Source organism: Actinophytocola sediminis, from assembly GCF_054779715.1.
In genome coordinates this window covers 1-113588 of sequence record NZ_BAAGXS010000007.1, presented here as the reverse complement: position 1 = coordinate 113588, position 113588 = coordinate 1, and the positions used below count along the sequence as shown (strand labels likewise).

Below are 113588 nucleotides of genomic sequence, written 5' to 3'. Positions count from 1 at the left end.
GGTCCGGTGTGGACACCATCGAGTACTCGCTGGACGGCGGGGACTGGACCGCGTACACCGAGGCGGTCCAGGTACGCGCGGCCGGCGAGCACACGTTCGCCTACCGGGCGACCGACCTGGCCGGCAACGTGTCCGCCGAGGGCGCGGAGACGTTCACGGTGGTGGCCAACCCGGACGAGGACACCACGCCGCCGAGCGTGACGGCTGTGGTGACCGGCAACCAGGACGCGAACTGGAACTTCCTGGACACCGCGACGGTCACGGTGTCCGCGCTGGACGTGGACTCCGGGGTGAAGCTGGTCGAGTACAAACTGGACGACGGCGAGTGGACCGCATACACCGAGCCGCTCGCGGTCAGCGCGGGCGAGCACACGGTGTGGTACCGGGCGACCGACAACGCCGGCAACGTGGCGGCCGAGCAGTCCGGCTCGTTCACGGTGATCGAGGTCAGCACGGACGAGTGCCCGGACTCCGACACCAGGGACACGGTGTGGATCGGCGTGGAGAACACCTACGTGTCCAATGAGGACACCGGGAACGGCTGCACGATCAGCGACCTGATCGCGCAGGACGACGAGTACCCGACGCACACCGCGTTCGTCCGGCACGTCAAACAGGTGACCAACGGACTGGTCACCGCAGGCGTGCTGACCTCGGTACAACGGGACATCATCGTCCGCGCGGCGACCAGATCCGACATCGGCGTCAACACCGCCGCCGTCTAGCCGCAATGCCCTGAATGAGGCATTGACGACGTTCACCGTCCCGAATGGGGCATTCAGGGCAACGGGCCTCCGGTCGTGGTGACCGGGGGCCCGTCGCGTTGTCCGGCCCTACCTGGTCACCGGTAAACCGCTCAGCCGCCAGGTGCCCGGATCGGGGGCGCGCAGCTCGGCGAGGCCGGTGGCCAGCTCGAGGCCGGGGAACCGGCGCAGCAGCGCGCCGATGGCCACCTCGGCCTGCACCCGCGCCAGCGCGGCGCCAAGGCAGAAGTGCGGGCCGTGGCCGAAGCCGAGGTGCCCCGGCGGCCCGGCCGGCCGGTGCGGGTCGAACCGGTCGGGGTTGGCGTACACCCGGGGATCGCGGTTGGTCGCGGCGACCGAGACGGTGACCGCGTCGCCCCGCGTGACCGGCGTGCCGTGCAGCACCAGATCCTCGGTGGCGTAGCGGGGGATGGTCAGCAGGGTCGGGCCGCACCAGCGGATCAGCTCGTCCACCGCGCCGGCCAACAGGCCGGGGTCGGCCAGCAGTGCGGCGCGCGCGTCCGGCTCGGTCAGCAGCAGCCCGACGGCGTTGGCGATGAGGTTGGTCGGCGTCTGTCCGGCGAGCACCAGGTGCCAGACGAGCGTGACCAGCTCGGTCTCGCTGAGCCGGTCGCCGGCGCCGACGAGCTCGCCGAGCACGTCGTCACCCGGCTCGGCCTGCCGCCGGGCGACCGCCGCCCGCGCGCCGGCGATGATGCCGGGAATGGCCTGCTCGAAGGCGGGACCGTACCCGGACGCGACCGCCGCGCCGTACTCCCGCCAGCGCGGGCGGTCGGCGTCCGGGATGCCGACCAGCTCGCAGATCACCGCCATCGGCAGTGGCCGGGCGAAGTGCGTGAACAGGTCCACCGGGTCGTCGGTTGGCAGCTCGTCGAGCAGCTGGTCGACGATCCGCTCGATGCCCGGACGCAGGGCGTTGGCCCGGCGCACCGAGAACGCCGGGGTCACCGTCCGGCGGATGCGTCTGTGCTCGGCGCTGTCCAGCTCCGACATCGTGCGCATGTACCGCAGGCAGTGCTCCGGCACGTCCGGCCGCAGGAAGCTCTCGCCCCTGAGCTGGAAACGGGGGTCGCCGAGCATCGTGCGCGCGTCCTCGTGCCTGGTCACCACCCACACCGGGCCGATGCCGGGAATCGTCAGCCGCGCGAGCGGTCCCGCCTCGCGCGCCCGGCCGTAGGCGGTGAAGGGGTCCCGCACCACCTCGGGGTCGGTCAGGTCGATCTCGTACACCCATCCTCCAGATGTTCAGAACATATGATCTCATCATCTGAATGGTGACGGTATCTTGCTTGCGTGTCGACGGGCAACGCGGGGAGGGTGGTTGAGCCGGCTCAGCAGGGCGGAACTGCGCGAACTCAACCGGGCGAAGGTGCTGGCCGCCGCCCGTGACGAGTTCGCCGACCGCGGCTTCCGCGCGGCGAAGATCGACGACATCGCCGAGCGCGCGGAGCTGACCAGGGGTGCGGTGTACTCGAACTTCCCCGGCAAGCGCGCGCTCTACTTCGCCGTGCTCGCCGCCGGGACCACCCAGCGGCCGCCCGGCCATGGCGCGCCGGGCGAGACCCCATCGGCCGCGCTCGGCGCGCTGGCCAGGGAGTGGGTCGCGCGCCTGCCGCTGGCGACCGACGAGCGACACGGCAGGCTCACCAGGGACCTGCTGCCGGAGATCCTCGCCGAGGAGACCACCCGCAGGCCCTTCGCGCAGCTGATGAGTCTCAACGCGACCCTGCTCGGGCTGTCACTGGAACACCTTGGCCGGGGCCGGGGCCGCCGCATGGTGCGGGTGGCGGAGGCGGCGCTGACCACCCTGCACGGCGCGGCTCAGCTGGCGGCCGCGGCCCCGGGGTTTCTCGAGCCGTTCAACGTGGTCCGGGCGTGCGAGCAGCTGGCGGACCTCGACCTGGACGACCGGTGGTTGGATCCCGGCCTGCACGCGGGCGCCCGGCCGGTCGACGAGCCGTGGAACCCGCCGGCGGCAACGGATCTGGTCGCCGACGAGCCGGTGGACCTGAGCGCGGACGGCGTGCTGGCCGTGCTGGGGCTGGACCGGGCGTCGGCCGCGGAGGACGTGGTGCGCGCGGTCGCCCCCGACACCGACGTGACCGTCGTACTGGTCACCGGCGACCCCGCCGAACTGGCACCGCTGGCCCGCCTGGCGGTGGCCGACCTGATGGTCTGCCTCCGCCAGGCGGTCCCCCAGTCTTCCTGGCCCCACCTGAAAGTCGTCTGCGACGAGCCGGGTGCGATCGCCGAGGCGGCCGGCGCCGAGGCGGTGCTCGACTCGACGGAGATCGCCATCCGGGTGGCCGGCGGGCGCGTCGTCACCCGGGCGAGTGGGATGGGCGCCGGCCACACGATGTCACCCCGATCGGCGTCGCGGTCAGCGCCCGTTGGTCGCGTAGAGCAGTGACAGCAGCATGGCCACCGGCCAGATGACGGCGAGCACGGTCACGCTGCCGGTCACCGCGAGCAACCCGAGGGTCAGCGCGGTGGCCAGCGAACCGGCCGTCGGTGACAGGTAGCCCAACCCGAGCGGCCCGAACAGCAACGTCCACCGCAACGCCGCGCCCGCGGTCTTCGCCGGGGGCCTGGGCACCGGGTAGCGGCCGGGGCCGGCGAGCTCCCTGGCGGCCGAGGTGTACCAACCGCCGGAGACCAGCGGCGGGTGCGGCGCGAACGCGACCGGCTTGCTGCTGAACGATTTCGGTGCCCGCTGGGCGGGGGCGCCGGCCAGGTATCTCCGGTCCTCCAGCCGCCAGAGCACGTTCTCGGCACTTCGCATGACGTCCTCCCCATTGGCGTGCTGCCAGATATGGCTGGTGATACAGCCTTTTGCCTGGCACAATTGTTGGTTGCGGTGGCAACGGTTGGTTTCTACCAACTGACTATGCTGGCGCGGGGGAGCGAGTGATGTGTCAAATGAAACATCGGGCGAAAACACGCCCGCCCGCCGAATCGGGGAGGCCGCGAGATGGGCTTCTCGGCCGATGAGAATGGCGAACCGCGTGCCTGGAACCGGCTGACGAAGGCCGAGCAGGACGAGTTGCGGGCCGCCGGCCACAGCCGTGTGTGGCATCCCGGCGAGATCCTCGCGCTCCAGGGCAGCCCGCCGGCCAGCATGTTCGTCATCCTGTACGGCTGGGTGAAGATCAGCGCCACCAACTACCGCGGCGAGGACGCCCCGCTCGCCGCCAGGGGTCCGGGGGAGATCGTCGGCGAGATGGCGCCGATCAGCGGCATACCGAGAATCGCGACCATCCAGGCGATCAACGAGGTGCACACGCTGGTGATCACGCGCGAGAAGCTGCTCGGCGTGCTGCGCAGGCGCCCGCACATCTCCGAGGAGCTGCTGCGTACGGTGGCCATCCGGCTGCGGCAGTCCGACCGGCTGCGGCTGGAGGCCGGTGGCTCGGACTTCCCGCAGCGACTGGCGGCCGTGCTGCTGGAGCTGGCGTTGCAGTACACGCCGGACGGGGTCGATGGCAGGCAGGTCGACCTGCTCTTCAACCAGGGCGAGCTGGCCAGCTTCGCCAGGGTCTCGCGCAGCACGCTCGGCCGTGGGTTGGAGGAACTGCGCAGGCTGGGCGTGGTGCGCACCGCCCGGCAGCGGATCACGATCATGCGCCCGGAGACGTTGCGGGAGCTCGCCGCCGGCCGGCCGCCGCCGGCGCAGGCGGCCGGGGCCTGATTGGTTTGGACCAATGATCGCTCAGGTGGGTAGCATGGAATTGCTGCTCTCAGCGGAGGGAATGGATGGCATGAATTCGTTCTCGGATTTCGAGCCCGGCGTCGAATCGGAACTGATCGACCTGGACACCGTTCCATTCACGAGGCTGCGTGAACTGGACAGTGAACCGTTGCGCCGGTCACTGTGTCAGGTGGTCGAACGCACGAGGCACGTCGCCGCCAGCTACCGGAGCGCTGACAACTCCGGCGCAGGCGAGCGGATCGACTGATGCCGGGGTCGGGGCACCGTACCGCGTTCCATCGGCTGTCCTGGCGGGATTTCGACAGTCTGGCCCGGCTCGACGGTGACGCCGGCGTACTGCGCCGCCTACGCCGCGCCGAACGTAGCCGGCGCAAGCTGTTGCTGCGCGCGCTGTTGGCGGACGCGGCCAAGACACCGGAGTGGCTCGGGCCACTGCCGCCGGTCGACACCGCCTGGGAACTGCTCGCCCGTGTGGAGGCCAGGTCCCCCAGGGCGTTCGACCGGCTGCTGACCCATCCCTACACCGGCAGCTGGGCCGGGTACACCACGCGCCTGTGTCGCAACGGAGCCGACGGCGTCGGTCCACTGTGGATACACCTTGGTCACCTGCACGCGCTGGCCGCCGCCGCGGCGGTGCGCGCCGGGCTCGACTTCACCACCGAGGTCCCGGTCTGGCACGGCAACGTCATGCTGCCGTCGCTCGGCATGGCGCGGCTGACCGTGACCGAGCCGTTCTCGGTCGCCGTCGTGCGTGGTGCGCACGGCCGGTACACCGTCGCCAACGACGCCGGCGCGGTCGTCCTGCCGAGCCGGCCGGCCGAGGACGCGCCGGGCTGGTGGGGTGTTCGCCGGGCGCGGACCCGGGTCGGCGCCCGCCGGTTCGCCCTGCGGCTGGACGATCTCGACCCCTACCGGGGGCTCTACGAGCCGATCCCGCCGCAACGGCTGCCGGCCACCGAGATCGAGGAATGGCGTCGGCTGATCGACGAGGCCTGCCAGCTGATCGTCCGGCACCTGCCGGGGTTCGCCGAGAGCATGCCGATCGGCCTGAGCTCACTCGTGCCCAAGCCGCAGGTGCTGTACCGGAACCCGAGCGCCTCCACCGGGGAGGCCTTCGGCAGCGCGGTCGTCGGGCGACCGACCGACGGCGCCTCGTTGGCCAGCACGCTGATCCACGAGTTCCAGCACATCGTGCTCGGCGGCGTGCTGCACCTGATCCGGTTGTCCGACCACGATCCCCGGGAACGGATCTACGTGCCGTGGCGCGAGGATCCCCGGCCGATCAGCGGCGCCATCCAGGGCCTGTACGCGTTCTTCGGCGTCGCCGCGTTCTGGCGGGCGGTCGCCGGCACCGGTGACCGGCGGGCCGCGTTCGAGTTCGCCTACTGGCGCCAGCAGAGTTGGCGCACGTTCACCACGCTGCGCGCGGACGCCGCGCTCACCGAGGCCGGGCAACGGTTTCTCGACGGCATCGCGGACACCCTCGGTGCCTGGCGAAGCGAGCCGGTGGCGCCGGACGTGGCCGAGCAGGCCACGGCCGCCGCCAGGGACCACCTGGCCGGCTGGCGGCTGCGGCACCTGCGGCCAGGCGCCGAGGCGGTGGCGGAGCTGACGGCCGCCTGGCTGGCCGGGCGTTCCCGGCCGCCCGCCGTGCTGGCCACCGACCTGCCGCCGACCCCGGTGCCGGACGGCCTGTGGTCGCGGGCGCGCGCGGACCTGGTTCGCCTCCGGCTGACCGGGACGCAACCACCGGGGCTCGCCGAACTGTGGCCGACCGTGCCGGACGCCACGACCGCCGATCTCGCCTACGTGAGCGGCCGGTTCGCCGAGGCGGCCAGGGGATACCGGGCCGAGTTGGCCGAGAACCCCGACCGCCCGGCCTCGTTGGTCGGGCTCGGCCTCGCGCTGGCCGCGTGCGGTCCCGATCCGGCCGCCCGCGCGCTGTTGGGCTGCCCGGAGGTCGTGCGCGCGGTGCACCGGCGGCTGCGCACCAGCGCACGACATCCGCCGACCCCGGGAAGCGTCGCGTCCTGGCTCGGTCAGCTGGTCCCCGGGTGACCGGCTACATCATGATCACGTCGATGTCGCAGTCGGCGCGGGTTCCCCGGACGGCGGCCTGGGTGCCCGGGTGCGCCTCGCCGAGCACCCGGCGGTACTTGGTCAGCACCGGGTCCCGGTAGGGCCGGGCCTGTTCGGCGTGCCCGGCCGCGTCGAGGTCGAGCCCGAGGTTGAACTCGGCGGCCAGCATCGTGGGATGGTCGGTCCCCAACACCGGGCCGCCGCGGACGATGGCGTCGCGGCCGAGCTCGATCGCCTTGTCCAGCTCGCCGAGCGCGGACAGCTCGCTCGCCAGATTGATCATGGTGATGATCGCGTTGGGGTGGTTGGGCCCGATCCCGGCGCGGAAGTGCTCCAGGGCGCGTTCGTCGAGCACCCTGGCCTCGGCGATGTCCCCGCGCAGGCGCAACGTCACGGCGAGGTTGACGGTGGCGGCCAGGGTGTGCGGGTGATGCTCGCCGAGTGACCGCCGGTAGGCGCCGAAGGTCTGCTCGCCGAGTTCCTTGGCCGCCGCGAGGTCACCGGAGTGCCGCAGGTCGATGGAGTGGGTGAGCGCACAGGCCATCGTGTGGGCGTGCTCGTCGCCTCGGCGGAGCCGGAAGCGCTGCAGGGCGTCGGTCGACAGCGCCAGCGCGCCGGTGTGGTCGCCGTCCTTGCGCCGGTTGATGGCCAGCAGGAAGTCCATCGCGATGGCGTCCGGACTCTCGCCGTAGCGCGCCTTGAACTGCTCGGTGTGGTTCTCCTGCATGACCCTGGCCTGGCCGTACTCACCCGCCTCGCGCCGGTCGATGGTCACGGCGGACCGGGCGCCGCTGGTCCTCGGGTGGTCCGGGCCGAGCACCTCGACCCGGCGGCGATAGGTGTCCTCGTCCAGCTCGGCGGCGGCCAGGTACTCCCCGAGCAGCCGCAGGCTGAGGCCGTGCTGGAAGGCGGCGTTCAGTGTCTCCGGGTCGTCCTCGCCGAACATCCGCTTGGTCTTCAGGTAGATCTCCTCGCTCAGCTTGGCACCGGCGGCGAACTCGCCCTGGGCCCGCTGGTCGATCACGATGCTGCGCTGGAGGGCGAAGGTCTCCTCGTTCTCCTCACCGGAGACCTGCAGCCGCAGGGCGAGGGTGCGCTGGTTCAGCTCGGCCGCCTGCTCGTACCGCCCGATGGACCACAGGTACAGGCCGAGCCGCGAGGAGACGTCGAGGGTCTGTGGATGGGTCGGCCCGAGGGTCCTGGTGAAGTGCTCCCGGATGCGCGTGCCGAGCCGCGCGGCCTCATGGTGGTCCCCGCACTCGAACAGGAACCGCATGATGTTGATGATGAGCTGGCGTGGCCAGTCGTCGTCGCAGTCCATGACGTTGGCGGCGTAGGCGTGTGGCAGCAGCTCGCGGTAGCGGGGCCAGTGCCGGCCCTGCTCGGGGTCGTTGGGGTCCAGGCTGGCCAGCAGCTGGTGGGCGCCGTGCTGCATCTGGGCGTGGATCTGCGGCGCCATGACCCGGTTGCGCAGCACCAGTTGGACCAGGCGGTGCAGCTGGAGGGTGTTGTTGCCGTGGTCGATCTTGGCCAGGCCGTACCGGTTGATGTCCCGGATGGCGCGGGCGAGCTTGATGGGGTCGCGCAGGGCGGCGTCCAGCTCGGGTGAGATCGACACCCGGCTGACACCGGTCAGCAGCTCGCGGGAGATCGGCTCCGGGGAGAAGAACGCGCAGACGTGCAGAATCTGGTGGGCGGCCGGGTTGCGCTTTTTCAGCTCGTCGAAGGAAACGTTCCATGCGGCCGCGACGGATACTTCGTGACTGGGGGCGGTGGCCGCGTCGAGAATCTCGTCCACTGATTCGTCGAAAAGTCGGAGATATTCTCGGACCGGCATTCCGGTAACCGCGCGCCAGGCGGCCGCCTGTTCGATCGCGAGGGGTAGGTCGCCGAGTTTTTCGGCGAGCTCGTCGGCGTCCGCGTTGGATATTTTCGGGCCCCGCTTGCCGAAAAGACTGATGCTTTCCTCGCGTTTGAAGACGGTCAGCTCGAGCGGCCGGGCGACCCCGGCCCAGTCGGAGTTGCGGGAGGTGACGAGGATCTCGCCGGTGCCGTTCCTCGGGAAGTACGGCAGCACGTCCTCCGGGCTGTCCGCCGCGTCGAAGACCAGCAGCCACCGGCGGAACGGGCGTCCGGTGCGCAGCGCCTCGAGGACCGCCGGCACGGCCACCGTGGTCTCCGCGCTGCCCGGCAGGTTGAGCACGCGGGCCAGGTCGGTGAGACCGGCGCGGATCTGGGTGGGGTGGGTGGCGTCGAGCCACCAGACCAGGTCGTAGTTGGGCAGGTGGCGGTAGATGTACTCGGCCGCCATCTGGGTCTTGCCGATCCCGCCCATGCCGTGCAGCGCGGAGGGCAGGACGGCGGTCGGTCCGCTGGTGAGCCGTCGGCCGAGTTGTTCGAGCGGTTCCACCCGGCCGGTGAAGTTCGGGTTGCGCGGCGGCACGTTTCCCCAGACGGGGGGCGGGTCGTCGGGCTGGCGGCCAGGATGCCGGCGGGTGCCCGAAGCGCCAGGATGCGCCATCGGCCTGGTCACCGGTTCGTCCGGGACCGGCGGTTGGGCTCTGGCCGAGCGGTTCTGCGTCGGGACGACGGGTACGGCGGGGTGCTCGGCTCGCTCGGCCGGATTGGACATGGAGGCGCTCACAGAGGTTTGTCGGCTCTTGACCAGTTCAGTGGCGGAGGAACCCGCACCGGCCTGCAAGATCGCGTTGCGCAGCCGATCCGCGCGAGAGAGGTACGGGCCCGAAAGTGCCCGCATCACAGCGCTCTCCAACTCGACGTCGGCCAGGGACTCGGGGGTGAGGTCCTGGTCCGGCGTGTTGTGCGGGTCGGCGATGGCTGCTCGGAGGTGACCGAGAACCGGAATCCGTGCACCGAAATGGGTGGCTGCCACGCCGACCACGGTGGCCGTCTCCGACCGCCGCGCGCCGTTGAGCAGCAGTTCACGGACTGCCTCGGGAAAGGTAAGCTCCCCACCCGTGTCCCAAGTGGACGTCCCCTCCCTGGATCCGGGATCGTACATGATCCAGATCAGAACCTCGGCCAGGGTTTCCGGCCCGGTGCCGGCGAGAAATTCCTGCTGGACGAACTGTGCGAGGTCAAGTCGTACCGGTAGCGCGGCCAACAGCGTCGCCAGCCGAAACGCCGGTGGCGACGCGTTAGCGCGGAAGCGGGTCACCCGTTCGGGGGCGGACAAGTCGTTGCCCTGGACGTTCGAGTGGTCCTCGATGGTCACCTGATCGGCGGCGAGCAGCACCGTGGCGTCGACGTCCGGGGACTCGCCCATGATCAGCCGGGCCCACCAGCTGAGCCACCTCGGCTGGAGCTCGATGACCGGCACCGGGACCGCGCCGGGCGGGGCCACCCGGTCCGGGTCCGGCGCGAGCCAGGCTTCGGGCAACCGCAGCGTCCAGCGGTTGTTCGGCCGCACCGCGGCTCGGGCGCCCAGTGTGGCCCGGTGCAGGTCAAGGCCGCTGCGGCGCCACAGCCACTGGGGGAGCAGGTGCACGATGGTCACCGGCATCGTCCGGCTCCACCTGGCCAGGACCGGGTCGAGGATCTTCTGCCGCCAGGTGTCGCCGACGCCGTCGGTCAGCAGCAGGACCACTCGGCGGCTGGACGCGTCCAGGATCTCGGCCGGGTCCCTGGGCGCCGCGGTCGCGGTCCCGCCGCGCAGTACCGGGATGGTTTGCCCGTGTTCATGAAGAAAGTCGAGCAATCTGATCTGGATTGAGCGAAATGCGCCGAGTTGTTCGAGCAACGCCAAGAAAGTGGAGATACGCGATCGCCACAAGGCCATTGTCGGACCGCTGTCAAGTACCAGGGTCAGGTCCAGCCAACGCTCTTTTCTGGACTCCACCACCGGCCACCAGAGCCCGGTTTCCACGGCCTGCTCGGCGGTGGCCTCCTCGTTCAGCACCACGTCGGTGGATCGTCTGGAACGAATTCTTCGTTTCAGTGGCCGGAGCGCCCGGAAGAAGTCCAGCGAGTCGTGCGGTGCGATTCTCGAATTTCTTTGGCCGTCGCCGGGCAGCACCCGTAACTCCGGCCGGTGCCCCAGGAGCTCTGGCTCGGGATCGGCCACCCGCTCGTCCGCGAGGCCCGAAGGCTCGGGTGCCGCCGCCGGCCGTTCGGGCGGGGTCGGCCGCAGGTAGACGTCGGTGTCGTCGAACGTCGGCACCTCCCGCGCAGGCGGGTCGGCCGGCGCGTCCGCCGGCGGCGGGCCGTCGGCGGCGGGTGTGCCGGCGGGTTTGATGGCGGGTTTGATGGCGGAGGCGAGCCAGACGATGTCGCCGACATCGGCCCAGGTGAGATCGCCGAGGTCCAGGCGCCTCGGCCCGCTGATCGGCGTTGGCTCCCTGGCGTCTGCCGGCGTGGCCACGTCACTGCACCGTCAGCTTGCGCCAGAGAGCGTCCATCAGCCGGGGCCAGGCCACGTGGTCGGGCCGGTAGGCGCCCGAGGTGGCCAGGTACACGGCGTCGAGCAGCCGGTCGGTCGGTAACCCGCCCGCCAGCCTGCTCCGCTCGGCGAACTCGCGGACCAGCCGTTCGCGGTGTTCGCCATCGGGATCGAGCAGGTGGTTGGCCACGATCGCGGCGAGCTGCTCGATGTTCGGCTCTTTGATCTCCAGTTGCAGGCAGCGGCGAAGGAAGGCGGGCGGGAACTCGCGCTCGCCGTTGCTGGTCATCACGACCACCGGGAAGGCGTGGCAGCCGACCCGGCCGTCGACCACCTTCGCGGTGCCGTTCGGGTCGGCGGTGTGCACGGTGACCTCGGAGACCCGGCTGCGGACGCGGGCCAGTTCCTGGATGGGGAACTCGCCTTCCTCGAAGATCGACAGCAGGTCGTTCGGCAGGTCGGCCTCGCTCTTGTCGAGCTCGTCGATGAGCAGGATCCGCGGCCTGCGGGTGGGCAGGAACGCGGTGCCCAGCGGGCCGAGGCGGACGAAGTCGCCGATGGGTGGTTCGTCCGGTGGCTGGTCGACCGGTTGGCTGCCACGCTGTGCCTGGGCGGTGGCCGCGGCCTGGGCACGGCCGATGGCGTCGTAGCCGTAGAGCCCGTTCTGCAGGGTGGTGTGGCTGGTGATCGCCCACCGCAGCACCCGGCCGAGGCCCAGCTCACGGGCGAGCCGGTAGGCGGTGCTCGACTTGCCGGTGCCCGGCTTGCCGGTGACCAACAGCGGCCGCCGCAGGTACAGCGCCGCGTTGACCATGTTCAGCTCGTGGGAGTCGATGTCCTGCTCGGCCAGGTGGTAGGCGGTGCCCAGCCTGCGGTCGGCCTCGCCGTCGTCGGCGGGGGGCCGGTCGTCGGCGGGCAGCGGTCCGCCGGTGAAGGCCCGCCACGGCGGTGGCGGCGGCAGGAGTTTGATCGGGTCGATGTCATGCGCCGGCCGGCCACTGCCGCGGTAGATCCACCAGGCCGGCGCGTCGAAGTGTGGTGCCCGCTGTCCGGAGGTCACCGCGTCCGGGTCGTTCACGCTCATCCGTGATATCCCCTTACGGTCGTGGCGGGATCTACGGTTGGTCGAGAACGATGACTCTTTTTGGGTCGTCCCACATTACCACCAAGTCGCGCACGAGCGAATCATTTGTCAGGTCAGCATCAGGTAAATTCGCCAGCTTTCGGCGATTCAGCAGATCAATAAATCCCCTTTCACCACCGAGCACCCAGTCGACCAGTTCGCGGAGATCCGCCGGGCCGGCTTCCGGATGCCAGAACACCACCGGTAGGCCGCCGCGTAACGCGGACACCAACGCGTCCGGTTCGGTGCCCGGTTCCGGTGACGGCGGGTTCGCCATCACCAGTCCCACCCAGCGGGGGTCGATCAGTACCGCGTCGATCGGGTGTTTTCCGGACTCCTCTGCCGAATGGCGCAACCGGTCGGCGGAGGGGTCGGCCAGCATGGAGTCCCACCGGACGTGCCAGGCGCGGTGCCAGTGCCTGGTGCGCATCCGCTCGAGCGACCGCACGCTCACCCGGTAGTCGTAGCCGAGCGGGCGCGGTTGGCCGGACCCGTGTTCCTTGCGCCACCGCTGCACCGGCAGGTTCAGCAGCGTGCGGGGCAGCAGGAACTCGACCGCCGCGGAGATGCCCTGGTCGGCCCAGACCCGCTCGGCGTCGAGGATGACCTCGTCGACCCGGTACTCCAGCTCGGCGAGGGAGACCTCGTGCACCCCGCCGCGGGTCGGCGGCCAGGTCAGCGGATCGTCCTGGCGCCAGTAGGAAAGCACGCAGCGGCCGGGGTCGATGGCGTCCGGCTCCAACATGATCGTCAGGTACAGGTGCGGCTCGTCGGGCACCGGTTGCCGGCTGGACTGGTGGTTGGCCAGCTCCCGCCCCAGCCGCAGCCGCCGGACCTGGTCGGCCACCCACCGCAGGATCGAGTCGCCGGCCTCGCCGCCCAGTTCGCCGGCGAGTTGTTGCAGGAACAGCACCGACGGCGGGATGCCGTCCGGGCCGGCGTTGAACTCCGACAGGTACTGGAAGGCCTCCCAGGCGTTGCGCACGTCGTCGCGGCGGGGCAGTGGGATCGCCGGGCCGGCGGCATGGCTCATCAGCACGCCCATCCTCGGCACCTCGCTTGCGGTCAGCCAGGTGCGCAGGCTGTCCAGCTCGTCGGGCGGGACGAGGTCGAGAACCTGTTCGCGCACACCGGGTTCGACCGCCGGGCGGGCGGTCACGTCGTGGCCGAGCAGGCGCAGCCTGGCCGAGCCGGTGTAGGTCTTGACGGTGACCGTGATCGGTTCGTAGGACTCCGGGACCGTGCCGGGGTCGTGCTGGATCACCTCGGTGAAGAAGTGCTGGGACACGATCAGCGCGACCATCCGGTCGGTGTCGCGCAGCGCGGCCTTGGCCTCGGTCGCCTCCAGGATGCGGAAGGTGATGTTCACCGGGTGGCCGACCCAGCCCTCGCCGTCGTAGCGGATGTCGCCGGCGTGCAGCGCGACCCGCAACTTCAGCTGGGCCATCGGCACCCGGGTGGAGTTGTAGCGGCGCAGGGCGGCGACCAGCCGGTCGGGCAGGCGATCGGCGATCACGCTCTTGGACACAGTCGGGGGCACCAGGACGAGCGCGCCGTCGCCCCGGTCCTCACTGTCACAGGAGTCGAAATCGATGTCCGACTCGGCGAACGCGGTCTTCAGCACTTCGTACATACCCTGACGCACGGCGAACTGGTCGGTGTCCTGACGACCCGAGTCGGTGAAACCCGCGACGTCGACCACGACGATCGTTCGGTGGACTGCCGGCGTCAACTCTGTCACAGCGATCCTTTCCCGCGACACCCTCGATTATGCGGGCCGGAACGCGGCCGATCACGTCAAATGGGCGAAACCCGGGATATCCGCACGTGCCGAGGTGCGCCGAGGGTCCCGCGGACGCTCGGCGCGCCGGCTTGGTAGCGGCTCAGACCAGGGAAAGCCGTGTCAGGAAAGGATTGGTGAACCGCCCGGCCGGGTCGCTGGCTCGCCGGAGCTCAACGAACTCCGTCCACTGAGGATAGTGCGCGGCCAGATCGGTTGCGGCGAAACACTTTCCCCAGTGCGGACGGGCGCCGAGGGGGAGCAGCGCGCCCTCGATGTCGGGCAGCAGCGCGGCCACCTCGGCGGGTCGCTGCCGCCAGGTGAAGTGCACGGCGATCGTCTCCCGGCCGTAGGCGCCGCTGAGCCACAGGTCGTCCGCGGCCACCGAGCGGATTTCGGTCACGTGCAGCACCGGGGCGATCCGGCTCGCCATGGCGCGGATCCCGCGCAGCGCCTCGGCCGCGCGGTCGCGGGGCAGCAGGTACTCGCTCTGCAGCTCGTCGCCACTGCTCGGCTTGTGGTCCAACCGGAAGTGCGGCAGGCGATCCAGCCACGGTCCCGGCACGCCGAGCTGCTCGGTCACCGCCGCGAGCGACTCGCCGGGGATCATGTGCGTCGTCGTGGTGGCCGGCGCCGCGCCGAACAGGTCGGCCGGCGGCTCGGCGACGGACTTGACCCACACCTGCCGCAGGTGGTCGCCCGTCCAGTCGGTGAACAGGCTGACGCTGTAGCCGGCGGCCATCACCTCGTCGAGGCCGGCCAGCACCGCGCGCCACGGCACCAGCGGGTAGACGGTCTGCCGGAGGTCGAAGGCCGCCACCGTGTCCAACACCACCGCGACCACCACGCCGAGCGCGCCGATGGCCACCACCGAGCCGGCGAACTCGGGGTCGCCCCGGGAGATCCGGCGCAGCTCACCGGTCGCGTCGACGATGTCCAGCGCGGCCACCGACGTGGCCAGGCAGCCGTTGCGGTCGCCGGAGCCGTGGGTGCCGGTGGCCACGCCGCCGGCGACCGAGATGTGCGGCAGCGAGGCCAGGTTCGGCAGCGCGCGCCCGTGCCGCGCCAACACCACGGCCAGGTCGCCGTAGCTGGTCGCGGCGGGCACGGTGACCTGGTCGCCGGCGATCGCGATCTCGCCGGGCAGACCGGCCACGGACACCAGGACGTCCGGGGTGTCGGCCACGTCGCTGAACGAGTGGCGCGAGCCGATGGCCCGGATCCTCGGCGTCTCGGCCACCAGTTGCCGCAGGTCGTCGAGGGTTCTCGGGGTGTGGATCCGGCGCGCGCCGTAGGTCAGGTTGCCGGCCCAGTTCCGTTCCTCCGCGATCACGCCACCCAGTATGTCCCAGCCCGAACGCGCTTGACCCGCGGTCACGTGGGGTATCCGGACAGGAGACATCCGTTACCCGGGGCCAAGGAGGCGGAGATGTTCAGCGGAACCCTCAGGCCGCTGTGGAAAGTCGGCGGTGTGGTCGGTGTGGTGTTCCTGGTCGTGGTCGCGTTGCTCTGGCTGGTCAGCCGGATCCCCGACCTGAACCCGTTCGCCGAGCGGACGGTCGACCGCAGCGCGCCGGCGATCCTGCAGTCGGTGCGGGACCTGAGCGAATACCACGCCGCGAGCGGGGACTTCCAGGTCGTGGTGGATCTGGAGAAGGACGTGCCGTGGGTGCCGGACATCATCGCCGGCGAGCGGACGCTGTTCGTCGCGGCGGGCTCGGTCAGCGCGTATGTCGACCTCGGCGGGCTCGCCGAGGACGCGCTGACCGTGGACGAGTCCGCGCGCACCGTCGAGGTCCGGCTGCCGGCGGCGGCGCTGGCGAAGACGAACCTCGACCAGGAGCGGACCTACGTGTTCGACCAGGACCGGGGCGCCTACAACCGGCTCGAGTCGCTGTTCAGCACGCCCGACCAGCGCGAGCTGTACGTGCTGGCCGAGGAGAAGATCGACGAGGCCGCCGAGCGGGCACGGCTGATCGACCGGGCCGAACGCAACACCCGCTCGATGCTGACCGGCATGTTCGACTCCTTCGGCTACAAGGCGGTGTTCCCCGCGAAGAGTGCTTGATGCTCGCTCCCGCGACTGTGTTCAATGGTCGCTCCCGCGACTCCGCTAATGCGCCGTCTTCCCTCCTCCCGTGCTCGGCGCTGGCGCGCCTGCGCGCGCTCGTCAGTCCAGACGGCGCACGCTCCGTCGCTCCCGCTCCTGTGTCCAATGGTCGCTCCCGCGACTCCGCTAACGCGGCGTCTTCCCTCCTTCCGTGCTCGGCGCTGGGGTGCCTGCGCGCGCTCGTCAGTCCAGACGGCGCACGCTCCGTCGCTTCCGCTCCTGGCTGGGGACTGACCGGGCTGCCGGGTGGGGTATGGGTGGGGCGTCCCCGTGTGGATATTGACTTTGTCACCGTCTGCCGGTAAATACAGCTATACGCAGAGAAACGGTGGCAAATCAACATGTATGCGGAAGAGCGGCAGCAGCACATCGTCGACCGGGCTCGGCGCGACGGCCGGGTGGACGTCGCGGAGCTGTCGGCCGAGCTCGCGGTGACCGGCGAGACGATCCGCCGCGACCTGTCGGTGCTGGAGCGCCACGGGCTGCTCCGCCGCGTGCACGGCGGTGCGATCCCGGTGGAGCGCCTCGGCTTCGAGCCGGCGCTCGCGGCCAGAGACACCGTACTGACCTCGGAGAAGGACCGGATCGCGAAAGCCGCCCTCGCCGAGTTGCCGGAGGAGGGCTCGATCCTGCTCGACGCCGGCTCGACCACCGCGCGAATGGCAGCGATCCTGCCGGTCGACCGGCAGCTCACCGTGCTCACCAACGCGCTGCCGGCCGCGCTCGCGCTGGCCACCAGGGCCAACATCACCGTGCTGTTCATCGGCGGCCGCGTCCGGCAACGCACGCTGGCCTGCGTCGACCCGTGGGCGATCGAGTCGCTCGCGCAGAGCTACGTCGACGTCGCCTTCATCGCCACCAACGGTCTTTCCGTGCAACGCGGGCTGACCACGCCCGACCAGGCCGAGGCGGCGGTGAAGCGGGCGATGATCGCGGCCGCGCGGCGCACCGTGCTGCTCGCCGACCACACCAAGCTCAGCACCGACCACCTCGCCCGGTTCGGCCAGCTCTCCGAGATCGACACCTTCATCACCGACACCGGGCTCGACGAACGCACCGCGGCCGAGATCGAGTCGCAGGGACCGAGGGTGGTGCGGGTGTGATCGTCACGCTGACACTGAATCCCAGCCTGGACCGCACGATCGAGATCGACCGGCTGACCAGGGGCACCATGACGCGGGCGACGGCCACCAGGCTCGACCCCGGCGGCAAGGGCGTCAACGTCTCCAGAGCCCTTGCCGCACACGGGATCTCCACCCGCGCGGTGGTGCCGTGCGGCGGTCCTGGCGGCGCGCAGCTGACCGAGCTGCTCAAGCTGGAGGGCATCGACGTCGGCGCGGTCGAGGTCGACGGGCACACCCGGTCCAACGTCAGCCTGGTCGAGCCGGACGGCACGGTCACCAAGATCAACGAGCCCGGCGGCTCGCTGCAGCCGGAGGACCTCGAGCGGCTCGAGGAGGCGGTGCTGACCGCCGCGGTCGGCGCGGACTGGGTGGTGGCCAGCGGCAGCCTGCCGCCCGGCGTGCCGGACACCTGGTACGCCAAGCTCGGCCGCCACCTCGGCGCGCTGGGCGTGCGCTTCGCCGTGGACACCTCCGGTCCGGCGCTGACCGCCGCGCTGGCGGCCAAACCCGCGCTGGTGAAGCCGAACCGGGACGAGCTGGCCGAGTCGGTCGGCTTCCGGCTGGACACGGTCGCCGACGCGATCCTGGCCGCCGAGCGGGTGCTGGCGGCGGGCGCGGGGGCGGTGTTGGCCAGTCTCGGCGCGGACGGCGCCGTGCTGGTCAGCGCGCAGGGGGTGCGCTGGGGCGAGTCGCCGGTGGACCGCGGCCGCAGCGCGGTCGGCGCGGGCGACGCCATGCTCGCCGGATACCTGGCCGCGTCGGCCACCGGTGGGGACACCCTGACCGAGGCGTTGTCCTGGGGCGCGGCGGCCGTCCGGCTGCCCGGCAGCCGCATGCCCGGACCGTCCGATGTGGACCGCGCGACTGTGCGCGTACCACCGAAACCCGATCGCACGCGGCGGCTGCGCGGGCCGCACCAGGAAAACGGGATGGAGCAGATTCGATGACGAATGTGTCCATGACGGAGATGAAGAACTTATCCGGTAACGGTTTCCGCGCGAGAGTGCAGCGCTTCGGCGGCTACCTCGCCGGCATGATCATGCCGAACATCGGCGCGTTCATCGCCTGGGGCCTGATCACCGCGATGTTCATCCCCACGGGCTGGACGCCGAACGTGACGCTCGCCGGCCTGGTCGACCCGATGATCAAGGTGTTGCTGCCGGTGCTGATCGGCTACACCGGTGGTCGGATGGTGCACGGCCAGCGGGGCGCGGTCGTCGGCGCGATCGCCACCATGGGCGTGGTGGTCGGCGCCGAGCAGCCGATGTTCCTCGGTGCCATGATCATCGGCCCGCTGGCGGCGTTGGCGATGAAGGGCTTCGACCGGTTGGTCGCCGGCAGGATCAAGGCCGGGTTCGAGATGCTGGTGGACAACTTCTCCGCCGGCATCATCGGCGGCGCCATCGCGCTGGTCGGCGTCATCGGCGTCGGCCCGATCATGGAGGCGCTCACCACGGCCGCCGGCAACGCGGTGAACTTCCTGGTGGACAACAGCCTGCTGCCGCTGGTGTCGATCATCGTCGAGCCGGCGAAGGCGCTGTTCCTGAACAACGCGATCAACCACGGGGTGTTCGGCCCGGTCGGCGCCGACCAGTCGTCGGAGTTCGGCCAGTCCATCATGTTCATGATCGAGACCAACCCCGGGCCGGGCCTCGGGGTGCTGGTCGCGATGTTCCTGTTCGGGCCGAGGAAGATCCGGCCGACCGTGCCGGGTGCGATGATCATCCAGTTCCTCGGCGGCATCCACGAGATCTACTTCCCGTACCTGCTGATGAAGCCGAAGCTGATCATCGCGGCGATCGCCGGCGGCATGGCCGGCGTCGGCACCGCCATGATCACCGACTCCGGGCTGGTGTCCACGCCGGCACCCGGCAGCCTGTTCGCCTACCTCGCGGTCACCCCCAGGGGTGGGCACTTCGGCGTGCTGGCCTCGATCGTCGTGGCCGCCGGGGTGGCGTTCGTGGTCGGCGCCGCGCTGCTGAAGTTCGGCCGGGGCGCCGATGTGGACGATCCGGCGCTGGCCGCCGCGGTCGCCGGCGGCGGCCAGGTGCCGGGCACGGACAACAGCACGGACAACGGCACGGCCAACGGTACGGGCAAGGCCGCCGATGGCGCGGTGACCACCTCGGCGCGACCGGTGGTCAACGCCGCGGAGGTCACCACCGTGCTGGTCGCCTGTGACGCCGGCATGGGCAGCAGCGTGATGCTGGCCAGCCAACTGCGGACCAGGCTGGAGAAGTACGGGGTCACGGTGTCGCACCTGCCGATCAACGAGCTGCCGGCCGACGCGCAGCTGGTGCTCACCCATGTCGACCTGGCCGAGCGGGCGCGGTCGGTCGCCCCGCGCGCGGTGATCGTGCCGTTCCAGATGTTCCTCGGGGACCCGGTGTTCGACGAGGTCGAGCAGGCGTTCAAGGAAGGTGGCGAACTTCGTGGCTGAGTCCGTGTTGTCCCTGGAGGCGATCCGGCTCGGCCGGACGGCGACCGACAAGGAGGACGCCATTCGCCAGTCCGGGGAACTGCTCGACGAGCTCGGTGCGATCGAGCCCGGCTACGCCGAGAGCATGTTCGAGCGTGAGCGCTCGGTGTCCACCTACATCGGCGAGGGCGTGGCCATTCCCCATGGGACGGACGCGAGCCGGGCGCTGGTGCGCCGAACGACCCTTGGCGTGCTGCAGTTCCCCGACGGCGTGGACTGGGGCGGCCAGCGGGTGACCATCTGCGTGGCCATCGCGGCCAAGGGCGACGAGCACGTCGCGGTGCTCTCGTCGCTGGCGCAGATCCTGATGGACCCCCAGCAGGCCGAACTGCTGCGCAGCTCGGATGATCCGGGGGAAGTGCACAACTTGCTCGCGTCGATCGGGAAGGGCATCAACGGATGAGGGTCGCGCGCTACTACGCACCTGGTGATCTGCGGCTGGAGGACGCCGACGAGCCGAGCCCATGGCCCGACGGGGTGAAGATCCGGGTCCGCAACTGTTCCACCTGCGGCACCGACGTGAAGATCTACAACCACGGCCACCACCACCTGGTGCCGCCGAGGGTGATCGGCCACGAGATCGCCGGCGAGGTGGTCGAGGTCGGCGCGGACGTGACCGGCTGGGCGCCCGGCGACCGGGTGCAGGTGATCGCGGCCGTGCCGTGCGGGACGTGTGCCGAGTGCACCAGCGGGCACCAGACCGTCTGTCCAAACCAGACCTCCGTCGGCTACCACTACGACGGCGGGTTCGCCGAGTACCTGGTGGTGCCACGGGCGGTGCTGGCCGTCGACGGGCTCAACCGCATCCCCGACGGCGTCGGCTTCGCCGAGGCGTCGGTGGCCGAGCCGCTCGCGTGTGTCCTCAATGGACAGGAGTTGGCCGGGGTCGGCGACGGCGACGACGTGGTGGTCGTCGGCGCCGGCCCGATCGGCTGCCTGCACGTGCGGCTGGCCCGCGCGCGGGGCGCCCGGCGGGTGTTCCTGGTCGACCTGAACCAGTCCAGGCTGGAGATGGCCGCGGCACTGGTCGCGCCGGACGCGGCGATCGGTGGGTCCGATGTGGACGCCGTGGCCGAGATCGGCGCGCTGACCGGCGGCCGGGGCGTGGACGTGGTGATCACCGCGGCCGCATCCGGTGCGGCACAGGAGGACGCGCTGCGGATGGCCGCGCGGTCGGGTCGGATCAGCCTGTTCGGCGGGTTGCCGAAGGACCGGCCGACGATCACCCTTGACTCGAACCTGGTGCACTACCGGGAGCTGACGATCGTCGGCGCCAACGGGTCCAGCCCCGCCCACAACAAGCGCGCGCTCGAGCTGATCGCGAGCGGGCAGGTGCCGGTGACCGACCTGATCACCCACCGGCTCCCGCTGGCCAAGCTGCACGACGCCATCGGGCTGGTGGCGAGCGGGCAGGCGATCAAGGTGACCATCGAGCCGTAAGCCTGGTCAAGGAGGACCAATGCCAAGCAGAGACGTCGTCGTCGGGTCGCGGATCGGGCTGCACGGCCGGCCGGCTGCGACGGTCGTGCGCACCGCGGCCGCCCAACCGGTGACCGTGCGGATCGGCATCGCCGGCAAGCCAGCGGTCGACGCGAGCAGCATCATCGCGGTGCTCTCACTCGGCGCGAAGGGCGGGGACACGGTCACCGTGGAGGCCGACGGCGACGGCGCGGAGGCCGCGCTGGACGCCATGGTCGCGATCCTGGCCACGGACCTGGACGCCGAGCCCGCCGATGCCTGAGCTGACCGGCCTCGGCGTGAGCCCGGGGCGCACGGCGGGCCCGGTGTACCGGATGGCGCCGCCGCCCGCGCTGCCGGCCACGATGCCCCCGGTCACCGACGCGGCGGCGGAGACCACCGCGGCCGCGGCGGCACTGGCCAGGGTGGCCGCCGTCCTCGAGGAGCGGGCGGCCAAGGTGACCGGCCAGGCCGCCGAGGTGCTGGCGACCGAGGCGATGATGGCCGTGGACACCACCCTCGGGGACGCGGTGGCCGCCGAGGTGGCCGCCGGCCGGCCGGCCGCGTGGGCGATCACCACCGCGATCGCCGCCCAGCAGGAGACCTTCGCCCAGCTCGGCGGCTACTTCGCCGAGCGGGCGGCCGACCTGGCCGACATCCGGGACCGGGCGGTCGCCCACCTGCTCGACGAGCCGATGCCCGGCCTGCCGGCGCCCGGCGAGCCGTTCGTGCTGACCGCTGAGGACCTCTCGCCGGCCGACACCGCGTTGCTCGACCAGGAGACCGTGCTGGCGATCGTCACCCGGCGCGGCGGGCCGACCAGCCACACCGCGATCCTGGCCAGGGCCATGGGGCTGCCGGCCGTGGTCGGCTGCCAGGACGTGCTGACGGTGCCCGACGGCACGACCGTGTCGGTCGACGGCACCACCGCCGCGCTCGCCCAGCTGGACCCGGCCGACGCGGCCGGCGTCCGGGCGGCCGCCGCCGAGGAGCGCGCGCGGCTGGCGAGGCTGACCGGCCCCGGCGCCACCGCCGACGGCCAGGCCGTGCCGCTGGTGCTCAACGTCGGCGGGGCCGCCGACCTCACGCCCGACGCCGAGGGCGTCGGGCTGTTCCGCACCGAGTTCCTGTTCCTCGGCCGCGCGTCGGCGCCGTCGGTGACCGAGCAGGTACAGGCCTACACCGAGCTGTTCGCCGCACTTGGCGAGCGCCGGGTGGTCGTGCGGACCCTGGACGCCGGCGCGGACAAGCCGCTGCCGTTCCTCGGGCTGGCCGACGAGGAGAACCCCGCGCTCGGGGTGCGCGGCCTGCGGGTGGCGCGGGCCAACCCCGCGGTGCTCACCGACCAGCTGACGGCCATCGCCATGGCCGCCGCCGCGACCAGCGCGCAGGTGTGGGTGATGGCCCCGATGGTGGCCACCCCGGCCGAGGCGGCCGAGTTCGCCGACGCGGTGCGGGCCGCCGGGCTGCCGGTCGCCGGCGCGATGATCGAGGTGCCGGCCGCGGCGCTGCGCGCGGAGCGGCTGCTGGCCGAGGTCGACTTCGTCAGCATCGGCACCAACGACCTCAGCCAGTACACGCTGGCCGCCGACCGGATGAACGGCGAGTTGGCCGACCTGCTCGACCCGTGGCAGCCCGCCGTCCTCGACCTGGTCGCGGCCTGTGCGGCGGCGGGCCGGGCGGCCAACAAGCCGGTCGGGGTCTGCGGCGAGTCGGCCGGGGACCCGTTGCTGGCGCTGGTGCTGGTCGGGCTGGGGATCACCAGCCTGTCGATGTCCGCGCCGAGCGTGCCGGCGGTGCGCGCCAGCCTCGCGGCCAACACCCTCGCGGAGTGCGCGGAGTTGGCCGGTCTCGCGCTGGACGCGCCGGACGCGCGCACCGCCCGCGCGGCGGTGGCCACCGCCGCGAAGCGCTGACACAGCCCTGAATGCCCCATTCGGGACGGTGAACGTCGCCAATGCCTCATTCAGGGCATCGCGGCCGGGGACGCACCGCTGCGGGGTCGTTGTTCCTGATCAGCGCCCGGTCCGCCGGTGGTCCGCCTATCATCCCGTGTGGACGGTGGGAGGGGCGCGGCATGGACGCGAAGACCGGCGGGGACCAGGCCAAGGAGTTCCGGCGCCAGGTCCGCGACCTGACCGAACGGGTGCACCGGCTGGAGGCCGGGCTGTTCCGGGCGGTGGTCGCGGTCGGGGTCGGGGCCATCGTGCTCGGCTACTTCATCCCGTTCCTGACCGCGACCGAGAAGGCGCGCGCCAACGAGGGGGAGTCGATCGCCCTGCTGCCGGCGATCTTCGGCCTCGGTCAGGCCGGCGGCGGCCCGTTCCGCGGGGAGGCGATGCTGGCCACGGTCGTGGTCAGCGTGTTCGCCATGGTGACCGTGGTCGCGCTGGTCGCGTTGCTGCGGTTGTTCGGCGGCGAGGTCGCCGGCCGCCGGGTGCGGTTCGCCCGGGTCTGCGGCATCGTCCTGCTGGTGCTGTGCGGGATCGGCTGGCTGCTGGTGTTCGCCATGGCCGGCCACTTCGACGGCCGGGTGAGCGCGTTCTCCCCGGCCACCCTCACGTTCACCATCGGCGGCCTGGCCACGCTGGCCGCCGATGTCCTCCACCCGACCGACTGGCGCGACTAGGACACGCCCTCGGCCTCGGCCTTCTTGTCCTGCTCCGGCTCGGCGGCCTTCTCCTCGCGGCGGTCGGCGAGATAGGCCCGGATCGAGTAGGCGAGCGCGGCGGCCCAGACGAGGTAGATGGCGATGTAGAACACCGTCCGGACGCCGTCGGGGGCGTCGATCCAGTCGCTGCGCAGCAGGGTCCTGGTGTTGGTCAGGATGATGATGCCGCCGACGGCCGAGCCGAGGACCCTCGGCGGGATGTGGCGGACCAGCCAGGCGGCGATCGGCGCGGCGATCACGCCGCCGATGAGCAGGGCGAGCACCCACCCGGCGTCGATGCCCTCCGAGCCGATGCCGACGAGGAACCCGAGGCTCGCGGCGACCGCGACCAGGAACTCGCTGGTGTCGATGGACCCGATCGTCTTGCGCGGCTCGAGGCGCCCGCTGGCGAGGATGGCCGGGGTGCCGACCGGGCCCCAGCCGCCGCCACCGGTGGAGTCGACGAACCCGGCGACCAGGCCGAGCGGGGCCAGGAAGCGCTTGCGCAGTGGCTTGCCGAGGTTGTGCTTGGGCAGCCCGAAGGTGGTGAAGCGGACCAGGATGTAGACGCCGAGGCTCAGCAGCAGGACCGACATCACCGGTTCCGCGGTCTCGGTGGACAGGCCGGACAGGAACGTGGCGCCGGCGAACGCCCCGACCGCGCCCGGGATGCCGATCTTGGCGACGACCTTCCAGTCGACGTTGCCGAAGCGCCAGTGGGACAGTCCGGAGACCAGGGTCGTGCCGATCTCGGCGAGGTGCACCGTGGCTGACGCGGCGGCCGGGTTGGTCCCGATCGCGAGCAGCAGCGTGGTGGACGTCACGCCATAGGCCATGCCGAGGGCGCCGTCCACCAGTTGGGCACCGAGGCCAACTAACGCCAGTAGGACGAGCTGTCGCATCGCGCCACCTTGTCGGTCGGGGGAGTGGGGTCCGCAGGTCAAGCCCCAGGTTCAGTAGATCGTGCATCTTTTTCACGCTGTGGCAAAGCCCGTCCACATTGCGGAACACGTTAGGTGAGCAGGCTTGCGTCGTCCAGGGGAGCGGAGTAGGCCCTATCGGGCATCGGGGACGATTCGGACGGATTCCGAGGTGTCAACCCGAAAAGTCAAGTAGTCAACGTGGTGGGCCGCCAATGCCCTTGCGTAAAATTGACGGCACATTTTCCCGTGCCAGCAGCGAAATCGTGTCGCTCGATCCACTGGGGGGTGGATCAACTCACCGAACTTTGTCGTGGCCGTCCGTCGCCGCCAGTCCGTTGTCGGCTCGCGCGCGGATAACCGGTCTCCGGGGTATCGCGCGGTCCCGCTCCGTCGCAGGGGGCGGAGCGGGACCGGGGGAATCGGTGGCCTAGCGCCAGAGTTTGGGATACCAGATGATCTCCCGGTTGGACAGCAGCCGAAGATCCCAGTACAGGAACGTGAACACGCCCGCGGTGATCAGCCCGGCGGCGGTGAGCGCGGCCGCGCGCCCCGGCTTGGCCGCGAGCCACCTGGCGACCCGGCCGCCGAACACCGCGGCCACGATCACCAACAACAGTGCCATCACGAGCACGTTGCCGACCGACTGCAGGACGAACGCCGCTGCCCCGTACACCGGGTCCCCGCGCTCGGCGGCGTCCCGGAACATGTGCCGGAACAAGGGAAACGGCCGCCCGATGAGGAATCCGCCGACCAGCACGCCGAGAAACACCATCCGCGCCCGCTCCCGGCCGTGGAACGGGTCCGGCACGATCCTGAGCGCGGCCAGCCCGAGATAGAGCATCGCCAGCCCGATCAGCCCGAACACGATCATCGACTGGACACTGCGCGCGGACAGTTCGCCAGGCACGTTCTGCGCGGTGGCGAACTGCGGCATCGAGGTGCCGATCAGGCCGACGAGTACGCCGTAGATCGCGGAGATCGCGACCAGCCCCGCGGTGAGCCACAGCAACGGTCCGACAGTGGCCCTGGTCCGGTCCCGCCAGGTCGGTGCGCGCCCGAGAATCGGCGCCATGGTGCCGAACACCGCGATGTTGCACGCGGTGAACGTGCCGGCAAGGCCGGTGACGAAGGCGAACGCGATGCCCGCCGCGGCCCCGGTGATCTCGGTGTTCTCCGCGTCGTGGCCGAGCAGGGTGTTCGCCACGTTGTCGCCGATCACGCCGTCGACAAAGCTCGCCGACCACACGATAGTCAGCAGAAAGCCCGCCAGCGCGGACAGTCCGACCACCAGCCAACGCCGGGCCGGCACCGATGAGTCCATAGTGGATTTGTCAGGATGTTGCTGAAGCTCGCTCGTGCTCACGGACTTCTCCCTTGGCAGCAGGAAAGGGAACGGCGAGCGTGGCTCGCCGGAAAAGCCGGAACCGCTTGCCTTGGACATTACCGGCGAAACAAGTCGGGACAGGACTCCGTTCAGCGCAACCCCACTGCCGCCTGGTGGCTCCGCCCATAGGTCTGTACCGGAGTGATCGAAACCCCATGTCGAGGCAACGTTAGAGTGCCGGCGACGTCCTACTGGACATCACACTTCCCTGATCATCGGAGGCCTGGGGTGGGAAAACGTGTCCTGGTCGGGTTGACCGTGGCCGTTCTGTGCGCGACCGCGAGTTCCTGCACGTCATCGGGGGCCGAACAACAAGCCCCCGAGTTGGCGCCGCGCGGCACCGCGCTGACCACGGTCAAACCGAGTCGCCAAGACCTCACCAACTCGATCAACCTGGACGGCCAGGTGACGATGAACCCGGTGTTCGGGCTGGTCGCCCCGGTCAACGGGCAGGTCAGGTTCCTCACCCTGGAGAAGCCGGACAACACGCCGACCGAGCCGTTCCGGGTCGGGTCGGTGTGGCGGGACGGGGAGCCGCACTGGTTCGAGGCCCCCGGCGGCTCGACCTTCGCCGGCCGGCTGGTCGAGGACCGGGCGTCGGTCACCGCCGGCATGCCGGTCGCGACGGCCGAGCTGGCCGGGTACGGCATCGTGGCCGAGATCGGCAACGAGCAGGCCTACCAGATCGCCGGCGGCCTCGCCTCGGTGCGCGCGCAGATCGAGAACGGGCCAGGACCGTTCCCCTGCAAGGCACTCGGCACGATCGCCGCGCTGCCGGAGGGCACCGTGCCGCCGCCGCCCGCCCCGCCCGCTGACGAGGAGCCGCCGCCGGAGTCCGGTGTGGTCGAGCCGCCGAAGGTCGATGAGCAGCCGGAGCAGGCGGGCGACGGCTCGGCGGCCACCGGGATGCGGCTGGTGTGCACCGCCCCGCCCAAGGTCAAGCTGATCAACGGTGCCGCGGTGACCCTCGACGTGGTCACCCAGCACGCCAAGAACGCGCTCGTGGTCCCGGTCGAGGCGGTCGCCGGCGGTCAGGGTGCCGGGCAGGTCGAGGTGATCGCCGTTGGCGGCGCCCGCAAGATCGTCCAGGTCGAGCTGGGACTCACCGACGGCAAGGTGATCGAGATCAGGTCCGGCCTCACCGGCAACGAGACGCTGTCGGTCCCCGGCCCCGACCTGCCACCGGCGCCGGCGCAGGGGGAGCAGAAGTGACCGATCCGCTCATCCAGCTCACCGGGTTGACCAAGACCCTGAAGGGCCAGGACGAGGCGCGCACGATCCTGGCCGGGGTCGACCTCACCCTCCACAGTGGAGAGAGCGTCGCCGTGCTCGGCCGGTCCGGGTCGGGCAAGAGCACGCTGCTGAGCCTGCTCGGCCTGTTCGACCGGGCCGACGGCGGGCAGTACCTGTTGGCCGGCAACGACATCACCCGGTTGTCCGAACGGAAGGCCGCGGCGCTGCGCAGTGCCGAGTTCGGGTTCGTGTTCCAGCGGTTCTTCCTGCTCAAGCAGCTGAGCGCGGTGCAGAACGTGTCCATGGCACTGGTCAACGGCCAGGGCTGGCTGCCGCGCCGCAAGCGCAGGGCCAAGGCGATGGGCGCGCTGGAGCGGATGGGCATCGCGCACCTGGCCAAACACAAGCCGCCCCGGCTCTCCGGCGGCGAGCAGCAGCGGGTGGCGATCGCCCGCGCGCTGGTGCGCGAACCCCGGGTGCTGCTGGCCGACGAGCCGACCGGCGCGCTGGACACCGAGACCGGCAACCTGGTGGTCGAGGCGTTGCGGGCCACCACCGACAACGGGTGCGCGCTGGTGCTGGTCACCCACGACCACGACCACGCGGTCAAGATGAGCCGGATCGCGCGGCTGACGGACGGAGTGCTGACCTGATGGGGCTTTCCGGACGGTTACGGTCCTCGCTCATCATCGGCGGCCAGGGGATCCGGGCACGCAAGCTGCGCACGTTGCTGTCCATGGTGAGCCTGTTCCTCGGGGTGCTCGCGGTGGTCACCGTGCAGGCCGGGTCGGTGATCGCGCAGCGCGCGCTGCTGTCGGACCTGGAGATGGAGCGCGGCAAGGACGGCACCCGGATGATGTACCTGCCGTCTGGCCCGTCGGCGCCGGAGCTGGCACTGGACGCGGTGGCCGGCCGGACCGACGCGGTGGCGATGACCCGCGCCAGGGCGATCATGGGCGAGCCGGGGGTGCGGCCGGTCAACGAGGGCGGCGGCGCGCTCGGCGAGAACGGCACCATGTACGCGGGCGGACCGCCGCCGATGAACTGCGACGCCTACGGCAACTGCGAGGAGGCCACCGGCGAGGCGGCGCCGTCGGGGCAGGCGATCGAGCTGAGCCTGGTCGGGCTGACCGGCGACGTCCGGCAGTTCCGGCCGTTCCGCCAGGAGTGGGGGACGTTCCTGGACTTCGACTCCGCGCCATCGCTCGCGCCCCGGCTGGTGATCAACAAGAAGGCGGCCGAGGCGTTCGAGATGGTCCGGGTGCCGGCCGAGCTGCGGGTGGACGGTGCGGCGGCCAACCTGTCGCCGAGGATCGTCGGCGTGATCGACGACGGCGGCTGGGGGCCGGCGGCCTACGTGCGCACCGACGAGTTGCTGAACTGGTTGGCGCCCAACAGCATGACCACCAGCCCGAACTACGGCGGCATGGTCGAGCTGATGGCCGCGCCGAGCGCGACCGACCTGGAACAGATCCTGCGCTCCCGGTTCGCGGCCAACGATCTCAACCCCGACGAGTTCCATGTGGAGACGATCAACTCGTTGAAGGAGATGGAAAGCCAGCTCGCACTGCTGCGCTGGATCTTCCTCGGCATGGCGGCGCTGGTGTTGCTGATCGGCGTGGCCGGCATCCTCAACGTCGGCCTGGCGACCGTGGGGGAGCGGGTGGAGGAGTTCGCGCTGCGCCGGGCGGTCGGCACGCCACGACTGTTGTTGGCCGGCATCGTGCTGGCCGAGACCCTGTTGACCGGGCTGCTGACCGCCGCGGCCGCGATCGGTGTCGGGGTGCTCGGGCTGGAGGCGGCCAGCATGCTGTTCGGGCCGAGCGAGCCGTTCCTCGCGGACGTGGACTTCCCGTGGCAGGCCGGGGTGGCCGGGGTGATCGCGGGTCTGGTCGCCGGAGTGCTCGGCGGGCTGATCCCGGCGATCCGCGCGGCCAGAATCCCCATCGCGACGGTCATGCGCGCGTAACGGACTCCGTTGGCCCGCACCGAGTCAGCGCAGACTCGGTGCGGGCCGGGGTCGACTGCCCTGAATGCCCCATTCGGGACGGTGAGCGTCGTCAATGCCTCATTCAGGGCATCGCAGCCTGGTCAGCACAGGGCGGATTCGACGGCGGTGCGTAGGTTGGCCACGTCGCCGTCGGCCAGGCGGCCGTTGGTCACGGCGAACGCCGAGCGGCCGTCCTCGGTGGCGGCGGTGAACGTGTCGTAGCCGGGCAGGTTGCCGCCGTGTCCCCACGCCACACCCCCGCAGGGCAGCGGGTACTTCCGGAGGCCGAGGCCGTAGTCGCCGCCCTCGGCCGGCACGGTCACGCGCATCTGCGCGAGCAGGTCGGGGCGCAGCACCTTGCCGGTCACCAGCGCGTGCACGAACCGGGTCAGGTCCGGACCGGTGGACACCATGGTCCCCGCCGAGCCGGTCATGCTCGGCTCCAGTTCGGTGATGTCGACGACCGGCTGACCGGGGAAGGCGAAGTAGCCGCGGGCGTGTGGCCCCCGGATCCGCTTCTGGCCGGGCTCGGGGTACGAGGTCTGCCACAGGCCGTACGGGTGGATGATCCGGTCGGTGATCTCGTCACCGGGATCGTTGCCGGTGACGGCCTCGACCAGCATGCCGAGCACGAGGTAGCCGGTGTTGCTGTACCCCCACCCGGTACCCGGCGCGAACTCCGGCGGGTGGCTCAACCCGAGGCGCACCAGGTCAACCGGCTCCCACGGGTGGTCGGCCGCCTCCAGATCCGCCAGCAGGTCGCCGGCGTAGTCGGCGAGTCCGCTCCGGTGCTGCAACAACTGCCGCACGGTGACCAGGTTGCCGTCATAACCGTTGCCGCGCACCAGTCCTGGCAGGTACCGCTCGACCGGCGCGTCCAACTCGACCTTGCCCTCCTCGACCAGCCGCAACACCACCACCGCGAGGAACATCTTGGTGTTGCTGGCGATCCGCACCTGGTCCCATGGCCGGATCGGGTCGTCGGCGCCGAGCCGCCCGGTGCCGCTGTGCACCGTCCAGCGCTCGCGCCCCTCCCTGGCGTAGACCATCGCCCCCGGCACGCCGTTCGCCGTGAACCCGTCCACGATCGCCTGGGTGTCGGCATGTCCGTCGCGCGGTTGCGCCACGACCGTGCCCGCGGTCAGCGTGCCAAGACCGACCGCCAGCACCAGCGAGCCGGCGACCAGCCGCCGAGTGATCCGTACTCCCATCGCACAATCCCCTCACCTGTGTGTTGCGTACAGGTGTGAGCGTCGCGGACGGGCGCCGCCGAGGACAGCCGGCTGGCACCCGAGCCCGAACTGGGGGCAGCCCTACCTGTCAGGAAGGCAGCCCGATCCGGTGCGCCAGGCCGCGCAACTGGCGTCGGGCGGTGTCGTCCTGCAACCGCAGTAGCAGGTCGGTGACCGTCTCCCGGACGAACAGCTTGTGGTGTACCAGTTGCGGGGCAAGGGTTTCCGCCTTGCGCAGCAGCCGCACCGCCTCGCCCCGGGTGCGTTTGTCCTGCGCGAGGGCCCGGCCGAGGTCGGCGTAGAACTCCGCCTGCCGGGCGGGCGAGGGCAACAGCTCGGGCCGGGTGCCGCGGGCCAGCTCGGCTACCTTGCCCGCGTAGCCGAACTCCGTGCCGAGCGCCACCTTCCAGAACCGGACGTTGGTCCGGCCGAACCACAGGTAGCCGAACGTGCCCACCTCCGCCTCCTGTTGGGTCGCCAGCGTTTCCGCCGCGCCGAAGTGGGTCCACGCGTCGTCCTCATTGCCCATCGCGGCATACGCCAACGACGTCAACAGGTGGAGCTGGCCGACCGCCTGGATCAGCTCGGGGGTCTGGTCGGCACCCTCGACCGCGGCCAGCGCACGCTGGGTGAGGGCCACCTGCCGTTCGCGCCCGACACCCCCGATCGCCTGCACCCGCACCCAGGCCGCGTGCGCGATCCACTCCGGCCGACCGAGTCGTTCGGCCACGGTGACCTGACGATCCGCCGCGAGCTGCGCGACGCCGCGAACACCGGTCTCCTTGGCCATCATCGCGGCCGCGTGGTAGCAGGCGGCCAGGCCCTTGAGCGCGTTCGTGCGGTTGCGGTCGTCGGTGGCGTGCACCGCGTGCAGCTCCCTGATCAGGCCCGGCAGCAGGAATCCCTGCGCCGCGTAGTCCGCGTGCGGCCGCAGCTCGGTGTTCAGCCGGCGCAGCTCGGCCGCGAGCGCCGGCCACGGGCGCGGGGTCACCTCCACCGGATCGTCCAGCCGCAGGTCCACGACCGCGGCCTCCACCAGCCCGGCCGCCGCGCGGGTCTCGGCGGCGGCGTCGTCGCGGGGCGGCCACGGCATCGAGGCCAGCTCCGACGGCGCGATGCTCAGTGCCGCGGCCAACGCCTCCAACGTGCTGCGCCGCTCGATCGGCCGCACGCCGCGTTCGATCATCGACAGGTACGGTCCGCTGAACCCGGCCAGCTCCGCGACGGCGCGCAGGCTCAGCCCCCGCGCGCGGCGAATCTCGCGCAACCGCCTACCGATGGTGTTCTCCTGCGTCACGGCTCGCTGCCCTCCCACACCCGACTACGCGACATGGTAGTCGTTCGGGCACCCTGCGTGACGGGCGCTACCGGCCGTCCTCGGTGAGCGCGTTGCCGCTCCAGATGGCGTGCGTGCAGGCGATGCCCCGGCCACCCTTGGGCCGCAGCACGTCGTAGATGTGCATCCTCGGGATCTTCTCCGACAGCCCCCACCCGCTTGGCCAGGTGATGATCCAGTCCATGTCCAGGTCGACCAGCAGGCCGAGCATGCGCGCGATCGTCGGCTCGTCGAGCCGTTCGAAGGCCTCGTCGAGCAGCACCAGCCGCACCGGCGGGCGTTGCGCCCCGGCGCTCACCGCGTCGTAGAACGCCGAGGCCGCCGCGAACAGCGTCACGTAGGAGATCAGCCGGGTCTCGCCGGAGGACAGCTGGCGCATCCGGCGGGTGCGCGGCGCGCCGTCCGGGCCGTCGTCGCGGACGCGGACGGTGAACCGGTACCAGGAGCGGTAGTCCAACGCGCGGCCGAGCACCTCGGCGTAGTCACCGGAGTGTCCGTCGCGCTCGGCGGTGATCCGGTCGGTCAGCGCCGTGCGCAGCCGCTCGTCCTCGCCGGGGCCGCGCTTGGCGAACGGGGTGCGGATCAGCGACAGCGCCGCGCGCATGTCCTCGTCCAGGTCGGGGGCGGGCTGCCACTCCAGCTGGACGTGCACGCCCTGGCTGGAGCGCGCCACGTCGAGGGTGTCGTTCATCCGGCGGCACAGGTCGTCGGCCACCGCGAGCTGGGTGGCCAGCTTGTCGGCCAGGTCGCGGAGCATGAACGCGTCGAAGATGGACTGGTACTCCTCCGACAGCAGGTTCCGTTGGCTGGCAAGGCGTTGGGCCACGTCGTTGGCGGCGTCGGCCACCGGCTGCTGGCCGTGCGCGCCGGTCACGGTCACCGTCAGGATGTCGGCGCCGCGCTGCGCCACGATGTCGTGGCTGCCGGCCAGCGCGGCCTGCAGCGCCTGCAGGTTGCCCAGCACGGTGTCCTCGCCGACCGTCTCCCTCGGGGTGGTGGTCAGCGCGGCGAACGCCTCGGTGAGGTCCTCTGGTGGCCGGGCGGGTTCGGCGACCGCGGCCGCCCAGACGCCGTCGGCCGCCAGCGCGTCGCGGAACCGTTGCCGGGCACCGAACTCCCGGTCGGCGAGCTCGCTGATCCGCGCCTCGCGGGTGTCGATCTGGGTCTGGGTCTTGCCGGCCCGCACCCGGGCGTCGGTGGCCTGCTGGCGGGCGCCGGGCAGCCGCTCGCGCACGCCGGCGCGTTCCTGCTCGGCCGCCGACAGCTCGCGCTGCAACTGTTCGGCCGCGCCGCCGATCGCGCGCACCCGGTCCTCGTAGCCGGCCGCCTCGTTGGCGTGGTCCAGGCAGGCCCGCTCGGCGCCGGCGGACACCTCGGCCAGCTCCTCGGCCGCCCGCCCGTGGTTGGCCACCGCCCTGGCCAGCGTGTCGACCGCGCCCGCGCAGCGGCGGGTCAGCGCGGTCACCAGCGCGTCGGCGGCGCCTCGGGCGTCCAGTGCGGCGGTTCTGGCCTGCTGCAACGACTCCGGCGACGAGTCGAGGCCGGCGGTGCGGGCGTCGCCGATCAGCTGGTCGGCCCGGGAGCGGTGCCGGTCGGCGGCCGCGTCGTGGGTGTCCCTGGTGGCATAGGCGCGGCTGGCGGCGTCGTCGGCGGTCCGCACGGCGCTGAGCAGGGTGACGTGCGCGGTCAGCAGGCCACGGTCGTCCGGGTGGGAGTCGATGTGCCGCTCCCAGGCCGCGGCCCGCTCCCGCGCGGTGGCCAGCGCGGCCTCGGCCTGGTCCCGTTCGCCGGCGAGCCGGTCGACGGTCTCGACCAGCTCGCCGATCCGCCGGTGGCGCGCGGACTCCCTGGCGCCCGCGCCGACGAACTCCGCCGCCGGCTTGGCCGCCGCGCCGGCGAGCACCCCGGCCCGCCAGCGGCCGTCGGTGGCCACGGTGAGCCCGGTTCCGTTGTCTCCCAAGGAGATCCGCGCCAGCAGCCGGCCGACCACTTCCGGCGAGACCGGCGAGTCCGGCGGCACCGCGGGCACCAGCACCCTGGCCAGCGCCGGCCCGTCGGGCACCGGCCCGTCGGCGACCGCGGTCAGGTCGAGGCGGCCGGGGTCGGTGAGCGTGCCGGCCGAGGTGACCCACGCGGTCAGCAGCCCGGAGGACTCCAACGCCGCCTCACAGCCTGCCCGCGCCTCATCGTCCACATCGGACGCGAAGTCGACCAGCCGGTAGAACGCCGCGCCGGTCGCCGGGTCCCGTTGCGCGGTGGCGAACTCCGGTCGGGTCGGCTGAGTGTCCACACCGGAGCGCAGCGCGGTCAGCTCGCCGGTGGCGGCCGCCAGCTGGCGGTCGAGGTCGTCGACGAGGTCCCTGGTACGGCCGGTTTCCGCGTGCATCGCCGGCAGCTGGCCGCGCAGCCAGGTGTGCGACCGCTCGCTGGCCTGCCGGGACGCCTCCTGGTCGGCGACCAGCTCGGCCACCGGCGGCGGCGCGAGCTCGGTCGCCGAGCCGGGGATCTCGCCCGCCCAGTGGGTGACCGCGTCGAACCAGGTGTGCGCGACGTCGTCGAGCTGCTGGGCGGCCTCGTTACGCCGCCCGGCGGCCTCGGTCGCGGCGAGCTGCGCGGCCCGCGCCTCCTGTTGGTGGCGGCCGATGTCGGTGCGCTCGGTCTCCAGTTCGCGGGCGCGTTCCAGCAGCGAGAGCGTGACCGCGCACCGCTCGGCGAGCGCGCTCGCGGCCCTGGTGGCCTGCTCGGCGGCGTCGGCGAGTCCGGCGCGCAGCGTGTCCGGGTCGAGCGCGGGCGGCACCCGGCGGGTGAGCTCGACCGGCGCGGCGTCCGGGTCGAGCGTGCCCCGGCCGGTCTCGTGGACCTCGCCCGCCTCACCGAACGGGGCCATCGGCACGGTGGGCGCCAGCCGGGGGTCGAGCCCGGCCGCGCGCATCCGCTCGGTGATGGTGACCGCCAGGTCGACGGCCTGCGCGGTGTCGTCGGTGAACCGGGTCAGCTCGGCGACCACCGAGTCGACCAGCTGCTCGGTGTGCTCGCGCTGGGTGCGCAGCTGGCGCAGCGCGCTGACCGCGGCCTGTCTGGCGGCCGACACCACCCGCTTGCGGTCGGCCAGATCGCGCACACTGTCGTAGAGCGGGCTGGACTTCAGGTCGTCGATCCGGCTCTCCAGCGTGGTTTCCCGCTCCGCCAGCTGGGCGACCTCGGTCTCCGCCTTCTCCGCCGCCGCCTCGTCGTCGCGCAGCCGGTCGACCAGCTTGGCGATCTCCGCGCGCGCCGCGTCCAGCTCCCTGGTCGCCTCGGTGGCGCGCCTGCCGGTGGTGCGCAGCGAGCCGTAGGCGTAGCCGGCATAGCCGGTGAGGAACCGTTGCAGTGCCGCGTCGGCCGCGGCGAGCCCGCGGATGTTGTCCCGAATGGACTCCAGGTCCTCGAACGAGCGGGCCAGTTGCCCGACCACCGCCGGGTCCAGCGGGGGCAGCGAGTCGGACAGGATCTGCTCCAGCTGTCCCTCAAGGACTTTCAGCCCGACGTCGGGGTTGCGCAGTGTCCGTTGTAGATGGAGCAGGTCGGCGTAGCGGGTGGCCGGGATGCCGTACACCAGCTCGGAGATCCTGGCCCGGAAGGGTTCCTCGTCGTGCAGGCAGTCCGCGCCGATGAGGTCGCGCAGCGCGGTCGCGGCCAGTGGGGCGTCGTCGACCACCAGCTCGAGGTCGTGCCCGACCCGCCGGTCGGTGACGAACCGCCAGGAGTCGTTGATCTGCTGGGAGGTGGCCGACGCCTTGACCCCGATGCCGGAGGTCAGGTACTCGGGCACGCCGTCGACCTCGCGGCGTAGCTCGATCCAGGCGTAGCCGATGCGGTTGGGCCCGCCGGTGTAGTCGTCGAGCATCAGCCTGCGCATGCTGACCGTGTCGTAGCCCTTGGAGCCGATGTGGTGCAGGTCGCCGTCAAGACACAGCGGTGCCAACAGCTCCAGCGTGCGCGACTTGCCGGAACCGTTGGTGCCCTGGAAGATCGCGCGCCCACCGGACAGGTCGAACACCTCGACCGAGTACTGCCAGATGTTGACGATCCCGCCCCGGTGCAACTGCCACCTGGTGGAGGTGTTCACGGTGCCCCCTCGTCGAACAATGACCACCCCGGCAACGGTTCCTGCTCCGGTGGCTCAGTCTGCTCGCCGCCCTGGCGTGGGGTGGCGTCGGCGGCCGGTTGCCAGCGGTGTGCGGCCGGGCTGAGCAGCCAGCCGTCCTCGTCGCGTCTGGCCAGGCCGAGTGCGGCCAACAGGTGCAGCACGTCGTCGACCAGCCTCGGCACGCTGGTCTGCTTGGACCACGCCGCCGGGTAGGCCTCGAACAGGTCGGCGCACACCAGCGCGACCCGCTCCACCGTCACCGGCACCCAGCCCCGCTCGTCCGGCTTGCCCGCCAGCAGTTCCGGCAGCGCGAGCAACGCGATCCTGGCGACCGTCGACTGGCCGGGGAAGCCGAGGTCGGTCAGGTAGTCCTGCGGGTCGGTGACCGCGACGCCCTCCGACCGGGTCTCGGTGACCAGCCCGAAGCAGCGCTCCAGCAGCCGCGCCTCGGCCCGCGCGCGGCGGCGCAGCCAGGTCGCCTCCTCCTCGGTGAGGTCGGCGTAGTGCGTGACCGGGTTCTCCACCAGCCGGCGGCGCACGACGTGCTCGACGCCGCGCGGGCCGGGCCGGGCGGCGAGGCGGACCAGTTCGGTCGCGGTCCGCGCGGTGCCGATCGGGCCGGCGACCAGCTGGCCGAGCAGCGTGGTGTCCACGGTCAGCAGGGCCTCGGCGGTGGTCTCGGCGGCGACCGTGCCCTCGGTCTCGGTGAGCACGCCGAGCGCGACCAGGTGGCGCAGCGCGGAGGCGATGGCGCGCAGGTCACCGAGGTCGTCGGTGACCTCGACGCCGGCCTGGGTGCCGGCCGTGCGGATGTCGGCGACCAGGCGGGACAGCAGCGTCTGCTGGCCGACGGTGGTCAGCGCGGCCAGGCTGAGCGCGAGGTAGGCGTAGCCGCGCGGGGTCAGCGTCGGCTCGCCCCGGGTGGGATCCGGCCCCGGCCCGGCCTTGTACAGCCGGGCGAAGCGCCGCTCGACCACCAGCCGGTACCCGAGCGTCCCGGCGAACAGGTCGGTCAACGCCGCCCGATGCCGATAGACCAGCGGCAGCACCTCGGCCTCCGGCCCACCCGCCCGCAACAACGGCCGCCGCAACAACACCCGAGCACACCGCACCACATCAGCCTGATCAACCTCCCCCAGCCGCTCTAGTCCGCCTCCCCGGAATTCGAAGTCTTGGTCGCGTTGGGAACTGGAGCGGGCTGTTTGGGCACGTACTTGTGGCTGGGTTGCTTCACGTTCCCCTGAGGTGCGGTTGCGAAGGCCCTGATCTGACTCACAGTTGTTCGCTGAGGTGGCGGGGGTCATCGGGTCACCTCGACGGTGGTGTCGGCGAGGGTCAGGGTGCCGGTGTGGGTGGTGATCGTCTGGGTGCGGCCGGGGGACTGGCGGATGTTCAGGCGTAGGCCGCCGATCGGGTCGCCGGACTCGCCGGGGTCGGTGGTGCGCTCGCGTTGGGCCATGGCGTCGGTGAGCAGGCCGCACAGCGTGCTCAGCGCGTCGGGGGAGAGGGTGACCTGGTCGAGGCGGCCACTGGCGGCGGCCAGCTCGGCCAGGGCGTCGGCGTGTTTCGCGTCGGCCCGGCGGGCCTCGGCGAGCAACTGCTCCCGGCCGAGCGGGTCGTCGAGGATGCGGGAGGTACGCCCGCGCGCGCCCCGGTCTCCCCGGCCGCGCACGCTGACCGTCACGTCGATCACCGGCCCGTCGGCCCACGGGGTGCGCTCGTCGTCGCCGTCGTGCTCGGGGGCGGGCAGCAGGTTGCGCGCGGAGTAGAGCCCGAACGCCGCGGCCGCCAGGGTGTGCGCCTGGTCCGGGGTCGCCTCGTCGAACCACTTGGCCAGCTGGAGCAGTTCGGCCCGCCGCCCCGGTTCCGGCCCGCCGCCGGAGGTCGCGCGCTTCACGGTGGCCAGCAGTGTGCCGATCGCGCGGGCGGTGGCCTCCCGCAGCGCGGTGACCTGGCTCGGCCGCCCCGGCCGGTCGACGAACCAGTCGGTCAGCTCGATCCAGTCCTCCTGGCGGCGCCCCCGTGCCCGTTCGATGTCGGCGCCGAGCGCTTCCGGGGTCAGCAGCGCCAGCAGCCCGCGCACCGCCCCGGCGAACTCGGTCCTGGTGAGGATCTCGGCGATCGTCGGGGTGTGCCGCAGGACGTCCTCGACGACCTTCTGGATGTACTCGACGAGCAGGTTGCGGAACCCGGAGATCTCCTCGGCCATCAGGTGGTAGCGGGTGACGACCTGGCCGAGGTAGGCGTAGAAGTCGCGCACGGTCGCGGCCAGCTCGCCGTGCTGCAGGAACAGGGTGGTGACCTGCTCGGCGAGCCGTTCGGTCGCGCGCCTGGCGGCCGGCGCGCGCGGGTTCCGGCCGTGCTCGACGGTGGCCGTGGCCAGCCGCCGGAGCAGCTCGTCCAGCCCGTCGACGATGGCCGGCAGCAGCTCGCGGGAGACCTCGCGCGCGCCCTCCGCGGTGGCCAGCAGCTCGTCGGCGGCCCGCTGGACCCGCACCCCGAGCTTGCTGACCTGGTAGCGCACACTGCCGTGCTGGAACTCCGCGATGCTGGCGGCCACCACCTCGCGCCGCCCGGCGACCAGGTTGCCCCATTCGACGAGCTGCCTGAGCCGCACGATCACGGTCTCCACCCTGGCCTCACCCGGCGCGACCTCGCCCCGCCGCGCCGCCATGGCCAGCGCGGCGGTCACCTCTCCCGCGGACAGGTCGGCGAGCAGCGTCGAGGCGAACAACCGCATGATCGCCAGGTAGGTGCGCTGGTGCTCCCGCGCGTCCAGGTAGGCGTACAGCTTGAGCCGACGCGCCTCGTCCGTAGACATGGAACGCCACCCTACCGTCAGCTCAGGTCGGCCAGCAGCGACGACAGGGCCGACAGCGCGCCGCCGAAGGCGTTGGTGGTGCTCGCGCCGTAGCCGATGACCAGGCCGCCGGGCTCGTCGACCTGGCGCATCCACAACGGGCTCAGGCGTTCCAGCGCGAGCGAGTGCCGCCGGGTCATGGCCGGGACGCGGGACTCCTCGGCCATCGGCAGCCGCACCACCAGGTGCAGGCCGGCGGAGATGCCCTCCGGGGGCAGGTGCCGGGGGAGCGTGGCGACCAGCCGGTCGCGGCGCGCGCGGTACTCCAGGCGGGCGCGGCGGATGTGCCGGTCGTAGGCGCCCGAGCTGATCAGGTCGGCCAGGACCAGCTGCGGCAGGATCGGCGGGAAGACGCCGCCGGCGTCCACCGCCGCCACGACCGGGTCGACCAGGAAACGGGGGAGGACCAGCCAGGCCAGCCGCAACGACGGGGTGAGCGTCTTACTCACCGTGCCCGCGTAGACCACCCGTTCGGGGGCCAGCGCCTGGAGCGCGCCGACCTGCTGATGGTCGTAGCGGAACTCCCCGTCGTAGTCGTCCTCGATCACCACGGCGCCGGAGTTCACCAGCGCGGTGCGCCGGGTGGGGGCCATGGTGGTGCCGAGCGGGAACTGGTGGGCGGGCGTGACCACTACCGCCGGACTGTCCAGTTCGGACACGACGAGGCCGCCGCCGTCCATCCGGACACCGGTGACCTGTTGTCCGGTGGCGGCGGCGATGTCGCGGAAGTTGCCGAGCGATGGGTCCTCGAACGCGACCCGCTCGATGCCGACCGCGCGCAGCGCGTGCCCGAGCAGGCTGACGCCGTGGTTGAAGCCCGCACAGACCACGATCCGCGCCGGATCGACCACCACCCCTCTGGTGCGCCCGACGTAGGCGCTCAGAGTGGCGCGCAGCACCGAGGACCCCCGTGGCTCCCCGAAGTTGAAGATCTCGTTCGGGGCATGTTGCATCACCCGACGGGTGGCCGCCAGCCAGGCGGCTCTCGGGAACATCGACGGGTCCGGCCGCCCCGGTTGGAACGACCAGCGGTACGGCGGCGCGGGCGCGGCCAGCGGTGGCGCGGACATCGGCGACGCGCCCGCGGTCGCCACCCTGGTCGGCGCCCCCTGGCTGGTCGACAGGTAACCCTCGGCGGCCAGATCGGCGTACACCCTGGTCACCGTGCCGCGGGCGATGCCGAGGTCGTGCGCGAGCGCCCTGGTCGACGGCACCACCTCGCCCGGTTGCCAGCGGCCGTCGCGGATGGCGACGCGGATCGCCGCGGCCAGCCCGGCGCGGCCGGAGCCCGGTATCCAGCCCAGGTGGGCGTCCACCGAACTGGACCACGAATCCGCCACAGAACTGGACCATACCCGTGGACAGGTTGGCGCTAGCGTCGGTGACATGACAACCACGACGCACAACCAGCGAATCCAGATCCCGCAGGCCATCCCCGCCGCGTACCAGGCACTACAGTCGCTGGGCGGCGTGGTCACCAAGGCCGCGGCCGCCGCCGGGGTCGACAGGCTGCTGGTCGAGCTGGTGAAGATCAGAGCCTCCCAGCTCAACGGCTGCGCGTACTGCCTGGACATGCACTCCACCGACGCGCTGAAGGCGGGCGAGGACCCGCGCCGGATCTTCGTGCTCGACGCGTGGCGGGAGACCGAGCTGTTCTCCGACCAGGAGCGGGTGGCACTGGAGCTGACCGAGGTGGTGACCGAGCTGAGCGAGACCAACGGCGTGCCGGACGAGCTCTACGAGCGGGCGACCGCGGTGTTCACCGAGGACCAGTACAGCGCGGTCATGTGGCAGATCCTGATGATCAACTCGTGGAACCGGATCGTGATTCCCAGCCACTCGAAGCTGCCGAGCCGTTGATCGCCGCCCGATTGCGGGCCCTGCACGTTCCCGGGGATCCGCTGCTGCTGCCCAACGCCTGGGACGCGGCCTCCGCCCGGTTGGTGGCCAAGGCGGGTTTCCCGGTCGTGGCAACGGGTTCGGCGGCGATGGCGGCCGCGCTCGGCTACGCCGACGGGCACGGTACGCCGCCGGGGGAGATGTTCGCCGCCATCCGACGGCTGGCCGAGGCCGTGGACGTGCCGGTGACCGCGGACATCGAGGGCGGTTACGGCCTCGGGCCGGCTGAGCTGGCCGAGCGGCTGGCCGAGGCGGGTGCGGTCGGCTGCAACCTCGAGGACACCGCGCATCCGGGCGATGGCCTGGTGGCGGTGGCCGAGCAGGCCGACCGGGTCGCGGCGCTGCGCGCGGCGGACGGCGACCTGGTGATCAACGCGCGGGTCGACGTGTTCCTGCGGGCGGCCGACCAGCGGGCCGTGCTCGCGGAGGGGATCGAGCGGGCCAGGGCGTACCTGGCGGCGGGCGCGGACTGCGTCTACCCGATCCTGATCCGCGACGAGGAGGTGTTGGGGGAGTTCGTCGAGGCGGTGCGCCCGGCCGCGGTGAACGCGGCGTACCTGCCCGGCGGGCCGTCGCTGGCGGCGATGCGCGCGGCCGGCATGGCCAGGATCTCGCTCGGGCCGGGCCTGTTCCACCTCACCCAGAACTATCTGGAGAAGGTGCTCACCGGGCTCGCGGCCGGCAAGTCGCCGTACTGACCGGGCCGACGGTGGACCCGTGAGTCCACCGTCGGCGCGTGGTCGGCTCAGCTGACGCCCTCGGCCAGCTCGATCACCTGCTCCTTGGTGAAACCGGCCGGGATCTGGAGCTGGAAGGCCCGGCCGTCGGGCAGCGGGGCCTGCAGCATCCACCGGTCGTCGGCCAGGTGGACGAGCTCGCCCGGCCGGCCGTTGACCGACACCGGCTCGGTCGGCAGCGGGCCGCCCTCGATGGCCTCGCCGTAGTTCGGCACGAGGCCGAGCATGGTGCTCACGTGGAGCTCCCGGTCCGGGGCGCGCGGATCCCGCAACGAGGTGACCGCCCCGTCGCCGTCGGGCCCGGCGCCCTTGAAGGCGTACAGCTCCCACCCGGCCGGGGCCACGCTGATGTCCAGGCTCAACCGGTCGTCGGAGTCGACCAGGGTGTCGGCCAGCGCGCGCACGGTCTGCTCGTCGGCGAAGTCACCCATGCCGGTGAGCGTGATCCACTGACCGGGTGACCGCTCCCAGCTGAGCGACACCGAGTGGAACTCCGGCTCCTCCTGGTCGAACCGCTCGACCACGGCCGGCTTGCCGGCGTAGGTGGTGTCCTGACCCTGTTCGATGTTCGGCTTGTGCTGGAGGGTCTTGACGGAGATGTCGGACGGGTCGGCGACGGGGCCGTCGTCGGCGTGGTACACCGCCGCGATCCAGCCGGGCTCCGCGGTGAAGCCCGGCTCGCTCACCCCGTCCGGGACGGGGCGCAGCTCCGGCGGCAGCGCCGGCATGTCGAACCTGACCAGCACCGGTGGCCCGCCGGCTGCCGGTGGGGTCGGCGCGCCGGTGTCGCCGGTGCCGGTCATGACGACGCCCGCGGCGATGGCGGCCACCGCGGCCGCGGTGGCGATGATCGCCGCCCGACGCCGCAGCCGGAGACGGGCCGGTCGGCCGGGCGCCTGGTCCGGCGTGGCGTCGGGGGTGGCCTGGATCTCGGCCATCAGGTCGGCACGTGCCTTGGCCAGCACGTCCTCGGACAACGGGGTCGGCTCCGGGCCGTGCTCACGGAGCATGGTGAACTCGTTCATGCGGTCTCCTCGTCGATCTGCCAGCGGTCGGTGAGCCGGGCGCGGACCTTGCCGCGGGCCCGGTGCAGCCGGGACCGGACGGTGCCGATCGGCACCCCCAGCGCCGAGGCGATCTCGGCGTAGGACAGCTGCGGGTAGGTCCACAGCAGCAACACCTCGAGCTCCTCGCGCGGCAGTGCGACCAGCGCGTCGGCCAACTCACCCCGCAACGCCTGCGCGTCGACCCGCCCGGCCACCTCACCCAGCTCGGTCGACGACTCCACGTGCCCGGCCGCGCGGGCGAAGGCCCGGTACCGCCGCTCCTCGTCGCGGGCATGCCGGCGCACCAGGTTGGTGGCGATGCCGAACAGCCACGCCCGCACCGGCGCGACCCCCGGGACGTAGCCGGCGCGGCCCCGGAACGCCAGCAGGAACGTCTCGCTCACCAGGTCGTCGGCCAGCGCGCCGACCCGGCGGGACAGGTAGCCGTGCACGACCGGCGCGTACCGGTCGAAGATCACCGCGAACCGTTCCGGCGCGGCCAGCGACTCGTCGAGCAGGCGTTCGTCGGTGACATCGGGAGGTGGCTCCGTCCGCGGCACGGGCCCAGCGGGTTGTCGCATGGTCATACTCCCTGTTGCCCGAAGCCGCGATCCGGTTCCTGGTATTCCACGCGCCGACATCGAAAAGATCAATTACCGCGACAACCCGGGCGCCGGCTCCCCGCGTCATTAAGCGCGGCAGCAGCGGTGGCCGGTAAGGCGTCACCGCGTGTGGTCTGGAGTGTGGATGAGACACAGACGGGCAAGGACAGGCCTGCTCGTGGCGGTCGTGGCCGCTGGTGCGGCCGCTGGTGTGGTCGCGCCGGCGGCCGAGGCGGTGCCGGGTTCGGGTGGTTCGCCCGGCGCCGCGCCGGTCGGTCCGACGGTCACGTTGCTCACCGGGGACACGGTGACCGTCGGTGGGCCCCGGGGTGCGGAGGTGCGGGCCGGCGATGGCCGGGCGCACGTCACGTTCTTCACCGAGCAGGACGAGCGCGGCGATGTGCACGTCGTGCCGGAGGACGCGGTCTCCTTACTGGGACAGGGAAAGCTCGACCCCCGCCTGTTCAACGTCACCGAGCTGGCCCGCTCGGGGTACGCCGGCCGGTCCCGGCTGCCGCTGATCGTCGACTATGCCGGACCGACGCCGCGCAGTGCGGCCGCCAGGGTCAGCCGGGAGCTGCCCGTCGTCGGCGCGACGGCGGTCTCGGTCGAGCGTTCCGGCGCGTACTGGCCGACCGCGCGAAAAGCCGAGCACATCTGGCTCGACGGCCGGGTCGAGGCCGCCCTGGAACACTCGGTGCCCCAGATCGGCGCGCCCGAGGCCTGGCAGGCCGGGCACACCGGCGCCGGGGCGACGGTCGCGGTGCTCGACACCGGCGTCGACGTCACGCACCCCGACCTGACCGACGCCGTCGTGGACGCGCGGAACTTCACCGACAGCGACACCACCGACGACCGCAACGGACACGGCACGCACCTCGCCTCGACCATCACCGGCAACGGCGACCGGCATCAGGGCGTCGCGCCGGATGCCAAGCTGCTCAACGGAAAGGTGCTCGACGACTGGGGGTTCGGCTTCGAGTCCTGGATCATCGCCGGCATGGAGTGGGCCACCGCCAGCGGTGCCGACGTGGTCAACCTGAGCATCGGCGGCGCCCTTCCCGGCGACGGCAAGGATCCGATGTCCCAGGCGGTCAACCGGCTCACCGAACAGACCGGGACCCTGTTTGTGATCGCCGCCGGCAACTCGGGGCCGACCGTCGGCTGGGTCGACTCGCCCGGTGCCGCGGAGGCCGCGCTGACCGTCGGCGCGGTCGACCGGAACGACGGACTGGCCGGGTTCTCCAGCCGTGGTCCTCGGGCGGGTGACAGCGGGATCAAACCGGACATCACCGCGCCCGGCGTGGACATCGTCGCGGCCAGGGCGACGAACGGCCAGGCCGGCGAACCGGGGGAGCGCTATGTCGCGATGTCCGGCACGTCGATGGCCACCCCGCACGTCGCCGGCGCGGCGGCGATCCTGGCCGCCCAGCATCCGGAGTGGACCGCCGAGCAGCTGAAGCCGGCGCTCATGGGCAGCGCGCGGCCAACCGACGGGCTCTCGGTGTTCGAGCAGGGCGCCGGCCGGGTCGACCTGGCCAAGGCGGCGACGACGACCGTGTTGGCCACGCGGGCGAACCTCAGCTTCGGCCTGGCCGCGTGGCCGCGCACCGACGACCAGCCGATCGCCAGGACGCTCACCTACACCAACACCGGCGATGCGCCGGTCTCCCTCGACCTCACGTCCAGAATCACCGCCCAGGACGGATCCCCGGCACCGCAGGGGATGTTCACCATCGCGCCCACCCGGCTGACCGTGCCGGCCGGCGGCGAGGCGAGCGCGACCGTCACCGCCGATACCACTGTGGACGGACCGGACGGTGTCTTCGAGGGGGTGGTCGTCGCCACCGGTGACGGCACGTCCGTGCGGACGCCGATCGCGGTGAACCGGGAGATCGAGAGCTACAACGTCACGCTGCGGGGCATCGACCACAGCGGCGCGCCGTCGGACAACTACCGCTACCGGTTCGTGCCGGTCGCCGAGCCGGACAAGTACCACCCCTTCGTGTACAAGCCCTTCGATGACGTGGCCGGCGAGGTGACCGTGCGGCTGCCGCGCGGTGAGTACTCGTACAACGCCGTCGTCCAGCAACTGGTCGGCGAGGACCGCCGCAACGCGGTGTTCGCCGAGCCGGCGTTCGTGGTCACCGAGGACACCGAGTTGGTCTTCGACGCGCGGGAGACCAGGCCGGCCGACTTCACGGTGGACAACCCCACCGCGGCGCCGGTCTTCGGGTTCTTCAGGCTGGCTCGGGAGAACTCCTGGGGTTCGCTGCCCGCGGACGTCTCCTGGCCGCCGGACGGCTCGACGACCCTGAAACCGTCGACCACCCGAAGCGATGACTACACGTTCTGGGCGGAAGCCCTGTTGCAGAAGTGGGACGGCGAGTCGTTCGACCCCACCGCGTACGCCTACCGCGTGCGGCACACCGACAACGCCGTGCCGCAGAACCTGAAGTGGCACTTCCTGACCAAGGACCTCGCGAAGGTACGCAACGAGTACGCGGCCACCGTGCCCGGCAGTATCGGCGGGAACCAGTACGGCGATTTCGGTCCCCTGCCGAGTACGCTGATCGAGTACTACACGCCGGACGTGCCATGGGCAGTCGGGTTCTACGGCGAGCGCGTGCTCGGCCAGGACGGCGAGCGGGTCACGGTGTCGTCGGTCAGCCAACAAGACCCGATGACGTTCCGGCGCGGTCGTACCACCACTGTCCGCTGGGGAGTCGGGGTGTTCGGGCCATCGCTGTCGGGCGAGCTCGGCATCAGCAGCGCGGGCCGATTCGAGGACACGATGTGGTTCACCCTGCCGATGGCGGTCGATCAGGGCCGAGGCCGACTGGGGTACAGCGCGGGTGAGGGCACCACGACACTCCTCCGTGATGGTGAGGTCATCGCCGAATCGTCGGAGTGGGCCGGACCGTACGCCATCGACCCGGTCGCGGTGGGGTCAGAGCGTGCGGAGTACACGGTGCGCGCGTCCTTCGACCGTTCGGCGTTCGCCGCACTGTCCACAAAGATCAGTTCGGAGTGGACGTTCTTCTCGGCACACGACGCGGACACGGTCGCCCTACCGCTGATCACGTTGCGCTACGCGCCGAACCTGGACCAGCACAACACCACGCCCGCCGGCCAACGGTTCACGATCCCGATGTACGTAGAGCGCAACGGAAGCGACGACGCCGCGCGGGTAAGCCGCCCAACGGTCGAGGTGTCCTTCGACGACGGCACGACCTGGCAACAGGCGCCGGTGGCCCCGGCAGGCGATGACTGGCAGGTCACCGTCGACCACCCGGCCGGCGCGGAGTTCGTGTCCCTGCGTTCATCCGTCACCGACGACGACGGCAGCACCCAACACCAGACGATCATCAGGGCCTACGCACTGCGGTGATCCAGTCCCATGGGTGGCACGCACAGCAGGTGCGTGCCACCCATGGCCGGGTTAACGCCGCTTGATCTTCGGCATGACTCAACCGCGCTCCTCTTTCCTGGCGCCGAGAATCAGGGGTAGGTTGCCGTGCTGTTCACGTCGATCAGCGCGGGCTCGCAGACCGTTCGCCACGTCGGCGACTCGCGTTGCCAGTGCTCGCTCATCGTCGGTTCTCAGGGGTTCGGCACGGCCGGCATCGGTGTCCAGGAAGCGCAGGACATAGCGGCCGAGTTGGTTGTTGACGCTCGTCACTTCAGCCATGAGCCTGCTGTCCAGGTGGGCCGGCTCATCAGGTGGTGGGATGGTCGTCATCAAGGGCCTCAGGCGTCCGGGGCGTGCAGTCTCGGCATGTCCGCCTTGGGGTCGTCCGGAATCGGGAGCGCCAGCAACTCGTTGGCCAACTGGACGAATCGCTCCAGCGCCACACGCTCGAACAGCATGTTCGTTCCATCGTCGGGATTGCCGAACATGAGATGGATGTCGTGGTCACCGGTGAACTCGCCCCGCATGCGGCAGTTGTCCGGGATGTCGAGCCACACCGACTTCTCCGGCGCGTTGGGGATCATGGGGGTTTCTCCTATCCTCAGGTAGGGTGGTAAATCAACAGGGGTGATCATACGTAAATTGCTACGTAGAAACATACCTCGGTCGGGTGAAGGTCTCCGCACCATGGCGACGCAGGGCAGACTTGACGCCGCACGCCATGGATGACTGGTTCGAGGAGGTTCAGACGCGTGGCAGATCGCGACGATCCGTCAGCCGTTCGCTGGCTGGTGGGCGTGGAGTTGGCCCGTTTCCGGGAGCAGAGTGGCCGCAAGATCGGCGAAGCCGCCAAGGCCATCAGGTGCTCGCCCGGCAAGATCGGGCACATGGAAAGCGGGCGCAATCAGCAGCAACCTGGTGAGGTTCGTGACCTGCTTCGCTTCTATGGTGCTGACCAGGCCGACATCGATCGCCTGTCGTCGCTCGCCGGCAGCGCCGGCGAACAGACCTGGTGGGCGGCCTGGACCGACGTCGTACCGGACTGGCTCAAGACGTTCGTCGGTCTGGAAGGTTTGGCTGCGCAGTCGTCGATCTACGCCCCGCTGGTCTTCCCGGCCCTTCTCCAGAGTGAGGCCTATGCGCTCGGCCTCACTGCCGGTCACATCCGCGTCCGGCCCGACCACAACGAGCGCACGGTCAGGCTGCGGATGGAGCGGCAACGCCGGCTGTTCGTGGATGAACGCCCACTGCGGCTCACGGTGATGATCGAGGAAATGTTGCTTGATCGGCCGGTAGGTGGCCAGGACGTCCTCCGCGGTCAGTTGAAGCACGTCTTGGACCTGGTTGAACATGAGAACGTCGAGGTCAGAGTGCTTCCTGCCGGGGTGGGCTACCACGAGGCGCTGATCGGGCCGTTCACCGTGCTGGACTTCGCCGAAGCGCAGAGCATCGCCTATGTCGAGCTGGTCAACGGCGCCGTTTACGTCCAGGATCAAGATCAGGTGAACGGGTACAATCGAACTGTCGACCGGCTGCGTGAGGTTGCGCTGTCGCCGGAGGAGAGTGCGGAAGTCATCCGCTCACGTCTTACGACTTAGACCCGATCACGGAGGAAGCCCATGTCCACCACAGACCGCCGCGACGGGTGGCGGAAGTCGTCGTTCTCGGACCAGGGCAACGGCTGCGTCGAGATCGCCTGCACGCTGGGTGCGGTGCGCGATTCCAAGAACCCGAACGGGCCGCGGCTCTCTCTGGACGTTCGGTCGTTGGTGACCACGGCCAAAGGCGGGCCCTTCCAGGGGTAGTCCGCGAAAGCGCTGACGCACACCGTGCGGTAAGCCATATGCCTGACGTCAACTGCCGCGTACCAGCATGAGCCGCTGGCTATGGCTCGGCATTGCCGCGCTGTCACTGCTCTGGGGTGGCGCCTATCTCGTGATCGAGGTAGCGCTGCGTGGCTTCCCGCCGGTGCTGGTGGTGTTGGGCCGGGTCACCGTGGCCGCGTTGGTCCTGCTGCCGTTCGCGGTGAAGCGGGGGGTGCTGCCCGCCCTCAGGCGACAACCAGGCTGGGTACTGGTGACCGTGCTGCTCCAGGCCACGGTGCCGCTCCTGCTGCTCACCCTTGGGCAGCACCAGCTGTCGCCGGGGCTCGCGGGCATCATCATCGGGGCGCAGCCGCTGTTCGTGGCACTGCTGGCGCTCAGGTTCGACCCTGGCGAACGCCCTCAGGGTGTCCTCGGACTCTTCGGTCTGCTGCTTGGCTTCGCCGGACTGGTGCTGTTGTTCGGGGTGGACCTGAGTGGCGGCGCTCGGGCGTTGTTCGGCGGCATGATGCTGGTTGGTTCGGCATTCTGTTATGCGAGCGGTGCGCTGCTCATTCACCACAAGCTGACCTTCGCCGAACCTCTGGGCATCGCTACCGTCGCCATGCTGGTGTCGGTGGTCGTTCTGCTCGTTCCGGGAGTTCTGGCGGTGCCGGATGTCAACCCGAGTTGGACGAGCGGTCTGGCCCTGCTGGCATTGGGCATTGTCTTCACCGGCGTGACGTTGAGCCTGAACTACTCCCTGATCAAACGCGCCGGGCCCGCGCGGGCAACCCTGTCCTTCTACCTGTCGCCCGGCGTGGCCGTGGTGTTGAGCTGGCTTCTGCTCGGCGAACACATTTCGTGGAGTACCGGTCTCGGGTTGGTCGCCATCGTCGCCGGTTCGGTGCTGGCGGCGAACCGAGTGCGGGCGGTGTAGGCGCGGTGTAAACGTGCCAGCGGCTCGTCACCTGGGGGAGAGGTGCGCATGCGGGTCGGGAACAGTCCGTTGTTGTCGTGCCGCTGATAGGGAACAGGTTAGAACCGGTTCAGGATGGTGGCGAGGTGGTGGATGCCTTCCTCGATCTGCTGGGGTGTGAGTCTGCTGTAGCCCAGCACGAGGGCTGAGGGCCGGTCGTGCGCCGGGCTGGTCCGGTAGTGGTCCAGGGGCTGGACGAGGAGGCCGTGCCGGGCGGCGGTAGTGGCGAGGTGGGGCGCGTCGGTGCCGGCTGGCAGCCGGACCAGGACATGCAGGCCTGCGGAGATGCCGGTCGCGCGGCAGGTGGGTAGCCGCTGGCGCAGTGCCGTGATGAGTGTGTCGCGGCGCTGGCGGTAACTGCGGCGGGTGCGCCGCAGGTGCCGGTCGAGGTCGCCGCGCTGGATGAACTCGGCGGCGGTGGCCTGGATGATCGAGGAGGTGCAGCGGTCGCCGTGCGCGCGGGCCGCGACCAGCTCGTCGCGTAACGCCGGGGGGACGACCAGCCAGCCGAGCCGCAACGCGGGGGCCAGGCTCTTGGACAGGCTGCCGACGTGGATGACGTGGTTGGGTGCGACCCCCTGGAGGGCGCCGACGGGTTGGCGGTCGTAGCGGTACTCGGCGTCGTAGTCGTCCTCGATGATGTATCCGTGGTTGGTGCGGGCCCAGTCGACCAGGCTGATCCGTCGGCTGGGGGAGAGCACCACGCCGGTCGGGTACTGGTGGGCGGGCGTGGTGAGCACCGCGCCCACGTCCGGCGCGGTCAGCCGGTCCACCCGCAGCCCCTCGTCGTCGACCTCGACGGGATGGCACCTGGCGCCGGCCCACTCGATCTGCTCGCGCCAGTTCGGGTGGCCGGGGTTCTCCACAGCGATGCCCCGCCCGGCGAGCACCCGGGCCAGCAGGCTCAACCCGTGCGAGAAGCCGTTGCACACCACGATGTCGTCCGGTCCGCACGACACACCCCGGACCCTGCCAAGGTAGTCGGCCAGCGTCTCGCGCAACGACGCGAGACCGGCCGGGGCCCCGTAGCCCAGCTCCAGGTCGGGCAGGGACCGCATCGCCGCGCTGGTCGCCCTGGACCACGCCGCATGGGGGAACAGGCCGACGTCCGGGGCGCCAGGGCGGAAGTCGTAGCGGACCCCGGCCGGCGGTGTGCGGTGGCGCGGTGACCCCTCGGGCACGGTGATCGCGTTGACGACGGTCCCCCAACCCTGTCGCGAGGTCAGGTAGCCCTCGGCGGCGAGCTGGTCGTAAGCCGCGACCACGACACCACGGGTGATCCGCAGGTCAGCGGCCAGTGCTCGAGAGGAGGGCAGCCGGGTGCCGGCGCGGAGCCGGCCCACCCTGATAGCGCCACGCAGGCCGTTCTCGAGTTGGGCGCGCAGGCCGCGAGGGCGGGAGCGGTCGAGCTCCACGAACAGCTCTGCCGAACTGGTACTCATAACTCATCCGGAGTTGGTACTGCTATCGGATCCACTCTAGCCATACCGTCGGGGGCCACAGCACCGATGGAAGGACAGCCATGACGTTCGTGCGCCGGCCACCACCCACACCGAACGCCGTCTCGCCGGCGGTTGACCGGTGAACGGCCACGTGCACGACACCGAACCGCCGACCACGGCGGGAAAGGTCCACTGGGGTTTCGCGATGTCCCTGGACGGATTCGTGGCGGGACCCGACCACGACATGGCGTGGATGAGCGGTTTCTCGGTGCGGTCCGGCATGATCGAGGAGTACATCGAGAACACTGGCGCCGTACTGGCGGGCCGCGCCGGTTTCGACAGTGGCATCGGCGAGTCCCGGCCGTGGGGCGGTAGGTGGCAGGGGCCGATCTTCGTCCTGACCCACCACCCCGAGGACGCGCGGCCCACCCCGGACATCACGTTCCTGTCCTGCCCCGTGGCGGAAGCGGTGCGCATCGGGCTCGAGGCGGCCGGTGGCCGGAACCTCAGCGTCTTCTCGCCCACCATCGGCGCTCAGCTGCTCGAACTGGGACTGATCGACGAGGTCGACATACACCTCCTGCCGGTCCTGCTCGGCGAGGGCATCCGGCTGTACCACAACCCCGGCAAAACCCCGGTCCGCCTCCACCGGCTCGACGTCGCCGACCCCACCTTGGCCGCCCGCGTTCGGTACCGGCCCATCACGACCGCGGCTGAGTAGGGGGCGGGCGGCGGTTTCGGGTCAGTTCGCTGGGTCCGTCACGGCGCCAGGATCAGGCGGATCGGGTTGCCCTGCTTGGTTTGCAACGCTTCCACGGCGGTCGCCGCGTCGGCGAGGGGGATCGTGTCCGAGATCGACCGGCTGAGGTCCAGGCGGTGGTGGCGGGTCAGCTCGACCAGCTGCTCGACCGCCCCCGGTGCCGACCCGTAGTGGCCGAGGATCCGCTGGCCTCGGAAGCTCAACGCGATGCTGTTCTCCACCGTCAGCGGCGTCGGGGTCAGGCCGACCAACACCAGCCGGCCGCCGGGGCCCAGACACTTCACGGCCTGGTCGCGTACCGCCGCCACGCCGGCCATGTCGTACGCGACGTCCAACCCGCCGCCGGTCAGCTCGGTCACCGCCGCCCGTAGCGACGGGTCCGCCGGGTCGAACGCGGCGTCCGCGCCGAACGCCAACGCGCGCTCCCTGGCCGCGGGCAACGGATCGACGGCCACGATCGGGGCCGCACCGATCAGGCGTAGCAACTGCACAGCGTGCACACCGAGGCCGCCGATGCCCCACACGCCCGCAGGCTTGGCCGGGGCCGCCCGGCCGGTGTCGGTCACCGCCCCCCACGGCGTGGAGACCGCGTCGGGCACGATCGCCGCCTGGTCGAACGGGAGGTCGTCCGGGATCGCCACCAGGGTGTGCTGGCTGGCCAGCGCGTACTCCGCCCAGCCGCCGTCGTAGTCGACGCCCCGGGTGCGCACGGCCAGGCACGGGTCGCGGAACCGCAGGCAGTTCTGGCAGGCCGCGCACCGCTCGCCGGCCTGCAGGGTGACGCGGTCGCCGACCTGCCAGCCTCCGACGTCTGGCCCGATCGTGTCGATCTCGCCGGCGACTTCGTGGCCGAGGGTGACTTCGGGGGCGTCCAAGAAGATCGGGCTGAGGCTGCCGTCGATCAGGTGCACGTCCGACAGGCACACGCCGGCCGCGCGCACCCTGATCCGCACCTCACCCGGCCCAGGCGAAGGCTCCGGCACCTCGCGTACGACGAACTTCCTGCTCGTGAGCTCCAACCGTCCGGCCAGCATGGTGGCGTCCTCCATCGGTCGCGCGGGCAGGTCTCCGCCAACCATGCCACGGCCGGTCGATCAGCGGCCGTAACGGATGCCGAACCGGCCGGCCAGGTTGGTGATCGTCACCGAGCGGACCGCGGCGGTGATCATCAGCAGCACGCCGAGGTTCTCGCCGAGCTCCTCCGCGTGCAGCACCAGCACGTAGATCGGGCCGCTCTCGCCCTGCGCGACGAGCAGGCCCTGCACGAACTCCATGCCCATCGCCGAGCCGAGCAGCAGCGCCAGCCCGCCGATCATGCACCACCTGGTCACCCCGGACAGCCGCCAGGCCAACAGGCCCAGCGCCACCACGATCACCAGGCCGGCGATGATCCCCGGCACCAGCCAGTACCCGGGGAACTTCTCGAAGGTCACCCAGTCCTTGCCGATCCGCTCCAGGCGCTCGTGCAGGGACGTGTGGTCATCCAGCGACAGCCCGCCGAGCACCGCCGCGCTGACGAACCACGCCCAGGCGCCCCGGATCCCGGCAGCCACCGCCAGCGCACCGGCCACCGCGTGGCTCACCGCGGCCAGCACCAGCAGCGCGACGCTCCACCACGTCGGCAGGTTGCCCTCGGAGAACACGTCGAAATAGACCCGGATCTCGCCGCGCTCGGTGGTCAGCGGGTGGTCGATGAGCGCGGGGATGGCCATGCTCAACACGTTCAGCAGCACGGTGACGCCCAGCACCCACCAGGCCAGCTTGCGCAGCCGGACGACCCGCTCGCCGACCGCCGGGATCAGCTCGGTGCGCGGTTCGTCCGCGCGTCTGTCGTCGTGCTGCACATCGTCGACGCCGGTAACCATGGCCGCCACCCCCATATTCGAACCTGTGGTGGCCAGCACACTAAGCCATGGCGAACAGCGGGTTACATCGGCTCAGCCCGTGCAGTCCGGCTCGCGCGCACCTCCCTGGACCCACGGCAGGTTGACCTTGCGAAACGCGATCGAGCGGTGCGAGGTTGAGTTGGCGCCGGTGTTCTCGTTGACCTCGACCAGCGCGCCGACGTGATAGTCGGCCGTCTTCGCGATGCTGGCGTAGCCGCCCTCGCGGTAGCCGCCGCCCTCCTGCGGGAGCGGCGCGTCGGCGAAGGCGCGGCTGTAGCTCCACGTCCGGCCCTCGTCCTCGCTCATCCGGATCCGCATCTTCGTGCGGGTCTCGGTGCTCGCCGCGTTGACGAACGCCAGCCGTGCCGGGGCGTCGGCGTTGTAGCGCATGGTCGCGGCCTCGTTCTTCGGGTCGAGCAGGCAGCTCGCCGGGGCGAAGGCGGCGAAGCCGGACTCGATCGAGCCGCGGGCGACCCAGCGGCGCTTGGCGCTCTCCCACACCGGTGTGGTCGCCCGGTCGTTGCGGTAGAGCGAGCCGTCCGCCAGCTCCAGCACGGTCGCCTCCCCGGTCTGCTCCATCGCCGCGCCCGAGGTGGTGCGCAACAGGGCCACCTTCCAGGTCGCGCCGTGGTCGTCGCTGTAGATGTTGCGGTGCTGGGCGGGGATCACCAGCCGGCCGGGGTTGCGGTAGGTGGTCTGGATGCCGACGCCGGGGCCGACCGCGTCCCAGTTCCAGCTCGAGCCGTTGGCCAGGGTGCGCGGTTTGAGGGTGGCCGACATGTTCACCGGCGCCGACCACGAGGTGCCGTCGGTGGTGCTGGAGGAGACCCAGACCTGCCGGTCGTCCCAGGAGTTGACGGTGCCCGAGGTCGGTGGCTGGTGGTTCATGAACAGCCAGATCCGGTTGTTGGACTGGTCGACCACCGCGGTCGGGTTGCCCCAGGTGCCCTCGCCGGAGCCGATCACCTCCGACAGCCGCGACCAGGTCGCGCCGTTGTCGGTGGAGCGCTTGTACAGCAGGTTGATGTTGCCGAAGTCCTGGTTGTTCGCCGCCCTGCCCTCGACGAACGCGATCAGTGTGTTGTTCTTCGTCCGGATGAGTGACGGGATCCGGAACGAGTGATACCGGAGCCCGTTGAGTTCCTCACTGCCGCCGCCGTCGAAGATGATCTTCTCTGAGTGGGACTCCGCGGCGCGCGGCGCCGCGCCGTTGTCCGCTGCCGGGGCGCCGGCCGCCGGCACCGCCGTCGCCGTGATGGCGACCAGTCCGATCAGGAATCCGAGAACTCGCAACCCTCGCACAGCGCACTCGCTTTCGCCAGGACGGTACGGAAAACTGGTTGCGAAGATACCGGAAGTTAGGTGATTTGGTAACCACTCAGGTGAGCTGGTGGTCCGGCGCCGGGGTGTACTCGGCGATCCGGTCCGCGAGGTCGTCCAGGTCGTCCACCTCGCGGAACGCCGGCGGCTCCGGCACGCCGGGACCCTTGCCGGCGATCAGGGCCGCGGCGAACCTGGCGACCACGGACGGTGGCGGCAGGATGTCCCTGCCGAGGTAGCTGACCACGATCAGGTCTTCGCCGGAGGCTGTCTCGATGGCGGCGGACCAGCCGTGTCGTTCGTCCCACAGCAACGCGAGATCTCGGTTGGGGAAGGCGGGCGCCCGGTCGGCCAGCGGGATGTAGCCCGTTGCCGGCGACTCGGTGTGCACCCAGAACGCGTCCCCTGCCTGGCCGAGGGCGACGCTGACCAGCCCGGTGTACCGATGCAGGGCGCGCGCCGTCTGGCTCCGAGGGTCGAGCTCCATCGGTTGTTCTCCTTCGGTGTCCTAACCCCCCGAACGGGTGGCCGACCCCGAGTACCCGGCGGCAATCCGCCGGTAAACCTCCTCACCGGATCGGATGGCTTGGCCGGCGGCAACCACCCGATCCGGTTTATTCGGTCGCGCTCTGTGGTCAGAGTCGTCAGTGCGAGTCGCGGGCCACCGCGTGCCCGCTCGCGCCGGTCAGGAAGTCCAGGTCGGCCCCGGTGTCCGCGCCAAGGACGGTGTTCACGTACAGCTGCTCCCAGCCCCGCCGCGGGCTGGCCAGCGCATCGGCCATCGCGGAGGACGGCTCGCGGGCGGCCAGCTCCTCGGCCGGTACGTCCACGTCGATGCGCCTGGCCGCGACGTCGAGCGTGATCCAGTCGCCGGTGCGCACCCGCGCCAGCGGCCCGCCCGCCGCCGCCTCCGGGGCAACGTGCAGCACGACCGTGCCGTACGCGGTGCCGCTCATCCGCCCGTCACACACCCGCACCATGTCGCGCACCCCGGCGCGCAGCAGCTTCGCCGGCAGCGGCAGGTTCGCCACCTCCGGCATCCCCGGGTAGCCCTTGGGTCCGCAGCCACGCAACACCAGCACCGAGTCCGCGTCCACGTCGAGGTCCTCGTCGTCGATACGGGCGTGCAGGTCCTCCACCGAGTCGAACACGACCGCCCGGCCGCGGTGGGCCAGCAGGTGCGCGGACGCGGCCGCCGGCTTGATGATCGCGCCGTTGGGGGCCAGGTTTCCCCGCAGCACGGCGATCCCGGCGTCCGGCTGCAGCGGCGTGTCCCTGGTGCGGATCACCTCCTGGTCCCAGATCGGCGCCTCGGTCAGGGTGTCCACCAGCGGCCGGCCGGTGACCGTGATCGCCTCGGGGTCGAGCAGGTCCGCGACCTGGCCGAGCACCGCGTGCAGGCCGCCGGCGCGGTAGAGGTCCTCCATCAGGAACCGGCCGGCTGGCTGCAGGTCGACCAGCAGCGGCACCCGGGCGCCGATCCGGTCGAAGTCGGCCAGCTCCAGGTCGACGCCGAGCCGGCCGGCGATGGCCAGCAGGTGCACGACCGCGTTGGTCGACCCGCCGATCGCGGCCAGCGCGACGATCGCGTTGTGGAACGAGCCCGAGGTGAGCACCGCGCTCGGCCGCCGGTCGGCGGTCACCATCTCGACGATCTGCCGGCCGGTCTCGTGCGCCCCGGCGAGCAGCCGGCTGTCGGCCGCCGGGGTGCCGGCGATGCCGGGCAGCGTGACCCCGAGCGCCTCGGCGAGCAGGCCCATGGTCGACGCGGTGCCCATGGTGTTGCAGTGCCCCCGGCTGCGGATCATGGACGACTCGGACTCCATGAACGCCTCGCGGGACAGCGTGCCGGCGCGGACCTCCTCCGACAGCCGCCACACGTCGGTGCCGCAGCCGAGCGGCGTGCCGCGGAAGGTGCCGGTGAGCATCGGGCCGCCGGGCACGACCACGGCCGGCAGGTCGACCGACGCGGCCGCCATCAGCAGCGACGGGATCGTCTTGTCGCAGCCGCCGAGCAGCACGACGCCGTCGATCGGGTTGGCGCGTAACAGCTCCTCGGTGGCCATCGCGGCCATGTTGCGCCATAACATGGCCGTCGGCCGGACGTTGGTCTCGCCGAGGGACACCACCGGGAGGTTCAGCGGTACGCCGCCGGCGTCCCAGATGCCGTGCCGGACGCTCTCGGCGACCTCGTTGAGGTGGGCGTTGCACGGGGTGAGTTCGGAGGCGGTGTTGGCGATGGCGATCTGTGGCTTGCCGGTGAAGCTGTCGTTCGGCACGCCGCGACGCATCCACGCGCGGTGGATGTAGGCGTTGCGGCTGTCCCCGGAGTACCAGGCCGAGCTGCGCATTCGGTGCCCTCCCGATCTAGGATCCGAAAGATCATGGACAACGCTACCTCCGTCGCGACGATGCGAGCCTTCGTTGTGACCGGACCGGGACGGGCCGAGGTGGCCAGGGTGCCGGTGCCGGTCGCGGGGCCGAATGAGGTGGTGGTGTCGGTCGGGCGGGCCGGGGTGTGCGGCACGGACGCGGAGTTCTTCACCGGCGAGATGTCCTACCTGCACACCGGGCAGGCGGCCTATCCGCTGCGGATCGGGCACGAGTGGGCCGGCGTGGTGACCGCCGTCGGGCCGGGGGTCGACCCGGCCTGGACCGGCACGCGGGTCACCGGGGACACCATGCTCGGCTGTGGGCACTGCGCGCGCTGTGTCGGTGGCCGCCAGCACCTGTGCGCCGAGCGGTTCGAGATCGGCATCCGGCGCGGGTGGCCGGGCGCGTTGGCGGAGTTCCTGCCGGTGCCGGTGCGCGCGCTGCACCGTCTTCCGTCCACTGTGGACGATACGGTCGGCGCGCTGGTCGAGCCGGGTGGCAACGCGCTGCGCGCGGTGCGCGGGGCGGCGCTGGCGCCGGGGGAGCGGCTGCTGGTGCTCGGTCCGGGCACGATCGGGCTGCTGTGCGCGCTGCTCGCGGCGGCCGACGGGGTGGAGACGCACCTGCTCGGCGCGCACGAGTCGTCCCTGGACTTCGCGCGGGCACTGGGTTTTCCGTCGGCGTGGACCGCGGCGACGCTGCCGGACCTGCCCTTCGACGCGGTGATCGACGCCTCCGGGGCGGCCGCGCTGCCGGCGCGGGCGATCGAGCTGGTCGAGCCGGGCAGGCGGGTCGTGTTCATCGGGATCGCGGGCGAGCCGTGCCCGATCGACAGCCGTGAGCTGGTGTTCCGGGACCTGACCGCGGTCGGCGTGCTGAGCGGGTCAGGTGGGCTGGCCGGGGTGATCGAGCGGTTCACCGGCGGCGCGGTGGATCCCCGGCCGCTGGTCGCGGCGACGGTCGGGTTGGCCGAGGTGGCCGGCGTGCTGGCGGGCGAGCGGCGCGCGGAGTGGGGCGCGGCGCCGAAGGTCCAGGTCGACCCCCGGCGGTGACGTTTCCGGCCGGTCTGTACCGGGCGTAGCCGAGACCGTCCCCCGCCCGGGGGATCAAGTACTCGGACGGGATCGGTTGGCACGCCCCAGATTCGGTGTTCACCCGGCTGGCCAGCGATGATCATCACTCGATGGGGCCGTGTTCATCCGGGTCGCGTTTGGTGGTCCAATGTGGAGGCACTCAGCCGCTACCGATCAACGCTTCAAAGGAGAGGCTTGGATCATGGCAATCAAGGACGCGGTACCGGACATCCGACCACGGGCCGGACACGACCTACTCGTCGGCATCGACGGAGTGCTCCCGAGACTGAGTGCGCCCGACACCGATGGCGACCTCGCCGCAGAGGACCTGATGACCGCACTGGTCCGCTGCGCCACCTGCGGCGACATCTCCCGTGTCCGCGAGCAGGCCACCGCGGTCCGCCAGGCCGCCGCCCTCCTGCGCGAAGGCCGCCTCCCCGAAGCCGCAACGGCCCTGACCCAAGTCCGCACCGCCCTACTCCCATAGGTCCCCGTCCGGCGCAGCGAAGGAGCCCTTCGCTGCGTCCAGTGCAGTGAAGGAGCCCTTCGCTGCACTACGGCGACACCGCATTCCGAGTCCGGGGCCTGCCAATGGCGGCAGGCCCCGGACTCGTCTCACTCCTCGGCCAGCGGTTCGGCGCGGACCCGGCGTAGGGCAGGGGCGCACACCGAGGCCGCGAGCAGCGCCACCAGCGCGCCGAGCGCGATCGGCGCGGCCAGCCAGGGGCTGAACACCGCCGCACTGCCCGACACCAGGCCGAACAGCCCGACCCCGACGGCCGTGCCGAGCGCGCCCGCGCCGATCGTCGCGACCAGCGCCGGCAGCGCGGCCTCCGCCCGCAACGCCCGCGCCAGCGTGCGGACCGGCGTACCGGCCGCCATCAGCGCGCCGAAGGTGCGCCGCCGGTCCATCACCGACCCCGCGGTGGCGATCGCCGCGCTGACCCCGGCCAGCAGCGACGCGGCCACCAGGCCGATCACCGTCACCCGGCGCAGGTCCGCGAGCTGGGTGTCCTGCTGACCCAGCATCATCTCCTTGCTCATCACCTGCTCACCCCCCGACCCGGCGAGCAGCGCGGTGCGCACGGTCTCCCGCGTCCGGTCGTCGGCCGGCACCGCCACGGTCACCCCCAGCACGGGCGTGTCGGCCGACCACAGCGCGGGATCGATCACCACCTGGTCCGGCTGGGCCACCGTCACCAGCGGCGCGTTCTTCGGCAGCGGCAACGACGGGTCGGACAGGTCCACCATGGTCGAGCCGGCGTAGATCGCCGGGGTGTCCCGACAGCTGACCCCGTCCATCCCCGGCAGCAGCCGCGCGGCGTCCGCGCAGGTCACCAGCATCGCGGTGGCGAAGTTGTCGCCGACATTCAGTTCCACCTCGGCCACGCCGAACGCCCGGTCCGCCACGTCGTACCCGGCGAGCCGCTGGTTCACCGCCGCGACGATCCCGGCCGCCCGCTCCTCGTCGGTGCTCAGGTAGAGCACCTCCTCGCGGTACTGGCTGTAGTACCCGGACTCCGACTCCAGGCTGGGCATCAGGGTCAGCGCCATCGACCCGGCGAACGTCGCGAGCACCACCCCGGCCGACGCCCGGTAGGCCGCCTTCGGGTCGTCGCGCAGTCGCCTGCCGGCCAACAGCGCCGCCGGCCTGCGCCACGACCGCACGAACACCCCGCCCAACGCCGAGGTGAGCCACGGCCCGACGACGGTCGGCGACCACATCAGCACCCCGAGCGCGACCAGCATCGGCACGAACGCCCCGGTCTGGCCGGCGTTGTCCAGGGTCAGGAAGAACAGCGCCACCGCGGCCGGCACCAGCAGCAGCCGCCACATCGACAGCGGTTTGCGGGTGTGTCCCCCGGCGGCCACCAGCGGCGCGGTCACCACCCGGCGCAGCCCGGCCATCGCGGCGCCGACCACCAGCACCACCAGCGTCACCGCGATCCCGGCCACCGGCAGCGGCGCGAGCACGAAGTCGCCGGCCAACCAGGTGCCGCCGTCCCAGGGGACCATCGTCGCCAACTGGTGCAGCAGCGGGGAGATCGCCACCCCGAGCAGCGCGCCGGCGATCGCGGCGATCCCGGTCTCCGCGGCCACCATGCCGGTCACCTGCGCGGGGGTGGCCCCCGCCAGCCGCAACGCGGCCAGCCGGCGCTCGCGGCGGGCGGCGATCAGCCGGGAGGCCGAGGCCACCAGCACCAGGCTGGGCACCAGCAACACCACCAGGCCCACCCCGGCGAGCAACGCGAGCAACTCGTCGACCTCCGCGTCGCCACCGGCGAACGTGGTCAGCTCGACCGAGGACACGGGCATGGTGTCCGGCGTATGCCCGACCAGCACCACGAGCTGTTCGGGGAAGCGCAGGGCCTCGTCGCCGAGCAGCCCGACCGGTTTCGCGTCGAACCGGTCGGCGAGGTATTCGGGCAGATGGCTGTCGGCCAGCTCCGCCAGCGCGGGCGAACGGAGCTGCTCGCCGGGGCCGGGCAGCCGGTCGATCCCCGGCGGCAGCGCGATCTCCGCCGGATCGACCAGCGGTGCGACGTCCACCCGGGTGATTCGCTGGCCGTCGACCTCGTCGGTGCTCGAGCTCCAGCTCACCGTCCCCCCGGAGTCGGTCGCCCGGTCGTAGACGGACTCCTGCCACAGGGCGCGTTCCGCGCGTTGCTCGGTCGCGAACGGCAGGCTCGTCAACAGCAGGACCAGCGCGGTGGCCACCGCGACGCCGACCGCGGTCAGCAGGGTGGCGACCTGGGTGCGGCGGTCGGCGCGCAGCACCCGGATGGCCAGACCGACGGGGTTCACGACGCCGGCACCGGCTGCTCGATCCGGCCGTCCCGGATGGACACCGTGCGCGGCAGCGACGCGGCCAGCTCGCGGTCGTGGGTCACGATGATCACCGCGGTGCCGGTGCCCAGCGCCGAGTCGATCAGCGCGCTCACGGTCGCGTGTCCGGTCCTGGTGTCCAGCGCGCCGGTCGGCTCGTCGGCGAAGATCACCTTCGGGCGGTGCGCGATCGCCCGCGCGATGGCCACCCGCTGCGCCTCGCCGCCGGACAGCTCGCCCGGCCGGCGGCGTTCCTTGCCCTGAAGGCCGAGGCGGGCCAGCCATTCGTTCGCCGCGGTCATCGCGGTGGCCCGGTCCCGGCCGCCGAGCAGCAGCGGCAACGCCACGTTCTCCTCCGCGGTCAGCTCGGCGACCAGCATCCCCGACTGGAAGACGAAGCCGAACTCGGTTCGCCGCAGCTCACTGCGCTTGGTCTCGTTGAGCTGGTCGATGCGTTGTCCGCCAAGGCTGACCTGCCCGTCGTCGGCCCGCAGGATGCCGGCGAGCACGTGCAGCAGCGAGGTCTTCCCCGATCCGGACGGGCCGACGATCGCCAGCACCTCCCCGGCGTTGATGTCGATGTCGACGCCGGCGAGCGCGTGCTGGCCGCCGTAGCGCTTCACCAGTCCCCGGCCGCTCAGCAGCGGCGGTTCCGTGTGCACCTGGGTTCCCCTTCACCGTTGGTGGTCTGATCTCCTGGCGGCACAGCCTGGAGGAGAACACCCGGTCAGCACTTCGGGCAGATGGCCAGGTCAGGGAGCCCGCGCCTCGGCCGATCGGCCGATGGGCGATCAACCGATCGGCCAGGAGGCTTACTTGCATACGAAAGTCTTATTCTTGCGGTAGATTGCTAGACTTTTTGCGAATCGCGGCGTTACGCTCGATGTGTTCGGCTCCCCCTGCGACGAAGCCGGAGACTCCGATGCCGCACCGACGACGTCTGCTTCCCCTCGTGCTCGCGCTGGCGCTGCTGCTGCCCCCCGGTGTGGTCAGCGCCGCGCCCGGGCCGAGAGCCGACCTGTCGCCGAACGTGCACCTGTTCTACTACCCCTGGTACGGCAGCCCGGAGCTGCACGGCAGCTGGCGGCACTGGCCGCAGGGCGGGCACACCCCGCCGACCGACATCGGCGCGGACTTCTACCCGACCGAGGGACCCTACGACTCCGGCGACTACCTCGGCGTGGTCGAGCGGCACATGGCGTGGGTGCGCCAGTCCGGCGCCGGGGTGATCGTCTACAGCTGGTGGGGCCAGGGGTCCTATGAGGACAGTCTGGCCAGCGGCGTGCTGGACGCCGCCGCTCGGCACGGCATCAAGGTCGCCTGGCACCTCGAGCCGTACGGCGGCCGGTCCGCGGCGTCCACTGTGGACGACATCGAGTACGTCAACGCGACCTACGGCGACCACCCGGCGTTCTTCCGGTCGGCCGAGCACGGCGGCAAGGGCGCGTACTACGTGTTCTCCAGCCTGTCGGTGCCCGACGCGGACTGGGCGGCACTGGACGCGGTGACCGACAACAGCATCGTGCTCGCGCAGACCACCGACACCTCGCGGATCGCGCACTTCTCCGGCCTGTACACCTACGACGGCATCGCCGGCGCCACCGCGCCCGGCTGGGAGAGCGCGGGCGAGTACGCGAAGGCCAACGGGCTGATCTGGTCGCCGTCGGTCGCGCCGGGCTATCTCGACGACCGCGCGGTGCCGGGCAACACCACGCCGACCGTCGACCGGGCGGAGGGCGCGATGTACGACCAGCAGTGGGGAAACGCGCTCGACCCGGCCACCGGCGGGGTGCCGACCTGGGTGTCGGTGACCTCGTTCAACGAGTGGCACGAGGGGTCCACGATCGAGCCGGCGAGCGGCAACCCGCCGGCCGGCTTCGGCTACCAGACCTACGACGGCGCCTACGGCCGGACCGGCGCCGACGCCGAGACCGCCTATCTGGACCGCACCGCGCACTGGGTGGCGGAGTTCGAGGCGGCCCGGGTTTCCGTTCGCGGCCCACGATCGTGAGGTTTGTCCACATGTGACACGTGGGTACTCCGCCGAGCGCTTGGCGCTTCGGCAGGAGGTTGGGCAATGGCGGAACGACCGGGCGGTGACGCCGCCACGACGACGGAGCCGGACCGCAGGACCCTGCACCGCGCGATCGCGGCCTCGGCCATCGGCAACACGACCGAGTGGTTCGACTACGGCGTCTACGCCTACACCGCCGTCTACATCGGCGAGGCGTTCTTCCCCAGCGAGGACCGCGCGGCGTCCACTTTGGGCAGTCTGCTGGTGTTCGCGGTGTCGTTCCTGATCCGGCCGATCGGCGGGATCTTCTGGGGGCCGCTCGGCGACCGCCTCGGCCGCCAGCGGGTGCTGGCGACGACCATCCTGATGATGGCCGGGGCCACCTTCTGCGTCGGCATCCTGCCAGGGCACGTGACGATCGGCATCTTCGCGCCGATCGGGCTGATCCTGCTGCGGATGATCCAGGGCTTCTCCACCGGCGGCGAGTACGGCGGCGCGGCGACGTTCATGGCCGAGTACGCGCCGGACCGCAAACGCGGCCGCTACGGCAGTTTCCTGGAGTTCGGCACGCTCGGCGGGTTCACCCTCGGCGCGACGCTCTCGCTGGTCGTCGAGCGGATCGTCGGCGCGGACAACATGGCACAGTGGGGCTGGCGGCTGCCGTTCCTGGTGGCCGCGCCGCTCGGCCTGATCGGGCTGTACCTGCGGAGCAGACTCGAGGACACGCCGGTGTTCCGCGAGGCGGCCGCGCAGGGCGGGATCGACCGCAAGGCCAGGAAACACTTCCACGACCTGCTCGGCTACTGGCGGCCGCTGCTGTTGCTGTGCGGGCTGGTGGTGACGCTGAACATCGTGAACTACACGCTGCTCGCGTACATGCCGACCTACCTGGAGAACGAGATCGGGCTGACCACGGCGAGCACACTGGTGCTGGTCATCATCGGCCAGTTGGCGATGATGGCGCTGGTGCCCTTCGCCGGCGCGTGGTCGGACAAGGTCGGCAGAAAGACGCTGTGGTGGATCTCGATCGTGGGCCTGTTCGTGCTCGCGATCCCGATGTTCCAGTTGATGGAGGAGGGTTTCGGCGGCGCGGTGATCGCGTTCGCCGTGCTGGGACTGCTCTACGTGCCCCAGCTGTCGACCATCTCCGCGATGTTCCCGGCGATGTTCCCGACCCACGTGCGGTACGCGGGGTTCGCCATCGCCTACAACATCTCCACCTCGCTGTTCGGCGGCACGGCGCCGTTCGTGAACCAGTCGCTGATCAACGCCACGGGTGACCTGCTGTTCCCCGCCTACTACCTGATGGGCGCGTGCGTGGTCGGCGCGGTGGCGCTGGTGTTCGTACCGGAGACCAGGGCCTGCTCCCTGCGCGGGCGCGGCATCCCCGGCGTGGACAACAAACCCGCCCCCGAACCGGTGCCCGCCTAGGGCGTTCGCGGCCGGGCGCGCACGTGCATCCGTTCGCCCTGCTTGCCGAACAGGCTGAGGATCTCCACCGGCGCGTCGTCGGCCGCGCCGAACCAGTGCGGCAGCCTGGTGTCGAACTCGGCGGCCTCGCCGGGGGTCAGCACCACGTCGTGCTCGGCCAGGACCAGGCGCAGCCTGCCGGAGAGCACGTAGAGCCACTCGTAGCCCTCGTGCGTGCGCGGGTCGGGGTCGCACCGGCCGGCCGGGATGATCATCTTGTAGGCCTGCGGGCCGCCCGGCTGCCTGGTCAGCGCGACCACCGTGCGGTCGCCGATCCGGCGCGGCTCCATCCGGACCCTCGGGTCGCCCACCTTGGGCGCCCCGACCAGCTCGTCGAGCGGCACCTGGTGGGCGGCCGAGATCGGCAGCAGCAGCTCGAGGCTCGGCCTGCGCTGACCGGACTCCAGCCGGGACAGCGTCGACTTCGAGATGCCGGTGGCGGCGGCCAGCTCGGTGAGGGTGACGCCCCGGGCGGCCCGGATCCGGCGCAGCCGCCTGCCGACCTCCGCGAGGGTGTTCTCGATCTCGTCCATGTTCCCAGTATCGGCAACGAAGGTTGTCATTGTCGAAACTTGGAACGCATGCTGTCGGTGGAGGTGATCGTCGATGTACGACGTGGTGATCGTGGGCGGCGGACCGGCTGGACTGGCCGCGGCGCTGACGCTTGGCCGGGCGCGGCGACGGGTGGTGGTGGTCGACGCGGGGGAGCCGCGCAACGCGCGGGCCAGCGCCATGCACGACTACCTGTCCCGCGACGGCATGCCGCCGGGCGAGCTGCTGGCCACCGGCCGGGCCGAGGTGGCCCGCTACGGCGTCGAGCTGGTCGAGGACCGGGTGGTGTCGGCCAGACCGGGGTTGGCGGTGACGCTGGCCGGCGGGCGGGTGCTCACCGCGCGCAGGCTGCTGGTGACCACCGGGCTGCGCGACGAGCTGCCGGACATCCCCGGGCTCGCCGAGCTGTGGGGGACCGACGTGGTGGTCTGCCCGTACTGCCACGGCTACGAGGTGGCCGACCAGCCGCTCGGGCTGCTCGCCGGCGGGCCGCAGGGCGTCGACAAGGCGGTGCTGATCCGCGAGTGGTCGGCCGACACCGTGCTGTTCACCAACGGCTACCAGCCGACCGACGAGGAGCTGGCGCGGCTCGCGGAACGCGGCATCGCGGTCGAGCGGGGCGTGGTCGCCGAGGCGGTCGCCGAGCAGGGCAGGCTCGCCGGGGTCCGGCTGGCCGACGGCCGGCTGGTGGCCAGGGCCGCGCTGTTCGTGGCGCCCCGGTTCGTGCCGGTCGACGGGCTGCTGCGTGAGCTTGGCTGCGAGCTGACCGACCAGGGCTGGGTGCGCGTCGACGCCGCGGGCCGCACCAGCGTCGAGGGGGTGTGGGCGGTGGGCAACGTCGTCGACCCGATGCAGAACGTGGCCTCCTCGGCGGGCGCGGCCGCGTTCACCTCGGCCATGCTGAACACCGAGCTGGTGCTCGGTCCGGTGGCGGTGCCCGCGCGGTAGGGCTGCGCTCAGTACTCGTCGTGGAAGCGCACGTCGGTGCTGCCCGCCTGGACGCCGAGCGCGGTCGCGCGGCCCGGCGGCCGCTCCCACTGCTCCTGGCGGCCCAGCGCGGTCAGGTCGAGGTAGGCGTGCGTGCCGCCGGGCTGCTCCAAGCCGCGGGCGAAGGTCGAGTAGGTGTGGAAGACCTCGTCGTCCACCCGCAGGAACGTGCTCAGGCCCGGGTAGTCGCCGCGGTTGGCGGGGCCCCAGTGGACGCCGGTCTCGGCCAGCTCCTCCTCGGTGCGGTAGTTCAGCAGCACCGGGGCCACCCGCTCGTCGATCGTGGCGTGGAAGTCGTAGTTGAAGTCGCTGCCCGCCGAGGAGTACCAGGGGAACCGCCAGCCCATGCGCTCCCGGAACGGGCCGATCTTCGCCGCCGGGGCGCGGGAGACCGCCACCAGCGTGGTGTCCCGCGCGTTGAGGTGGGCGAGGTTGCCGATGTTGTCGGCGGCTCCCGCGCAGCTCGGGCAGCCGGTGTCGCGCGGGATCTCCGTGCCGTCCTCGGCGATGTCCCAGATCCACATGAAATGGTGCACGATCAGCTGACGGCGACCGGCGAACAGGTCGAGCAGACTACGCGAGCCGTCGAACAGATAGGGCTTGGTCACCCGCACCATCGGCAGCGCCCGGCGTTGCGCGTTCAGCTCGTCGCGCGCTCTGGTGGCGGCCTTCTCCTTGGCCAGCAAGGTTTTCCTTGCCTGGAGCCAGTCCTGCTCCGGCACGATCTCCGGCAACGACATTTCCGGCGACGACATGTTGGGTACCCTCCTACGCGCTCGACAGCGATGAACACCGCTGGGTCACAGCGGTGTTCATCATGCCCCTGACGGAATCGGCTAACGGAGGTGCGTGCCGCCGTCCTGGGCAGGCCGGGACACCTCGCCCCGCCACTGGCCGGTCTCGGCGCCGCGCCGCTCGATGAACTCCTTGAACCGGTCGAGGTCGCCCTGGACGCGCTTGGACACGACGCCCAACGCGGCGGCGGCCTTCTCCGGCAGACTCTGTGGTGAGTACTCCATCTGCAGGTGCACCCGCGTCGTGCGGTCGTCGATCCGGTGGAAGGTCACCACGCCCGCGTGCCGGGGGCCGTCGACGGTGTGCCAGGCGACCCGCTCGTCCGGGTGTTGTTCGGTGATCTCGGCGTCGAACTCCCTGGTTACCCCGCCGATACTGGTTTCCCAGTGCGTCCTGGTCGCCGTCTCCTGGCGGATCCGATCCACGCCTTCCATGAACTGGGGGAACGACTCGAACTGTGTCCACTGGTTGTAGACCGTCCGCACCGGGGTGTGCACATCGACTGACTTCTCGATAGTGGTCACTGCGGAATACAACTCCTTGTCTCGGTTGGGGACCGTGCGCAAGGACTACCCGAGCGAGCCGGCCTGACACGTCGGCGCGCGACCTAATGTCGGGCGGCCCGCGTTCGTTTGCCGGTCCCCGCGGGGAAACCGTGCTTGACCAACCGCGCCTCGGTCAGCTCGTCCGCGCTGGTGACGGTGAAGTAGAGGGTGGTGGCCAGGCCGATCGCCAGCGCGCTCAGCACCATGCCGGCCGGCAGCGGGGTGATCAGCATGAGCACCACGAACCCGGCGATCAACCAGGGCAGGGTCTCCACCAGCACCCGCAACACGTAGCGCCCCAGCCAGTTGCGCGAGGTGGTGTCGTGCAGCACCCAGTCGCGGTAGCGGTCGGGCAACCGGCCGCCGAAGGCGTAGTGGACCCACTGAAGGGCGTTCGGGCGCTCCATGCCGGCTGGGATACCCACTATCGGTCCGCATAGTCCTGTCGTTACAGGGGTAGCCAGGCTGGTATGAGCGAGCTTGCGAGCGAATCAATGTCACGGGGCGACCGACGTGAGTGAGACCGTGGGTGACTATCTGCTGGCCCGGTTGCGGGACTGGGGAGTCGAGCAGGTGTTCGGCTACCCCGGCGACGGCATCAACGGCATCGTGGTGGCGTTCGGCGAGGCCGGCAACCGGCCGAGGTTCGTGCAGACCAGGCACGAGGAGATGGCCGCGCTCGCGGCGGTCGGCTACGCCAAGTTCTCCGGCAAGGTCGGGGTCTGCCTGGCCACCTCCGGTCCGGGCGCGATCCACCTGCTCAACGGTCTCTACGACGCCAAGCTCGACCACGTCCCGGTGGTCGCCATCGTCGGCCAGACCGCGCGCAGCGCCATGGGTGGCTCCTACCAGCAGGAGGTCGACCTGCAGGCGTTGTTCAAGGACGTGGCCAGCGAGTACCTGGTCGAGGTCAACGTCCCGGAGCAGTTGCCCAACGCCCTTGACCGGGCGATGCGCACCGCGCAGGCCTCCCGCGCGCCGACCGCGCTGATCATCCCGGCCGACGTGCAGGAGGAGGCCTATCACCCGCCTCGGCACGAGTTCAAGCACGTGCCGTCCAGCCCGCCGAGCCATCCGTCCACTGTGGCCGTCGCGGCCGAGGACGAGATCGGCCGGGCGGCCGAGGTGCTCAACGCGGGCGCCAAGGTCGCGATCCTGGTCGGTCAGGGCGCGCGCAACGCCGCCGACGAGGTGCGCAAGGTGGCCGAGCTCACCGGTGCCGGGGTGGCGAAAGCCTTGCTGGGCAAGGATGTCCTGCCCGACGACCTGCCGTATGTCACCGGCTCGATCGGGCTGCTGGGCACCCGGCCGAGCTGGGACCTGATGGCCAACTGCGACACCCTGCTGATCATCGGGTCGAGCTTCCCGTACTCGCAGTTCCTGCCGGAGTACGGCAAGGCGCGCGGCGTGCAGCTCGATGTGGACGGTCGGCTGGTCGGGATGCGCTATCCCACCGAGGTGAACCTGGTCGGCGACGCCAAGAGCACGCTGACCAGGCTGATCCCGCTGTTGGCCCGCAACGAGAACCGGTCATGGCGCACCGAGGTCGAGTCGAACGTGGCGCGCTGGTGGGACATCATCGAGCGCCAGGCGATGGTCGAGGCGGACCCGATCAACCCGATGCGCATCGTGTTGGAGCTGTCCCGGCGCGTTCCCCAGGACGCGGTGATCACCGCCGACTCCGGTTCGGCGGCCAACTGGTATGCCCGCAACCTGCGGATGCGCGGCCGGATGCGGGGATCGCTGTCCGGCACGCTGGCGACCATGGGCCCCGCGGTGCCGTACGCCATCGGCGCGAAGTTCGCCGACTCGTCACGGCCGGTGATCGCCCTGGTCGGCGACGGCGCCATGCAGATGAACGGGCTGGCCGAGCTGCTCACCATCGGCCACTACCGTCACCTGTGGACCGATCAGCGGCTGGTGGTCTGCGTGCTGCACAACAACGACCTGAACCAGGTCACCTGGGAGCTGCGCGCGCTCGGCGGCGCGCCGAAGTTCGCCGAGTCCCAGACGTTGCCCGATGTGTCCTATGCGGACTTCGCGCGCGCGATCGGCCTTGGTGGCATCACCGTGGAGACGGTCGAGGACCTCGGCCCGGCGTGGGACCGGGCGCTGGCCGCGGACGGCCCGGTGGTGCTGGACGTGCACTGCGACCCGGACATCCCGCCGATCCCGCCGCACACGACCATGGACCAGCTCAGGTCGACCACCGAGGCACTGCTCAAGGGCGACCCGGACGCGTGGGACGTGATCACCAAGGGCCTGCGTACCAAGGCCGCCGAGCTGCTCGGCGGCCGGTAGGAATCAGTGACAACAGCCGACGACGCCGGCGACGGCGGAGATGGCGGCGAGCACGGAATGGTAGGTCGGCAGCCGCTGGCGCAGGCCGAGCAGGTCGAGCGGGCGGATGACCGGGCGGCTGTTGACCACCAGTGCCCAGGCCAGCCGCTCCCGGTTGGCCCGCTCCTCGGTGTCGGTCAGCACCGACAGTCCCGAGGCGGCCAGGAAGTTCACGCGGCTGAGGTCGAGCACCAGGCCGCGCCTGTCGCCGACGTTGTCCTCGACGCACAGGCGGAGTTCGGGCGCGGTCAGCAGGTCGACTGGACCGATCACGTGCGCGACCACCGGGTGGTCGGGACGCCGTCGCACGTCGATCTCGAAGAACTGCGCGCGGAGCGGGCGATGGTCACGCCGGCGCGGGGTGCGGGAGTCACCGCCGACCCAGATCGAGGTGTCAAACATCAGCGAACGCCTCATCTCGTTTGAGTGACGAGCAGCGGAGGCGCACTTCCGTTCAGAACACCGCTACCTGAATGCGTGGCTGGTCACTCAACCGCGCTTCATCCCACGTTATGCGCCCGTGCCGGACAACTCAAGCCCGGTGGTCGGGTCAAAGCCTATTGAGGGACGGCAACCACAGATTGTCCATAGAGGACACTACGGACGGTCGTCGAGGCCACCCGGGGTAACCGTTGACGCTGGGTCATCGGGTTTCCCGCACGACATCGGGTGCCGGCTTGTCGGTGCGTAAGCCGCCGTAGCGGGGGTGGCGCAGCCGGCCCTCCCGTGTCCACTCGCTGAAACCGACCTGTATCACCAGTTCCGGGCGGATCCAGTGGGCGGTCGGCTCGCGGACCTCGTCGGCGAACGGGGACTCGGACTGGGTCATCAGGTCCATCCTGGCCCGCAGCGTGCGTAGGGTCGCGTGGTCGTAGCCGGTGCCGACCTTGCCGGCGTAGCGCAGCCTGCCGTGTTCGTGGTAGCCGATCAGCAACGCGCCGAAGCCGGCGCGCGAGCCCTGCGGGTCGGTGAACCCGCCGACGACGAACTCCTGGTCGCGCACGCACTTGAACTTCAGCCAGTCGCTCGACTGTCCGGCGCGGTAGGGGGAGTCGGCCCGTTTGGCGATCAGGCCCTCCCAGCCCTGCGCGCGGGCGTACTGGTAGTAGGCCTCGCCGTCGCGGTCCCGGTGCTCGCAGTAGAAGAGCGGCTCGCGGTAGTCGAAAGCGTTGCGCAGCAGTAGCTTTCTCCGCCGCAAAGTCTGTCCACAGAGGTCCTGGCCGTCGAGGGAGAGCAGGTCGAACAGGTAGTAGCCGACCCGCGTGCCCGGTCGTTGCGCCAGCGGGTCGGTCCGGCCGTTCCCGCTGTCCAGGGCGACGATCTCGCCGTCGGCGACGAACCGCCGGCCGCCGAGCTCTGCCAGTGCGTCGATCAGTTCGGGGAAGCTGTCGTCGATCCGCTTCTGGTTGCGGTTCCACAGCTGTGGCCGCCATCCGTCTCTTATGGACAGTGCACGGATGCCGTCCAGCTTGCGTTCGAAGATCCAGTTCTCGTCGGAGAACCGGCGGTCGGTAACGGTGGCGAGCATGGGGTCGCGCCAGCCGTTCATGGCGCCGCCCGCCGATGGTCGGTGGTTACGGTGGCATATCCGATCGAACAATCAGCCGAACGCACATTTCCTCCAACGACCGGACACGGCCCGAGATACGGGCGGTCGGCCGTGGTAATTGCTCGTGCACATACCCCGGCGGGCGATTCCCGTGCAGGTGCACGTGCGGGTCGGGTGAGCGTGCCTGGTCAGGCCGGGTCCGCCGAGCTGATGCCGGGGATCTGGCCGCCACGAAAGGCATCCACGAACAGTCGGTGATCATGGCGGGTCTGCTCGGCATAGGCCATGCCGAAACCGGTGACCGCTTCGACGAACGCGTCCTCGTCGTCGATCACCGACGCGATGGCCTCCTCGACCTGAAAGTCCACAAGGGATTGTTCGGAATCCGAGTCGGAGACGCAGTGCATTTTCGCGGTCGCCCGGCCGAGGTAGGAAAGCACCGGGGCCATTTCCGCGGGTTCGGTCAGCTCCGACCAGTCGAGATCGGCGGTGTACGGGGACAGTTCGGACACCACGAACCCGACACCGTTCAGTTCGGTGTGCCCGAGCCACGGGTCCGCGTGCGCCTGGAGGGCGCGCTGGGAGACCGCGGTGCGGTGGCCCTCGTGGTCGAAGTACTCCCGGATCCGCCGCTCGTCGACCACCCGGCTCGGTGCGGCGATGTTGCCCTGCTTCATCGACAGCAGCACGTCGTTCTCCAGCGCCTGGGTGCGCCCCTCGACCAGCACGCTGTAGGCGGGCAGCCCCGCCGACCCGATGCCGAAGCCCGACCGGCCGACGATGTCCTTGACCAGGTAGGTGCTCGCGCCGAACCGCTTGGCCTGCGGGATTGTGTCCAAATAGGACTCAAAGGCGTGCTGGGCGGCGGCGCGCTCGGTGTCGTCGAGCTCGCGGACGCCGATGCCCCTGGTGAACCGGCGCTCGTACTCGGCGATCGTGGTCATCGTGCTGAGCAGGTCGATCCGGGTGCGCAGCCTGGCCCGCAACAGGACGTCGTGGATGATGCCGTCGGTCGAGCCGAGGTGCAGCCGGACCATCTCGTCGCCGGGGTTGTCGGCGAAGGCGCGCACCTGGCGGACGTAGGCGTGCAGGTAGGTGCCGATCAGCGAGGCGATGTCGCGGTCGGAGGTCGCCTTGGTCCAGGCCATCAGCGCCACGCTCGCGGCCAGGCGCTTGAGGTCCCAGGTGAAACAGCCGAGGTAGGCCTCGTCGAAGTCGTTGACGTCGAACACCAGCGTGCCGGAGGAGTCCATATAGGTGCCGAAGTTCTCGGCGTGCAGGTCGCCCTGGATCCAGATCCGGCTGGTCCGCTCGTCGGCCCACGGGTCGTCCTCGCGGACCATGTCGGCGTAGAACAGGCACGCGGTGCCCCGGTAGAACGCGAACGGCGCCGCGGCCATCTTGCGGAACTTGCGCCGGAAGGCCACCGGGTCGGCGCGCATCAACTCGTCGAAGGCGTCCACGAGCACCTCGACGATCTCTTTCTCCCGCGCCTGCTCGCCGCGTTCCCGGATCCGCTCCACCGCGCCCGCCATGTGCCCCTCCCGTTGTCGGTCCCCACCCTGCCATCGATTCGGCGGGAAGGCACCCATCCCGGGTCAGGACGATGGCGCGCGGGAGCGGGCGGCGGCCAACAGGTTCCCGGCCGCGATCAGCACGAGCAGTCCGAGACAGAACCAGAAGCCGATCCGCGCGGAGACCGCGTCGGCCAGATAGGTCTCGTCGACCACCGGCGCCAGGTCGATCGGCGTCGACTGGGCGATGACCGCCGAGCTGTCGACGATGCTGTTCACCAGGCTCGACTCGGCGAACAGCTGGATGACCGCCAGCAGTACCGCCGCCAGCGCCGCGGCCGCCGCGCCGGCCAGCGCGCGGGTCCTCGGCCGGGCGACCAGCGCGGCACCGGCGCCCGCCACGACCAGGATGAGCGCGAACACCGCCGGCACCACCACACCGGTCGATGGCATCTCGGCCTGGTCGGACGCGACCATGTCGGCGATGGGGCTGGTCGTGTCGAACGTCGGCTCGCCACCGGTGACCAGGTCGAACCCGGTGAACTCGGCCTCCATCGAGCCGACCCCGTCGGCCGAACAGGACACTCCGACAAACGGCAGCAGGAAAAGCAACAGAACCAGCACGAACCCAGCCGGACTCCACAGTCGCGTCAGCACACCCGGAACCCTAACCGCCCCCCGCACCCCCACGAACCGGAACATTCCACAGTCCACAATGGACCACCCGCGAGTCCAACCCCCGTGCGGGGGTGGCGGGGGCGGTGGTGTGGACCTCGGTTAGCGGGAACAGTGCAGGTCAGCGTCGCCTGGTCGGGTGGGGAACTCGGCGAGCGCGGCCCGCAGGCGCGGTCGTACGCCGAGTGACTCGCGCTGACCGGTGACCGCCAGTACCCGCACCACGACCGGATCGGTGGCCACCACCCGCATGGCCGCACCCCGCCCCGCCAACTCCGACCGCGTCTCGGCCAGCACGGACACCCCCGCGCACGCGAGGAAGCCGACCCGGGTCAGGTCACACACCAGCAGCCGCAGCTCCGGATCGGTCGCGGCCATGGCCAGCCCGCTCGCCAACTCGGCCCGGGTGGCCAGATCGATGTCACCGTCCACTGAGATCACCACCACGCCCGGCCCCGGCCAGCTGGTCCGCAACACCAGTCGCCGCGGCGGCTGAACGCGCACCCGTCTTCGCCACCTGGCGCGGTAATCGTGGGTCGGGAGCACAAAAAAGTCAGCCATGTGGGCCTCCGAGGCGGCAAGAGGACACGGCTGACTGCGTAACCGTGAGGTTGTGACCACCTTAGCTTGCTGGGCACGCGTGCGCGAAGCACACTTCGCGGAATGGCAGACGAACTACTGACCGTGGCACACGAACTGGCCGAGGTCACCCGGCTGGTCGAGGCCGACGACTTCGGCGCCACCCTCGACCGGTTCATCGAGCGGATCTCGCGCACCGTCCCCGGCTGCGCGGCCGCCACGATCACGGTCCGCTCCGCGGAGGCGGTGGAGACCGTCGCCGGGCACGACACCCCTCAGCTGGACCCGCTGGACCCCGGCCCGATCGTCGAGGCGCTGACCTTCGTCGAGCCCCGCAGGCTGGAGGACGCCGGCAAGGACCAGCGCTGGCCGGCGTTCTCCGCCCGGTTGCTCAACTCCGGGTTCGGCGGCTGCCTCGCGCTGCCGCTGTCCACCGGCGGCGCGGAGACCGCGGTGCTCACGCTGTTCTCCCGCGACCCCGGCCAGTTCGGCGAGCTCGGCTACGACGTGGTGTTGCTGCTCACGCTGCACGCGGGCGTGGTGTTCGACAACGCGTCGCTCTATCACGACAGCAACCAGATGGTCGGTCAGTTGCGCACCGCGCTGCACACCAGGGCGCTGGTCGGCCGCGCCCAGGGCATGCTCATGCGCCACTTCGGCCACCCGTCGGACCGGGCGTTCGACCTGCTGCGCACGGCGTCCCAGAACAGCAACACCAAGCTGCGTGACCTGGCCGAACTCCTGGTGGAGGCGCACGAGAACGGCCGCTTCGAGGACGCGCTGGACAAGCACGCGCTGACCGACGGCTGACCGGCTCCCTTTACCGCATCTTCTCCGGGAAAGCACGTGCACTGGACCGAGAATTGAGGCACACCCGAGAACGCGGATCTAACGTCGGAATCAGACCAGCCAACGGAGGCCGACATGGGATCGTCGTTCCGGCACGTGCTGTTCCTCAGCCGTCCCGACACCGACCACCTCTACCTGACGCTCGCGGTAGCTGAGGAACTCGGCCGTCGCGGACACACCGTGACGTTCGCGACCAGCGATCCGTTCGCCGACGAGGACGCCGACTCGGGTGTTGTGCTGCTGCGCTACGGCAGCGACGAGCGCAACCTGCGCGACCGGCCGGACTTCCTGGCCAGGGGTCGGGTCGACCTGATCGTGTGCGACCCGCGAACCCACGACGCGGCCAGGGAACTGGCGGCGGAGTGGGGCGCGCGGATCGCCGTCGCGCACACCAACCTCGCCGACGGCGGCGTGGTGGCCTGGCCGGCGGAGCGGTCCTACGGCCTGGACTACCTGTACGTGCACCCGGCCGGCCGGGGCACCGTGTTCGCCGAGTGGACGCCGACCGACCAGCGGCCGGTGCTCGCGGTCGCGCACGACGACGTGCCGGTCGCGACGCTGGCGACCGCGTTCGCCGGGTCGGACTGGCAGGTGCTGCTGTGCACCGAGGACGCGCCGGCCGACCTGCCGGCCAACGTCACCGCGACCGGCCGGGGCTTCGCCGCGCTGGCCCACGCCGACGTGCTGCTGACCGACGGCGGGCTGGCCGGGATCGCGGCCGGCCTGCGCCACGCGACGCCGCTGGTGCTCGCGCCCCGCACCCCGGCCGAGCACCGCGACGCCACCAGGGCGGCCGGGCTCGGCCTCGGCGTGCTGGTGGCGCTGCCCGACCTGGAGCCGGAGGCGTTGCGGCGCACGGTGTCCCGGCTCGCGGTGGACGAGCCGACCAGGGCCGAGGCCCGCCGGGTCCGCGCGCTGGTCAGGGCCGCGGGCTCGGCGCACCGGGTCTCCGACCTGCTGGAGGCCGCGAGCCTGCCGCACGCCGAGGCGGCCTAGCCCCAGTGCCCTGAACGGGTCATTCAGGGCACCGCGGGCCCGGGCTCGAGCCGGCGGTTGGCGGGTGCGAGTCGATCGGCCCGGCCGGCGATGGCCCGCAGCATCAGCCGGCGGATCAGCCCGCTGACCGGCCGGATGAGCGCCCAGTACGCCGACATCCGGCGCAGCGCGCGCTGGTCGTCTGCCGTCACCCTGGTCTCGGTGCGCAGGATCGTGGCGTCCCCGTCGGCGATCAGCTCGAACGCCGTCGCCGACTTGGCGAACCCGGGCTCGGCGTAGGCGCGGAACTCGGCCGGCGGGCAGTCACGTCGCCACTGACCGGGCCGAAGCCGCCAGAACTGGCCGATCGAGCCGATCACCACCAGGCGGCCGGGATCGCTCGCCAGGTCGAACCAGCCGCGCTCGCGCATGGTGTCGAGCATGGTCGCCGGCTCGGCCAGGGGCCGGCGACCGAACGCGGCCGGCAGCGCGCGCACGCTCATCAGCACCCGGATCGCGGTCATGTCCTGCGGGGACAACGAGGCCAGCGCCTGCCAGACGACGTCGGGCGGCTGCTCGACCCGGCGCTGATGGAACTCGCGCAGCCGAGGGTTCGGGATGAGGTCGGTAAGCGGGCTGTCCATGAGAACCCCTTCTGGACGGTGGCGTACAGAACGTTCTGAACGCCACCGTACAGAACGGGTGCGTAGAGTGCACCCGTGCCTCGTGTCGCGCGCCTCACCCGGGAGGACTGGGCCGACGCCGCGCTGGACGCGTTGGCCGACGGCGGCCTGCCCGCCGTCGCCGTCGAGCCGGTCGCGGCCCGGCTCAAGGCCTCGAAGTCGAGCTTCTACTGGCTGTTCGACAACCGCCAGGCGCTGCTCGTCGCGGCCCTGGAACGGTGGGAGCGCACCGAGACCGACGAGGTCCTGCCGGCGTTGGCCGAGGTGGCCGACCCGGTCGACCGGCTCCGGCTGCTCGTCGCGGCCGCGTTCACCGGCGGTCGTGGCGGCGCGGTCGCGCTGCGCCTGGCCGTCGACGCGGACACCCCCGCGGTGCGCGCGGTCGTGGAGCGGGTCACCCGCAGGCGGATCGCGGGCATCGAGGCGGCGCTGCGCGAACTGGGGCACCCCGCCGACCGCGCGGCGACCCTCGCGGCCGCCAGCTACGCGGTCTATCTCGGCACCGCGGCACTGCACCGGTCGGCCGCCGCGCCCGCCGACATCACGTCCTATGTGGACACCGTGCTGGCCGCCTTCAGCACCCTGCCCGACTAGCCAAGCTCGTCGGCGGCCAGCGCCCGCGGAACGCGCGGCTGGTCCGGATCACCGCCAGCGGGGTTCGGTGGTCTCGCTGACCAGGCCGTCCCGGCCGAAGTGCAGGTAGCGGTCGAAGTCGGCGGCGAACCAGCGGTCGTGGGTGATCGCCAGCACCGTGCCGGTGAACTCGGCCAGCCCCTGTTGCAGCGCGTCCGCGCTGGCCAGGTCGAGGTTGTCGGTCGGCTCGTCGAGCAGCAGCATGGTCGCGCCGGTCAGCTCCAGCAGCAGGATCTGCAGCCGCGCCTGCTGCCCACCGGAGAGCGTCTCGAACGGCTGGTTCCACGCCGGCGCGATCTCGTACCTGGCCAGCGCCGACATCCCGTCGTCGCGGTCCAGACCGAGGCCGTCGACGACGATCTCGGCCGGCGTGCGCCCGTACAGGTCGGGGCGGGCGTGGGTTTGGGCGAAATGTCCCGGCAGTACCCGCGCGCCGGTGTCCACCACCCCATCGTGTGGCACGTCGGCCCCGGCGAGCAGCGCGAGGAACCGGGACTTGCCGGTGCCGTTCGCGCCGAGCACCGCCACCCGCTCGCCGAACCACACCTCGAGGTCGAACGCCTCGGTCAGCCCGGTCAGCGCCAGGCCGGTGCAGGTCAGCGCCCGTTTGCCGGTCCGGCCGCCGCGCAGGCGCATCCGCACCCGCTGCTCCCTGGGCGGCCGGCGCGGCGCCCCGGCCCGCTCGAACCTGGCCAGCCGGGAGCGGGCCGCGCGGTAGGCCGAGGCGACCGCGTCGTTGCGCGCGGCGGTCTGGCGCAGGGTGTTGGCCAGGTCGCGCAGCCTGCGGTGTTCCTCGGCCCACTGCCGGCGGCGCGCGTCGATGCGCGCGACCCGCTCGGCCCGCGCCGGCGCGAACGTGCCGAAGCCCTCGCCGTGCACCCACACGTCCCGGTCCTCCACCGCGACCACCCGCGTGGTCGTGTTGGCCAGCAGCGCGCGGTCGTGCGAGACCAGCAGCACGGTCTTGGTGCTCGCGGCGAGCGCCTCCTCCAGCCACTCCTTGGCTGGCACGTCGAGGTAGTTGTCCGGCTCGTCGAGCAGCAGCACCTCGTCGGGTCCGCGCAGCAGCGCGGCGAGCACGAGCCGCTTCTGCTCACCGCCGGACAGGGTCGCCACCTCGCGGGGCGCGGCCGTGGCGAAGGGCAGGCCGAGGGCCTGGGTGGTGCAGGCGTCCCAGACGACCTCGAGGTCGTAGCCGCCGGCGTCCACGTGCTCGGTGAGCGCGGTGGCGTAGGCGAGCTGGTCGCGCTCGTCGTCGGACAGCGCGCGTTCGGCGGCGGCGAGCGCGGCGGTCGACGCGCGCACCCTGGCCGGCGCGACCGACAGCAACAGCTCGCCGACGGTGGTCCCGGGCGCGGCCACGAACTGGCGCAGCACCCCGATCCCGCCGCTGGTGGTGATCTCGCCCTCGGTCGGGGCGAGCTCGCCGGCGATCAGCCGCAGCAGCGTGGTCTTGCCGGCGCCGTTCGGGCCGACCACGCCCGCGACCACGCCGGCGCCGATCCGGAACGAGACGTCGTCGAGCAGCGGCCGACCGTCGGGAAGTGTCTGGGTGAGGTTCGCGACCTCGACATGACCCACGAACGTTGGTCCCTTTCTAGAACGTTGGTCTAGTGGTCGAGCGTCATACTAGACTTGATCAGGTGAATCAGTCACGGGTAGGCGGCCGAGGGGGTCGCAGCGGTGGCGTGGCCGGCGAGGTCTGGCTGCGTGCGCCCCGCGCCGCGCGGGCGTCGCCACCGCTGACCAGAGACCGGATCGTCACCGAGGCGGTGGCGCTGCTCGACGAGGACGGCGCCGCCGGGCTGACCATGCGCCGGCTCGCCGCGCGCCTCGGCGCCGGATCGACCACGCTCTACTGGCATGTGCGGACCAAGGACGACGTGCTGGATCTCGCGCTGGACACCATCTTCCGCGACGTCCCGCTGCCGGCGACCGCCGGCGAGTGGGCCGCCGACGTGCGTGCGCTCATCGGCGACTGGTACGCGGTGATGCTGCGCCACCGCTGGGCCCCCGGCCTGCTCGGCCGCCCGATGCTCGGCCCGAACGTGCTCGCCCGCACCGAGTTCCTGCAGGCCAGCCTCACCCGAGGCGGCTTCACCGGCGACCACCTCGCGGTCGCCACCCACGGCCTGGCCAACTACGTCATCGGCGCGGCGCTGACCAGGGTCGGCAGCGGCGCGCTGAACGCCGCCGACGAGCACGTGCGCGCCCACGCCACCGAGTACCCGACGCTCGCGGCCACCGGCCATCTCGGCGAACGCGACTGGGACGTGGTCTTCCGCGCCGGCCTGGACAGCTTCCTCGCCGGCCTGATCGCGGGCCGTCGATGAAGCCGGCGGTGAAGGAGTGGCTCGACTGGACCCGTGCCGTCCCGGTGCTCGCCATCGTCACGCTCGCGCTGGTCTGGGGCGGCGACCTCAACATCGTGGTGATCGTGGTCGTCGCGCTGCTGCTGGCCGGCGCGGTGCTGGCCGCGGTGCACCACGCCGAGGTCGTCGCCCACCGGGTGGGGGAGCCGTTCGGCTCGCTGGTGCTGGCCGTCGCGGTCACCGTGATCGAGGTCGGGCTGATCGTCACGCTGATGATCTCCGGCGGCCCGGAGACCTCGTCGCTGGCCAGGGACACGGTCTTCGCCGCGGTGATGATCACCACCACCGGCATCGTCGGCATCTCGCTGCTGGTCGGCTCCCGGCAGTACGGGGTGACCCTGTTCAACGCCGAGGGCTCCGGCTCCGCGCTGGCCACCGTGGCCACACTCGCCACGTTGAGCATGGTGCTGCCGGCGTTCACCACCAGCCAGCCCGGCCCGGAGTTCTCCCCGGGACAGCTGGCCTTCGCCGCGCTGGCGTCACTGGCGATCTACATCGCCTACGTGCTCAACCAGACCGTCCGGCACCGCGACTTCTTCCTGCCGATGGTCCAGGAGGGCCAGCAGATCGACGAGGAGGCCCACGCCGACCCGCCGAGCGACCGGGCCGCGTGGACCAGCGCCGGCCTGCTCATGGCCGCGCTGGTGGCGGTCGTCGGGCTGGCCAAGGTGGAGTCCCCGGCCATCGAGGAGGCGGTCGCCGCAGTCGGGTTCCCGCACTCGTTCGTCGGGGTGGTGATCGCCATGCTGGTGCTGCTGCCGGAAACCCTGGCCGCCGTGCGCGCCGCCAAGGGCGGCCGGATCCAGACCAGCCTGAACCTGGCCTACGGCTCGGCGATCGCCAGCATCGGGCTGACCATCCCGACGATCGCGCTGCTGTCGGTCTGGCTGGATGGCCCGCTGGTGCTGGGCCTCGGCCCGACCCAGCTGGTGCTGCTGGCGCTGACCATCGTGGTGAGCGTGCTGACCATCGTGCCCGGCCGCGCGACCCGGCTGCAGGGCAGCGTGCACCTGGTGCTGCTGGCGGCGTTCCTGTTCCTGGCGGTCAGCCCGTGACGACGACCCATGTCGCGCTGCTGCGCGGCATCAACCTCGGCAGCCGCCGGCGGGTGGCGATGGCCGACCTGCGGACCTGGCTCGGCGAGCTGGGCCTCACCGACCTGCGTACGCATCTGCAGTCCGGCAACGTCGTCTTCCGCACCGCCGAGCGTCCCGCGACCGTGTACGCCGAGGTCACCCGGCGGCTGGCCGACGGCGCCGGCTTCGCCATCGACTGTGTGTTCCGCACGGCCGAGGAACTGGCCGCGGTCGTCGCGTCCGACCCGTTCGGCGAGGTGGCCACCGATCCGTCCCGGTACCTGGTGTCCTTCCTCGACGGTCCGGTGCGGCCGCCGGAGTTCGACCAGGACCACTTCGCCCCCGAGCTGTTCCGGGTGGGGGAGCGGGAGGTCTACTTCTGGGTCCCCGACGGCGTCCGGAACTCGAAGGTGCTGGCCGCGTTCCCGGCGCGGGCCGGCGAGGTGGCGACCATGCGCAACTGGAACACCGTCACCAGGTTGGTGACCATGACGGCGCCCTGACCAGCACGTTGAGTAACCGGCTGGCGCGCTGAGTGGTGACCGGTAATCGGGGTGACCTTGGCTCACCTCTACCATCTGCCCACATGTCCGGTCTCAGCCTGATGACCTTCAACATCGGCAGCCCTTCCGAGGAGCGCGCCCACCGCCAGCTCGCCTGGCTCGCCACGCGGCACGAGGACGTGTTCGTGCTGACCGAGACCAGGCACTCCGACGGCTGCCGGCACCTGGCGGAGGCGTTCCGCACGGCGGGGTGGGCGGTCGTCTACCCGAAACCGGGCCCGACCGAGTACGGCGTGATGATCGTCAGCAGGCTGCCGATCCAGGTGGACCCGATCGCCGCGAACGTGAAGTTCCTGCCGGAGCGGGTCGCCGGCGTGCTGCTGTCCACCGCGCTCGGGCTGGTCAGGGTGGTCGGCGTGTACGCCCCGACCAGGGACGCCACCGCCGAGCGCACCGAGCGCAAACGCCGCTGGATGTCGGAGTTCTCCGTGGCGCTCGGCGCGAGCGGGCTGTCCGAGTCCGGCACCGAGACCGTGGTGTTGGGCGATCTCAACGTGATCGAGCCCGACCACGAGCCGAGCTACACCACGTTCCGGTGGTTCGAGTACGACTTCTATCGTGGGTTGACCGACCGGCACGGCCTGATCGACGCGTTCCGGCACAGCGAGCCGGACCGGATCGAGCACAGCTGGATCGGGCGTACCGGCGACGGCTACCGCTACGACCACGTGCACTGCGGCAAGAAGCTCGCCGCCGAGATCGAGGAATGCGAGTACGTGCACGAGCCGAGGACCACCCGGCTGTCCGACCATTCGGCGCTGTCGATCACGTTCACCTCGTTGCCGACCGCCGAGCTGAACACCATGGACCCGTTCGAGGCCGCGAGCCCGCCGACGCTGTTCTGAGCGAGTCGATCCGGGATGGACGTCCGGTCGACTGGCACTGATACCGTGCTGGGGTATAGTAATCGCCAACAGAGAAACTCCAGAAACCCTAGTTAGCCTTGGAGCTGTGGTGACCACTAACACCTACACGGTGACCGGTATGACCTGCGACCACTGCGTCGCCGCGGTGCGCACGGAGCTGAGTGGCATCGCCGGAGTCACCGAGGTCGCCGTCGACCTCGGCTCCGGCCAGGTGACCGTGACCAGCGAGGGCCCGCTGTCGACCGATGACGTGCGCGCCGGGGTCGACGAGGCTGGCTACGAACTGGCGAGCTGACGATGCCGCCGGTGGCCAAGCTGGGCGCGTTCGGCCTGGCGCTGGTCGTGGCGTTCGCCGCCGCGTACGGCGTCGGGCAGGCCGTCGGTCCGGTCGACCAGCCGGCCACCGAGACCGCGGCCCACGGCCATGACGGGTCCGCGCCGCACGCCGAGGTCCTGCCGGCCGGTCTGCGGGTGTCGGCCGACGGCTACACCCTCGACGTGGTCGACCCGCGCGGGTTCGCCTTCCGGATCCTGGACGACCGCGGCGCGCCGGTCACCCGGTTCACCCGGGCGCACGACAAGCTGATGCACCTGATCGTGGCCCGGCGCGACCTGTCGGGCTACCAGCACCTGCACCCGGAACTCGACGCCGACGGCACCTGGCGGATCCCGCTGGACTTCGGCGCGGCCGGGGAGTTCCGGGTGTTCGCCGACTTCCTTCCCGCCGGCCGGGACGAGAGCATCACGCTCGGGGTCGACGTGCCGGTGCCCGGCGCGTTCTCCCCGAGGCCGCTGCCGGCGCCGTCGAGGACCGCGACCGTGGACGGCTACCAGGTGAGCATCGCCGGCCACCTCGACGCGGGCACGACCAGCCCGCTGACCCTGTCGGTCACCCGTGCCGGCGAGCGCGTCGACCTCGAGCCCTACCTCGGCGCGTACGGGCATCTGGTGGCGCTGCGCCACGGCGACCTCGCCTACCTGCACGTCCACCCGGACGCCGGAGCCAGCAACGACATCCGCTTCTACGCCGAGGTCCCCAGCGTCGGCACCTACCGCCTGTACCTGGACTTCAAACACGCCGGCGTGGTGCGTACCGCCGAGTTCACCACCATCGCCGAGTCGCACGAGGAGGGTCCGTGAGTGACATCGAGCTGGTCATCGGTGGGATGACCTGTGCGGCGTGTGCGGCGCGGATCGAGAAGAAGCTGAACAGGGTGGCCGGGGTCGAGGCGAGTGTCAACTACGCCACCGAGCGCGCCCGGGTCACCGCGCCGGCCGATGTGTCCACAGCCGACCTCGTGGCCGTGGTGGAGAAACTGGGCTACACGGCGGCACTGCCGGCCCCACCGGCCGACACCGAGCCACCACCGGACACGGCCGTGCGCGCGGCGCGGGTCCGGTTGCTGGTGAGCCTGGCGCTGTCGGTGCCGGTGGTCGCGCTGGCGATGGTGCCGGCGTTGCAGTTCCAGTACTGGCAGTGGGCGTCGCTGACGCTGGCCGCACCGGTCGTGGTGTGGGCCGGCGCGCCGTTCCACCGTGCGGCGTGGACGAACCTGCGCCACGGCGCGGCCACAATGGACACCCTGATCTCGATGGGCACGCTGGCCGCGTTCGCCTGGTCGCTGTACGCGCTGTTCCTCGGCACCGCCGGGGTCCCCGGCATGACCCACCCGTTCCGGCTGACCATCGAGCGCACGGCGGCCGACGGGAACATCTACCTCGAGGTCGCGGCCGGGGTGATCACGTTCATCCTGGCCGGCCGGTACTTCGAGGCCCGCGCCAAGTCCAGCGCAGGCTCGGCGCTGCGCGCGCTGTTGTCGTTGGGCGCCAAGGATGTCGCGGTCCTGCGGGACGACCGGGAGACCAGGGTGCCGATCGCGGAGCTGACGGTCGGCGACCGGTTCCTGGTGCGCCCGGGGGAGAAGATCGCCACCGACGGCGTGGTCGAGGACGGATCGTCCGCTGTGGACGAGAGCATGCTGACCGGCGAGTCGGTGCCGGTGGAGGTCGCCGTCGGCGACCGGGTGGTCGGCGCGACGGTGAACGCGGGTGGGCGGCTGGTGGTGCGCGCGACCAGGGTCGGCGCGGACACCCAGCTCGCGCAGCTGGCCGCGCTGGTGGAACGGGCGCAGACCGGAAAGGCCGCCGTGCAACGGCTGGCCGACCGGATCTCCTCGGTGTTCGTGCCGGTGGTGATCGGCCTTTCCTTCGCGGCACTGGGTTTCTGGCTGGGCACCGGCGCGTCGCCGGCGGCCGCGTTCACGGCGGCGGTGGCGGTGTTGATCATCGCGTGTCCGTGTGCGTTGGGGTTGGCGACGCCGACGGCGTTGTTGGTGGGTACTGGTCGGGGTGCGCAGTTGGGGATTTTGATCAAGGGTCCGGAGGTGTTGGAGTCGACTCGGCGGGTGGACACCGTGGTGCTGGACAAGACCGGGACGGTGACCACCGGCCAGATGTCCCTTGTGGACGTCGTGCTGGCGGCCGGCGAGTCCCGGTCGCGGTTGCTGACGCTGGCCGGCGCGGTCGAGGACGCCGCCGAGCACCCGATCGCCCGCGCGGTCGCGGCGGCCGCGCACGCCGAGGTCGGACCGCTGCCCACGGTGTCGGACTTCGAGGCGGTGTCCGGCTTCGGGGTGCGCGCCACGGTGGCGGGGGCGGCGGTCGCGGTCGGCCGCACGACCCACGACTGGCTGCCCGCACTGCCACCGGCGCTGGCCGACGCGGTGGCCGACGCGCAGACCCGGGGCCACACCGTGGTGGCGGTCGCCGTCGACGGCGCGGTCCGGGGGCTGCTGGTGGTGGCCGACACGGTCCGCCGGACCAGCGCCGAGGCGGTCCGCCAACTGCGCGCGCTCGGTCTGGCGCCGGTGATGCTGACCGGGGACACCGAACCGGTGGCCCGCGCGATCGCCGCCGAGGTCGGCATCGACGAGGTGATCGCCGGCGTGCTGCCGGCCGGCAAGGTCGACCAGCTCCGACGGCTGCGGGATTCCGGCCGGGTGGTGGCCATGGTCGGCGACGGCGTCAACGACGCGGCCGCGCTGGCCGAGGCCGACCTTGGCCTGGCGATGGGCACCGGTACCGACGTGGCCATCGAGGCCAGCGACCTGACCCTGGTCCGCGGCGACCTGCGCGCGGCCGCGGACGCGATCCGGTTGTCCCGGCGGACGCTGAACATCATCCGGGGCAACCTGTTCTGGGCGTTCGCCTACAACGTGGCGACGATTCCGTTGGCCGCCGCGGGTTTGCTCAACCCGATGATCGCGGGCGCGGTGATGGCGTTCAGCTCGGTGTTCGTGGTGACCAACAGCCTGCGGCTGCGGACGTTCACGCCCTTGCCGGGCAACGAGACCACCGCGTCCGACGACCGTGCGGCGCGGCCGCGCCCGCTGGCGCGGGTCGGCTGAGCGCCGCACGGCCGGGACGACTCACGGCCGGCCGGGCAACCGGTAGTTGGTGCCGAGCGCCGCGCCACGGTGTGGCTTGTACAGGTCATAGCCGCGCGGGTCGCACTGCAGGCCACCGTTGATGCAGTGGCTCACCAGCGCGGCCAGGGTCGGCTCGTCCCAGGCGTTGAAGAAGTCGTAGTGCCAACTGAAACCGCGGCCGCTGGCCAACCGCACCCGCGAGGTGTCCCCGTCGGCCGGGAACGCGATCTTGAACTCGAGCATCGGCACCGGGCGCGGGTGGCTCGACGGGCAGCTCCCGTTGACCGGATAGGCCATGTGGCTCTTGTGGTCGGCCGAGTCCAGGTTGACCCCGTCCCAGCAACTCGGGGCCTGGTAACGGATGTTGAGCTGGCTGCCTTCCAGGCAGTTGGTCGGGAAGTCCCAGTTGAAGAAGCTGTTGCCACACTCCCAGCCCTCGACTCGCCCCGGCGCGGTGCGGAAGTCGTCGATGGTCGCGGTCGGACTGCCGACCACGTAACGCAGTCCTGGCGGGAACGGCCGGACCGAGGCGTAGTCGAGCACCCCGGACTTGTAGTAGATGACCTGACGGCCGATCGGGATCACCGGTTCGTCGCCGTTGAACATGGTCGGGAACCAGTACGCGGACAGGTCATCCGGCGCGAGGCAGGACGTCGCGCCGAGACCGGCGTCGCGTAGTGAGTCCAGTGTGGTGTGTGCGTCGGTGGTGGTGTTGCCGGTGAAGCTGTGTTCGTGGGAGGCGCCGGGCAGGTTCGGGAAGACGATCGGGTCGTCGGGCAGCCGGTGGGTCACTGAACAGTTGACCTGGAACTCGTGGTGGGTGACGTCGTCCTCGGCCTGACTGGCCGGGGCGACGGCGCACAGCGCGGCAGTGACCAGACCGCACACCGCCAGGGTGAACTTGGTTCGCACGATGGGGACTCCTCCTCGGCAGGGTTCGAGGGAGAGCGCTCTCCCCGCAGCGTGCCGAACCGGGCGACCGCTTGTCAAGGGCGGCCTTGACACACCGTGGCTGGACCGTGACACTCGAGGTGAGTGGGAGAGCGCTCTCCGAACCCCACTCGCCCCTGCTGAGGAGACCGCAATGACGCGCGTTCGCGCCACCGTGATGATGGCGATCCTGGCCCTGTTGTTCGCTGTGCTCGCCGTGCCCGCCCAGGCGGCGCCCAGCGTGGTGCGGGTGACCGGCTCGCAGGGCGCCTGGCAGCTGACCGTGGACGGCAGCCCGTACACCGTCAAGGGCCTGACCTGGGGCCCACCGATCGGCGAGGCCGCCGCACGGATGCCCGACCTGCGGGCGATGGGGGTGAACACCATCCGCACCTGGGGCACCGACGGCACCACCCGCCCGCTGCTGGACGCCGCCGCGGCCAACGGAGTCAAGGTGATCAGCGGCTTCTGGCTGCAGCCAGGTGGCGGCCCCGGCAGCGGCGGCTGCGTCGACTACCTCACCGACACCACCTACAAGACGAACATGCGCACCGAGTTCGTCCGCTGGGTCACCGAGTACCGGGACCACCCCGGGGTGTTGCTGTGGAACGTCGGCAACGAGTCGATCCTGGGCATGCAGAACTGCTTCTCCGGCACGGCGTTGGAGGACCAGCGGATCGCGTACACCCGGTTCGTCAACGAGGTGACCGAGGCGATCCAGGCCGCGGACCCCAACCACCCGGTCACCTCGACCGACGCGTGGACCGGGGCCTGGCCCTACTACCGCGACCACGCGCCGGCGCTCGACCTGTACGCGGTGAACTCCTACCGCGCGGTGTGCGACATCCGCCAGACCTGGATCGACGGCGGGTACACCAAGCCCTACATCCTCACCGAGGGCGGCCCGGCGGGGGAGTGGGAGGTGCCCGACGACGCGAACGGGGTGCCGGCCGAGCCGACCGACGTGCAGAAGCGCGACGGCTACCCGGCGGCCTGGAACTGCCTGATGGCCCACCAGGGCGTCGCGCTCGGCGGCACGCTGTTCCACTACGGCACCGAGCAGGATTTCGGCGGCGTCTGGTTCAACCTGTTGCCGGGCAACGAGAAGCGCCTGTCGTACTACTCGCTGGCGCGGGCCTTCGGCGGCGCCACGCCGGCGAACACCCCGCCGGTGATCACCTCGATGTCCACATTGGGCGATGTGCCGGCCGGCGGTCAGTTCACTGTGGACGTCGCGGCCAGCGACCCGGACGGCGACCAGATCGCCTACTCGTTGATGCTGAACGGGAAGTACATCGACAACTCGGGTGCGTTGGTGCCGGCCAACTTCACCGGCACCGACCCGTTCACGGTGACCGCGCCCGACCGGCTCGGCGTGTGGAAGCTCTACATGTACGCCCGCGACGGCCGGGGCAACGTCGGCATCGAGTCCCGCTCGTTCCGGGTGGTCCCGCCGACCGCGCCCGGCACGAACGTGGCACAGGGCAGGCCGACCACCGCGTCGTCCTACCAGGCACAGGGCGACGGCGCGCCGTTCCTGCCGACCATGGCCACCGACGGCTCGCTGACCACCCGCTGGGCCAGCGACTGGAGCGATCCACAGTGGATCCAGGTGGACCTCGGCGCGGTCACCACGTTCGACCACGTGCAGCTGGTGTGGGAGGGGGCGTTCGGCCGCGCCTACGAGGTCCAGGTCTCCGACGACGGCTCGTCCTGGCGCGCGGTGCACGCCACCACGACCGGCGACGGCGGCGTGGACGCGATCGACGTGTCCGGGTCCGGCCGGTACGTCCGCGTGCACGGCACCCAGCGCGGCACCGGGTGGGGTTACTCGCTCTACGAGTTCGGCGTCTACCGGCGCTGACGCGCCACCCCGCGAGGCCGCCACGGCGGCCTCGCGGGGAGCTGTCCGCGGGATCTGTCCTCAGTGGCCGCGTACTCGCCGGATTGTGTCCCGGTACCACAGCGCGCTCTGTTTCGGCGTGCGGACCTGGGTCTGGTAGTCCACGTGCACCAGGCCGAAACGCTTGGCATAGCCGTAGGACCACTCGAAGTTGTCCATCAGCGACCAGGCGAAGTAGCCACGCACGTCCGCGCCCCGCTGCCTGGCCGCGGCCACCGCCGCGAGGTGGGCCGACAGGTACGCGGTGCGGTCCTCATCGCTGACGAAGCCGTTCTGGTCGGCCACATCGTCGAACGCGGCGCCGTTCTCGGTGATCACCATGGGGGTGCCGGGATAGTCGCGGCTGAGCCGGACCAGCAGCTCGGTGAAGCCCTCCGGCACGATCTCCCAGTCCATCGCGGTCACCGGGCGGCCCATGGGCACGGTGGTGTGCACCGGGTTGCCCTGGTCGTCGGTTGTGCGTCCCTGATCGTCCACACCGGACACCAGGTGGCTGGAGTAGTAGTTGACGCCGAGCACGTCGATCGGCTCGCTGATGATCTCCAGGTCACCGTCGAGTACCGGCAAGGTCACCCCGCGGGCCGCGAGATCACCGACGATGTCGTCGGGATACCGCCCGCGCAGCAACGGGTCCAGGTAGATCCGCGCGCCGAGGCCGTCCGCGCGCCGGGTCGCCTCCCGGTCGGCCTCGCTGTCGCTGGCCGGGGTCGAGGTGCCCATGTTGAGCGTGATGCCGAGCTCGAGCTGGTCGGTGGCGGCCGCGCGCATGCGTTGGGCGGCAAGGCCGTGGCCGAGCAGCAGGTGGTGCACGGCGGCGATCGCGTCGCCGAGGTCCTGGCGGCCGGGGGCCTGGCGTCCCTCGTAGTAGCCGAGCATCGCCGAGCACCACGGCTCGTTGAGCGTGGTCCAGGTGCGTACCCGGTCGCGCAGCGCGTCGAAGACCAGCATGGCGTAGTCGGCGAAGCGGTAGGCGGTGTCGCGTGCCGGCCAGCCGCCGGCGTCCTCCAACTCCTGGGGCAGGTCCCAGTGGTAGAGGGTCACCCACGGGTCGACGCCCTTGTCGAGCAGCTGGTCCACCAGCCGGTCGTAGAAGGCGAGCCCGGCCGGGTTCGCCGTCCCCCGGCCGCCTGGCTGGACGCGCGGCCAGGCGACGGAGAACCGGTAGACGTCGACGTCGAGCGACTTGATCAGCTCGACGTCTGCTGGCATGCGGTGGTAGTGGTCGCACGCCACGTCACCGTTCTCGCCGTCCTCGACCATGCCCGGCGTTCGGCAGTAGGTGTCCCAGATGGACGGTCCGCGGCCGTCCTCGGTGGTCGCCCCCTCGATCTGGTACGCGGAGGTCGCCACCCCCCAGCGGAATGACGCGGGCAGGCTGGCGATCAGACCCGCCTCCGCCTCGGCCTCCAGTGTCGCGGTCGTGTCCAAGATCCATCCTCCGTCGTGTCGAGCTGAGTCGAGCTCCCGGGTCAGATCATGGCCCGGTCGGCCGTGTGCAGCCAGCAGGCCACCCTCCGGTCCTGGTCCTCCCGCCCGGCCGGGGTCAGCAGTTGCGGCGACCGGTCGGCGCATGGTTCGAACGCCTTGGGACACCTGGGATGGAACGCGCAGCCGGCCGGCATCGCCCGCAGGTCCGGCGGTGAGCCGGGGATGCCGGTCAGCTCGCGGCGTGGGCCGCGCAGCGCGGGGAACGAGTGCAGCAGGCCGTCGCTGTAGGGGTGCAGCGACTCCCGGTACAGGTCGGCGGCCGGCGCGGACTCCACGATCCGGCCGCCGTACATGATCGCGATCCGGTCGGAGAACTCGACCAGCAGCGACAGGTCGTGGGTGATGAACAGCACCGAGAAGCCGATCCGCTCCCGCAGCTCGACGAGCGTGGCCAGGATCTGGCGCTGCATCACGACATCCAGCGCGGTCGTCGGCTCGTCCATGACGACCACCCGGGGTTCCAGTGCCAGCGCCATCGCGATCATCACCCGCTGCCGCATGCCGCCGGAGAGCTGGTGGGGGTAGCTGGTGAGCCGGTCGGCGTTGATGCCGACCAGTTTCAGCAGTTCGGCCGCCCGCGCGCGCCTGGCCGCCGAGGTGGTGCGCGGCTCGTGCGCGGCGATCACGTCGGTCAGCTGGGTGGCCACCGTGTGCACCGGGTTGAGCGAGTTCATCGCGCCCTGGAACACGATCGCCACCTCGGCCCAGCGGAACCGGCGCAGTCGTTTGGCCGACAGCGACATCAGCTCGACCGGCTCGCCGTCGCGCGGGTGGTAGACGACCTGCCCGGACCGGATGACCCCCGGTGGTGGCAGCAGGCGCAGCATCCCGTAGGCCAAAGTGGACTTTCCGCTGCCGCTCTCGCCGGCCAGGCCAAGCACCTCGCCGCGGTGCAGGGTCAGGCTGACGTCGCGCACCGCGGCCACCGCGTCGTCCCCGAGGCCGTAGTCGACCGACAGCCCACGGATGTCCAGCACCGGCTCCCCGGTCATCGGCCCGCCTTCCCCGCCGGCAGGACCGGGGTGAACCCGACCCGCATCTTCACCCCGCGAACCCGCTGCGCGCCACCGCGCAGCCGGGGGTTGACGTACTCGTCGATGCCGAAGTTCACCAGCGCGAGCCCGGTGCCGAGCAACGCGATCGCGAGCCCGGCGGGCACGAACCACCACCACGCGCCCTGGGCGAGCGCCTGCTGGCTCTGCGCCCAGAACAGGATCGCGCCCCAGTTCCATTCGGACACCCCGGGCACGCCGATGAACGCCAGGGTGATCTCCGAGAGCACCGCGAAGATCACTGTGGACACGAAGCTCGCGGCGATCACCGCGGTCAGGTTCGGCAGGATCTCGAAGCCGAGGATGCGCCAGGTGGACTCGCCGGTGGCCCGCGCGGCCTCGACGTAGTCCCGGCGGCGCAACGACAACGTCTGCGCGCGCAGCACCCGCGCGCCCCACGCCCACGAGGTGAACCCGATGACCAGTGCGATCGTCAGGTCGTTGGTCTCCGGCAGGGACAGCGTGATGATCAGGATCAGCGGCAGCGCCGGGATCACCAGGAACACGTTGGACAGCGCGGACAGGCTCTCCCCGCCCACCCCGCCGAAGTACCCGGCGGTGACCCCGAAGACGATCGCCAGCACGGTGGCCACGATCCCGGCGACGATGCCGACGACCATCACGCTGCGCGTGCCGTCGAGGATCTGGCTGAGGATGTCCTGGCCGAGATGGGTGGTGCCGAACCAGTGTGCCGCGTTCGGGCCGACGAGCAGGTCGTCGCTGCGCTCGCCGGGGTCATAGGGCGCGATCCACGGGCCGATCACCGCGAACACGGTGAGGGTCCCGAGGATGGCCAGGCCGGTGACCGCCTTGCCGTTGGTCAGCAGGCGCGATCGGCGTCGCCGCCTGCCGGGGGCCGGCTCGACCGGCACGGCCAGTACGTCCGCGGTGGGCAGTGCCAACGCTCAGCCCTCCTTCCTGGTGCGGGGGTCGAGCAGCAGGTAGATCAGGTCCGCGAACAGGTTGGCCACCAACACCGACAGCGTGATGATCAGGAAGATGCCCTGGATCAGCGGGTAGTCCTTGGCGCCGACCGCGGCGAACAGCTGGAAGCCGACGCCGGGGTAGGAGAACACGATCTCCACCAGCAGGGTGCCGCCGACGATCAGGCCGAGCGACAGCGCGAAGGCCGACACGTTGGGCAGCAACGCGTTGCGGGCCGCGTAGCTCACCATCACCCGCCGCTGCGACAGGCCCTTGGCGTGCGCGACGGTGATGTAGTCCTCGGCGACCACGGTGAGCATCATGTTCCGCATCGACAGCACCCAGCCGCTCATCGACGTGATCAGGATGGTGATCGCGGGCAGCAGGCTGTGGTAGATCGCGCTGCCGACGAACTCCAGGTCCCAGCTCGGCACCACACCGGGGTCGTAGCCGCCAGAGGACGGGAACGCGCCGCCCTGGTCGGCGAACAGCGTGATCGCGATCAGGCCGAGCCAGAAGTACGGAATGGACGACAGGAACGTGGTCACCGGCATCACCAGGTCCGCCCAGGACCCGCGCCACCAGCCGGCCACGATGCCAAGTGCGGTGCCGAGCAGGAAGCTGATCACGGTCGTGACGCCGACGAGCGCGAGTGTCCACGGCAGACTGTCCGCGATCACCTCGGAGACCGGGGTCGGGAAGAAGGTGAACGAGAGCCCGAGGTCGCCGCGCAGCAGCTGTCCCCAGTAGTCGAGGTACTGGGACAGCAGGCCCTGCTGGTCGTCGAGTCCGAAGAGGATGTACAGCGACTGGATCGCGTCCGCGTCCAGCTGCCCCCGCGCCCGGCTGATCAGCGACTGCACCGGGTCGCCGGGGATCAGCCGTGGCAGAAAGAAGTTGATGGTGATCGCAGCCCACGCCGTGAACGCGTAGAACCCCACCCGCCGCAGGAAGTAACTCATGACCCGGCCTCCGCGTACAGCCAGCACGCGGCCCAGTGGCCGGAGCCGTTGTTGCCGACGGGCAGGCGGGGCGGCGCGGTGGTCGAGCAGCGGGGCATGGCGTGCGGGCAGCGCGGGTGGAACCGGCAGCCGCTCGGCGGGTCGATCAGGCTCGGCGGCTCCCCGCCCGCCTCGGCCGCGCCCTCGGTCGCCTCGCCCGCGATCCGGTCCGGGTCGGGCGCGGCGGCGATCAGCAACCTGGTGTACGGGTGGGCCGCGTGCTGGGTCACCGTCTCGCCGTCGCCACCCTCGACGACCTGACCCGCGTACATCACCAGCAGATCGTCGGCGAAGTAGCGTGCGGAGGCGATGTCGTGGGTGATGTAGAGGATCGCCAGCTGCAGCCGGTCGCGCAGATCCCGCAACAGGTTCAGCACGCCGAGCCGGATCGACACGTCCAACATGGACACCGGCTCGTCGGCGAGCAGTACCCGCGGCCCGGCGGCGAGCGCCCGCGCGATGGCCACCCGCTGGCGCTGCCCGCCGGACAGCTCGTGCGGGTACTTGGCGAGGAACTGCGCCGGCGGGGTGAGCTGCACCCTGGTCAGCAGGTCGTGCAGGCCATCGGTCAGGTCGCCGTCGTGCCCATGGATCCGCAGCGCCCTGGTCAGGTGATAGCGCACGGTGTGCACCGGGTTCAGCGAGGAGAACGGGTCCTGGAAGACCAGCTGCACCTGCCGGCAGTACGCCCGGAACGCCCGGCCGCGCCGCACGTCCACCACGTCGTCGTGCAGCCGGATCTCGCCCGCGGTCTGGTGCACCAGCTGTGCCAGCAGTCTGGCCACTGTGGACTTGCCGGATCCGGACTCGCCGACCATGGCGGTCACCCGGCCGCGTCGCAGCACCAGGCTGACCTCGTCCACCGCGCGCACCGCGCGCCGCTGCCGGGAGAACAGGGTGCGCAGCCGGCGCCGGACCGGGAAGTGTTTGGTGAGGCCGACCGCCGCCAGCACCACATCGGTGGTGCCGGCGGCGGTCTGCTCCGCGTGCGCGGTCATCTCGGTCACGCGGCGGGACGCAGGTGCAGCACCACGTCGAGCGAGTTGTGCAGTGTCGGTTGCGGCGGCGCGTACTGGTTGTCCTCGTCCGGCCAGCCGACCCAGTTCTTCGTGCTGTACTCCGCGCCGGCGTTGGCCGCACCGGTGACGATCACCGGCTGCTGGTCGACGAAGATCCGCTGCAGCTCGTGCATCGCCTCGGTGCGCGCGTCCTCGCTCTCGGCGTTGGCGTAGGTCTCCAGCGCCGCGGTGGCCTCCGCGTTGCGGTAACGGCCCCAGTTCCCGTTGACGCCGGCGGTACCCACCGGCTTGTACAGCGCACCGTCCATCATGGCCTGGTAGAGGTCGTAGGGCGTGGCGCCGGAGTGGGTCCAGTGCATGGCCGCCTCGAACTGTCCGGTGTCGACGTTGGTGGTCCACGCGTCGGCGTTGGCCTTGTCGACGGTGGCCGCGATGCCGATCTCGGACAGGTTGTCCTTGATGATCTCCAGCGTGGTGATGTAGTCCGACCAGCCGGCCGGGTTGGACAGGGTGATCTCCACCGGCTTGCCCGACTTGTCGAGCAGGGTGTCCCCGTCGTAGGTGTAGCCGGCGCCGGTCAGCTCCTCCTTGGCGCCCTCGACGTCGATCTCGTACTCGGTGTCGGCGAACTCGTCGGCGATGAACGACTCACCGGCGGGCGTCGGGATGCCGGTGACGTTGGTGATCTGCGGGTAGAAGTAGCCGGCCTCGCCCTGCTGGAAGACGTCCTCGCGGTCGATGACCATGCTCATCGCCCGGCGCAGCGCCGGATCGTCGAACGGCTTGTGCTCGGTGTTGAGGTACAGCCCGTGCACGGCGAGCGTCGCCGGGAACCAGATCTTGTGGTTCTCGGGGTCCTTGGCGACGTAGACGGTCTCGTAGTTGGAGACGAACGTGAACGCCCACTCCGATGAGCCGTTGGCCAGCGCGGTGGTCTGCGCGTTGTTGTCGTTGTGCGAGGTGTAGCGCAGTTCCTTCACCTCGGGCAGGTCCTGCCAGTACTCGTCGCGCACGGTCAGCGTGACGGTCTGCGGGGTGAACGTCTTGATCTCGTAGGGCCCGGTGCCGATCGGCGTGGTGACGGTGTCGGTCGCCGGGTCCTTCATCGCCGACCACAGGTGCTCCGGCACCACGATCATGCTCAGGATGTCGACCTGGTTGACGAACTGGGACTGGGTGAAGGTGAGGTTGACCTTGTCGCCGGCGGCGGTGACCTGGTCGAACGGGATCGCGTTGATGTTCAGCGCCGGCGTGTTCTTGAGCAGGGTGAACGTGTACGCGACATCGGCGGCGGTCATCGGCTTGCCGTCGGCCCACTTCACCCCGTCGCGCACCGTCAGCTCGAGCGCGCGGTAGTTGTCCGACCACGCCCATTCGGTGGCCAGCCAGGGTTTTCCCTCCTCCGCGGGTTTGATCTGGCTGGTCATCACCAGCGGCTCGTAGATCATCCAGCGGTAGCCGAGGGAGGCGCCGGCCGAGGAGGGCAGGAACGGGTTGTGGTTCTCGGTCTGCGGCCCGTTGGGCATGCCGACATTCAGCACGCCGGCCGCGTTGCCCGTCTCGCCGTTCTCGCCGCTGCCGCACGCGGCCAGGCCGGACATGGTCATGGTGACCGCGGCGACCAACGCGGCGGTGCGCTTGAGTCGCATCAGATCCTCCTTGGGGACAAGGGAAACGACCGGACGACAAGTTCAGGCCGCAGTCGAGTCAACCGGGGTGACCGGCATCACGTCAATAACGCATAGGTAACGAATTTAGTCTAATTTTAAGTCGCGAATTAAGTCACGCGGTGAACTATCGTCGACCGTGGATAGGCTGTGCCGGTCGGCGCCGTCGGTGGGAATGGAGGGACACGTCTGATGGAGGCGAAGCGCGCCACCGTTCGTGACCTGCGTCGGCGCAACCGATCGACCCTGTTGTCGACACTGTTCTTCGAGGGGCCGCTGAGCCGCTTCGAGCTCGGCCAGCGCACCGGCCTGTCCGCGGCCACGGTCAGCAACGTGGTCGGCGAGATGATCGAGGACCGGCTGGTGGTCGAGGCCGGGTTGGTCGAGTCCGACGGCGGCCGGCCGAGGGTGCTGCTGCGGGTGAACCCGGCCTACGGCCACGTGATCGGCGTGGACGTCGGCGAGACCGGCGTGACCATGGAGCTGTTCGACCTCGCGATGACCCGCCTCGCCGCGCACGCCCGGCCGCTGCCCCCGCCCCGGCCCGACCCCGCGCTGGTCGCCCCGCTGATCGCGGCCGGCCTGGCCGAACTGCTCGCCGAGGCCGGGGTGGCCGAGCGGGACCTGATCGGCATCGGCATCGGCGTGCCGGGCACCGTCGAGCAGGGCCGGCCGGTGCGGGTGCACGCGCAGGCCATCGGCTGGGACGGCATCGCGGTCGCCGAGCTGCTCGGCGACCGCGGGATCACCGCGCCGCTGTTCGTGGAGAACGGCGCGAAGACCCAGGGACAGGCTGAGATGTGGTTCGGCGCCGGGCGGGGCGCGCGGCACGCGGTGATCGCGCTGATCGGGTCCGGGGTCGGCGCCACGGTGATCACCGACGGGACCACCTACCGCGGCGCGACCAGCAGCGCGGGGGAGTGGGGGCACACCACGCTGATGTTCGGCGGGCGGACCTGCCGGTGTGGCGCGCGCGGCTGTCTGGAGGCCTACGTCGGCGCGGAGGGCATCCTCGACCGGTACCGGCGGGAGCGGGGCGGCCGGGCGGTGCCCCGGCCGGACGAGCAGTCCCAGCTGGACTTCCTGCTCGGCGCGGCCGACCGCTCGGTCACCGCGGCGCGGGTGCTGGAGGAGACCGTCGGCTATCTCGGCGCCGGGATCGCGAACCTGGTCAACCTGTTCAACCCGGAGCGGATCGTGCTCGGCGGCTGGGCCGGGCTGGCGCTGGGCACCCGGCTGCTGCCCGAGATCCGGCTGGCCACCGCGGCACACGCGCTGCGCCACGCCTACGAGCAGACCTCCATCGCGCTGTGCGAGCTCGGTCCGGACGCGGTCGCGGTCGGCGCGGCCACGCTGCCGGTGGAGGCGTTGCTCAGCAGCGGCGCCGATCCGCGGGCGCGCCGCGACCTGACCGTCACCTCGTCGTAAAAGGGAGGGAGAGCGCTCTCCCGTACCATGTCCACATGAGTGACGGTGCGCCAACGCTCGAGGACGTCGCCAAGGTCGCCGGAGTGTCCCGGGCGACCGTGTCCCGGGTGATCAACGGCATCCGCAACGTGGACACCGAGATCCAGAAGGTCGTCCAGGCCGCCATCGAACAGACCGGCTACGCGCCCAACCGGGTCGCCCGGTCGCTGGTCACCCGGCGGACCGGCGCGGTCGCGCTGGTCGTGTCCGGTGCCGGCGCGGCCTCCGAGCAGGTGTTCTGCGATCCGTTCTTCGGCCGGGTGGTCGGCGGGGTGGTCGACTTCCTGCGCCGCAGGCGGATGCACCCGCTGCTGATGCTCGCCGACACCGAGGAGGCTCGCGCCGAGGTGCTGGCCCATCTGCGCCAGGGCGGCGCCGACGGCGCGCTGCTGGTGTCGACCCATGCCGAGGACCCGCTGCCGGCGATGTGCGTGCGCGCCGGGCTGCCGGCGGTGCTGTTCGCCAGACCGACCCCGCCGCTGCCGATCAGCTACGTCGACCTCGCCCACCGCGCGGGCGCGGCGCTGGCGGCCGCGCACCTGGTGGCGCGGGGGTGCCGGCGGCTGGGCACGGTCTCCGGCCCGCTGGACGTGCCGGCCAGCCAGGACCGGCTGGCCGGCTTCCGCGACGAGTTGGCCAGGCTCGGGCACGCCTACGTGCCCAACGAGGTCGGCAACTTCACCCACGAGAGCGGCGAGGAGGCGATGACCAGGCTGCTGGCCGCCACCCCCGACCTCGACGGCGTGTTCGTGGCCAACGACCTGATGGCCCACGGCGCGCTGGGGGTGCTGCACCGGGCCGGCAGGCGGGTGCCGGCCGACGTCGCGCTGGTCGGCTTCGACGACTCCAGCCCGGCGAGGTCCTGCCGGCCGGCGCTGACCACGGTGCGCCAGCCGGTGGAGGAGATGGGCGCGGAGATGGCCAGGTTGCTGCTCAGCCACATCGAGGAACCGGCACGCGCGCCGACCTCGGTGATCTTCGACCCGGTCCTGGTGGTCCGCGAGTCCGCCTAGGATGTCGTGGTGGGCAGCCAAAAGGAACGCATGCTGGCCGGCGAGCTGTATCTCGCCGATGATCCCGAACTGATCGCCGACGCACGGCGGGCCGAGGAGCTGATCGACCGGTTCAACGCGACGGGCAGCCGGGAGGTGCTGGCCGAGCTGATCGGTGAGCTGGGCGACGAGGTGCACATCCGCCGGCCGTTCCAGGTGGACTACGGCTATCAGCTCGCCATCGGTCCGCGTACGTTCGTGAACTGGGGCGGGATCTTCGCCGACGTCGCGAAGATCACCATCGGCGCAGACGTCCAAATAGGACCGAACGTGCAGCTGCTCACGCCGACCCACCCGCTCGACCCGGAGACCCGGCGAGCGAAGTGGGAGGCCGGCGAGCCGATCACCATCGGCGACAACGTCTGGCTCGGCGGCGGGGTGATCGTCTGCCCGGGAGTCACCATCGGCGAGAACACCGTGGTCGGCGCCGGCTCGGTGGTACCCAAGGACCTTCCGCCCAACGTGGTCGCCGTTGGCAACCCGGCCCGGATCATCAAGCAACTGTGAGGGGAACGGGGGCGCCGGTGCGGCGGCCCCCGTTCCGGCGGTACCTAGGGATAATTCTGTACGTAGCTCACCTGATGTGGCTGGTTGGCGACCTCACCGGTGTCGTTGATGACCCGGTTGATCGTGCCGACGCCGCCGAGGGAAACCGTGACCAGGCCGTGGAAACGGACGCCGGACTGGTTGGGCACCTCGAACCCGCGGCTGGCCACGACGGCCGGGTTCACGTTGAAGAAGCAGTACACGCCGACCCCCCACGCCTCGTGCGTGGTGACCGAGTCGGCGACCTTGTAGGCGGCCCAGCCGAGGTTCCCGCCACCGCTTGACCAGGACGCGTTGTTCGGTGGGTCGTAGGGCATCTCGTTCTGGTAGAAGTAGGTCCGGCCGCCGTTGCCGTTCCAGACGGTGTTGTACTCCTGGTAGTGCTCGACGAACAGGCCGTACATCGTCACGTTGTCGCCGTTGACCACCAGTCCGTTGGCCGCGGTGTTGGTGTTCCAGCCGATGCCGGTGCCGTGGTCGCCGCGCCACAACCACATGTGGTCGCCGATGACGTCATCGCTGTTGACCCGCAGGGAAACCGACGCCTTGCCCGCGTGCGCGCCGCCGACCCGGAAGAACACGTCGTGCAGCGAGGTCGGGTTCGCCGCGTGGCTGGCCGACGACCCGGACGGCCCGACCTCCAGCAGCACCGGCGAGTTCACCGGTCCGGCGTCGATCAGGAAGCCGGCGAGCTTCACACCGTCCACATCGGACACCGTGAGCGCCGGCAGGCCGGTGTCGGGCACCAGCGTCGCGATGCCGAGCCCGAGGACGACCGTGTTCGGGTTGGTGACCCGGATGGTGTCGTCGAGGTGGTGCACCCCGGGGGTGAACAGCAGGTGCTTGCCCTCGGCGAGCGCGGCGTTGATGGTCGCGGCCGGGGTGCCGAGCTGGACGACGAAGAAGTCGGCCAGCGAGATGGACTCCCCGGCCGGGGTGCCCGCGCCCCACGACGTGCCGCGGGCGTTGGTCCGCAGCGCCGGCACGAACACCCGGTACTCGCCGCCGGAGGTGATGTGGAGGAAGGGCTTCTCGCGGATCTTCGGGGTGTTGTCCACGACGGTGTGCGACGGGTTCGGGAAGTTCGGCGGCGGGGTCCCGGTGCTGCCGGTGAACACCATGTTCCACACCGAACCCGACCAGCCGCCGCGCAGCTCGCTGTTGCGGGTGAAGAACTGTTGCTGGGAACCGGATTCGACGACCCCGTCGATCTGGGAGTCGGCGATCAGGCCGCCGGAGGCCCAGCCGTCGCCGCCGTTCCAGAGCTGGACCTGGCCGCGCAGGTGCATCCGGCGGTAGGGCGCTGCCTGGGAGACCGCCCAGCGCTCGATCTGCCCTGCTGGCAGGGTGACCGACAGGTTCTCCGCCGAGCGCCAGAAGTTCTGCGTCGCGTTGCCGAGGTTGTCCGGGTTGTCGCCCTGTTGCAGCCAGTCGGCCTCGACCCTGATGTGCCCGTTGAGGTTCACGTCGTCCGGCGACATGCCGAGGCCGGCGACCTGGGTGTAGAAGCGGAGGTTGACGTCGGCGTTGTAGTTGCCCGGCTTGAACAGCACGGCGTGGCGCTGGGTGCCGAACTGGTTGGTCTTCATCTGCGTCGCGATCTGGTCGAGCCTGCTCTGGATGGTGCCGCTGGGCGTCGACGGGTCGTAGACGTAGGTGTTGGGACCGAGGTCGGGGTTGAACGGGTCGGTGTCCGGGACGCCGGGGCCGGTGCCGTCGGCGGTGGTGAACACGCTGAGCTCCCACAGCGAGTAGCCGTAGCCGGTGGCCCTGGTGGTGCCGTACATGCGCAGGTAGCGGCCGGTGCCGGTGACCTCGACGGTCTGGTTGCCGCCGGTGCCGGCGGTGGTGGTGTGGATCGTGGTCCAGGTGGTGGCGTTGTCGGAGACCTGGAGTTGGAAGGCGCTGCCGAAGGCGGCCTCCCAGTTCAGCCCGACGCGGCACAGGGAGCGGGTGGCGCCGAGGTCGACCTGGAGCCACTGGGGGTCGCTGAACGCGCTGGCCCAGCGGGTGCCGGGATTGCCGTCGACGGCCGAGGCGGCCGGGGTGCCGGCGTTCTCGGTGGAGGAGGCGGTGGCCGGGCGGTTCTGGGCGGCGTTGGCCGTGGCGCACGGGGCGGCGGGACGCGCCGTGTCCGCCTCGCCGGCGCCGGCGCCGGCGGCCACCGCGCCGGGGACGGTCAGCGCACCGAACGCGGCCAGGACGACCGCGCCGACGGTCACCCAGCCGGGTGGCCGATTTCGGGAATGCAGGGAGAGTTTCATGCTGGTCCTACCTGTCGACGTCGACGGATTGGATCGATCCAGACGCATCAGAAACCGGTGCCGGAACCGGTTCCGGACTTGTGATGCATTTAACAACCAGCGAAGAACCCCGTCAAGGCCAACCAGCGCGCGCTCGTGACAGTGCGCCACGCGAGTTCGTCGTGTCGGGACGGTTGGACTCGCGAGGGCTCAGTGGGCGGGGGCGGATTCGCGGATCACCAGGGAGGTGGGGACCACGTGGGGGGCGGCGGGGAGGGCTGTGCCGGTGAGGTTGTCCAGGAGCATGGTCGCGGCGGCCTCGCCCATTTCGCGCGACGGTTGGCGGACCGTGGTCAGCGCGGGGCGGGTGTGCGCGGCGATGGAGATGTCGTCGAAACCGATCACCGCCACGTCGTCGGGCACCGTGCGGCCCGCGGTCCGCAGGCCGTCGAGCACGCCGACCGCCATCAGGTCGTTGTGGGCGAAGACCGCGTCGAACGGCGTACCCCGGCCGAGCAGGTCGGTCACCGCCGCCTGGCCGCCGCCGCGGGTGAAGTCGCCCTCCACCAGCAGCCGGTCGTCGAAGCCGACACCTGCGGACGCCAGCCAGGTGCGCAGGCCCGCGGTCCGGTCGCGGGTGCAGCCGAACTCCGCCGGCCCGGTGACCATCGCGATCCGGGTGCGACCGGTGGCCAGCAGGTGGTCCGCGGCCGCCGCGGCGCCCTCGTGGTTGCTGGTGGCCACCGAGGGAAAGCCGGGATGGTGGCCGCGGTCGTCGATCATCACCACCGGCAGGCCGGACTCGTGCAGCCCGGTGATGTAGCTCAACGTGTCCGGCGGCTCGACCAGCAGCAACCCGTCGAAGGCGTTCGCGGAGACGTGCCGGGCGAACTGCGCGAGCGAGTCCGCGCCCCGGTTCATCGTGTTCAGCAGCAGGCCGTAGCCGCGCGCCTCGAGCACGTCGGCGACCCCCTGCAACACGTCGCCCATCCACGGCCAGGTCAGCCCCGGCACCAGCATCCCGACGGTCTGGGTGCGCCCCCGGGCCAGCCCGACCGCGCCCGCGCTCGGGGTGTAGCCGGTGGCCGCGATGACCTCGCGGACCCGGATCGCGGTACTCGCGTCCACCTCACCCTTGTTGTTGAGCACGCGTGAGACCGTCGTCTTGCTGACCCTGGCCCGCCGGGCGATTTCGGCGATCGTGACCCGCATGTTCCCGCCTTCGGTGGCTGCGTGACGCTCAGAATACGGTCAGGACCAGTCGGCGGCGATGAGCAGCAGGCTCAGCACGCCGAGCAACACCGTGGCGCCGGTCAGCATCAGCGCCGGCAGCGCGAAGTCCACCGGACGTTCCGCGCGCAGCGCCCGCGCGCAGCGGCGGTACCGGTCGTGCGACCACCCGAGCACCCCGCAGGCCAGCAGCGCCGCCGCGAGCGCGGCGATCACCGCCCACGGCGTGTCCCGCACGATCGCGAGCCGGCCGGTCAACAGCGCGCAGCCGGCCAGCCCGAGCGCCGTGCGCACCCACGCGAGTGACGTGCGCTCGTTCTGCACGCCGGGTGGGGTCACAGGTTGGCCACCAGCACCAGGACGAACACCGCCAGCGCGACGCCCGCGACCCCGTAGGACAGCCAGGGCGCCACCTTCGGCGCCGGCAGCGGCCGCTGCTCACGCATGGCCACCTCGCTGCGCTGCCAGCGGCGAAACGCCAGCGCGCTGGTGGTCACCCCGGTCAGCACCATGATCGCGGCGAGCACCTGCCGGGCGCCCGGCACGCCGAGCTCCGGCGCGAACGCCTCCAGCCCGATGCCGCCGGCCAGCAACGCGAGCGCGGTGCGGATCCAGGCAAGAAAGGTGCGCTCGTTGGCGAAGCTGAACCTCGGGTCCGGGTCCTCGCCGGTCTCGCGCAGGCGGTTCGGCCAGCTCAACCCGCCCACGTCCCGGACGGCAGGCCGCGAACCCCTGGGGAGCAAGCGAAAACGGCGCCGGCGTGCGGCTGTCCGGTCACATCGGACAGACCGATGCTCGCGGACGTCAGGTACAGAGTGGACAGATCGGGGCCGCCGAAGGCGCAGCTGGTGATCCGTTGCGCCGGCAGGTCGACGGTGGTCAGCAGCCGGCCGTCGGGCGTGTAGCGGCGCACTCCCCAGCCGTCCCACAACGCGACCCACAGGCAGCCGTCGGCGTCCACGGTCAGCCCGTCGGGCGACCCTCGGTCGACGTCGGCCAGGCGGCGGCGGTTGGTCAGCGCGCCGGTGTCCTGGTCGTGGTCGAAGGCGTCGATCCCGCCGGTCGGGGTGTCCACGTAGTACATGGTGGCACCGTCGGGGGACCAGTCAAGACCGTTGGAAATGGACACTCCGGTGAGCATCCGGTGCAGTGAGCCGTCCTGGTCGAGGCGGTAGAGCGCGGCGGCGCCCTCGGTGCCGTCGAGCATGGTGCCGGCCCAGAACCGGCCCCACCGGTCGGCCTTGCCGTCGTTGAACCGGCCGCCGGGCGGGTCGGTGTCCACTTCGAACTGACGGTGCGGGCCGGCGCCGTCGTCCGCGCAGGTCCAGATGCCGCTCCCGGTGGCCAGGACCAGACCGCCGCTGGCCCTGACGGCGACCGTGCCGACCGGCTCGCCGAACTCGAACGCGGTGTCCACGCCGGTCGCCGGGTCGAAGCGGTGCACCAGGCCGGGCGTGATGTCCACCCAGCGCAGCACTGCCGCGCGCTGGTCCCAGATCGGTCCCTCGGCCAGCGTCGCTCCGGCGTCCAGCGCCACGTCGATGTTCACGATCTCGAACCTACCGCGCCCGGCCGGCCGCCGGGCCCGTCCGTCCTGGTGGCGGCCGGCACAGCACGACGTCCGGCGCGAGCGAGAACTGGTCGGCCAGAACTGTCGGTGCCCGCCGGTAAAATTGAAACCGGGGGGACCCCCGGGCGGGAGGGGCGAGGCAGGTCCGGTTCGCCGGCCGGGTGGCGGATCGATCGCCGCGGCGTCGCCGACCTCTGTCGTGGGCACTCTCGTCGGCACCCTCGTCGACATCTGCGTCGGTACCGCGCCTACATCGCGCCGACACCGCGCCGGCACCTCGTCGCCGGTGCGGGCAACTCGCCCGTGGTGGCGAAGAATTCCACGCTGACCGTTTTGCCCCGGCGGCCCGACGACCCCCAGATGTCGCAGTCAATTCGGCAAGTACGCGCCATGACTCCGAACAGCGGCATCGTCGACGCCGCTCCACGAAATCATCCGGCCCCGACATCCGCGATCCGTGCCTGGTCACCGACGTTGTCCGGGTCGTGGCCACTGGGCACAGCGCGACCGCGCGCCCCGTGCGGGCAGGACCGACCGGACGCGGCCGTCCGGCCTACGCGCCTACAACGAACGCACCAACCGCCGGATTTTTCGTTGCCCGCACAGGAAGATCTACTTCACTGTCCTGTGTGGACGTACACATTCGGATGCCGTTGAATTCCGGACGCCGAGGGTGAAGCCTCGATCACCCATCGCTAACATGTGCTGGTGGCAGCAACAGGCGCGGGCAACGCGGCGACGCCGCAACGACCGGTCAGACGTGGGGACAAGGTATCCGAGGCGATCGCGCGCGACATCGTGCGCCGCATCGGCTCCGAGCGGATGCCACCCGGCACCCAGCTGCCGCCCGAGGCGAAAATGCTCGAGGAGTACCGGGTCGGTCGCGGCTCACTGCGCGAGGCCCTCCGCATCCTCGAGGTGCACGGGCTGATCTCGATCAAGCCGGGCCCCCGCGGCGGACCGACCGTTGACCAGGTCGACACCCGCGACTTCGGCCGGATGGCGTCGCTGTACTTCCAGATGGACGGCGTGACCTTCCGCGAGCTGATCGAGGCCAGGTCGCATATGGAACCGATGCTGGCCAGAGCCGCCGCCGAGCTCTGCGACCCGCAGCTGGTCGACGAGCTCGGCCGGTTCGACGGCCGCGGCCGGGGCGACGAGGACTATCCGATGCTGGCCGCCGACTTCCACCGGGTGGTCGCCGTGATGTCCGGCAACCGGATTATGAGCCTGTTCGGGCAGTCACTGGCCGACGTGCTCCGCGACCGGCTGCACGACACCCTGTTCCCGAAGTCGCGCCGCCGCGAGATCCTCGCCGTGCACAGCGATATCGGCCAGGCCATCGCGCAGGGCGACGCCGACCGGGCCGAGCGGTTGATGCGCGCGCACATGGAGGACTACGTAGCGCAAGTGAAACGTCGCCATCCGGGACTGATGCAGGAAGTTGTCGACTGGCGGTGAATTCGGGCGTATCGCCCGAGCCCTTTCGCTCGTTCACGTTTCGATGGGACGGTATGCCCAACGCGGGGAAAGCGTAGGGTTCGAAAGGGAATTCGGTGACGGAAATTCTCGACAAGTTGGCGGACGTTGACCTGATCGCCGCTGTTCGGCAGGGTGATGTCGCGGCGTTCGGAATCCTGTACGAGCGGCATCTGCCATCGGCCAAGCGTGCGGCCGCGGTCCTGGCGCGCACCCCGGCCGAGCGCGAGGACCTCGTCGCCGAGGCGTTCACCAGGGTGCTGCGCATCCTGCGGGAGGGCAGGGGGCCCGACGAGGAACTACGCCCCTATCTGCTGGTGACACTGCGCAACACGGCCATTCACAGCGCCACCCGTGGCCTGCCGGTGTCGCTCTACGCCGACATCCCGGACATCTACATCGCCGAGGATCACGGTGATCCGGTCATCGACCGGTGGAACGCGGACGTGGCCGCGAACGCGTTCGCCAGCCTGCCGGAGCGGTGGCGGATGGTGTTGTGGCACACCGAGGTCGAGAAGGAGTCGCCCGCCGAGGTGGCCACGCTGCTCGGCATGCGCCCCAACAGCGTCGCGGCGCTCGCCTACCGGGCAAGGGAAGGGCTCAGACAGGCGTTCCTCCGCCTGCACGTGACCCAGCCGCTGCGCCCGGAATGCGTGCAGACCCTCAGGAAGCTCGCCGCCTACGTGCGGCACAGTGTGCCGACCCCGTTGTCCCGCAAGATCCGTCGTCATCTCGACGGCTGCCAGGACTGCCAGGCCAGGGCCGACGTGCTGACCAGGATCAACGCCGAGATCGCCGGTCTGCTCGCGCCGATCGTGCTCGGCGCCCCGCTGGCCGCCGGCTACCTGCAGGCGCCCGCCGCCGCGGTCACCACGGCCGTCGGGGCCGCCACCGCGACGGCCACCGCGACGGCGACCGTGGCCGAAACCGGCCTGGTCGGCGGCGTGCTGACCGCGAAGGTCGCGATGCTCAAAGTCGGTGCGGCCGCGCTGGTGGCCGCCACCGCGGTGACGACCACGGCCGCCAGTCCGGCCGCACCCCGGCCGCCGGCCTCCGCGCCGGTCATGGTCGTCGACGGGGAGCGCATCTCGTCGTTCGACGTCACCGGGCCGCCGCTGTGCGCGGTCCTGCCGTCGCTGCCGATGCTCTCCGAGGAGACGGCGCCGACGCGGACCGGGAGCGACGACGCGAACCAGTCGGCCAGGGGACAGCGGGGGAAGTCCGCGACCGCGTCATCGGAGAACGCCGGCAACCAACGCGCCAAGAATAATCCTGGCCGCGGGCAGGGCAACGGAAGGTCGACAACCGGCAAGCCCGCGAAAACCAAGCAGAAGTCGAAGTCGAACGGGAAGTCGAACGGGAACTCGAAGGGGCAGTCGGCCGCGAATAAGGGGAAGGCCAAGAAAATCACTGACCGCAAGCCCCCGAAAACGGCGAAGAAACAGGTGGCGAACTGAGCACGGACCGTCAGTCGGCTCGGGCGGGGCGGGGATCCTGGACCGCCCACCGGTTGCCGTCCGGATCGGCGAAGTAGACGAACGCGCCTCCTGGTCCCGAGGTGACCTCCGTGACCGCGACCCCGCGCCCGGCCAGTTCGGCCCGCGCCGCGTGGATGTCGTCCACCACGACCTGGATGCCACGCAGCGATCCCGGCTCGGAGTCCACGATCCCCTTGCCGAGCGCGATGGAGCAGGCCGAGCCGGGCGGGGTGAGCTGCACGAAGCGCAGGTCCTCGCTGATCGTGTGGTCATGGTCGAGGGTGAACCCGGCCTGCTCGGTGTAGAAGGCGATCGAGCGGTCCACATCGGCCACCGGGACCGCGACCAGTTCCAGTCTGAAATCCATGTTTCGACCCTACGCCTGCCGCGCCCGCGAGCACTCGTTCTCGCAGGTAGCGGCGCCCGGCAGCGGCCCGATACGGCCGTATCGGGGAAAGGGTTTTCCTTGGGGGTAACCGGTGATCGAGGGCTTGCCATGCCAGGACCGGTCTCGTTACGCTCCGGTTGCTTCCCAACGCAGGGAGTGCGACATGGATCGGCGTGACTTTCTTCCGACCGCGACCCTGACTGGCCACCTGCTGGCCGGCGGCAGCCGTCTCCCGCTGCTCCTGCTCACCGTGCCCCTTCCCCCCGCCCCCGGCGAGCGCCGGCCGCCGGGCCGAGCTGGAGCGCGCGGGTCTTTAGTCCACTTAGGAGGGAGAACGGGATGCGCAGGACACTCCTGGTAGCGGCTCTGGTCGCCACGGTGGTCGCGTGCGGAGCGCCCGAGGAGAACGCGCCGCCGGCCAACGCGCCGAGCTCGGTGCCGGCGAAGCCGTCCCAGCCGGTGGAGCTGAACATCCTCGACGTGGCCGGGAACCTCCAGCTGACCCAGGGCATGATCGACGAGTTCGCCGAGCAGAACCCCGACATCGTGTCCCAGGTCAACTACACCAAGGCGACCTCGCCGGAGATGCCGGGCAAGCTACAGGCCGAGCAGCGCGGCGGCGCCTCCCAGACCCACCTGGTGCTGACCGGAACCGACGGCCTCGCCTCGGTGATCGAGCAGGAGCTGGTGCTGAAGCTGTTGCCGGACTTCTCCTCCCGGTTCCCCGACCTCGAACAGAACTACCTGCCCGCCGCCGCCGACATGCACCAGCTCGCGCAGGGCCAGGGCATCACGGTCACCTTCTACCCGTCCGGGCCGCTGCTCGAGTACGACCCGCAACACGTGCCGGACCCACCGACGACCACCGACGAGCTGCTGGCGTGGGCGAAGGCGAACCCCGGCAAGTTCCAGTACGCCCAACCGGCGAACTCCGGCCCGGGGCGCACGTTCCTGATGGGACTGCCCTATCTGCTCGGCGACGCCGACCCCAAGGACCCGGAGAACGGCTGGGACAGGACCTGGGAGTACCTGGCCGAACTCGGCCAGTACGTCGACTACTACCCGACCGGCACCACGGACACGATGAAGAACCTGGCCAGCGGCACGGCCAACATCGTCGCCACCACGACCGGCTGGGACATCAACCCCCGGGTGCTCGGCACCGTGCCCAACCGCATGGAAGTGACCACACTGGACGGTTTCCACTGGGTCACCGACGCCCACTACGCGGTGGTGCCGCGCGGGGTCAGCGAGGACGTGCTGTCGGCGAACCTGGCGTTGATCCAGTGGATGCTGCGCCCCGAACAGCAGGCGAAGGCCTACGACAGCGGCTACTTCTACCCCGGACCCGCGGTCAAGGACGTGACGCTGGACATGGCGCCAGAGGACTCCCAGCAGGCGATCGAGGAGTTCGGCAGGCCGGAGTACGACGACCTGATCGCCGACAACCCGCAGGAGACCTCGCTGCCGGCACAGCAGCAGGTGGCGGCCTTCCAGCGATGGGACCGGGAGATCGGCAGCGGGAAGACCGGGTGACGCCGGTGAACTTCACGGAGCTGCGGATCGACGGGGTACGGCGGGTGTTCGGCGAGCACGTCGCCCTGCACGACCTGGAGCTGACCATCGAGGGCGGCGAGTTCGTCGCGCTGCTCGGGCCGTCCGGATGCGGGAAGTCGACCGCGCTGAACTGTCTGGCCGGCCTGCTGCCGCTTTCCGGTGGGCAGATCCTGATGGACGGCAAGCGGATCGACAACCTGCCGCCGGAACGGCGCGGGTTCGGCATGGTGTTCCAGAACTACGCGCTGTTCCCGCACATGTCCGTGCGCCGCAACGTCGCGTTCGGACTGGTCATGCGCAAGGTCGCCCGGAGCGAGCGGACCAGCAGGGTCGAGGAGGCGCTGCGGCTGGTGCAGCTCACCGACCACGCGCACAAGTTCCCCGCGCAGCTGTCCGGCGGGCAGCAGCAGCGGGTCGCCATCGCGCGGGCGATCGTGCTGGAACCGCGGCTGGTGCTGATGGACGAGCCACTGTCCAATCTGGACGCCGCACTCCGGTTGGAGATGCGCACCGAGATCCGCCGGCTGCACCAGTCGCTCGGGCTCACCACGGTCTACGTGACCCACGACCAGGAGGAGGCCCTCGCGCTCGCCGACCGGCTGGTGGTCCTGCGCGACGGCATGGTGCAGCAGGTCGGCTCGCCCGAGCAGGTCTACGCGCACCCGGCGAACCGGTATGTCGCCGGCTTCATGGGCTACCGCAACATGATCCCCGCCGAAGTGTCCGCTGTGGACGGTGAAACGGTCATCGTGACCGCAGGCGGCGTGACGTTGCGCGGGGTCAACCGGGACGGGCTCACCGGCGGGCAGGCGATGGTGGCGATCCGCCCGTCGGACATCTCGGTGGCCGACGGGGAGCCGACCAACGCCATGCCGGCCGAGGTGGAGATCGTCGAGTACCACGGCCGGGAGCAGGCGGTGCAGGCCAGGCTGGCCGACGGCACCCCACTGCATCTGCGCAGCGAGGGCCGGCTCGCGCCGGGCGACCCGGTGACCCTGACGGTGCCCGCCGACCGGGTGCTGGTGTTCGCGCCATGAGCGGTCCCCGGTGGCGGCATCGGTTGGCCGAGCGTGGGATCGACCGGGTGCTGTGGTTGTTGGTGCCGGGCGTGGTGTTCGTCGTCGCGCTGTTCGCCTATCCCATGTTGTACGGGTTGCAGCTGTCCTTCCAGCCGGAGGAGGGCGGCGGGCCGCTGGCCAACTACGAGCGGTTCTTCGCCGATCCCTACCTGCGGGACACCATCTGGATCACGTTGCGGTTGGCCATCCCGGCGGCGCTGATCAACGTGCTGGCGTCCATCCCGATCGCCTACCGGATGCGCGGGCGGTTTCGCGGGAAACGTCTGCTGACCACCATTCTCGTGGTGCCGATCACGTTGGGCACGGTGCTCACCGCCGAAGGGCTGATCGCCTACCTCGGCCCGGTCGGCTGGTTCAACAAGATCCTGATGGGTATCGGGCTGACCGACGATCCGGTGCGGCTGGTGCACAACTACTGGGGCGTGCTGTTCTCGCTGATCATCACCGGGTTCCCGTTCGCCTTCCTGCTCACGCTGTCCTACCTGTCCGGGATCGACCCGACGCTGGAGCAGGCGGCCGCGACCCTGGGCGCCGACTGGCGGCAGCGGTTCCGCCACATCACCATGCCGCTGCTCGCGCCGGGCCTGGCGATCACCTTCTGTCTGACCTTCGTGCTCGCGTTCTCCGTGTTCCCGTCGGCCTACCTGGTCGGGCTGCCACAGGGGGAGACCAGGGTGATCTCCATCGCCGCCTACGAATCCGCCTTCCGGGACACCGACTACCCGCTCGGCTCGGCCATCGCGATGATCATGGCGGTGGTCATGCTGATCGTCGTCGGCCTGGTGCTGCTGTGGCGCTCGACGATGTACCGCGGCGCGACAGGGGGCAAGGGATGAGGCGCCGGAGCGGGCGCGCCGGAGCGGGCGCGACCAAGCCAACAGCGGGCATCACCCCCGGCGCGTGGCTGGTGTGGGGCGTGGTCGGGTTCTTCATGGTCAACCTGTTCGGGTTGGTCATGGCCGTGGTGGTGAACTCGTTCTCCGTCGAGTGGTTCGGCACCTGGTGGCCAAACGGGTTGACCACCTCCTGGTACTCGACGGCCTGGCGGGAGCTGAACCTGCTCGAGGTGCTGGTGGTGACCGTGCAGGTCTCGCTCGCGGTCGTGGTGCTGTCGGTGCTCATCGGCGTGCCGACCGCCTACGCCCTGGCCCGGCGGACCTTCCCCGGAAAACGGCTGATCACCGTGCTGTTCCTGCTGCCGATCCTGTTGCCGCCCATGACCTACGGCATTCCACTCGCGACCGTGTTGTACAAGTTCGACCTCGCCGGCGGCATCCTGGGGGTGGTCATCGCGAACCTGGTGCCGTCGGTGCCGTTCGTGGTGCTCACGATGACCCCGTTCATCGAACAGATCGACCCGAAGATCGAGGCGGCCGCCAGGATGTGCGGCGCGCGCACCACCTCGGTGTTCACCAGGGTGCTGGCCCCGCTGCTGGTACCCGGCATCCTGGCCGCCGCCATCCTGGTGCTGGTGCGCACGGTCGGCATGTTCGAGCTGACCTTCCTCACCGCCGGCCCCGGCAGCCAGACGCTGGTGGTGTCGTTGTACGAGGCGATGTTCTCCGCCGGCATTCGCGCACAGCAGGCGGTGGACGCCATGGCCGTGATCTACACCGGCTCGATGCTGGTACTACTGGTGATCGCGTTGCGGTTCGTGAACCCGACGCAACTCGTGACCAGACTGAAGGAGCCAGCTTGACAGCGCAGACCTTCCTCGGTAGCGACTTCCGCGCGTTCCCGCCGGAGGCCAAGTGATCACCGGGCACGCCTACCCGTGGGACGTGCTCGGCGACCCGTCCTTCACCGACCGCGCCCGTGCCGCCGGAGTGTCCACTGTGGCCATAGCGGCGGCATATCACTCGACCAGGGCGGCCACCCCGCTGCACCCGGACCACCAGCTGGTGCACGCGCGGTACGCCGCGCTGTACCGGCCGGTGCGCGAGCAGGTGTGGCGCTCCCGGCGGCTGCGCCCGCTCGCTCCGGACTGGGTGTCCACATCGGACTCTTTCGGCGTGGCGGCGGACGCGGTGCGTGCGGCCGGGCTGCGGGTGTCGGCCTGGGTGGTGCTGACGCACAACACCAGGCTGGGCACCGAGTTCCCCGACCTGGCGGTGGTGAACTGCTTCGGCGAGCCCTACCCCTACGCGTTGTGCCCGTCCTGGCCGGAGGTCCGCGAGTACGCCGCGACCCTCGCCAAGGAGGCCGCCGCCGACGCGGACGAGGTGTCACTGGAGGCGTGCGGCCAGCTCGGGCTGACCCACCTGTCCCACCACGAGAAGACCGACGGCGCGTTCTCCCCGGCGGTCGAACGGTGGCTGTCGGTGTGCTGCTGTGCGGCGTGCCGGGCGGCGTGGACCGCGCGCGGCCTGGACGCCAGCGAGGTCGTGTACTCCCTGCGGGCCGCGGTCCGCGCGCTGGCCAACGGGGCGAGCGGCGAGGTGCCGAACGCGGCGGAGCTGTTGGCCTGCCGGCATTCGGCCACCGACGCGCTGCGCGCGGCCGTGCTCGAGCGGCTGTCGGTGCCGGTCACCCTGCATGCCCACCCCGACCCGTGGGCGACCGGCGCGCAGCCCGGCCTGACCCCGACGGCGGCCACGGACGTGGCCGGCCTGCTGGTGCCGGCCTGGCCGACCGACCCGGCGACGGCCGACCTGATCGTGCGGGCCAACCGCACCGGCGCGCCGGTGACGGCCTACGTGACGGTGCTGCCCCCGGCCGAGTCGACCGTGCTGCGCGACCACTGGCGCCGGTTACGGGCCGGGGGTGCCAAGGGCATGAGCGTGTACCACCTTGGCCTGGCCCCGGCGTGGCGGCAGCCGCTGTTTCGCGAGTTCGGCTGACGCTGTGCGATGCTCGGGCGTATGGCGGTGGACACTGGTGAGCGGCTGGACAGCTACCGGGTCGAGCTGACCGGGTACTGCTACCGCATGCTCGGGTCCGGCTTCGAGGCCGAGGACGCCGTGCAGGAGACACTGGTCCGGGCGTGGAAGGCCGACCACGATCCCGCGCGCGGGTCGCTGCGCACCTGGTTGTACGCGATCGCCACCAACGTCTGCGTCGACATGCTGCGCAGCGCCCAGCGGCGGGCCACGGCCATGGACCTCGGCCCGGCCGGTGAGCCGGGGCCCGACCTCGGCGCGCCGCTGCCGCAGGCGGTTTGGGTGCAGCCGGTGCCCGACGAGCGCGCGCTGACCGGCGACCCGGCCGAGATCGCCGCGCGACGCGAGTCGATCCGGCTGGCGTTCGTCGCGGCGTTACAGCACCTGCCGCCGCGGCAGCGGTCGGTGCTGATCCTGCGGGAGGTGTTGGGCTGGTCGGCGGTCGAGGTCGCCGGGCTGTTCGACACGACCGTGGCCTCGGTGAACAGCGCCCTGCAGCGGGCACGGGCGACGCTGGCCAAGCACGCCCCGCCCCCGGCCGAGCCGCTCGGGCGCGCGCACCGCGCGCTGCTCGACCGCTATGTCGCGGCCTTCGAGCGCTACGACGTGGCCGCGCTGACCGCGTTGCTGCACGAGGACGCGACCATGTCCATGCCGCCGTTCGCGTGGTGGCTGCGCGGCCGCGACCACATCGGCGCCGCCCTCGCACACGCCGACGGCACGTGCGAGAACGCCCGGTTGCTGCCGACCATGGCCAGCGGGTCGCCGGCGTTCGGCCAGTACCGCTGGACCGGCACCGCGCACGAGCCGTTCGCGCTGGTGGTCCTGGAGCTGACCGGCAGGGCGATCACCTCCGCCACCACCTACCTCGACCTGGCGCACGCGTTCCCGCTGTACGGGCTGCCGATGAGTCTGCCGGCCCCGGCCCGTACCAACGGGCATGACTGAGTTACCTGGTCAGCCCCGTTCGTTGATCTCCACCAGGGCCGTCGCCGACGCGGCGGCGGCCATGGCCAGCAACTCGCCGACCCGCGCGTCGCCGACCAGGTTGGGATTGCCGGTGGCCACCAGGCGCGCGGCCAACTCCGCGACCTCGGTGGCGGCCGTGGCGACCCGGCGGGGGACCTCGGTGGCCTCGGCGAGCGCGTCGGCCAGCCGGGCGGCGCGGGTGGGGTCGTCCTTGGCGAGCCTGCGGGCGGCGAGCACCGCGATGTAGGCGGCGGCGACCGCGGCGGCCAGCGGCTCGAGCTGG

Annotated in this window: 103 protein-coding genes (1 of these 103 running past the window's edge); 52 read left to right on the top strand and 51 right to left on the bottom strand. The window is 71.1% G+C overall.

Annotation, left to right across the window (positions count from 1 at the left end):
• A protein-coding gene (locus ACYVIP_RS04435) for an OmpL47-type beta-barrel domain-containing protein (RefSeq protein WP_460392250.1) crosses the window boundary here: on the top strand, positions 1–725 show its 3' portion. Its footprint begins 1423 nt before the window's first position; the window shows 725 of its 2148 coding nt (coding positions 1424–2148); its start codon lies beyond the left edge, outside the window; its stop codon occupies positions 723–725.
• A gap of 108 nt (positions 726–833) precedes the next feature.
• On the opposite strand, the gene ACYVIP_RS04430 is transcribed toward ACYVIP_RS04435, so the two are convergent.
• Positions 834–1994: a cytochrome P450 family protein gene (locus ACYVIP_RS04430; protein WP_460392248.1), complete on the bottom strand. Its 1161-nt coding sequence runs from the start codon at positions 1992–1994 to the stop codon at positions 834–836.
• Positions 1995–2085: 91 nt separating this feature from the next.
• Here ACYVIP_RS04430 and ACYVIP_RS04425 point away from each other — a divergent pair, with 91 nt between their 5' ends.
• Complete coding sequence (locus ACYVIP_RS04425; protein ID WP_460392246.1) at positions 2086–3174, top strand: TetR/AcrR family transcriptional regulator; 1089 nt, start codon at positions 2086–2088, stop codon at positions 3172–3174.
• Here ACYVIP_RS04425 and ACYVIP_RS04420 read toward each other — a convergent pair.
• Positions 3145–3546 (bottom strand): hypothetical protein, encoded by a 402-nt coding sequence (locus ACYVIP_RS04420; RefSeq protein WP_460392244.1) that lies wholly within the window; start codon positions 3544–3546, stop codon positions 3145–3147. The two genes, ACYVIP_RS04425 and ACYVIP_RS04420, sit on opposite strands and share 30 nt — an antisense overlap.
• Positions 3547–3735: 189 nt before the next feature.
• On the opposite strand from ACYVIP_RS04420, the gene ACYVIP_RS04415 reads away from it, so the two are divergent.
• The 3 genes from ACYVIP_RS04415 to ACYVIP_RS04405 are packed head-to-tail and all read left to right on the top strand — an operon-like array spanning position 3736 to position 6531.
• Positions 3736–4452 (top strand): Crp/Fnr family transcriptional regulator, encoded by a 717-nt coding sequence (locus ACYVIP_RS04415; RefSeq protein WP_460392242.1) that lies wholly within the window; start codon positions 3736–3738, stop codon positions 4450–4452.
• Positions 4453–4486: 34 nt separating this feature from the next.
• Positions 4487–4720, top strand: a complete 234-nt coding sequence (locus ACYVIP_RS04410) for a hypothetical protein (protein WP_460392240.1) — start codon at positions 4487–4489, stop codon at positions 4718–4720.
• On the top strand, positions 4720–6531 hold the full coding sequence (locus ACYVIP_RS04405; RefSeq protein ID WP_460392238.1) for an aKG-HExxH-type peptide beta-hydroxylase: 1812 nt from the start codon (positions 4720–4722) through the stop codon (positions 6529–6531). Before ACYVIP_RS04410 ends, ACYVIP_RS04405 begins: the two co-directional genes overlap by 1 nt.
• 4 nt (positions 6532–6535) lie before the next feature.
• Here the strand turns inward: ACYVIP_RS04405 and fxsT are convergent, their stop codons facing one another.
• From fxsT to ACYVIP_RS04385, 4 genes are all read right to left on the bottom strand, one after another.
• Positions 6536–10933: an FxSxx-COOH system tetratricopeptide repeat protein gene (gene fxsT / locus ACYVIP_RS04400; protein ID WP_460392236.1), complete on the bottom strand. Its 4398-nt coding sequence runs from the start codon at positions 10931–10933 to the stop codon at positions 6536–6538.
• Between the two features lies 1 nt (position 10934).
• Positions 10935–12035, bottom strand: coding sequence for an AAA family ATPase (locus ACYVIP_RS04395; RefSeq protein WP_460392234.1), 1101 nt, complete (start codon positions 12033–12035; stop codon positions 10935–10937).
• 31 nt (positions 12036–12066) lie between these two features.
• The gene (locus ACYVIP_RS04390; protein WP_460392232.1) at positions 12067–13815 is read right to left on the bottom strand and encodes a VMAP-C domain-containing protein; all 1749 of its coding nucleotides are present in this window, start codon (positions 13813–13815) and stop codon (positions 12067–12069) included.
• A gap of 142 nt (positions 13816–13957) precedes the next feature.
• Positions 13958–15187 carry a D-arabinono-1,4-lactone oxidase gene (locus ACYVIP_RS04385; RefSeq protein WP_460392230.1) on the bottom strand — a complete coding sequence of 410 codons (1230 nt, stop codon included), beginning with the start codon at positions 15185–15187 and terminating at the stop codon, positions 13958–13960.
• A gap of 96 nt (positions 15188–15283) precedes the next feature.
• On the opposite strand from ACYVIP_RS04385, the gene ACYVIP_RS04380 reads away from it, so the two are divergent.
• From ACYVIP_RS04380 to ACYVIP_RS04340, 9 genes are all read left to right on the top strand, one after another.
• Entirely contained in the window at positions 15284–15922 is a 639-nt protein-coding gene (locus tag ACYVIP_RS04380; protein WP_460392228.1) for a DUF4230 domain-containing protein, read from the top strand.
• Between the two features lie 383 nt (positions 15923–16305).
• Positions 16306–17067 carry a DeoR/GlpR family DNA-binding transcription regulator gene (locus ACYVIP_RS04375; RefSeq protein ID WP_460392226.1) on the top strand — a complete coding sequence of 254 codons (762 nt, stop codon included), beginning with the start codon at positions 16306–16308 and terminating at the stop codon, positions 17065–17067.
• Complete coding sequence (pfkB, locus tag ACYVIP_RS04370; protein WP_460392224.1) at positions 17064–18035, top strand: 1-phosphofructokinase; 972 nt, start codon at positions 17064–17066, stop codon at positions 18033–18035. Before ACYVIP_RS04375 ends, pfkB begins: the two co-directional genes overlap by 4 nt.
• Positions 18032–19528: a PTS mannitol transporter subunit IICB gene (locus ACYVIP_RS04365; protein WP_460392222.1), complete on the top strand. Its 1497-nt coding sequence runs from the start codon at positions 18032–18034 to the stop codon at positions 19526–19528. Before pfkB ends, ACYVIP_RS04365 begins: the two co-directional genes overlap by 4 nt.
• Positions 19521–19970: a PTS sugar transporter subunit IIA gene (locus tag ACYVIP_RS04360; RefSeq protein ID WP_460392220.1), complete on the top strand. Its 450-nt coding sequence runs from the start codon at positions 19521–19523 to the stop codon at positions 19968–19970. Before ACYVIP_RS04365 ends, ACYVIP_RS04360 begins: the two co-directional genes overlap by 8 nt.
• The gene (locus ACYVIP_RS04355; protein ID WP_460392218.1) at positions 19967–21007 is read left to right on the top strand and encodes a zinc-dependent dehydrogenase; all 1041 of its coding nucleotides are present in this window, start codon (positions 19967–19969) and stop codon (positions 21005–21007) included. Before ACYVIP_RS04360 ends, ACYVIP_RS04355 begins: the two co-directional genes overlap by 4 nt.
• 19 nt (positions 21008–21026) lie before the next feature.
• Complete coding sequence (locus ACYVIP_RS04350) at positions 21027–21308, top strand: HPr family phosphocarrier protein (RefSeq protein ID WP_460392216.1); 282 nt, start codon at positions 21027–21029, stop codon at positions 21306–21308.
• Positions 21301–22941, top strand: coding sequence for a phosphoenolpyruvate--protein phosphotransferase (ptsP, locus tag ACYVIP_RS04345; protein ID WP_460392214.1), 1641 nt, complete (start codon positions 21301–21303; stop codon positions 22939–22941). The genes ACYVIP_RS04350 and ptsP overlap by 8 nt, the downstream gene beginning before the upstream one ends.
• Positions 22942–23102: 161 nt before the next feature.
• Positions 23103–23654: a hypothetical protein gene (locus ACYVIP_RS04340; RefSeq protein WP_460392212.1), complete on the top strand. Its 552-nt coding sequence runs from the start codon at positions 23103–23105 to the stop codon at positions 23652–23654.
• Here the strand turns inward: ACYVIP_RS04340 and ACYVIP_RS04335 are convergent.
• The gene (locus ACYVIP_RS04335; protein WP_460392210.1) at positions 23651–24577 is read right to left on the bottom strand and encodes a sulfite exporter TauE/SafE family protein; all 927 of its coding nucleotides are present in this window, start codon (positions 24575–24577) and stop codon (positions 23651–23653) included. The two genes, ACYVIP_RS04340 and ACYVIP_RS04335, sit on opposite strands and share 4 nt — an antisense overlap.
• Positions 24578–25025: 448 nt before the next feature.
• Positions 25026–25907 (bottom strand): hypothetical protein, encoded by an 882-nt coding sequence (locus ACYVIP_RS04330; protein WP_460392208.1) that lies wholly within the window; start codon positions 25905–25907, stop codon positions 25026–25028.
• 303 nt (positions 25908–26210) lie between these two features.
• Between ACYVIP_RS04330 and ACYVIP_RS04325 the strand changes: the two genes are divergently transcribed.
• Genes ACYVIP_RS04325 through ACYVIP_RS04315 form a run of 3 tightly spaced genes read left to right on the top strand, consistent with a single transcriptional unit; the run spans position 26211 to position 29184 of the window.
• Positions 26211–27194 carry an efflux RND transporter periplasmic adaptor subunit gene (locus ACYVIP_RS04325; protein WP_460392206.1) on the top strand — a complete coding sequence of 328 codons (984 nt, stop codon included), beginning with the start codon at positions 26211–26213 and terminating at the stop codon, positions 27192–27194.
• On the top strand, positions 27191–27868 hold the full coding sequence (locus tag ACYVIP_RS04320; protein WP_460392204.1) for an ABC transporter ATP-binding protein: 678 nt from the start codon (positions 27191–27193) through the stop codon (positions 27866–27868). The genes ACYVIP_RS04325 and ACYVIP_RS04320 overlap by 4 nt, the downstream gene beginning before the upstream one ends.
• A complete protein-coding gene (locus tag ACYVIP_RS04315; RefSeq protein ID WP_460392202.1) occupies positions 27868–29184 on the top strand; it encodes an ABC transporter permease in 1317 nt (438 codons plus the stop codon). Before ACYVIP_RS04320 ends, ACYVIP_RS04315 begins: the two co-directional genes overlap by 1 nt.
• 122 nt (positions 29185–29306) lie before the next feature.
• Here the strand turns inward: ACYVIP_RS04315 and ACYVIP_RS04310 are convergent, their stop codons facing one another.
• The 6 genes from ACYVIP_RS04310 to pdxR (ACYVIP_RS04285) form a co-directional block, all read right to left on the bottom strand.
• Positions 29307–30416, bottom strand: coding sequence for a serine hydrolase domain-containing protein (locus tag ACYVIP_RS04310; RefSeq protein WP_460392200.1), 1110 nt, complete (start codon positions 30414–30416; stop codon positions 29307–29309).
• Between the two features lie 109 nt (positions 30417–30525).
• Positions 30526–31734, bottom strand: coding sequence for a helix-turn-helix domain-containing protein (locus ACYVIP_RS04305; protein ID WP_460392198.1), 1209 nt, complete (start codon positions 31732–31734; stop codon positions 30526–30528).
• 67 nt (positions 31735–31801) lie between these two features.
• Entirely contained in the window at positions 31802–35881 is a 4080-nt protein-coding gene (locus ACYVIP_RS04300) for a TIGR02680 family protein (RefSeq protein WP_460392196.1), read from the bottom strand.
• A complete protein-coding gene (locus ACYVIP_RS04295) occupies positions 35878–36999 on the bottom strand; it encodes a TIGR02678 family protein (RefSeq protein WP_460392194.1) in 1122 nt (373 codons plus the stop codon). The genes ACYVIP_RS04300 and ACYVIP_RS04295 overlap by 4 nt, the downstream gene beginning before the upstream one ends.
• 203 nt (positions 37000–37202) lie before the next feature.
• On the bottom strand, positions 37203–38723 hold the full coding sequence (locus tag ACYVIP_RS04290) for a TIGR02677 family protein (protein WP_460392192.1): 1521 nt from the start codon (positions 38721–38723) through the stop codon (positions 37203–37205).
• A 17-nt stretch (positions 38724–38740) separates the two neighbouring features.
• Positions 38741–40102 (bottom strand): MocR-like pyridoxine biosynthesis transcription factor PdxR, encoded by a 1362-nt coding sequence (pdxR, locus tag ACYVIP_RS04285; protein ID WP_460392190.1) that lies wholly within the window; start codon positions 40100–40102, stop codon positions 38741–38743.
• Between the two features lie 46 nt (positions 40103–40148).
• Between pdxR (ACYVIP_RS04285) and ACYVIP_RS04280 the strand changes: the two genes are divergently transcribed.
• Both ACYVIP_RS04280 and ACYVIP_RS04275 read left to right on the top strand, forming a co-directional pair.
• On the top strand, positions 40149–40622 hold the full coding sequence (locus tag ACYVIP_RS04280; protein WP_460392188.1) for a carboxymuconolactone decarboxylase family protein: 474 nt from the start codon (positions 40149–40151) through the stop codon (positions 40620–40622).
• On the top strand, positions 40619–41359 hold the full coding sequence (locus ACYVIP_RS04275; RefSeq protein WP_460392186.1) for an isocitrate lyase/PEP mutase family protein: 741 nt from the start codon (positions 40619–40621) through the stop codon (positions 41357–41359). The genes ACYVIP_RS04280 and ACYVIP_RS04275 overlap by 4 nt, the downstream gene beginning before the upstream one ends.
• Before the next feature lie 47 nt (positions 41360–41406).
• On the opposite strand, the gene ACYVIP_RS04270 is transcribed toward ACYVIP_RS04275, so the two are convergent.
• Both ACYVIP_RS04270 and ACYVIP_RS04265 read right to left on the bottom strand, forming a co-directional pair.
• Positions 41407–42423, bottom strand: coding sequence for a hypothetical protein (locus ACYVIP_RS04270; protein WP_460392184.1), 1017 nt, complete (start codon positions 42421–42423; stop codon positions 41407–41409).
• Entirely contained in the window at positions 42420–43025 is a 606-nt protein-coding gene (locus ACYVIP_RS04265) for an RNA polymerase sigma factor (RefSeq protein WP_460392182.1), read from the bottom strand. Before ACYVIP_RS04265 ends, ACYVIP_RS04270 begins: the two co-directional genes overlap by 4 nt.
• A gap of 166 nt (positions 43026–43191) precedes the next feature.
• Here ACYVIP_RS04265 and ACYVIP_RS04260 point away from each other — a divergent pair, with 166 nt between their 5' ends.
• Positions 43192–46437, top strand: a complete 3246-nt coding sequence (locus ACYVIP_RS04260; RefSeq protein ID WP_460392180.1) for a S8 family peptidase — start codon at positions 43192–43194, stop codon at positions 46435–46437.
• 78 nt (positions 46438–46515) lie between these two features.
• Here the strand turns inward: ACYVIP_RS04260 and ACYVIP_RS04255 are convergent, their stop codons facing one another.
• Positions 46516–46737 (bottom strand): hypothetical protein, encoded by a 222-nt coding sequence (locus tag ACYVIP_RS04255; protein WP_460392178.1) that lies wholly within the window; start codon positions 46735–46737, stop codon positions 46516–46518.
• A 59-nt stretch (positions 46738–46796) separates the two neighbouring features.
• Positions 46797–47042, bottom strand: a complete 246-nt coding sequence (locus tag ACYVIP_RS04250; protein WP_460392176.1) for a hypothetical protein — start codon at positions 47040–47042, stop codon at positions 46797–46799.
• Positions 47043–47210: 168 nt separating this feature from the next.
• Between ACYVIP_RS04250 and ACYVIP_RS04245 the strand changes: the two genes are divergently transcribed.
• The 3 genes from ACYVIP_RS04245 (at position 47211) to ACYVIP_RS04235 (ending at position 49200) form a co-directional block, all read left to right on the top strand.
• Entirely contained in the window at positions 47211–48056 is an 846-nt protein-coding gene (locus tag ACYVIP_RS04245; RefSeq protein WP_460392174.1) for a helix-turn-helix domain-containing protein, read from the top strand.
• A gap of 21 nt (positions 48057–48077) precedes the next feature.
• Positions 48078–48263, top strand: coding sequence for a DUF397 domain-containing protein (locus ACYVIP_RS04240; RefSeq protein ID WP_460392172.1), 186 nt, complete (start codon positions 48078–48080; stop codon positions 48261–48263).
• A gap of 67 nt (positions 48264–48330) precedes the next feature.
• Positions 48331–49200, top strand: a complete 870-nt coding sequence (locus ACYVIP_RS04235; protein WP_460392170.1) for a DMT family transporter — start codon at positions 48331–48333, stop codon at positions 49198–49200.
• 98 nt (positions 49201–49298) lie between these two features.
• Here ACYVIP_RS04235 and pdxR (ACYVIP_RS04230) read toward each other — a convergent pair whose 3' ends face one another.
• The gene (pdxR, locus tag ACYVIP_RS04230; RefSeq protein WP_460392168.1) at positions 49299–50681 is read right to left on the bottom strand and encodes a MocR-like pyridoxine biosynthesis transcription factor PdxR; all 1383 of its coding nucleotides are present in this window, start codon (positions 50679–50681) and stop codon (positions 49299–49301) included.
• A 139-nt stretch (positions 50682–50820) separates the two neighbouring features.
• On the opposite strand from pdxR (ACYVIP_RS04230), the gene ACYVIP_RS04225 reads away from it, so the two are divergent.
• Positions 50821–51402: a dihydrofolate reductase family protein gene (locus tag ACYVIP_RS04225; protein WP_460392166.1), complete on the top strand. Its 582-nt coding sequence runs from the start codon at positions 50821–50823 to the stop codon at positions 51400–51402.
• A gap of 38 nt (positions 51403–51440) precedes the next feature.
• Here the strand turns inward: ACYVIP_RS04225 and ACYVIP_RS04220 are convergent, their stop codons facing one another.
• The 5 genes from ACYVIP_RS04220 to ACYVIP_RS04200 all read right to left on the bottom strand — a co-directional run bounded on the left by ACYVIP_RS04220 (position 51441) and on the right by ACYVIP_RS04200 (position 56998).
• Positions 51441–52520, bottom strand: a complete 1080-nt coding sequence (locus ACYVIP_RS04220; RefSeq protein WP_460392164.1) for a zinc-binding dehydrogenase — start codon at positions 52518–52520, stop codon at positions 51441–51443.
• A 15-nt stretch (positions 52521–52535) separates the two neighbouring features.
• Positions 52536–53306: a hypothetical protein gene (locus ACYVIP_RS04215; protein WP_460392162.1), complete on the bottom strand. Its 771-nt coding sequence runs from the start codon at positions 53304–53306 to the stop codon at positions 52536–52538.
• A gap of 72 nt (positions 53307–53378) precedes the next feature.
• Positions 53379–54620 (bottom strand): sialidase family protein, encoded by a 1242-nt coding sequence (locus tag ACYVIP_RS04210; RefSeq protein ID WP_460392160.1) that lies wholly within the window; start codon positions 54618–54620, stop codon positions 53379–53381.
• An 85-nt stretch (positions 54621–54705) separates the two neighbouring features.
• Positions 54706–55134 carry a DUF6292 family protein gene (locus ACYVIP_RS04205; RefSeq protein ID WP_460392158.1) on the bottom strand — a complete coding sequence of 143 codons (429 nt, stop codon included), beginning with the start codon at positions 55132–55134 and terminating at the stop codon, positions 54706–54708.
• Positions 55135–55291: 157 nt separating this feature from the next.
• Positions 55292–56998, bottom strand: coding sequence for a dihydroxy-acid dehydratase (locus ACYVIP_RS04200; RefSeq protein WP_460392156.1), 1707 nt, complete (start codon positions 56996–56998; stop codon positions 55292–55294).
• Positions 56999–57058: 60 nt separating this feature from the next.
• Between ACYVIP_RS04200 and ACYVIP_RS04195 the strand changes: the two genes are divergently transcribed.
• The gene (locus ACYVIP_RS04195; protein ID WP_460392154.1) at positions 57059–58072 is read left to right on the top strand and encodes a zinc-dependent alcohol dehydrogenase; all 1014 of its coding nucleotides are present in this window, start codon (positions 57059–57061) and stop codon (positions 58070–58072) included.
• A 223-nt stretch (positions 58073–58295) separates the two neighbouring features.
• Positions 58296–58580 carry a hypothetical protein gene (locus ACYVIP_RS04190; RefSeq protein WP_460392152.1) on the top strand — a complete coding sequence of 95 codons (285 nt, stop codon included), beginning with the start codon at positions 58296–58298 and terminating at the stop codon, positions 58578–58580.
• Between the two features lie 128 nt (positions 58581–58708).
• On the opposite strand, the gene ACYVIP_RS04185 is transcribed toward ACYVIP_RS04190, so the two are convergent.
• The gene (locus ACYVIP_RS04185) at positions 58709–60898 is read right to left on the bottom strand and encodes an FtsX-like permease family protein (RefSeq protein ID WP_460392150.1); all 2190 of its coding nucleotides are present in this window, start codon (positions 60896–60898) and stop codon (positions 58709–58711) included.
• Positions 60895–61563, bottom strand: a complete 669-nt coding sequence (locus ACYVIP_RS04180; protein ID WP_460392272.1) for an ABC transporter ATP-binding protein — start codon at positions 61561–61563, stop codon at positions 60895–60897. Before ACYVIP_RS04180 ends, ACYVIP_RS04185 begins: the two co-directional genes overlap by 4 nt.
• A gap of 278 nt (positions 61564–61841) precedes the next feature.
• On the opposite strand from ACYVIP_RS04180, the gene ACYVIP_RS04175 reads away from it, so the two are divergent.
• Together ACYVIP_RS04175 and ACYVIP_RS04170 are read left to right on the top strand one after the other, a co-directional pair.
• Positions 61842–62930 carry a glycoside hydrolase family 99 protein gene (locus ACYVIP_RS04175; RefSeq protein WP_460392148.1) on the top strand — a complete coding sequence of 363 codons (1089 nt, stop codon included), beginning with the start codon at positions 61842–61844 and terminating at the stop codon, positions 62928–62930.
• 66 nt (positions 62931–62996) lie between these two features.
• The gene (locus ACYVIP_RS04170; protein WP_460392146.1) at positions 62997–64364 is read left to right on the top strand and encodes an MFS transporter; all 1368 of its coding nucleotides are present in this window, start codon (positions 62997–62999) and stop codon (positions 64362–64364) included.
• Here the strand turns inward: ACYVIP_RS04170 and ACYVIP_RS04165 are convergent.
• Positions 64361–64936: a helix-turn-helix domain-containing protein gene (locus ACYVIP_RS04165; RefSeq protein ID WP_460392144.1), complete on the bottom strand. Its 576-nt coding sequence runs from the start codon at positions 64934–64936 to the stop codon at positions 64361–64363. The two genes, ACYVIP_RS04170 and ACYVIP_RS04165, sit on opposite strands and share 4 nt — an antisense overlap.
• A gap of 73 nt (positions 64937–65009) precedes the next feature.
• On the opposite strand from ACYVIP_RS04165, the gene ACYVIP_RS04160 reads away from it, so the two are divergent.
• The gene (locus ACYVIP_RS04160; protein ID WP_460392142.1) at positions 65010–65903 is read left to right on the top strand and encodes an NAD(P)/FAD-dependent oxidoreductase; all 894 of its coding nucleotides are present in this window, start codon (positions 65010–65012) and stop codon (positions 65901–65903) included.
• An 8-nt stretch (positions 65904–65911) separates the two neighbouring features.
• Here the strand turns inward: ACYVIP_RS04160 and ACYVIP_RS04155 are convergent, their stop codons facing one another.
• The 3 genes from ACYVIP_RS04155 to ACYVIP_RS04145 all read right to left on the bottom strand — a co-directional run bounded on the left by ACYVIP_RS04155 (position 65912) and on the right by ACYVIP_RS04145 (position 67689).
• Positions 65912–66697, bottom strand: a complete 786-nt coding sequence (locus ACYVIP_RS04155) for a DUF899 domain-containing protein (protein ID WP_460392140.1) — start codon at positions 66695–66697, stop codon at positions 65912–65914.
• An 81-nt stretch (positions 66698–66778) separates the two neighbouring features.
• Positions 66779–67261, bottom strand: a complete 483-nt coding sequence (locus tag ACYVIP_RS04150; protein ID WP_460392138.1) for an SRPBCC family protein — start codon at positions 67259–67261, stop codon at positions 66779–66781.
• 83 nt (positions 67262–67344) lie between these two features.
• Complete coding sequence (locus ACYVIP_RS04145; protein WP_460392136.1) at positions 67345–67689, bottom strand: DUF5313 family protein; 345 nt, start codon at positions 67687–67689, stop codon at positions 67345–67347.
• Positions 67690–67795: 106 nt separating this feature from the next.
• Between ACYVIP_RS04145 and ACYVIP_RS04140 the strand changes: the two genes are divergently transcribed.
• A complete protein-coding gene (locus ACYVIP_RS04140; RefSeq protein WP_460392134.1) occupies positions 67796–69583 on the top strand; it encodes a thiamine pyrophosphate-requiring protein in 1788 nt (595 codons plus the stop codon).
• A 3-nt stretch (positions 69584–69586) separates the two neighbouring features.
• Here the strand turns inward: ACYVIP_RS04140 and ACYVIP_RS04135 are convergent, their stop codons facing one another.
• The 5 genes from ACYVIP_RS04135 to ACYVIP_RS04115 form a co-directional block, all read right to left on the bottom strand.
• Positions 69587–70024, bottom strand: a complete 438-nt coding sequence (locus ACYVIP_RS04135) for an STAS domain-containing protein (protein ID WP_460392132.1) — start codon at positions 70022–70024, stop codon at positions 69587–69589.
• A 241-nt stretch (positions 70025–70265) separates the two neighbouring features.
• The gene (gene ligD, locus ACYVIP_RS04130) at positions 70266–71171 is read right to left on the bottom strand and encodes a non-homologous end-joining DNA ligase (protein WP_460392130.1); all 906 of its coding nucleotides are present in this window, start codon (positions 71169–71171) and stop codon (positions 70266–70268) included.
• Positions 71172–71359: 188 nt separating this feature from the next.
• The gene (locus tag ACYVIP_RS04125; RefSeq protein WP_460392128.1) at positions 71360–72706 is read right to left on the bottom strand and encodes a DUF2252 domain-containing protein; all 1347 of its coding nucleotides are present in this window, start codon (positions 72704–72706) and stop codon (positions 71360–71362) included.
• Between the two features lie 63 nt (positions 72707–72769).
• The gene (locus ACYVIP_RS04120; protein WP_460392126.1) at positions 72770–73342 is read right to left on the bottom strand and encodes a hypothetical protein; all 573 of its coding nucleotides are present in this window, start codon (positions 73340–73342) and stop codon (positions 72770–72772) included.
• Between the two features lie 120 nt (positions 73343–73462).
• On the bottom strand, positions 73463–73921 hold the full coding sequence (locus ACYVIP_RS04115) for an anti-sigma factor antagonist (RefSeq protein WP_460392124.1): 459 nt from the start codon (positions 73919–73921) through the stop codon (positions 73463–73465).
• A gap of 102 nt (positions 73922–74023) precedes the next feature.
• Between ACYVIP_RS04115 and ACYVIP_RS04110 the strand changes: the two genes are divergently transcribed.
• Both ACYVIP_RS04110 and ACYVIP_RS04105 read left to right on the top strand, forming a co-directional pair.
• Positions 74024–74749: an ANTAR domain-containing protein gene (locus ACYVIP_RS04110; RefSeq protein ID WP_460392122.1), complete on the top strand. Its 726-nt coding sequence runs from the start codon at positions 74024–74026 to the stop codon at positions 74747–74749.
• 114 nt (positions 74750–74863) lie between these two features.
• Complete coding sequence (locus ACYVIP_RS04105) at positions 74864–75784, top strand: glycosyltransferase (protein WP_460392120.1); 921 nt, start codon at positions 74864–74866, stop codon at positions 75782–75784.
• A gap of 23 nt (positions 75785–75807) precedes the next feature.
• Here ACYVIP_RS04105 and ACYVIP_RS04100 read toward each other — a convergent pair whose 3' ends face one another.
• Positions 75808–76407: a hypothetical protein gene (locus ACYVIP_RS04100; protein ID WP_460392118.1), complete on the bottom strand. Its 600-nt coding sequence runs from the start codon at positions 76405–76407 to the stop codon at positions 75808–75810.
• Positions 76408–76482: 75 nt separating this feature from the next.
• Here ACYVIP_RS04100 and ACYVIP_RS04095 point away from each other — a divergent pair, with 75 nt between their 5' ends.
• Complete coding sequence (locus ACYVIP_RS04095; protein WP_460392116.1) at positions 76483–77040, top strand: TetR/AcrR family transcriptional regulator; 558 nt, start codon at positions 76483–76485, stop codon at positions 77038–77040.
• Between the two features lie 48 nt (positions 77041–77088).
• Here ACYVIP_RS04095 and ACYVIP_RS04090 read toward each other — a convergent pair whose 3' ends face one another.
• Positions 77089–78660 (bottom strand): ABC-F family ATP-binding cassette domain-containing protein, encoded by a 1572-nt coding sequence (locus tag ACYVIP_RS04090; protein ID WP_460392114.1) that lies wholly within the window; start codon positions 78658–78660, stop codon positions 77089–77091.
• A 62-nt stretch (positions 78661–78722) separates the two neighbouring features.
• On the opposite strand from ACYVIP_RS04090, the gene ACYVIP_RS04085 reads away from it, so the two are divergent.
• The 7 genes from ACYVIP_RS04085 (at position 78723) to ACYVIP_RS04055 (ending at position 85363) form a co-directional block, all read left to right on the top strand.
• On the top strand, positions 78723–79412 hold the full coding sequence (locus tag ACYVIP_RS04085; protein WP_460392112.1) for a TetR/AcrR family transcriptional regulator C-terminal domain-containing protein: 690 nt from the start codon (positions 78723–78725) through the stop codon (positions 79410–79412).
• The gene (locus ACYVIP_RS04080; RefSeq protein WP_460392110.1) at positions 79409–80506 is read left to right on the top strand and encodes a calcium:cation antiporter; all 1098 of its coding nucleotides are present in this window, start codon (positions 79409–79411) and stop codon (positions 80504–80506) included. Before ACYVIP_RS04085 ends, ACYVIP_RS04080 begins: the two co-directional genes overlap by 4 nt.
• Positions 80503–81030 carry a DUF1697 domain-containing protein gene (locus ACYVIP_RS04075; protein ID WP_460392108.1) on the top strand — a complete coding sequence of 176 codons (528 nt, stop codon included), beginning with the start codon at positions 80503–80505 and terminating at the stop codon, positions 81028–81030. The genes ACYVIP_RS04080 and ACYVIP_RS04075 overlap by 4 nt, the downstream gene beginning before the upstream one ends.
• 83 nt (positions 81031–81113) lie before the next feature.
• On the top strand, positions 81114–81935 hold the full coding sequence (locus ACYVIP_RS04070; RefSeq protein WP_460392106.1) for an endonuclease/exonuclease/phosphatase family protein: 822 nt from the start codon (positions 81114–81116) through the stop codon (positions 81933–81935).
• A gap of 109 nt (positions 81936–82044) precedes the next feature.
• Positions 82045–82251: a heavy-metal-associated domain-containing protein gene (locus ACYVIP_RS04065; protein WP_460392104.1), complete on the top strand. Its 207-nt coding sequence runs from the start codon at positions 82045–82047 to the stop codon at positions 82249–82251.
• A gap of 2 nt (positions 82252–82253) precedes the next feature.
• Complete coding sequence (locus ACYVIP_RS04060; protein WP_460392102.1) at positions 82254–83096, top strand: hypothetical protein; 843 nt, start codon at positions 82254–82256, stop codon at positions 83094–83096.
• Positions 83097–83122: 26 nt separating this feature from the next.
• Positions 83123–85363: a heavy metal translocating P-type ATPase gene (locus tag ACYVIP_RS04055; RefSeq protein ID WP_460392270.1), complete on the top strand. Its 2241-nt coding sequence runs from the start codon at positions 83123–83125 to the stop codon at positions 85361–85363.
• A gap of 21 nt (positions 85364–85384) precedes the next feature.
• On the opposite strand, the gene ACYVIP_RS04050 is transcribed toward ACYVIP_RS04055, so the two are convergent.
• Entirely contained in the window at positions 85385–86296 is a 912-nt protein-coding gene (locus ACYVIP_RS04050; RefSeq protein WP_460392100.1) for a DUF1996 domain-containing protein, read from the bottom strand.
• 172 nt (positions 86297–86468) lie between these two features.
• Between ACYVIP_RS04050 and ACYVIP_RS04045 the strand changes: the two genes are divergently transcribed.
• The gene (locus ACYVIP_RS04045; protein ID WP_460392098.1) at positions 86469–88178 is read left to right on the top strand and encodes a discoidin domain-containing protein; all 1710 of its coding nucleotides are present in this window, start codon (positions 86469–86471) and stop codon (positions 88176–88178) included.
• A 60-nt stretch (positions 88179–88238) separates the two neighbouring features.
• On the opposite strand, the gene ACYVIP_RS04040 is transcribed toward ACYVIP_RS04045, so the two are convergent.
• The 6 genes from ACYVIP_RS04040 to ACYVIP_RS04015 are packed head-to-tail and all read right to left on the bottom strand — an operon-like array spanning position 88239 to position 95350.
• Positions 88239–89645 carry a GH1 family beta-glucosidase gene (locus ACYVIP_RS04040; protein ID WP_460392096.1) on the bottom strand — a complete coding sequence of 469 codons (1407 nt, stop codon included), beginning with the start codon at positions 89643–89645 and terminating at the stop codon, positions 88239–88241.
• Positions 89646–89686: 41 nt separating this feature from the next.
• Positions 89687–90697 (bottom strand): ABC transporter ATP-binding protein, encoded by a 1011-nt coding sequence (locus ACYVIP_RS04035; protein ID WP_460392094.1) that lies wholly within the window; start codon positions 90695–90697, stop codon positions 89687–89689.
• Positions 90694–91659 (bottom strand): ABC transporter permease, encoded by a 966-nt coding sequence (locus ACYVIP_RS04030; RefSeq protein ID WP_460392092.1) that lies wholly within the window; start codon positions 91657–91659, stop codon positions 90694–90696. The genes ACYVIP_RS04035 and ACYVIP_RS04030 overlap by 4 nt, the downstream gene beginning before the upstream one ends.
• A 3-nt stretch (positions 91660–91662) precedes the next feature.
• On the bottom strand, positions 91663–92643 hold the full coding sequence (locus ACYVIP_RS04025) for an ABC transporter permease (RefSeq protein WP_460392090.1): 981 nt from the start codon (positions 92641–92643) through the stop codon (positions 91663–91665).
• The gene (locus ACYVIP_RS04020; protein WP_460392268.1) at positions 92640–93680 is read right to left on the bottom strand and encodes an ABC transporter ATP-binding protein; all 1041 of its coding nucleotides are present in this window, start codon (positions 93678–93680) and stop codon (positions 92640–92642) included. The genes ACYVIP_RS04025 and ACYVIP_RS04020 overlap by 4 nt, the downstream gene beginning before the upstream one ends.
• Positions 93681–93685: 5 nt before the next feature.
• Positions 93686–95350, bottom strand: a complete 1665-nt coding sequence (locus tag ACYVIP_RS04015) for an ABC transporter substrate-binding protein (protein WP_460392088.1) — start codon at positions 95348–95350, stop codon at positions 93686–93688.
• A gap of 210 nt (positions 95351–95560) precedes the next feature.
• Between ACYVIP_RS04015 and ACYVIP_RS04010 the strand changes: the two genes are divergently transcribed.
• Genes ACYVIP_RS04010 through ACYVIP_RS04000 form a run of 3 tightly spaced genes read left to right on the top strand, consistent with a single transcriptional unit; the run spans position 95561 to position 98394 of the window.
• Positions 95561–96796: an ROK family transcriptional regulator gene (locus ACYVIP_RS04010; RefSeq protein WP_460392086.1), complete on the top strand. Its 1236-nt coding sequence runs from the start codon at positions 95561–95563 to the stop codon at positions 96794–96796.
• A gap of 35 nt (positions 96797–96831) precedes the next feature.
• Positions 96832–97848, top strand: a complete 1017-nt coding sequence (locus tag ACYVIP_RS04005) for a LacI family DNA-binding transcriptional regulator (protein WP_460392084.1) — start codon at positions 96832–96834, stop codon at positions 97846–97848.
• 9 nt (positions 97849–97857) lie between these two features.
• A complete protein-coding gene (locus ACYVIP_RS04000; RefSeq protein ID WP_460392082.1) occupies positions 97858–98394 on the top strand; it encodes a sugar O-acetyltransferase in 537 nt (178 codons plus the stop codon).
• Positions 98395–98438: 44 nt separating this feature from the next.
• Here the strand turns inward: ACYVIP_RS04000 and ACYVIP_RS03995 are convergent, their stop codons facing one another.
• The 5 genes from ACYVIP_RS03995 to ACYVIP_RS03975 form a co-directional block, all read right to left on the bottom strand.
• On the bottom strand, positions 98439–100697 hold the full coding sequence (locus tag ACYVIP_RS03995) for a discoidin domain-containing protein (RefSeq protein WP_460392080.1): 2259 nt from the start codon (positions 100695–100697) through the stop codon (positions 98439–98441).
• 189 nt (positions 100698–100886) lie between these two features.
• The gene (locus tag ACYVIP_RS03990) at positions 100887–101888 is read right to left on the bottom strand and encodes a LacI family DNA-binding transcriptional regulator (protein WP_460392078.1); all 1002 of its coding nucleotides are present in this window, start codon (positions 101886–101888) and stop codon (positions 100887–100889) included.
• Positions 101889–101927: 39 nt separating this feature from the next.
• Positions 101928–102245 carry a DUF202 domain-containing protein gene (locus ACYVIP_RS03985; RefSeq protein ID WP_460392076.1) on the bottom strand — a complete coding sequence of 106 codons (318 nt, stop codon included), beginning with the start codon at positions 102243–102245 and terminating at the stop codon, positions 101928–101930.
• Positions 102242–102613 carry a YidH family protein gene (locus ACYVIP_RS03980; RefSeq protein ID WP_460392074.1) on the bottom strand — a complete coding sequence of 124 codons (372 nt, stop codon included), beginning with the start codon at positions 102611–102613 and terminating at the stop codon, positions 102242–102244. Before ACYVIP_RS03980 ends, ACYVIP_RS03985 begins: the two co-directional genes overlap by 4 nt.
• The gene (locus tag ACYVIP_RS03975) at positions 102601–103455 is read right to left on the bottom strand and encodes an SMP-30/gluconolactonase/LRE family protein (RefSeq protein WP_460392072.1); all 855 of its coding nucleotides are present in this window, start codon (positions 103453–103455) and stop codon (positions 102601–102603) included. Before ACYVIP_RS03975 ends, ACYVIP_RS03980 begins: the two co-directional genes overlap by 13 nt.
• A gap of 729 nt (positions 103456–104184) precedes the next feature.
• Here ACYVIP_RS03975 and ACYVIP_RS03970 point away from each other — a divergent pair.
• Complete coding sequence (locus tag ACYVIP_RS03970; protein ID WP_460392070.1) at positions 104185–104937, top strand: FadR/GntR family transcriptional regulator; 753 nt, start codon at positions 104185–104187, stop codon at positions 104935–104937.
• Between the two features lie 95 nt (positions 104938–105032).
• On the top strand, positions 105033–106412 hold the full coding sequence (locus ACYVIP_RS03965; protein ID WP_460392068.1) for a sigma-70 family RNA polymerase sigma factor: 1380 nt from the start codon (positions 105033–105035) through the stop codon (positions 106410–106412).
• 10 nt (positions 106413–106422) lie between these two features.
• On the opposite strand, the gene ACYVIP_RS03960 is transcribed toward ACYVIP_RS03965, so the two are convergent.
• Positions 106423–106800 (bottom strand): VOC family protein, encoded by a 378-nt coding sequence (locus tag ACYVIP_RS03960; RefSeq protein WP_460392066.1) that lies wholly within the window; start codon positions 106798–106800, stop codon positions 106423–106425.
• A gap of 360 nt (positions 106801–107160) precedes the next feature.
• Between ACYVIP_RS03960 and ACYVIP_RS03955 the strand changes: the two genes are divergently transcribed.
• From ACYVIP_RS03955 to ACYVIP_RS03930, 6 genes are read left to right on the top strand one after another with little or no spacing between them, the layout of a single operon-like run.
• The gene (locus ACYVIP_RS03955) at positions 107161–108357 is read left to right on the top strand and encodes an ABC transporter substrate-binding protein (RefSeq protein ID WP_460392064.1); all 1197 of its coding nucleotides are present in this window, start codon (positions 107161–107163) and stop codon (positions 108355–108357) included.
• A 5-nt stretch (positions 108358–108362) separates the two neighbouring features.
• Positions 108363–109415, top strand: coding sequence for an ABC transporter ATP-binding protein (locus ACYVIP_RS03950; RefSeq protein ID WP_460392062.1), 1053 nt, complete (start codon positions 108363–108365; stop codon positions 109413–109415).
• Complete coding sequence (locus ACYVIP_RS03945) at positions 109412–110293, top strand: ABC transporter permease (protein ID WP_460392060.1); 882 nt, start codon at positions 109412–109414, stop codon at positions 110291–110293. The genes ACYVIP_RS03950 and ACYVIP_RS03945 overlap by 4 nt, the downstream gene beginning before the upstream one ends.
• Positions 110290–111156, top strand: coding sequence for an ABC transporter permease (locus tag ACYVIP_RS03940; protein ID WP_460392058.1), 867 nt, complete (start codon positions 110290–110292; stop codon positions 111154–111156). The genes ACYVIP_RS03945 and ACYVIP_RS03940 overlap by 4 nt, the downstream gene beginning before the upstream one ends.
• Before the next feature lie 52 nt (positions 111157–111208).
• Positions 111209–112297, top strand: coding sequence for a hypothetical protein (locus ACYVIP_RS03935; protein WP_460392056.1), 1089 nt, complete (start codon positions 111209–111211; stop codon positions 112295–112297).
• 21 nt (positions 112298–112318) lie between these two features.
• On the top strand, positions 112319–113284 hold the full coding sequence (locus ACYVIP_RS03930; protein WP_460392054.1) for a sigma-70 family RNA polymerase sigma factor: 966 nt from the start codon (positions 112319–112321) through the stop codon (positions 113282–113284).
• A 9-nt stretch (positions 113285–113293) separates the two neighbouring features.
• Here the strand turns inward: ACYVIP_RS03930 and ACYVIP_RS03925 are convergent.
• Positions 113294–113588: cyclodeaminase/cyclohydrolase family protein (locus ACYVIP_RS03925; RefSeq protein ID WP_460392052.1), on the bottom strand; the 295-nt coding region annotated here is incomplete at its 5' end.

Bases quoted from the DNA above. Each gene is read 5' to 3' on its own strand.
- ACYVIP_RS04420 (WP_460392244.1), bottom strand. From the start codon at position 3,546: ATGCGAAGTGCCGAGAACGTGCTCTGGCGGCTGGAGGACCGGAGATAC.
- ACYVIP_RS04415 (WP_460392242.1), top strand. From the start codon at position 3,736: ATGGGCTTCTCGGCCGATGAGAATGGCGAACCGCGTGCCTGGAACCGG.
- ACYVIP_RS04410 (WP_460392240.1), top strand. From the start codon at position 4,487: ATGGAATTGCTGCTCTCAGCGGAGGGAATGGATGGCATGAATTCGTTC.
- ACYVIP_RS04405 (WP_460392238.1), top strand. From the start codon at position 4,720: ATGCCGGGGTCGGGGCACCGTACCGCGTTCCATCGGCTGTCCTGGCGG.
- ACYVIP_RS04395 (WP_460392234.1), bottom strand. From the start codon at position 12,035: ATGAGCGTGAACGACCCGGACGCGGTGACCTCCGGACAGCGGGCACCA.
- ACYVIP_RS04380 (WP_460392228.1), top strand. From the start codon at position 15,284: ATGTTCAGCGGAACCCTCAGGCCGCTGTGGAAAGTCGGCGGTGTGGTC.
- ACYVIP_RS04375 (WP_460392226.1), top strand. From the start codon at position 16,306: ATGTATGCGGAAGAGCGGCAGCAGCACATCGTCGACCGGGCTCGGCGC.
- ACYVIP_RS04365 (WP_460392222.1), top strand. From the start codon at position 18,032: ATGACGAATGTGTCCATGACGGAGATGAAGAACTTATCCGGTAACGGT.
- ACYVIP_RS04355 (WP_460392218.1), top strand. From the start codon at position 19,967: ATGAGGGTCGCGCGCTACTACGCACCTGGTGATCTGCGGCTGGAGGAC.
- ACYVIP_RS04350 (WP_460392216.1), top strand. From the start codon at position 21,027: ATGCCAAGCAGAGACGTCGTCGTCGGGTCGCGGATCGGGCTGCACGGC.
- ptsP (WP_460392214.1), top strand. From the start codon at position 21,301: ATGCCTGAGCTGACCGGCCTCGGCGTGAGCCCGGGGCGCACGGCGGGC.
- ACYVIP_RS04340 (WP_460392212.1), top strand. From the start codon at position 23,103: ATGGACGCGAAGACCGGCGGGGACCAGGCCAAGGAGTTCCGGCGCCAG.
- ACYVIP_RS04335 (WP_460392210.1), bottom strand. From the start codon at position 24,577: ATGCGACAGCTCGTCCTACTGGCGTTAGTTGGCCTCGGTGCCCAACTG.
- ACYVIP_RS04315 (WP_460392202.1), top strand. From the start codon at position 27,868: ATGGGGCTTTCCGGACGGTTACGGTCCTCGCTCATCATCGGCGGCCAG.
- ACYVIP_RS04310 (WP_460392200.1), bottom strand. From the start codon at position 30,416: ATGGGAGTACGGATCACTCGGCGGCTGGTCGCCGGCTCGCTGGTGCTG.
- ACYVIP_RS04290 (WP_460392192.1), bottom strand. From the start codon at position 38,723: ATGTCTACGGACGAGGCGCGTCGGCTCAAGCTGTACGCCTACCTGGAC.
- ACYVIP_RS04280 (WP_460392188.1), top strand. From the start codon at position 40,149: ATGACAACCACGACGCACAACCAGCGAATCCAGATCCCGCAGGCCATC.
- ACYVIP_RS04270 (WP_460392184.1), bottom strand. From the start codon at position 42,423: ATGAACGAGTTCACCATGCTCCGTGAGCACGGCCCGGAGCCGACCCCG.
- ACYVIP_RS04265 (WP_460392182.1), bottom strand. From the start codon at position 43,025: ATGCGACAACCCGCTGGGCCCGTGCCGCGGACGGAGCCACCTCCCGAT.
- ACYVIP_RS04260 (WP_460392180.1), top strand. From the start codon at position 43,192: ATGAGACACAGACGGGCAAGGACAGGCCTGCTCGTGGCGGTCGTGGCC.
- ACYVIP_RS04255 (WP_460392178.1), bottom strand. From the start codon at position 46,737: ATGGCTGAAGTGACGAGCGTCAACAACCAACTCGGCCGCTATGTCCTG.
- ACYVIP_RS04250 (WP_460392176.1), bottom strand. From the start codon at position 47,042: ATGATCCCCAACGCGCCGGAGAAGTCGGTGTGGCTCGACATCCCGGAC.
- ACYVIP_RS04240 (WP_460392172.1), top strand. From the start codon at position 48,078: ATGTCCACCACAGACCGCCGCGACGGGTGGCGGAAGTCGTCGTTCTCG.
- ACYVIP_RS04235 (WP_460392170.1), top strand. From the start codon at position 48,331: ATGAGCCGCTGGCTATGGCTCGGCATTGCCGCGCTGTCACTGCTCTGG.
- pdxR (WP_460392168.1), bottom strand. From the start codon at position 50,681: ATGAGTACCAGTTCGGCAGAGCTGTTCGTGGAGCTCGACCGCTCCCGC.
- ACYVIP_RS04220 (WP_460392164.1), bottom strand. From the start codon at position 52,520: ATGGTTGGCGGAGACCTGCCCGCGCGACCGATGGAGGACGCCACCATG.
- ACYVIP_RS04215 (WP_460392162.1), bottom strand. From the start codon at position 53,306: ATGGTTACCGGCGTCGACGATGTGCAGCACGACGACAGACGCGCGGAC.
- ACYVIP_RS04205 (WP_460392158.1), bottom strand. From the start codon at position 55,134: ATGGAGCTCGACCCTCGGAGCCAGACGGCGCGCGCCCTGCATCGGTAC.
- ACYVIP_RS04200 (WP_460392156.1), bottom strand. From the start codon at position 56,998: ATGCGCAGCTCGGCCTGGTACTCCGGGGACAGCCGCAACGCCTACATC.
- ACYVIP_RS04195 (WP_460392154.1), top strand. From the start codon at position 57,059: ATGCGAGCCTTCGTTGTGACCGGACCGGGACGGGCCGAGGTGGCCAGG.
- ACYVIP_RS04190 (WP_460392152.1), top strand. From the start codon at position 58,296: ATGGCAATCAAGGACGCGGTACCGGACATCCGACCACGGGCCGGACAC.
- ACYVIP_RS04175 (WP_460392148.1), top strand. From the start codon at position 61,842: ATGCCGCACCGACGACGTCTGCTTCCCCTCGTGCTCGCGCTGGCGCTG.
- ACYVIP_RS04170 (WP_460392146.1), top strand. From the start codon at position 62,997: ATGGCGGAACGACCGGGCGGTGACGCCGCCACGACGACGGAGCCGGAC.
- ACYVIP_RS04165 (WP_460392144.1), bottom strand. From the start codon at position 64,936: ATGGACGAGATCGAGAACACCCTCGCGGAGGTCGGCAGGCGGCTGCGC.
- ACYVIP_RS04160 (WP_460392142.1), top strand. From the start codon at position 65,010: ATGTACGACGTGGTGATCGTGGGCGGCGGACCGGCTGGACTGGCCGCG.
- ACYVIP_RS04155 (WP_460392140.1), bottom strand. From the start codon at position 66,697: ATGTCGTCGCCGGAAATGTCGTTGCCGGAGATCGTGCCGGAGCAGGAC.
- ACYVIP_RS04145 (WP_460392136.1), bottom strand. From the start codon at position 67,689: ATGGAGCGCCCGAACGCCCTTCAGTGGGTCCACTACGCCTTCGGCGGC.
- ACYVIP_RS04135 (WP_460392132.1), bottom strand. From the start codon at position 70,024: ATGTTTGACACCTCGATCTGGGTCGGCGGTGACTCCCGCACCCCGCGC.
- ligD (WP_460392130.1), bottom strand. From the start codon at position 71,171: ATGAACGGCTGGCGCGACCCCATGCTCGCCACCGTTACCGACCGCCGG.
- ACYVIP_RS04125 (WP_460392128.1), bottom strand. From the start codon at position 72,706: ATGGCGGGCGCGGTGGAGCGGATCCGGGAACGCGGCGAGCAGGCGCGG.
- ACYVIP_RS04115 (WP_460392124.1), bottom strand. From the start codon at position 73,921: ATGGCTGACTTTTTTGTGCTCCCGACCCACGATTACCGCGCCAGGTGG.
- ACYVIP_RS04110 (WP_460392122.1), top strand. From the start codon at position 74,024: ATGGCAGACGAACTACTGACCGTGGCACACGAACTGGCCGAGGTCACC.
- ACYVIP_RS04105 (WP_460392120.1), top strand. From the start codon at position 74,864: ATGGGATCGTCGTTCCGGCACGTGCTGTTCCTCAGCCGTCCCGACACC.
- ACYVIP_RS04100 (WP_460392118.1), bottom strand. From the start codon at position 76,407: ATGGACAGCCCGCTTACCGACCTCATCCCGAACCCTCGGCTGCGCGAG.
- ACYVIP_RS04080 (WP_460392110.1), top strand. From the start codon at position 79,409: ATGAAGCCGGCGGTGAAGGAGTGGCTCGACTGGACCCGTGCCGTCCCG.
- ACYVIP_RS04070 (WP_460392106.1), top strand. From the start codon at position 81,114: ATGTCCGGTCTCAGCCTGATGACCTTCAACATCGGCAGCCCTTCCGAG.
- ACYVIP_RS04060 (WP_460392102.1), top strand. From the start codon at position 82,254: ATGCCGCCGGTGGCCAAGCTGGGCGCGTTCGGCCTGGCGCTGGTCGTG.
- ACYVIP_RS04055 (WP_460392270.1), top strand. From the start codon at position 83,123: ATGACCTGTGCGGCGTGTGCGGCGCGGATCGAGAAGAAGCTGAACAGG.
- ACYVIP_RS04045 (WP_460392098.1), top strand. From the start codon at position 86,469: ATGACGCGCGTTCGCGCCACCGTGATGATGGCGATCCTGGCCCTGTTG.
- ACYVIP_RS04035 (WP_460392094.1), bottom strand. From the start codon at position 90,697: ATGACCGGGGAGCCGGTGCTGGACATCCGTGGGCTGTCGGTCGACTAC.
- ACYVIP_RS04025 (WP_460392090.1), bottom strand. From the start codon at position 92,643: ATGAGTTACTTCCTGCGGCGGGTGGGGTTCTACGCGTTCACGGCGTGG.
- ACYVIP_RS04020 (WP_460392268.1), bottom strand. From the start codon at position 93,680: ATGACCGCGCACGCGGAGCAGACCGCCGCCGGCACCACCGATGTGGTG.
- ACYVIP_RS04015 (WP_460392088.1), bottom strand. From the start codon at position 95,350: ATGCGACTCAAGCGCACCGCCGCGTTGGTCGCCGCGGTCACCATGACC.
- ACYVIP_RS04010 (WP_460392086.1), top strand. From the start codon at position 95,561: ATGGAGGCGAAGCGCGCCACCGTTCGTGACCTGCGTCGGCGCAACCGA.
- ACYVIP_RS04005 (WP_460392084.1), top strand. From the start codon at position 96,832: ATGAGTGACGGTGCGCCAACGCTCGAGGACGTCGCCAAGGTCGCCGGA.
- ACYVIP_RS03995 (WP_460392080.1), bottom strand. From the start codon at position 100,697: ATGAAACTCTCCCTGCATTCCCGAAATCGGCCACCCGGCTGGGTGACC.
- ACYVIP_RS03990 (WP_460392078.1), bottom strand. From the start codon at position 101,888: ATGCGGGTCACGATCGCCGAAATCGCCCGGCGGGCCAGGGTCAGCAAG.
- ACYVIP_RS03960 (WP_460392066.1), bottom strand. From the start codon at position 106,800: ATGGATTTCAGACTGGAACTGGTCGCGGTCCCGGTGGCCGATGTGGAC.
- ACYVIP_RS03955 (WP_460392064.1), top strand. From the start codon at position 107,161: ATGCGCAGGACACTCCTGGTAGCGGCTCTGGTCGCCACGGTGGTCGCG.
- ACYVIP_RS03945 (WP_460392060.1), top strand. From the start codon at position 109,412: ATGAGCGGTCCCCGGTGGCGGCATCGGTTGGCCGAGCGTGGGATCGAC.
- ACYVIP_RS03940 (WP_460392058.1), top strand. From the start codon at position 110,290: ATGAGGCGCCGGAGCGGGCGCGCCGGAGCGGGCGCGACCAAGCCAACA.
- ACYVIP_RS03930 (WP_460392054.1), top strand. From the start codon at position 112,319: ATGGCGGTGGACACTGGTGAGCGGCTGGACAGCTACCGGGTCGAGCTG.